The organism is Bradyrhizobium sp., from assembly GCF_047605465.1.
Taxonomy (GTDB): Bacteria; Pseudomonadota; Alphaproteobacteria; order Rhizobiales; family Xanthobacteraceae; genus Bradyrhizobium.
In genome coordinates, this window is sequence record NZ_JASGFS010000004.1 from 115344 (window position 1) to 230686 (window position 115343).

At 64.7% G+C, this 115343-nt stretch carries 100 protein-coding genes (2 of these 100 cut by a window edge); 35 read left to right on the plus strand and 65 right to left on the minus strand.

The window, feature by feature from the left end; all coding sequences use genetic code 11:
• A protein-coding gene (glgX, locus tag QM712_RS06010) for a glycogen debranching protein GlgX (protein ID WP_415022146.1) crosses the window boundary here: on the plus strand, positions 1–1618 show its 3' portion. 500 nt of this gene lie to the left of the window's left edge; 1618 of the gene's 2118 nt are visible here — the last part of the coding sequence; its start codon lies off the left edge, out of view; the stop codon is at positions 1616–1618.
• A 9-nt stretch (positions 1619–1627) separates the two neighbouring features.
• Here the strand turns inward: glgX and QM712_RS06015 are convergent, their stop codons facing one another.
• From QM712_RS06015 to QM712_RS06030, 4 genes are all read right to left on the minus strand, one after another.
• On the minus strand, positions 1628–3607 hold the full coding sequence (locus QM712_RS06015; protein WP_415022147.1) for a caspase family protein: 1980 nt from the start codon (positions 3605–3607) through the stop codon (positions 1628–1630).
• Between the two features lie 163 nt (positions 3608–3770).
• Positions 3771–4565 (minus strand): enoyl-CoA hydratase/isomerase family protein, encoded by a 795-nt coding sequence (locus QM712_RS06020; RefSeq protein ID WP_415022148.1) that lies wholly within the window; start codon positions 4563–4565, stop codon positions 3771–3773.
• 112 nt (positions 4566–4677) lie between these two features.
• Positions 4678–6222, minus strand: a complete 1545-nt coding sequence (locus QM712_RS06025) for an acyl-CoA synthetase (RefSeq protein ID WP_415022149.1) — start codon at positions 6220–6222, stop codon at positions 4678–4680.
• Positions 6223–6362: 140 nt separating this feature from the next.
• Complete coding sequence (locus tag QM712_RS06030; RefSeq protein WP_415022150.1) at positions 6363–7172, minus strand: crotonase/enoyl-CoA hydratase family protein; 810 nt, start codon at positions 7170–7172, stop codon at positions 6363–6365.
• 105 nt (positions 7173–7277) lie between these two features.
• Here QM712_RS06030 and QM712_RS06035 point away from each other — a divergent pair, with 105 nt between their 5' ends.
• Positions 7278–8150, plus strand: coding sequence for an SDR family oxidoreductase (locus QM712_RS06035; RefSeq protein WP_415022151.1), 873 nt, complete (start codon positions 7278–7280; stop codon positions 8148–8150).
• 265 nt (positions 8151–8415) lie between these two features.
• The gene (locus tag QM712_RS06040; protein ID WP_415022152.1) at positions 8416–9996 is read left to right on the plus strand and encodes a fatty acid--CoA ligase; all 1581 of its coding nucleotides are present in this window, start codon (positions 8416–8418) and stop codon (positions 9994–9996) included.
• A gap of 240 nt (positions 9997–10236) precedes the next feature.
• Here the strand turns inward: QM712_RS06040 and QM712_RS06045 are convergent, their stop codons facing one another.
• Positions 10237–11511, minus strand: coding sequence for an acyl-CoA dehydrogenase family protein (locus tag QM712_RS06045; protein ID WP_415022153.1), 1275 nt, complete (start codon positions 11509–11511; stop codon positions 10237–10239).
• A gap of 204 nt (positions 11512–11715) precedes the next feature.
• Here QM712_RS06045 and QM712_RS06050 point away from each other — a divergent pair, with 204 nt between their 5' ends.
• Positions 11716–12495 carry an enoyl-CoA hydratase-related protein gene (locus tag QM712_RS06050; RefSeq protein ID WP_415022154.1) on the plus strand — a complete coding sequence of 260 codons (780 nt, stop codon included), beginning with the start codon at positions 11716–11718 and terminating at the stop codon, positions 12493–12495.
• Positions 12496–12752: 257 nt separating this feature from the next.
• Here QM712_RS06050 and QM712_RS06055 read toward each other — a convergent pair whose 3' ends face one another.
• Genes QM712_RS06055 through QM712_RS06065 form a run of 3 tightly spaced genes read right to left on the minus strand, consistent with a single transcriptional unit; the run spans position 12753 to position 14907 of the window.
• Positions 12753–13130, minus strand: coding sequence for a DUF6285 domain-containing protein (locus tag QM712_RS06055; protein WP_415022155.1), 378 nt, complete (start codon positions 13128–13130; stop codon positions 12753–12755).
• A 2-nt stretch (positions 13131–13132) separates the two neighbouring features.
• Positions 13133–14119 (minus strand): phosphotransferase family protein, encoded by a 987-nt coding sequence (locus tag QM712_RS06060; protein ID WP_415022156.1) that lies wholly within the window; start codon positions 14117–14119, stop codon positions 13133–13135.
• On the minus strand, positions 14116–14907 hold the full coding sequence (locus QM712_RS06065; RefSeq protein WP_415022157.1) for an enoyl-CoA hydratase/isomerase: 792 nt from the start codon (positions 14905–14907) through the stop codon (positions 14116–14118). The genes QM712_RS06060 and QM712_RS06065 overlap by 4 nt, the downstream gene beginning before the upstream one ends.
• A gap of 177 nt (positions 14908–15084) precedes the next feature.
• On the opposite strand from QM712_RS06065, the gene QM712_RS06070 reads away from it, so the two are divergent.
• On the plus strand, positions 15085–15864 hold the full coding sequence (locus QM712_RS06070) for an SDR family NAD(P)-dependent oxidoreductase (RefSeq protein ID WP_415022158.1): 780 nt from the start codon (positions 15085–15087) through the stop codon (positions 15862–15864).
• 113 nt (positions 15865–15977) lie between these two features.
• On the plus strand, positions 15978–16358 hold the full coding sequence (locus QM712_RS06075) for a VOC family protein (protein ID WP_415022159.1): 381 nt from the start codon (positions 15978–15980) through the stop codon (positions 16356–16358).
• Positions 16359–16501: 143 nt separating this feature from the next.
• On the opposite strand, the gene QM712_RS06080 is transcribed toward QM712_RS06075, so the two are convergent.
• From QM712_RS06080 to QM712_RS06105, 6 genes are all read right to left on the minus strand, one after another.
• A complete protein-coding gene (locus QM712_RS06080; RefSeq protein WP_415022160.1) occupies positions 16502–17269 on the minus strand; it encodes an ABC transporter ATP-binding protein in 768 nt (255 codons plus the stop codon).
• A gap of 2 nt (positions 17270–17271) precedes the next feature.
• Positions 17272–18366, minus strand: coding sequence for a FecCD family ABC transporter permease (locus QM712_RS06085; protein WP_415022161.1), 1095 nt, complete (start codon positions 18364–18366; stop codon positions 17272–17274).
• Complete coding sequence (locus tag QM712_RS06090) at positions 18363–19481, minus strand: ABC transporter substrate-binding protein (protein WP_415022162.1); 1119 nt, start codon at positions 19479–19481, stop codon at positions 18363–18365. Before QM712_RS06090 ends, QM712_RS06085 begins: the two co-directional genes overlap by 4 nt.
• Before the next feature lie 4 nt (positions 19482–19485).
• On the minus strand, positions 19486–20325 hold the full coding sequence (locus QM712_RS06095) for an alpha/beta hydrolase (protein ID WP_415022163.1): 840 nt from the start codon (positions 20323–20325) through the stop codon (positions 19486–19488).
• A gap of 17 nt (positions 20326–20342) precedes the next feature.
• Positions 20343–22712, minus strand: a complete 2370-nt coding sequence (locus QM712_RS06100) for a TonB-dependent siderophore receptor (protein ID WP_415022164.1) — start codon at positions 22710–22712, stop codon at positions 20343–20345.
• Between the two features lie 162 nt (positions 22713–22874).
• On the minus strand, positions 22875–23738 hold the full coding sequence (locus QM712_RS06105) for a helix-turn-helix transcriptional regulator (RefSeq protein ID WP_415022165.1): 864 nt from the start codon (positions 23736–23738) through the stop codon (positions 22875–22877).
• Between the two features lie 329 nt (positions 23739–24067).
• Between QM712_RS06105 and QM712_RS06110 the strand changes: the two genes are divergently transcribed.
• A complete protein-coding gene (locus QM712_RS06110) occupies positions 24068–25342 on the plus strand; it encodes an acyl-CoA dehydrogenase family protein (RefSeq protein WP_415022166.1) in 1275 nt (424 codons plus the stop codon).
• A 157-nt stretch (positions 25343–25499) separates the two neighbouring features.
• Here the strand turns inward: QM712_RS06110 and yghU are convergent, their stop codons facing one another.
• Together yghU and QM712_RS06120 are read right to left on the minus strand one after the other, a co-directional pair.
• Positions 25500–26372 (minus strand): glutathione-dependent disulfide-bond oxidoreductase, encoded by an 873-nt coding sequence (gene yghU, locus QM712_RS06115; protein ID WP_415022167.1) that lies wholly within the window; start codon positions 26370–26372, stop codon positions 25500–25502.
• Between the two features lie 101 nt (positions 26373–26473).
• Complete coding sequence (locus QM712_RS06120) at positions 26474–28141, minus strand: flavin-containing monooxygenase (protein ID WP_415022168.1); 1668 nt, start codon at positions 28139–28141, stop codon at positions 26474–26476.
• A 222-nt stretch (positions 28142–28363) separates the two neighbouring features.
• On the opposite strand from QM712_RS06120, the gene QM712_RS06125 reads away from it, so the two are divergent.
• Positions 28364–29497 carry a nitronate monooxygenase gene (locus QM712_RS06125; protein WP_415022169.1) on the plus strand — a complete coding sequence of 378 codons (1134 nt, stop codon included), beginning with the start codon at positions 28364–28366 and terminating at the stop codon, positions 29495–29497.
• 151 nt (positions 29498–29648) lie between these two features.
• Entirely contained in the window at positions 29649–31154 is a 1506-nt protein-coding gene (locus tag QM712_RS06130) for an acetyl-CoA acetyltransferase (protein ID WP_415022170.1), read from the plus strand.
• Positions 31155–31190: 36 nt separating this feature from the next.
• Here QM712_RS06130 and QM712_RS06135 read toward each other — a convergent pair whose 3' ends face one another.
• The 7 genes from QM712_RS06135 to ltnD all read right to left on the minus strand — a co-directional run bounded on the left by QM712_RS06135 (position 31191) and on the right by ltnD (position 42570).
• Positions 31191–32387 carry an efflux RND transporter periplasmic adaptor subunit gene (locus QM712_RS06135; RefSeq protein WP_415022171.1) on the minus strand — a complete coding sequence of 399 codons (1197 nt, stop codon included), beginning with the start codon at positions 32385–32387 and terminating at the stop codon, positions 31191–31193.
• On the minus strand, positions 32374–35553 hold the full coding sequence (locus QM712_RS06140; RefSeq protein WP_415022172.1) for an efflux RND transporter permease subunit: 3180 nt from the start codon (positions 35551–35553) through the stop codon (positions 32374–32376). Before QM712_RS06140 ends, QM712_RS06135 begins: the two co-directional genes overlap by 14 nt.
• 243 nt (positions 35554–35796) lie before the next feature.
• On the minus strand, positions 35797–37491 hold the full coding sequence (locus QM712_RS06145) for a methyl-accepting chemotaxis protein (protein ID WP_415022173.1): 1695 nt from the start codon (positions 37489–37491) through the stop codon (positions 35797–35799).
• Between the two features lie 228 nt (positions 37492–37719).
• Positions 37720–39411 carry a methyl-accepting chemotaxis protein gene (locus QM712_RS06150; RefSeq protein WP_415022174.1) on the minus strand — a complete coding sequence of 564 codons (1692 nt, stop codon included), beginning with the start codon at positions 39409–39411 and terminating at the stop codon, positions 37720–37722.
• Positions 39412–39579: 168 nt separating this feature from the next.
• Complete coding sequence (otnK, locus tag QM712_RS06155; protein WP_415022175.1) at positions 39580–40857, minus strand: 3-oxo-tetronate kinase; 1278 nt, start codon at positions 40855–40857, stop codon at positions 39580–39582.
• Positions 40854–41636, minus strand: a complete 783-nt coding sequence (otnI, locus tag QM712_RS06160) for a 2-oxo-tetronate isomerase (RefSeq protein WP_415022176.1) — start codon at positions 41634–41636, stop codon at positions 40854–40856. Before otnI ends, otnK begins: the two co-directional genes overlap by 4 nt.
• A 16-nt stretch (positions 41637–41652) precedes the next feature.
• Entirely contained in the window at positions 41653–42570 is a 918-nt protein-coding gene (gene ltnD / locus QM712_RS06165) for an L-threonate dehydrogenase (RefSeq protein ID WP_415022177.1), read from the minus strand.
• A gap of 105 nt (positions 42571–42675) precedes the next feature.
• On the opposite strand from ltnD, the gene QM712_RS06170 reads away from it, so the two are divergent.
• Complete coding sequence (locus tag QM712_RS06170; protein WP_415022178.1) at positions 42676–43344, plus strand: aldolase; 669 nt, start codon at positions 42676–42678, stop codon at positions 43342–43344.
• Between the two features lie 132 nt (positions 43345–43476).
• Here QM712_RS06170 and QM712_RS06175 read toward each other — a convergent pair whose 3' ends face one another.
• From QM712_RS06175 to QM712_RS06200, 6 genes are all read right to left on the minus strand, one after another.
• Entirely contained in the window at positions 43477–44181 is a 705-nt protein-coding gene (locus QM712_RS06175) for an ABC transporter ATP-binding protein (protein ID WP_415022179.1), read from the minus strand.
• On the minus strand, positions 44165–44896 hold the full coding sequence (locus QM712_RS06180) for an ABC transporter ATP-binding protein (protein WP_415022180.1): 732 nt from the start codon (positions 44894–44896) through the stop codon (positions 44165–44167). The genes QM712_RS06175 and QM712_RS06180 overlap by 17 nt, the downstream gene beginning before the upstream one ends.
• Positions 44893–45876 carry a branched-chain amino acid ABC transporter permease gene (locus tag QM712_RS06185; protein ID WP_415022181.1) on the minus strand — a complete coding sequence of 328 codons (984 nt, stop codon included), beginning with the start codon at positions 45874–45876 and terminating at the stop codon, positions 44893–44895. Before QM712_RS06185 ends, QM712_RS06180 begins: the two co-directional genes overlap by 4 nt.
• On the minus strand, positions 45876–46754 hold the full coding sequence (locus QM712_RS06190; protein ID WP_415022182.1) for a branched-chain amino acid ABC transporter permease: 879 nt from the start codon (positions 46752–46754) through the stop codon (positions 45876–45878). Before QM712_RS06190 ends, QM712_RS06185 begins: the two co-directional genes overlap by 1 nt.
• Before the next feature lie 181 nt (positions 46755–46935).
• Positions 46936–48180, minus strand: a complete 1245-nt coding sequence (locus tag QM712_RS06195; RefSeq protein ID WP_415022183.1) for an ABC transporter substrate-binding protein — start codon at positions 48178–48180, stop codon at positions 46936–46938.
• 91 nt (positions 48181–48271) lie between these two features.
• Complete coding sequence (locus QM712_RS06200) at positions 48272–49087, minus strand: putative hydro-lyase (protein WP_415022184.1); 816 nt, start codon at positions 49085–49087, stop codon at positions 48272–48274.
• Between the two features lie 119 nt (positions 49088–49206).
• Between QM712_RS06200 and QM712_RS06205 the strand changes: the two genes are divergently transcribed.
• The 4 genes from QM712_RS06205 (at position 49207) to QM712_RS06220 (ending at position 53506) form a co-directional block, all read left to right on the plus strand.
• A complete protein-coding gene (locus QM712_RS06205; RefSeq protein ID WP_415022185.1) occupies positions 49207–50124 on the plus strand; it encodes a LysR family transcriptional regulator in 918 nt (305 codons plus the stop codon).
• Between the two features lie 122 nt (positions 50125–50246).
• Positions 50247–51497: a Zn-dependent hydrolase gene (locus tag QM712_RS06210; RefSeq protein ID WP_415022186.1), complete on the plus strand. Its 1251-nt coding sequence runs from the start codon at positions 50247–50249 to the stop codon at positions 51495–51497.
• Positions 51498–51509: 12 nt separating this feature from the next.
• Positions 51510–52421: an NAD(P)-dependent oxidoreductase gene (locus tag QM712_RS06215; protein WP_415022187.1), complete on the plus strand. Its 912-nt coding sequence runs from the start codon at positions 51510–51512 to the stop codon at positions 52419–52421.
• A gap of 11 nt (positions 52422–52432) precedes the next feature.
• On the plus strand, positions 52433–53506 hold the full coding sequence (locus tag QM712_RS06220; RefSeq protein ID WP_415022188.1) for a malate/lactate/ureidoglycolate dehydrogenase: 1074 nt from the start codon (positions 52433–52435) through the stop codon (positions 53504–53506).
• 179 nt (positions 53507–53685) lie between these two features.
• Here the strand turns inward: QM712_RS06220 and QM712_RS06225 are convergent, their stop codons facing one another.
• Positions 53686–54759: a tartrate dehydrogenase gene (locus tag QM712_RS06225; protein WP_415022189.1), complete on the minus strand. Its 1074-nt coding sequence runs from the start codon at positions 54757–54759 to the stop codon at positions 53686–53688.
• 153 nt (positions 54760–54912) lie between these two features.
• Between QM712_RS06225 and QM712_RS06230 the strand changes: the two genes are divergently transcribed.
• Together QM712_RS06230 and QM712_RS06235 are read left to right on the plus strand one after the other, a co-directional pair.
• The gene (locus tag QM712_RS06230) at positions 54913–55689 is read left to right on the plus strand and encodes an SDR family oxidoreductase (RefSeq protein ID WP_415022190.1); all 777 of its coding nucleotides are present in this window, start codon (positions 54913–54915) and stop codon (positions 55687–55689) included.
• A 113-nt stretch (positions 55690–55802) separates the two neighbouring features.
• Entirely contained in the window at positions 55803–57224 is a 1422-nt protein-coding gene (locus QM712_RS06235; protein WP_415022191.1) for an amidase, read from the plus strand.
• A 118-nt stretch (positions 57225–57342) separates the two neighbouring features.
• On the opposite strand, the gene QM712_RS06240 is transcribed toward QM712_RS06235, so the two are convergent.
• A complete protein-coding gene (locus tag QM712_RS06240) occupies positions 57343–58449 on the minus strand; it encodes an amino acid ABC transporter permease (protein WP_415022192.1) in 1107 nt (368 codons plus the stop codon).
• Positions 58450–58451: 2 nt separating this feature from the next.
• Positions 58452–59639: an amino acid ABC transporter permease gene (locus QM712_RS06245; protein WP_415022193.1), complete on the minus strand. Its 1188-nt coding sequence runs from the start codon at positions 59637–59639 to the stop codon at positions 58452–58454.
• A gap of 87 nt (positions 59640–59726) precedes the next feature.
• Between QM712_RS06245 and QM712_RS06250 the strand changes: the two genes are divergently transcribed.
• From QM712_RS06250 to QM712_RS06265, 4 genes are all read left to right on the plus strand, one after another.
• Positions 59727–60599: a MurR/RpiR family transcriptional regulator gene (locus QM712_RS06250; protein ID WP_415022194.1), complete on the plus strand. Its 873-nt coding sequence runs from the start codon at positions 59727–59729 to the stop codon at positions 60597–60599.
• Positions 60600–60602: 3 nt separating this feature from the next.
• Complete coding sequence (locus tag QM712_RS06255; RefSeq protein WP_415022195.1) at positions 60603–61946, plus strand: aspartate aminotransferase family protein; 1344 nt, start codon at positions 60603–60605, stop codon at positions 61944–61946.
• A 15-nt stretch (positions 61947–61961) separates the two neighbouring features.
• Positions 61962–62972 (plus strand): amino acid ABC transporter substrate-binding protein, encoded by a 1011-nt coding sequence (locus tag QM712_RS06260; RefSeq protein WP_415022196.1) that lies wholly within the window; start codon positions 61962–61964, stop codon positions 62970–62972.
• Positions 62973–63066: 94 nt separating this feature from the next.
• On the plus strand, positions 63067–63717 hold the full coding sequence (locus tag QM712_RS06265; protein ID WP_415022197.1) for an aspartate/glutamate racemase family protein: 651 nt from the start codon (positions 63067–63069) through the stop codon (positions 63715–63717).
• 49 nt (positions 63718–63766) lie between these two features.
• Here the strand turns inward: QM712_RS06265 and QM712_RS06270 are convergent, their stop codons facing one another.
• Entirely contained in the window at positions 63767–64414 is a 648-nt protein-coding gene (locus QM712_RS06270) for a TetR/AcrR family transcriptional regulator (protein WP_415022198.1), read from the minus strand.
• Positions 64415–64564: 150 nt separating this feature from the next.
• Here QM712_RS06270 and QM712_RS06275 point away from each other — a divergent pair, with 150 nt between their 5' ends.
• Genes QM712_RS06275 through QM712_RS06295 form a run of 5 tightly spaced genes read left to right on the plus strand, consistent with a single transcriptional unit; the run spans position 64565 to position 69332 of the window.
• Entirely contained in the window at positions 64565–64774 is a 210-nt protein-coding gene (locus QM712_RS06275; protein ID WP_415022199.1) for a ferredoxin, read from the plus strand.
• 60 nt (positions 64775–64834) lie between these two features.
• The gene (locus tag QM712_RS06280; protein WP_415022200.1) at positions 64835–66058 is read left to right on the plus strand and encodes a cytochrome P450; all 1224 of its coding nucleotides are present in this window, start codon (positions 64835–64837) and stop codon (positions 66056–66058) included.
• A gap of 33 nt (positions 66059–66091) precedes the next feature.
• Positions 66092–67414: an MFS transporter gene (locus tag QM712_RS06285; protein ID WP_415022201.1), complete on the plus strand. Its 1323-nt coding sequence runs from the start codon at positions 66092–66094 to the stop codon at positions 67412–67414.
• 3 nt (positions 67415–67417) lie between these two features.
• Entirely contained in the window at positions 67418–68083 is a 666-nt protein-coding gene (locus QM712_RS06290; protein WP_415022202.1) for a sulfite oxidase-like oxidoreductase, read from the plus strand.
• Positions 68084–68108: 25 nt separating this feature from the next.
• Positions 68109–69332, plus strand: a complete 1224-nt coding sequence (locus QM712_RS06295; RefSeq protein ID WP_415022203.1) for an alpha/beta fold hydrolase — start codon at positions 68109–68111, stop codon at positions 69330–69332.
• 10 nt (positions 69333–69342) lie between these two features.
• On the opposite strand, the gene QM712_RS06300 is transcribed toward QM712_RS06295, so the two are convergent.
• The gene (locus QM712_RS06300) at positions 69343–70791 is read right to left on the minus strand and encodes a PLP-dependent aminotransferase family protein (protein WP_415022204.1); all 1449 of its coding nucleotides are present in this window, start codon (positions 70789–70791) and stop codon (positions 69343–69345) included.
• 83 nt (positions 70792–70874) lie between these two features.
• Here QM712_RS06300 and QM712_RS06305 point away from each other — a divergent pair, with 83 nt between their 5' ends.
• Positions 70875–71792, plus strand: coding sequence for a DMT family transporter (locus QM712_RS06305; RefSeq protein ID WP_415022205.1), 918 nt, complete (start codon positions 70875–70877; stop codon positions 71790–71792).
• Here the strand turns inward: QM712_RS06305 and QM712_RS06310 are convergent.
• The 16 genes from QM712_RS06310 to QM712_RS06385 form a co-directional block, all read right to left on the minus strand.
• A complete protein-coding gene (locus QM712_RS06310) occupies positions 71771–72826 on the minus strand; it encodes a YeeE/YedE family protein (RefSeq protein ID WP_415022206.1) in 1056 nt (351 codons plus the stop codon). The genes QM712_RS06305 and QM712_RS06310 overlap by 22 nt on opposite strands.
• A 113-nt stretch (positions 72827–72939) precedes the next feature.
• Positions 72940–73944: a quinone oxidoreductase family protein gene (locus tag QM712_RS06315; protein ID WP_415022207.1), complete on the minus strand. Its 1005-nt coding sequence runs from the start codon at positions 73942–73944 to the stop codon at positions 72940–72942.
• Positions 73945–74027: 83 nt separating this feature from the next.
• The gene (paaK, locus tag QM712_RS06320) at positions 74028–75359 is read right to left on the minus strand and encodes a phenylacetate--CoA ligase PaaK (RefSeq protein ID WP_415022208.1); all 1332 of its coding nucleotides are present in this window, start codon (positions 75357–75359) and stop codon (positions 74028–74030) included.
• Between the two features lie 34 nt (positions 75360–75393).
• Positions 75394–75843, minus strand: a complete 450-nt coding sequence (gene paaI, locus QM712_RS06325; protein WP_415022209.1) for a hydroxyphenylacetyl-CoA thioesterase PaaI — start codon at positions 75841–75843, stop codon at positions 75394–75396.
• Between the two features lie 55 nt (positions 75844–75898).
• The gene (gene paaE, locus QM712_RS06330; RefSeq protein WP_415022210.1) at positions 75899–76981 is read right to left on the minus strand and encodes a 1,2-phenylacetyl-CoA epoxidase subunit PaaE; all 1083 of its coding nucleotides are present in this window, start codon (positions 76979–76981) and stop codon (positions 75899–75901) included.
• A 72-nt stretch (positions 76982–77053) separates the two neighbouring features.
• Entirely contained in the window at positions 77054–77557 is a 504-nt protein-coding gene (paaD, locus tag QM712_RS06335; protein ID WP_415022211.1) for a 1,2-phenylacetyl-CoA epoxidase subunit PaaD, read from the minus strand.
• Positions 77551–78327, minus strand: coding sequence for a 1,2-phenylacetyl-CoA epoxidase subunit PaaC (gene paaC, locus QM712_RS06340; RefSeq protein ID WP_415022212.1), 777 nt, complete (start codon positions 78325–78327; stop codon positions 77551–77553). Before paaC ends, paaD begins: the two co-directional genes overlap by 7 nt.
• A 163-nt stretch (positions 78328–78490) precedes the next feature.
• On the minus strand, positions 78491–78778 hold the full coding sequence (gene paaB, locus QM712_RS06345; protein WP_008136594.1) for a 1,2-phenylacetyl-CoA epoxidase subunit PaaB: 288 nt from the start codon (positions 78776–78778) through the stop codon (positions 78491–78493).
• Positions 78779–78788: 10 nt separating this feature from the next.
• Entirely contained in the window at positions 78789–79781 is a 993-nt protein-coding gene (gene paaA, locus QM712_RS06350; protein ID WP_415022213.1) for a 1,2-phenylacetyl-CoA epoxidase subunit PaaA, read from the minus strand.
• 76 nt (positions 79782–79857) lie between these two features.
• Positions 79858–80724 (minus strand): phenylacetic acid degradation operon negative regulatory protein PaaX, encoded by an 867-nt coding sequence (gene paaX, locus QM712_RS06355; protein WP_415022214.1) that lies wholly within the window; start codon positions 80722–80724, stop codon positions 79858–79860.
• Between the two features lie 217 nt (positions 80725–80941).
• Positions 80942–81712 carry an esterase/lipase family protein gene (locus tag QM712_RS06360; protein WP_415022215.1) on the minus strand — a complete coding sequence of 257 codons (771 nt, stop codon included), beginning with the start codon at positions 81710–81712 and terminating at the stop codon, positions 80942–80944.
• A 185-nt stretch (positions 81713–81897) separates the two neighbouring features.
• Positions 81898–83181 (minus strand): DUF445 domain-containing protein, encoded by a 1284-nt coding sequence (locus QM712_RS06365; RefSeq protein ID WP_415022317.1) that lies wholly within the window; start codon positions 83179–83181, stop codon positions 81898–81900.
• A gap of 125 nt (positions 83182–83306) precedes the next feature.
• Positions 83307–83762: a phasin gene (locus QM712_RS06370; RefSeq protein ID WP_415022216.1), complete on the minus strand. Its 456-nt coding sequence runs from the start codon at positions 83760–83762 to the stop codon at positions 83307–83309.
• Between the two features lie 232 nt (positions 83763–83994).
• Complete coding sequence (locus tag QM712_RS06375) at positions 83995–84588, minus strand: GNAT family N-acetyltransferase (protein WP_415022217.1); 594 nt, start codon at positions 84586–84588, stop codon at positions 83995–83997.
• A complete protein-coding gene (locus tag QM712_RS06380) occupies positions 84585–85667 on the minus strand; it encodes a PHA/PHB synthase family protein (protein ID WP_415022218.1) in 1083 nt (360 codons plus the stop codon). The genes QM712_RS06375 and QM712_RS06380 overlap by 4 nt, the downstream gene beginning before the upstream one ends.
• Positions 85664–86044, minus strand: coding sequence for a hypothetical protein (locus QM712_RS06385; protein WP_415022219.1), 381 nt, complete (start codon positions 86042–86044; stop codon positions 85664–85666). Before QM712_RS06385 ends, QM712_RS06380 begins: the two co-directional genes overlap by 4 nt.
• Before the next feature lie 169 nt (positions 86045–86213).
• Here QM712_RS06385 and QM712_RS06390 point away from each other — a divergent pair, with 169 nt between their 5' ends.
• Both QM712_RS06390 and QM712_RS06395 read left to right on the plus strand, forming a co-directional pair.
• Positions 86214–87134, plus strand: coding sequence for an alpha/beta fold hydrolase (locus QM712_RS06390; RefSeq protein WP_415022220.1), 921 nt, complete (start codon positions 86214–86216; stop codon positions 87132–87134).
• Positions 87135–87260: 126 nt separating this feature from the next.
• Entirely contained in the window at positions 87261–87725 is a 465-nt protein-coding gene (locus tag QM712_RS06395; protein WP_415022221.1) for a nuclear transport factor 2 family protein, read from the plus strand.
• A gap of 26 nt (positions 87726–87751) precedes the next feature.
• Here QM712_RS06395 and QM712_RS06400 read toward each other — a convergent pair whose 3' ends face one another.
• The 6 genes from QM712_RS06400 to QM712_RS06425 form a co-directional block, all read right to left on the minus strand.
• A complete protein-coding gene (locus tag QM712_RS06400) occupies positions 87752–88426 on the minus strand; it encodes a spermidine synthase (RefSeq protein ID WP_415022222.1) in 675 nt (224 codons plus the stop codon).
• 102 nt (positions 88427–88528) lie between these two features.
• Entirely contained in the window at positions 88529–91765 is a 3237-nt protein-coding gene (locus QM712_RS06405; protein ID WP_415022223.1) for a bifunctional cytochrome P450/NADPH--P450 reductase, read from the minus strand.
• 138 nt (positions 91766–91903) lie between these two features.
• Positions 91904–92899 (minus strand): alpha/beta fold hydrolase, encoded by a 996-nt coding sequence (locus QM712_RS06410; protein WP_415022224.1) that lies wholly within the window; start codon positions 92897–92899, stop codon positions 91904–91906.
• A gap of 22 nt (positions 92900–92921) precedes the next feature.
• Positions 92922–94472 carry a wax ester/triacylglycerol synthase family O-acyltransferase gene (locus QM712_RS06415; RefSeq protein ID WP_415022225.1) on the minus strand — a complete coding sequence of 517 codons (1551 nt, stop codon included), beginning with the start codon at positions 94470–94472 and terminating at the stop codon, positions 92922–92924.
• Between the two features lie 48 nt (positions 94473–94520).
• Positions 94521–95321, minus strand: a complete 801-nt coding sequence (locus QM712_RS06420) for an alpha/beta hydrolase (protein WP_415022226.1) — start codon at positions 95319–95321, stop codon at positions 94521–94523.
• Complete coding sequence (locus QM712_RS06425) at positions 95321–95578, minus strand: DUF6489 family protein (RefSeq protein WP_415022227.1); 258 nt, start codon at positions 95576–95578, stop codon at positions 95321–95323. The genes QM712_RS06420 and QM712_RS06425 overlap by 1 nt, the downstream gene beginning before the upstream one ends.
• Positions 95579–95939: 361 nt before the next feature.
• Between QM712_RS06425 and QM712_RS06430 the strand changes: the two genes are divergently transcribed.
• The 6 genes from QM712_RS06430 (at position 95940) to QM712_RS06455 (ending at position 103464) form a co-directional block, all read left to right on the plus strand.
• Complete coding sequence (locus QM712_RS06430) at positions 95940–97541, plus strand: ABC transporter substrate-binding protein (protein ID WP_415022228.1); 1602 nt, start codon at positions 95940–95942, stop codon at positions 97539–97541.
• Positions 97542–97642: 101 nt separating this feature from the next.
• Positions 97643–98623, plus strand: a complete 981-nt coding sequence (locus QM712_RS06435) for an ABC transporter permease (RefSeq protein WP_415022229.1) — start codon at positions 97643–97645, stop codon at positions 98621–98623.
• A gap of 2 nt (positions 98624–98625) precedes the next feature.
• The gene (locus QM712_RS06440) at positions 98626–99585 is read left to right on the plus strand and encodes an ABC transporter permease (RefSeq protein ID WP_415022230.1); all 960 of its coding nucleotides are present in this window, start codon (positions 98626–98628) and stop codon (positions 99583–99585) included.
• Between the two features lie 13 nt (positions 99586–99598).
• Positions 99599–100585, plus strand: a complete 987-nt coding sequence (locus QM712_RS06445) for an ABC transporter ATP-binding protein (protein ID WP_415022231.1) — start codon at positions 99599–99601, stop codon at positions 100583–100585.
• Positions 100582–101571: an ABC transporter ATP-binding protein gene (locus QM712_RS06450; protein ID WP_415022232.1), complete on the plus strand. Its 990-nt coding sequence runs from the start codon at positions 100582–100584 to the stop codon at positions 101569–101571. Before QM712_RS06445 ends, QM712_RS06450 begins: the two co-directional genes overlap by 4 nt.
• Before the next feature lie 87 nt (positions 101572–101658).
• Positions 101659–103464 (plus strand): gamma-glutamyltransferase family protein, encoded by a 1806-nt coding sequence (locus QM712_RS06455; RefSeq protein WP_415022233.1) that lies wholly within the window; start codon positions 101659–101661, stop codon positions 103462–103464.
• A gap of 55 nt (positions 103465–103519) precedes the next feature.
• Here the strand turns inward: QM712_RS06455 and QM712_RS06460 are convergent, their stop codons facing one another.
• The 9 genes from QM712_RS06460 to QM712_RS06500 all read right to left on the minus strand — a co-directional run bounded on the left by QM712_RS06460 (position 103520) and on the right by QM712_RS06500 (position 114408).
• Positions 103520–104266, minus strand: coding sequence for a hypothetical protein (locus tag QM712_RS06460; protein WP_415022234.1), 747 nt, complete (start codon positions 104264–104266; stop codon positions 103520–103522).
• An 8-nt stretch (positions 104267–104274) separates the two neighbouring features.
• Complete coding sequence (locus QM712_RS06465; RefSeq protein ID WP_415022235.1) at positions 104275–105525, minus strand: adenylate/guanylate cyclase domain-containing protein; 1251 nt, start codon at positions 105523–105525, stop codon at positions 104275–104277.
• Positions 105522–105911, minus strand: a complete 390-nt coding sequence (locus QM712_RS06470; protein ID WP_415022236.1) for a response regulator — start codon at positions 105909–105911, stop codon at positions 105522–105524. The genes QM712_RS06465 and QM712_RS06470 overlap by 4 nt, the downstream gene beginning before the upstream one ends.
• Positions 105908–107956 (minus strand): sensor histidine kinase, encoded by a 2049-nt coding sequence (locus QM712_RS06475; protein WP_415022237.1) that lies wholly within the window; start codon positions 107954–107956, stop codon positions 105908–105910. Before QM712_RS06475 ends, QM712_RS06470 begins: the two co-directional genes overlap by 4 nt.
• 124 nt (positions 107957–108080) lie before the next feature.
• Positions 108081–111176: a MexW/MexI family multidrug efflux RND transporter permease subunit gene (locus QM712_RS06480; protein WP_415022238.1), complete on the minus strand. Its 3096-nt coding sequence runs from the start codon at positions 111174–111176 to the stop codon at positions 108081–108083.
• A 69-nt stretch (positions 111177–111245) separates the two neighbouring features.
• Complete coding sequence (locus QM712_RS06485; RefSeq protein ID WP_415022239.1) at positions 111246–112439, minus strand: efflux RND transporter periplasmic adaptor subunit; 1194 nt, start codon at positions 112437–112439, stop codon at positions 111246–111248.
• A gap of 1 nt (position 112440) precedes the next feature.
• A complete protein-coding gene (locus QM712_RS06490) occupies positions 112441–113127 on the minus strand; it encodes a TetR/AcrR family transcriptional regulator (RefSeq protein ID WP_415022240.1) in 687 nt (228 codons plus the stop codon).
• Positions 113128–113278: 151 nt separating this feature from the next.
• The gene (locus tag QM712_RS06495; protein WP_415022241.1) at positions 113279–113869 is read right to left on the minus strand and encodes a thiamine pyrophosphate-dependent enzyme; all 591 of its coding nucleotides are present in this window, start codon (positions 113867–113869) and stop codon (positions 113279–113281) included.
• On the minus strand, positions 113866–114408 hold the full coding sequence (locus QM712_RS06500; protein ID WP_415022242.1) for a phosphonopyruvate decarboxylase: 543 nt from the start codon (positions 114406–114408) through the stop codon (positions 113866–113868). Before QM712_RS06500 ends, QM712_RS06495 begins: the two co-directional genes overlap by 4 nt.
• Before the next feature lie 106 nt (positions 114409–114514).
• Here QM712_RS06500 and QM712_RS06505 point away from each other — a divergent pair, with 106 nt between their 5' ends.
• A protein-coding gene (locus QM712_RS06505) for a cytochrome P450 (RefSeq protein WP_415022243.1) crosses the window boundary here: on the plus strand, positions 114515–115343 show its 5' portion. Its footprint extends 392 nt past the window's final position; only the first 829 of its 1221 coding nucleotides appear in the window; it begins with the start codon at positions 114515–114517; its stop codon lies beyond the right edge, outside the window.

A 115343-nucleotide genomic window follows, 5' to 3' on the forward strand; every position in this document is an offset into this window, starting at 1 on the left:
CAAGGGGTTCACCAAGAAGCACCCCGACGTTCCCGAGAATCTGCGCGGGACCTATGCCGGCTTCGCGACGCCGCAGCTGATCGATCACCTGAAATCGCTCGGCGTGACGTCGATCGAGTTGCTGCCGATCCACTCGTTCATCAATGACGACAATCTCCTGAAGAAGAACCTCGTCAATTACTGGGGCTACAACACCATCGGCTTCTTCGCACCCGATCCGCGCTACGCCGCCGACGTTCCCAACTCCTTGCGCGAATTCAAGGAGATGGTGTCGAAGCTGCACGGCGCGGGGCTCGAGGTGATCCTCGACGTCGTCTACAACCACACCGCCGAGGGCAACGAACTCGGGCCAACGCTGTCCTTCAAGGGCATCGACAATGCGAGCTATTACCGCCTGCTGCCGGACAAGAAGCGGTTCTACATCAACGACACCGGCACCGGAAACACCGTCAACCTGTCGCATCCCCGCGTGATCCAGATGGTGATGGACAGCCTGCGCTATTGGGCCGGGCACATGCATATCGACGGCTTCCGCTTCGATCTCGGCACCATTCTCGCCCGCGAAGTCTACGGATTCGACGAGCAGAGCGGATTCCTGAAGGCCATGGACCAGGACCCGCTGCTGTCCACCGTCAAGCTGATCGCCGAACCCTGGGACTGCGGCCCCGGCGGTTATCAGGTCGGCGGCTTTCCGCCGGGATGGGCCGAATGGAACGACAAATATCGCGACACTGCGCGCGATTACTGGCGCGGCGAAGCACCGCCGTCGGCGCTCGCCTCGCGGCTGCTCGGGTCGGCCGACATCTTCGCTCGCTGGGGCGGCCGGCGCTCCTGGGCCAGCGTCAACTTCGTCACGGCTCACGACGGCTTCACCCTCAACGACTGGGCCAGCTACAACGACAAGCACAACGAGGCCAACGGCGAAGGCAACCGGGACGGCAATTCCAGCAACCGGTCCTGGAATTGCGGCGCCGAAGGCCCGACCGACGACAAGGACGTCATCGCGCTGCGCGAGCGGCAGAAGCGCAACATGCTGGCGACGCTGCTGCTGTCGCAGGGAACCCCGATGCTGCTCGGCGGCGACGAGTTCGGCCGAACCCAGCACGGCAACAACAACGCCTATTGCCAGGACAGCGACATCTCCTGGTTCGACTGGAACATCGGCGAGGACGGGCAGAAGCTGCTCGCGTTCACCAAGCGCGTGATCCAGCTTCGGCGCGATTATCCGATCCTGCGCCGCAGCCGCTTCCTCACCGGCGCGCACGATGCGCAGCTCGACATTCGTGATGTCGTCTGGGTCAATGCCAACGGCAGCGAGATGTCGAGCGCCGACTGGGACAGCGGCTGGCTGAAGTGCTTCGGCGCCGTCCTCGACGGCCGCGCCCGCAAGACCGCGATCGCGCGCCATGGCGAGGACGACAGCGTGCTGATCATCCTCAACAGCTATGAGGGCGAGGTCGATTTCAAGCTGCCGCACACGTCGGCCGGTCCATGCTGGTCGCTGCTGCTCGACACAAGTGTCGGCGACGGCGCGTCCAACGCCCGCTTCGAGTTCGACGGCATCTACAAGGTGCCGGGCCGGTCGTTCCTGGTGTTCGTCGCCGGTGAGCTTGCGTGAGATGTGCGCTCAGTTCGCCGCGGCGAAGTACAGGTCTTCGCCTGACAGCGAACCATAGGTATACGGCTCCTGCCGGCCGGCCGTCGCTTCCATCACGTCGTCGCGGACGAGACGGAAGAGCTTGTTGATCTCGATGCCGGGCGTGGTGATCCGCTGGATCATCGCGACCGCGAAGGGCGAGTTGCCGCCCTCGCCGTCCAGCGCGACCTGACCATGCTTGGCGGCGAACACGACGAGCGAGGCGCCGGAGACGCGGACCTCGCCGAGCCCCCGCCCGATCGAACGGGTCGAGGTTCGATCGCCCGACGCCGAACGCCCCGATGCTTCCACGATCGGCACGCTGGTCTTGCGCATTTGCGGGGCGAACGGATTGTCGCGGCAGGCATCGAGCACGATCAGCCGGAGTTTTCGCGCGCCTTCGAGCGCCGCCATCACCTGATCGGTCGGAATGGCCTCAAACTGGACGTCGCGGTCCGCGGCCAGCCTGGCATCGACCGGGATCAGGTAATTCTGCCCATTCACCTCGATGCCGTGGCCGGCATAGTAGACCATGGCCCAATCGGACTTCTCGGCCCGGTCGGCAAAGCTGCGCAGGGCTTCGAGCAGCTTTTCCCGCGACAGGTCGACCGCAAGCACGACATCGTTGAAACCGACCCGGCGCAGCGAGTTGGCGATGCCCTCGGCATCCTTCTGCGGATTGGCGAGCGCAGTCACGTTGCGATAGGCGGAATTACCGATGACGAGCGCAATCCTGCGCTCCGGACTCGCGTTCGTCCTGGGCTTCTCCGCTTGCACGGCCTTGGGCGGAGCCGGAGGCGGCGGCGCGGGTTTGGCTGCGACGTCCGGCGTCGGGATCGAATACTGGTTCACCGCCTTCTTGGGCGCGGGCGGAATGACGGGCTGAGGACTTCCGGAATCGAGCGCGGCAAGACGCGCCCGCGCCGTTCGCAGCGCGCCCGGACCGGTGTCGTATTGGTAGGGATTGAGACCGGTGACCTTCTCGAAATCCTGGCGCGCCTGGGCGACGTTTCCCTGCTTTTCATAGGCGAGGCCGCGACCGACGAAGGCGAGCGGAAAATCCGGACGCGCGGCGAGTGCCGCGTTGTAATCGGCGATCGCGCGGTCGATCTCGCCGATGTAGCGCCGTGCGTCCGCGCGATACACCAGCGCCAGCGAGGCGCCCGGATTGATCTCGATGGCCCGATTGAAGTCGACGATCGCGGAATCCAGGTCGCCCTTGAGGCGATTTGTTTCGCCCCGGCCGGCATAGGCCGTCGCATTCTTCGAGTCGAATTGAATGGCAGTGGTGTAGCTTTGGATCGCCTCGGCGTATTGGCCCTGCTGCCGATAGATCAAGGCCAGGTTGATATAGGCATTCGCGGATTTTGGATTGAGCTCGATCACCTTGGCAAGATCCGCTCGCGCCAGCTCCATCTCGTCCATCGCGAGCAGCGCCACGGCCCTGCTGTTATAGGCGTCCGCGATCCGGATCTTGTCGCCTTCGGCTAGGCGGATCCTGATGATCTCGTCGTGGTCCTTCCGCGCGAGCTCGAACTGTCCGCTCCGCTGATAGGCGTCGGCACGATTCCGCAGCGGCGCGGTCCGGTCGTTCGATCCCGCCGCCAGCGCCAGATTGAAGTCTTCGACGGCGCCGGAGAAGTCACCCTGGCTGGCCTTGATGTTGCCGCGCGAGTTGAGCGATGCGCTTCGCGCCTGCGGGTTCTTCGTCAGCACGATGGATTGCTGGATATCGGCCATCGCAAGATCGAGCTTGCCCATCCGATGGTACGCGATCGCCCGTACGAACAGCGCGGACGCTTTCGGTTCCGCCGGCGGATTGGTCGACAGGAACGTGCTGCACGCCGTGACGCGAAGCTCGTTGGTGGGTGCCTGCAGGCACTGCCCGCCGGACTGCTTCTGCAAGGCGGTTGCCGCGAATGCGGCGGGGCTGGAGGCGGCGGTCAGGCCGGCGAGGATCAGGGCAAGCAAACGGCTTTTCGAGAACACGGGCAATGGCATTCCAGACAGAAGAATCAGGCGCCGGAAGCCTAGCCCGGACGGAGCGCGGTGCAATCCGGGGATTCCTGCGCGAGGCAAAATGACCCGGATCAGGCTGCGCTTCGTCCGGGCTCCAGGCAGCAGCCGGCGACGGCTATCGCCCCTCGAATTTCGGCTCGCGCTTCTCCATGAAGGCCTTCATCCCCTCGGCCATGTCCTGGGTCTTGAACAGCGGCAGGAGCTGCAGATAGACGTGATGGACGTGGTCGGAGAAGGTCTCGTTGAGGCCCATCCGCATCATGCGCTTGGAGGCCTGGACCGCCAGTGGCGCATTGACGGCGATCTCGCGGGCAACCGCACGAGCCCGGTTCATCAGCTCCGCGTCCGGCACGACCTCGTTGGTGAGCCCCCACTCCAGGCACTCGCGTGCGCTCAGCGTCCGCCCGGTGAAGATCAACTCGGAAGCCTTGGCCCAGCCGAGCATGCGCGGCAAAAGCCAGGTGCCGCCGGATTCCGGGACCACGCCGCGCTTGACGAAGGCGGCGGCGAGCTTGGAAGATTCCGCCATGATGCGGATGTCGCAGCCGAGCGCGGTGTCCATGCCGTAACCGGCCGCGCCGCCGTTGACGGCGCAAATGGTCGGCTTGTCCATGGCCTGCAGCACCGTCGGCGGCGTGTTGCGCAGATTGATCGTGGTCGGCGAGGACGCCGCGCTGAGACCGTTGCCGTCGCGCTCCTTGCGCAGATCGAGACCGGCGCAGAACGCCCTGCCCTTGCCGGTGAGGATCACGACGCGGACGTTCCTGTCATCGTTGGCTTCGGTCAAGAGCCGCGCCAGATCGTTCAGCATCGGGCCGGAGATGGTGTTCATGCGCTCCGGCGCGTTCAGCGTGATGGTCGCGATGTGGTCGGCGACCTCGTAGAGGACTTCCTTGGCAGCTTCGCTCATGATGAATGTCCCTGTGTACTCCTCGCAAGGACGGCGCGCTTCGCTTGGCCCACCCTGCCGATTCCGCCTGACAGCCCGGATCGCGCCGTACGCCATCCGGGCGACGAGATTCTTATATCTTCCGTCCCGCTTGCTCCCAGTAGGGATCACGCAGGCGCCGCTTGAAGATCTTTCCGGAGTCTTCACGCGGAAGGTTGGTACGTACCTCGATGTGCTTCGGCACCTTGTAATCCGCAAGCGAGCCTTTCAGTCGCGCGCGGATGTCGGCGCCATCGAGGGTGACACCGGGCTGCGGCTCGACCACCGCCATCAGCGCCTCGCCGAATTCGGCATCGGGAATGCCGAACACCGCGCAATCATGCACGCCGGGGACGGCATGGAGCACGGACTCGATCTCGGCCGGATAGATGTTGACGCCGCCGGAGATCACCATGTCGCGCTTGCGGTCGCAGATGAAGACGTAGCCGTCCGCGTCGATATAGCCGACATCGCCCGAGGTGATGAAGCCGTCGCGATCGATCTCGGCGCGCTTCTCCGGCTTCTTGTGATAGGTGAAATCGGCCAGCTCCGCCATGCGGGAGTAGATCTCGCCGATCTCGCCGACAGGCAGTTCGCGGCCGTCGTCGCCGATGAAGCGCAACTCGGCGCCGGGCGAGATCTTGCCGACCGTGCCGGGCTTCCTGAGCGCGTCCTCTGATGTCGCGAAGGTGACGGCACTGGATTCGGTGGAGCCGTAGAATTCGTAGATGACCGGTCCCCACCATTCGATCATGGCGCGCTTGACGTCGGCCGGGCACGGCGCCGCCGCGTGGATGATGTGACGCAGCGAGGAGACGTCATACTTCCTGCGGATCGCCTCGGGCAGCTTCATCAGTCGGATGAACATGGTCGGCACCATGAAGATGGTGTCGATCCTGTACCGCTCGATCAGTTGCAGGAACTCCTCCGCTTCGAAGCGCGGCATCAGCACCAGCGCGCCGCCGAGCTTGCCGGCGCGAATGCCGAAAGAATTCGGCGCGGAGTGATAGAGCGGACCCGGCAGGATCGCGCGGGCGCCGGGCTTGAGCCCGTAGATCATCGCACGCATGAGCTCGCCAGCGGCCTGCTGATCCGGCGTCGGCGCGTTGCGGCGTACGCCCTTGGGATGGCCGGTCGTGCCCGAAGTGTAGATCATGTTCATCGGCTGCGGAACGACCGGACCGTCATAGGGCTGGAACTGCGCCAGCCATGACTCGAAATCGGTCGCGAAGTCCGGCGTCGCGAGATGATCCGGATCGATCTTGTAGTTTGTCAGGATCTCCGGCGGCGTCGCCACGCTCAGCACGGTGACGCCCTTCGGAATTGCATCGCGCAGGCCGTGCAGCAGGTCGGCATGCGCGATCAGGACGGACGTGCCGGTGTCTTTCAGGATGTATTCGACCTCCTCCGGCTTGAAATGCCAGTTGATCGGCACGCCGTAGGCGCCCAGGCGCATCGCGGCGTAGGCCGCCTCCAAGAAGGCGATGTCGTTGCGCATCAGCATGCAGACGCAATCGCCCTGCCTGACGCCGATTCTTGCAAGACCGCTTGCGATACGGTCGGCGCGGCCCGCGACGTCGGCGTGGGAACGGTGGCGGTCGCCGGAGACCATGCCGCGAAATTGGGACGTTTCGCTCATTTGTTGCTTTTCTTTTTGTCTAGCGACGGGGTCGGCTCATCGCCATCATCGGACCTGTCCCGATGATCCACGTTCTTTCTTCGTCGCCTTGGTCAGGAACGTGGATGGCCGGGACGAGCCCGGCCATGACGGAGAGGTCGTCAATCAGCAAACTTCGGCGCGCGCTTTTCGAGATTGGAACGCACCGCTTCGGTCTGGTTCACACTGCCGATCAGCTTCTGCTGCTCGACGGACTCCGCGAGCAGTGCTGGGCCCGGATCGACCGAGAGATTGTTGAGCAGACGCTTGGCGGCGCGGATTGCATCCGGACTTTTGCCGGCGATCTCGCGCGCGACCTCGAGGGCCGCCGCGCGCGGGTCATCGCAGATGCGCGTGGCAAGGCCGTAGTTCATCGCCTCCTGCGCCGAGAAGATGCGTCCGGTGTAGGTAAGATCGCGCAGGATGTCGTCGCGGACGAGCGAAGCCAATATCGGCGTGCCGGCCATGTCGGGCACGAGGCCCCATTTGATCTCCATCACCGACATGCGTGCATCGGCGCTGAGGAAACGCATGTCGGCGCCGAGGGCGAGTTGAAAACCGCCGCCGAAGGCGACGCCGTGGATCGCAGCAATCACCGGCACCGGAAGCTGACGCCAGCCCCACACCGCCTGCTGCGGAAAGTTCGCCTTGCCATGCGTGCGCGCCGTGAGGTCGCGATTTTCGCCACCCGGAATTCCGTTGCCGCCCTTCTCCTTCATGGCTGCGAAACGCCCCATGTCGAGACCGGCGCAGAAGGCGCGGCCCTCGCCGGACAAGACGACCACGCGCACGCCTTTTTCCCTGGAAAGGCGCTCGGTTGCGGCGACCAACGCCTCGAACATGGCCTGATCCAGCGCATTCATCTTGTCCGCCCGTACGAGACGGACATCGGCGACGCCTTCGGAAACCGAAATCGAGACGCGCTCTTCCATGGATGGATTCTCCCCTGTTCTTGTTCGGTGCCGCTTTACAGGAAGCTGACGGCCAGATTTAGTCAATCGACCAATTAACTGACAATCCGTACGGGGGAAACACCCATGTTCAAGGAAAATCTTCTGGCCGGACGGCGCATTCTCGTGACCGGTGGCGGGACCGGGCTCGGCAAGTCGATGGCGGCGCGCTTCCTTCAGCTCGGCGCCGAGGTGCACATCTGCGGCCGCCGCAAGGTCGTCTGCGACGAAACCGCGACCGAGCTGATGGATCAATATGGCGGCCGCGTCACCAGCCACGGCGTCGACATCCGCAACGCGCTCGCCGTCGAGGAGATGGTCGAGAACATCTTCCGCGACGCTCCCCTCACCGACCTCATCAACAACGCCGCCGGCAACTTCATCTCGCGCACCGAGGAACTCTCCCCGCGCGGCTTCGATGCGGTGGCCAACATCGTCATGCACGGCACCTTCTACGTGACGCATGCCGTCGGCAAGCGCTGGATCGCGACGAAGCAACCCGGCAACGTGGTCTCGATCACCGTGACCTGGGTCCGCAACGGTTCGCCCTACGTCGTGCCGTCGGCGATGAGCAAGTCGGCGATCCACGCCATGACGATGTCGCTTGCGACCGAATGGGGCAGATACGGCATCCGCCTCAACACCATCGCGCCGGGCGAAATCCCGACCGAGGGCATGAGCAAGCGCATCAAGCCCGGCGACGAGGCCGGCGCGCGCACCAAGGCGATGAACCCGATGGGACGGGTCGGCACCATGGAGGAACTGCAGAACCTCGCGGTGTTCCTGATCTCCGGCGGCTGCGACTGGATCACCGGCGAAACCATCGCTATGGACGGCGCGCAGGCGCTCGCCATGGGCGGCAATTTCTACCAGCTCCGGGACTGGAGCGACGACGACTGGAAAACCGCGCGCGACAGCATCATGGCGCAGAACGAGAAGGATCGCGCCAAGCGGGGCTAAGGCTCCCTCTTTGGTGAGAAAGGCAACGCCGACGCTTCACGCTCCGCCGTCGCCCCGGCGCAGGCCGGGCCCCCTGCGCACAGAATTGGATTTGGCGAAGATTGGTCATGACCTGTCTTCGCCAAATTGCGTTGAGTGGTCATGGGTCCCGGCCTGCGCCGGAACGACATCGTCGAGAGGGCTGCGCACTCGCCTCTCCGACCTTGTCTTCAACCGCGGATGACGCCACACTCCCGGCATAAAAACAGAACGTCACGGGAGAAACATGTCCACCACACAGCCATTGGCGAATCTCGCCGACATGGTGCGCGAGCGTGCAAAAAGCCGCGGCGGCGCCACGGCCTACGAGTTTGAAGGCCGCGTCACCAGCTTTGCCGAATTCGATATCAAGACCAACAGGGTCGCGAATGCGCTCATCGCCATGGGCGTGAAGCAGGGCGAGCGCATCGCCTATCTCGGCAAGAACAGCGACCTCTATTTCGAGCTGCTGATGGGCGCGATGAAGGCCGGCGTGGTGATGGCGCCGGTGAACTGGCGGCTCGCCGGGCCCGAGGTCGGCTTCATCGTCGCGGATTGCAAGGCACCGGTGCTGTTCGTGGGGCCGGAGTTCATCACGCTGGCCCAGCAGATCAGGGACAAGCTCCCAGGCGTACGCGCGGTCATCACCACCGAAGGCGGCGCGCCGGAATGGCAGGATTTCACCGCATGGCGCGATGCACGGAGCGGCGATGATCCCAAGGTGGCGATCGACACGAGAGACATCGCGATCCAGCTCTACACGTCGGGCACGACCGGCAAGCCGAAGGGCGCGATGCTGTCGCACGCGAATTTCCTCAACCTCGTTCAGACCGGCAATGCCGAGGACAAGCCGGAGTGGAACCGTTGGTCGACCAGCGACGTCTCGCTGGTGGCGATGCCGATCTTCCATATCGGCGGTTCGGGCTGGGGCGTCATGGGGCTCTATCACGGCGCCCGCGGCGTGATCGCGCGCGAGTTCGACCCGACCAAAGTGCTGGATTTCTTCGAGCAGTCGGGCATCACCAAGCTGTTCATGGTGCCTGCCGCGATGCAGTTCGTGGTGCGGCAGCCGCGCGCGCGGAGCGTGGATTTCTCGCGGCTGAAATACATGCTCTACGGCGCCTCGCCGATTCCGGCGGCGCTGCTGAAAGAGTGCATCGAGGTCTTCAAATGCGGCTTCGTGCAGATGTACGGCATGACCGAGACGACGGGTACGATCGTCGCGCTGCCGCCCGAGGATCATGTCGAAGGGCTGGAGCGGATGCGCTCGGCAGGCAAGGCGCTGCCGGGTGTCGAGATCGCGATCCTCGATGCCGACGGCAAGCCGCTGCCGCCGCGCCAGGTCGGCGAGATCGCGACCCGCTCGGGCTCGAACATGGCGGGCTATTGGAACCTGCCGGAGGCGACCGCCGCGACGCTTCGCAACGACGGCTGGCTGCGCACGGGTGACGCCGGCTACATGGACGAGGACGGCTACCTCTACATCCACGACCGCATCAAGGACATGATCATCTCCGGCGGGGAGAACATCTATCCGGCCGAAGTCGAGAGCGCATTGTGCGACCACCCCGATGTCGCCGAAGCCGCCGTGATCGGCGTGCCCGATGACAAATGGGGCGAAGCGGTGAAGGCCGTCGTGGTGATGAAGCCGGGCAAGGAGGCGAGCGCCACCGACATCATCAACTTCACACGCGAACGCATCGCCGGCTACAAGACGCCGAAGAGCGTGGAATTCCTCCCGGCCCTGCCGCGCAATCCCTCAGGCAAAATCCTGCGGCGGCAGTTGCGCGAGCCGTATTGGGCGGGGAAGGATCGAAGGGTGAATTGATCCTGATCGCGGGGCGCGAGAGCAAAAATCAAACAGGGCCACTCCGCGACAACACTTCTGGATTGCTTCGCTTCGCTCGCGAATGACGGTGTGGAGACAGATGCGCTCCTCTCTCCTCGTCATTGCGAGGAGCGAAGCGACGATACAATCCAGACTGTCGTCGTGGAAAGACTGGCTCTGCTTCACAGGAGCTAAGACCGGACCCGCGATCGGCGCGGGCCCGTCGCTCTCAATGACGCCTCAATGCTTCCCCGGTCCCATATAGCCGAACAGGAATCCCGCCACCTTCCGGATCTGGATCTCCTCGCTGCCCTCGGTGATGCGGTAGCGGCGATGGTGGCGGTAGATGTGCTCGAACGGCTTGTGGCGTGAGTAGCCCATGCCGCCATGGACCTGCATGGCGCGATCGGCGGACTCGCAGCAGAGACGGTTTGCCCAGTAATTGCACATGGAGACGCGGTCGGACAGCGTGCGCTCGATCTGCTCCTCGGTGAGCTGGTCCATCTCCCAGGCCGTCTTGCGGATCAAAAGCCGCAGCATCTCGGCCTGCGTTGCGAGTTCGACCAGCGGGAATTGGATGGCCTGGTTCTCGGCAAGCGCCTTTCCGAACGGTTTGCGCTCGCGCGCGTATTTGACGCTCTCGTTGATGCAGTAGACCGCGGCCCCCAGCGAACTCGCCGCCTGGCGGATGCGGTTCTGGTGCACGAAGCATTGCGCCAGCGACAGGCCGCGTCCGACTTCGCCGAACTGGGCGTCTTCGGGCACGAACACGTCGGTGAAGCTGACGCGCGGATGGTCGGTCGGCATGTTGAAGGTCCACATGTATTCCTCGACCTTCACGCCGTGGCTCTTGGCGGGGACCAGGAAACAGGTGATGCCGCGGGCATCGCCGTCATTGCCCGCGGTGCGCGCGAACAGCGCGCAGTGCGTGGCGACGTGCATGCCGGTGGTCCACATCTTCTCGCCGTTGATGATCCAGCCCTTGACGTTGTCGCGCGTCGCGGGCACCGCGCGGGTCTCCATGTGGGTGGCATCGGAGCCGTGAAGCGGCTCGGTCAGGCCAAAGGTGATGCGGTACTTGCCCTTGATCGAGCCGTCGATCATCGCCTTCTGGTCGTCGCGGCCGTAACGATCGAGCATGGTGACGACAGGGAAATTGCCGACGATGGAATGCTCGTTCTGGAGATCGTTGTGCAGGCCAAGGCCCTTCGCGGCGAAGTGCTCGCGGATGACGGCCATCCAGAGGTTGGAGCCGTCCTTGCCGCCATATTGCTTCGGCACGGGAAAACGAAGATGACCCGCGGCATCGGCAAGATCTTTTGCCTTGCGCAGCAGCGCTTCCCATTCGTGGCGAGGCAGGCCGCCATTCTCGAAATCGGTGCGCGCCCATTCACGGCGATGGTCGAAGAAGCGGATGTTGTCGTCCGCATCTTCCAGCGGCTTGATCTCGCGCGCGATGAAGCGGTCGAGCTCTCCGAGATAGGCGACGAGATCGGCAGGCAATGAGAAATCCACGAGTCTCTCCCGGACTGATTTGTCGTTTTGCGTTAAGGCGCTACGCGCATTCTTGCTTCGCACGATTAAGGTGAGAAGAGCGTTCGCAAGTCAAGCAAGGCGAGGCGTGTGAGGCACGCAAGGCGCTTTGCGCAATTCGATGGTGCCGAAGCACTCCCGCGCGTTAGTATGGCGGCAACATCCTTTGGCATGCGGGAGAGCGCGATGGAGCTGAAATTTTCCAAGGTGGAACGCAAGGGGCCAATCACGATCATCACGCTGTCGCGGCCCGAGGTCTACAACGCCCTCCACATCGACGCGCATTTCGAGCTCAACAAGGTGTTCGACGATTTCTCCGCCGATCCCGAACAGTGGGTCGCGATCGTCACGGGGGCCGGCGAAAAGGCGTTCTGCGCCGGCAACGATCTGAAGTGGCAGGCGGCCGGCGGCAAGCGCGGCTGGGACAAGGGTGGCTTTGCCGGTCTCACATCGCGCTTCGACTGCGACAAGCCGATCATTGCCGCCGTCAACGGCGTCGCCATGGGCGGCGGCTTCGAGATCGCGCTGGCCTGCGACCTGATCATTGCCTCGGACAACGCGACCTTCGCGCTGCCCGAGCCGCGCGTCGGCCTCGCCGCGCTCGCCGGCGGCCTGCACCGGCTGCCGCGCCAGATCGGACTGAAGCGCGCCATGGGCATGATCCTCACCGCGCGTCACGTCAACGCCAAGGAAGGGCAGGAACTCGGCTTCGTCAACGAAGTGGTGCCGCAGGGCCAGGCGCTCGCGGGCGCGCTGCGCTGGGCGGAGATGATCACCAAGAACTCGCCGATGTCGATCCGGGCGTCGAAGCAGACTATCCAGAAAGGACTGGCCGTCTCGCTGGAGCAGGCGATCGAGGAGCAGCGCGAATACCCGGCGGTGAAAGCGATGGCGGCATCGCAGGACTACATCGAGGGCCCGAAGGCGTTCTCGGAGAAGCGCCCACCGAAGTGGCTGGGGAAGTAGCCTCGTTTTCCTCCGCCATCACTCTGGGAAGCAGCGACAGGCATACACCTGGAATTCAGCAAGCGGCGAAGATCGCAGATCAATGGATTCCGGGCTTGCCGCCGCGCGATGCCCCGGAATGACGGCTTGAGAAAGTGGCGCACCTGCCTACCGTCATTGCGAGCTTAGCGATGCGTTCCAGACTGCCTACCGCGGAGAAATTCTGGATCGCTTCGTCGCTGTGCTTCTCGCAATGACGGCAAATGCGGCGGCAGCGTCTAGGCGCCGCGTGACAGCTCGCGCTTGTATGAGGCGTAGTTCGGCTGGTCGACAGCGAGCTTGTCCATCGTGGTCTGCCAGAGGTGCTCGGCAAGTCCCGGCGTTGAAAGGTCTACCTCGCCTTTGGCGATCCGCTCGGCGAGCGCATGGTTGAGCTCGGTGACCGAGCCCTCCAGGCCGAGCAGCGCGCGCAGCCGCGCCACTTCGGCATTGTCGCTCTCCCCTTCCCGGGCCAGCTGGCGCGTCACGAGGTCGAGAATGTTGATCGCCACCCGCAGCTTGAACGCCTGGTGCCCGGAGATCAGCGGGGTCACGTCGTTACGAAGAAAATCCGCGACCGCCTTGGTGAGCTCGATCGGTGTCGGTTCGTCCTGCATGGTCAACTCCCGCGCGGCGCAAGCAGCCGCAACAGATCGATCTCGGTCTCGGACGAGCGGCGGCCGATCATGGCGCGCTCCATGGAATGGTCGGGTCCTTCGCGGAACCGCTGCATCATGCCGCCGCACATGATGCCCCAGCGCAGCGTGCCCATCACTTCCCAGAATTTCACCCGCGCGGCATCGACCTTGCGGCCCGTGGCCTCATAGCCCGCGAACAGCTCTTCGCGCGACCCAAAGCCGCCGACGGGTTTGTCGATCTCGCCAAACCGCCACGAGTTGACGCAGACCCATCCGAGATCCTCCATGGGATCGCCGAGATGGGCAAGCTCCCAATCCAGCACCGCGCGCACACCGTCGGCACCGATGATGAGATTGCCGTTGCGGAAGTCGCCATGCACGAGAGTCTCTTCGTCCGAAGGTCCGGGATCGTGGTCGCGCAGCCAGCGCAGCGCCAGCTCGAACACCGGCTTGGGCCAGTCGAGGCTGCGATAGTCACGATCGAACTCGTCGATCTCCTTCGCCGCCGTCATGCGCCGCAGCTCGGGCAGCTTGTCCTTCGGCAGCCTGTGCAGGCCGGCGAGGACCCCGCCGATCTGTCGTGCCAGAACGGGACGCGCAGCTGCGAATTCATCGTCGCGCAGGATCTTGCGGGCGATGGTCTCGCCCTCGACCCGCTGCATGATGAAGCCGGTGCCGAGGTCGTCATCTGCCGTCAGCACATGCATCACACGCGGCGACGGCACGCCGGCCTCGTAGGCGAGTTGCATCAGCCTGGCTTCCGCGGCCAGACCGGCCGCCCGCGTCGGCGCCGCGCCATAGCCCTTCGGCGAGCGGCGCAGGATCGCGCCGATCGGCCCATCGGGGTGCACGATGTCGAAACGCCAGGTTTCCTGGCTCGCCCCGCCGGACAGCTTGGCCGCAGCGACGACGCCGGTCGCCCCCGGGCACCAGCGCGCGACGCTGCGGGAAAGCTCCGCCTCGATCATTTGCCTTTGAACCGCGCCGGACGCTTCTCCAGGAACGCCGTGACGCCTTCCTTGAAATCGGCGGTCGCACCCGCGACGCGCTGCGATTCATATTCGAGGTTGAGCTGTTCCTCGAACGAGTTCTCCTCGCTGTCCCAGTAGAGCTTGCGGATCAGCGACAGAGCGATGGTGGGGCCGTTGGCGAGGTCGCGGGCGAGCTTCATCGCCTCTTCCATCAGCACCCCGTCGTCATAGACGCGATTGACGAGGCCCCATTCCAGCGCCTTTTCAGCCGGCAGGCGCTCGCCCATCAGAGACAATTCGACCGAGCGCGCCTTGCCGATCAGCCGCGGCAGCAGCCAGGTCGAGCCGCAGTCCGGCACGAGGCCGATGCGACGGAACGCCTGCAGGAAGTAGGAGGAGCGCGCACAGAGGATCATGTCGCCCATCAACGCGAAGCTCATGCCTGCGCCCGCCGCCGGACCGTTGACGGCGCTCACGATCGGGCAATGCAGCCGGCGCAAGCGGCGCAGGAACGGGTGGAAGCCGATCTCCAGAGACTGGCCGGCATTGCTGCGACCCTGCGTCTGGTTGCCACGGCCCTGCAAATTCGCACCGGTGCAGAACGCGCGCCCCGCGCCAGTCAGCACCAGGCAGCGTACCTCGTCCCGCTTGTCCTCGATCGCATCGAGCGCGTCCGACAGTCCGCCCAGCATGTCCATGGAGACCGCATTCATGACCTCCTGATGGTCGAGCTTGAGGATGGCCACCGGTCCGTCGAACTCGAGCGTGACGTGTTTGAACTGCATCGTTTCCTCGTCAGTTGCGGTCCGCGATGTTTCGCAGCCCGGAATTTGCTTGCCGGGCCGCATATTTGATTTTTGGCGCGGTCTTGTCCATGGTGGCGGCAGCATACCCCATCGTCATATCGCATGATCTTGCGCACACCGGCTGACGCGCGTCATGCCAAGAACAGGAAACGCGCCATGAATCTTTTCGACCTTACCGGCCGTGTAGCCGTGATCACCGGCGGCAACGGCGGCATCGGGCTCGGCATCGCACAGGCGCTCGCCGGCCAGGGTTGCAATGTATCGATCTGGGGCCGCAATCCTGACAAGAACAAGAGCGCTGCCGCAACCATGGCCGGCTCGCCCGGCAAGGTCGATACCCGCATCTGCGACGTCACCGATCCGGCTTCGGTCAACGCTGCGATGAAGGCAACGCTCGACACGTTCGGCCGCGTCGACGGCTGCTTCGCCAATGCCGGCATCGGCGGCGGCGGCCGGCGTTCCTTCGTCGAGCGCACCGAAGAGGAATGGCGCACGATGTTCTCGACAAACCTCGACGGGGTATTCCACGCGTTCCAGGCGGCGGCGAAGCACATGACCGACCGCGCCAATGCCGGCGATCCCTTCGGCCGCCTGGTCGCCACCTCGAGCCTCGCCTCGATCTTCGGCACCGCCCGCAACGAGCACTATGCCGCGACCAAGGCCGCCATCAACGCGCTGGTCCGCGCACTCGGCGTCGAACTCGCGCGCCATGGCGTCACCGCCAACGCGATCCTGCCCGGCTGGATCAAGAGCGACATGACCGCCGGCATCATGGCCAACGAGAAGTTCGTCGCCAACGTGATGCCGCGCATCCCGATGCGCCGCTTCGGCGAAGCCAGCGATTTCGGCGGCATCGCGGTCTATCTCATGAGCAAGGCCTCGTCCTATCACACCGCCGACACGTTCGTGATCGACGGCGGCTATACGGCGTTCTGACGTCACTGAGCACCCAACCCGGATGAAGCGCGGCACCATCCGGGATGACCACAACAAACAACCCGGATTTCGCTGCGCTTCGTCCGGGTTACAAACGCTGAGGGAACGGGCAAATGTTTTCACACGTGATGATCGGCACCAACGATTTGGACAAGGCCAAGGCGTTCTATGACAACCTGCTCGGCACGCTCGAGGTGCGGCCGGCCCGGGTCGACGGCCACCGCATCTTCTACATCACCAAGACCGGCGTGTTCTCGGTGTCGAAGCCGATCAACGGCGAGCCGGCGAGCGCCGCCAATGGCGGGACCATCGGCTTTGCCTGCAGTTCGCCGGCGCAGGTCGACGCCTGGCACGCGGCCGGTCTCGCCGGCGGCGGCAAGACCTGCGAGGATCCGCCCGGCGTGCGTGAAGGCGCGGCAGGCAAACTCTACCTCGCCTATCTGCGCGACCTCGACGGCAACAAGATCTGTGCGATGCACCGGATGCCGAACTGATCCAGCCACCACCGTCATGCCCCGCGAAAGCCGGGCATGACGGTGCGGAGCCTTGCTCCTTTTGAGATTACGATCTCCAAATATATTGGAATGTCCGCCTTCGCGAACGATCCCGGCACGGCCGGGCGAACGGACGACAGCGGTCAACCGACCTGAATATGGATCCCGCCGCGCGCGGTTTGCTCCACGACGGCATCGATGCCGTACACCTCTCGCAGCATCGGCGCCGTGATCACGTCCTGCGGACGGCCGTGCGCGAACAGGCGACCTTCGCTCAACACCATCACCTCGTCAGCCCAGGACGCGGCGGCCTGGAGGTCGTGCAGGACCATGATGACGATGGCGCCCTTGAGCGCCTCTTCGCGCACATTGCCGATCACCTGCTGCTGAAAGCGCAGGTCGAGCGCGCTGGTCGGCTCGTCCAGCAGCAGGAGCCGTGGCCCGCGAACCAGAGCCTGGGCGAGACTCGCAAGCTGCCGCTGGCCGCCGGAGAGCGTATCGAACGGCTGGAGCGCGAGCTCGAGGATGTTCAACCGTTCCAACGCTTCGAACGCGCGTTGCTGCCCGTCGCGCTCGTCCGACGGCGCATCGACGGGCGAGGCCCGCAGCGCCGCGATGACGGCCTCCACCACCGTGAGCGACAGCCGCTGCGGCGCGAACTGCGGCATGAAGGCGACCTTGCGGGCCCGCTCGGCGGCCGGAGCCTCCAACAGGTTTCGTCCGTCCAGGCGCGCGCTGCCGCTCGCCGGCAACAGACCCGCGAGTGCGCGCAGGAGCGTCGTCTTGCCCGCGCCATTCGGACCGACCAGCGCCGTGATGCGACCCTGGCCGATCGGCGGCAGCGACAGACCCGCCAGCACCTCGCGCCCGCGATAGCCTGCCCGAACGTTCTCGATCTCGAGCCCGGCCATGGTCACAATGTCCGGCGCCGGCTGAAGATCAGCGAGAAGAAGACCGGCAGCCCGACCATGGCGGTCACGATCCCGATCGGAATCAGCACGCCCGGAATGATCGTCTTGGAAGCGACCGAGGCCAACGACATGATCGCCGCTCCGGTCAGGGCGCTCGCGGGCAGCAGCAGGCGATGATCCTCGCCGACCACGAGACGCGCGATATGCGGGGCCGCCAGTCCGACGAACCCAATCGTGCCGACAAAGGCGATCGCGGTCGACGTCATCAGGCTGACGCGCAGGAGCGACATCAGCCGCAGCCGCGCGATGTTGATGCCGAGGCTCCGGGCGCGATCCTCGCCGAGCCGAAGTGCCATCATCGGCCACGCCGCGCGCTGCGCAAACGGAAGGGTGACGAGAAGCGCGACAGCGAGCACGCGCACCTTGTCCCAACTCGCGCGCGACAGGCTGCCCATGGTCCAGAACACCAATTGCTGGAGCGCCTGCTGGCTCGCCAGAAACTGCGTCAGCGCGACCAGCGCATTGAAGGTGAAGAACAATGCGATGCCGCACAGCACGAGGATGTCGGTTCCCGCGCCGCGCCAGCGCACGACGGCTTGCAGGACGAGCACGACGATCGTGGCAAACACGAAGGCATTGGCCGAGACCAGCCACGTCAGCGGGACGCCGGGAATGCCGATGCCGAGCACGATTGCGAGCGCCGCGCCGAACGAAGCCGAGGACGACACTCCCAAGGTGAACGGACTTGCCAGCGGATTGTCGAGGATCGTCTGCATCTCCGCGCCCGCGGTTGCGAGTGCAAGACCGACCAGCACGGCGAGCACCGCCTGCGGCAGGCGGACCTCCCAGAGGATCGCGGCGTCCGATACCGAGAGCGAGTCTGGCCGCAATACCCCGCCGATCACGCCGGTGAGCCCAAGCCGCGACGGCCCGATGCCGAGATCGGCGATGAAAGCCGTGATCGCGATCAGCACCAGCAGGACGAGCCAGCCGAGCCGGCGCCGCACCAGCGCGCGATACGCTCCGGCTGCGCTTGCCAGCAGATCGGGCGACACGCCCCCCTGCCCCGGCCCCGCGTTCGGCGAAACCGTCCTCATTTCAGATCGATCCAGTAGACACCTTGCAACGGGACGGCGAGGAAGCGCGCATTGAGCTCCGCGATCGTCGCATCCGGATCGATATCGCGGCCGCCTGCCGGATCAATCCACCGCGCCAGCGCCTCCGCCGCGACGACGTTCAGCGGGGTCGAGATGATGTTGTGGAACAGCCCGTGGACGCGTCCGTTGCGGACCGCGCTGAGGCCGGCAAAGCCGGGCCGCGCCACCACCGCAGCGAGGCGCTCGCGAATGGTCGGAGCATCGAAACCGGGGCCGATCACCAGGCCGCCCGACGCCTTCAGATGCGCGCCGCCCGTGCCGATATAGACCTCGGGATTGGACGAAATGACGTATTCGAGGCTGAGCTGCGCCGTTGGGCCGGGCGCGACCGCGGCCGAGATGCTGTCGCCACCGGCAAAGGCGATGAAGCGCCCGATATTGCCCGCGCCGGGCGCGTGGCAACAATCGGCGATTCCAGCATGCGTCTCCAGCAACACGCGCGGACGAGGTCCACTCGCGCTGGCAACGCGGGCCGCAATGCGGTTCATGTGCTGCTCGTAGAATTCTGCGAACTCGTCTGCCCTTTTGTCACGCCCGATCACCCGGCCGAGGATGCGCACGCTCGCCACCGTGTGCTCGAAGGGAGCGACGAAGAAATCGGTGAACACGACGGGGATGCCCGCGGCCTCGAGCTGCCGCGCCACATCATTGGCGCGCCCGCCCGGCGCGAAGCTGACGCCGAGCACGGCGACGTCGGGCTTGATCTCGATGGCGCGTTCGACCGGGAACGTGCCGTCGCTGCCGACGCCGAGTACCGGGACCTGATCGATCTCCGGAAATCTCTGCCTGTATTGGGCGTAGCTTTCGCTGTCGTTGCGACGGAAATCGCCGAGCCATGCCGAGAGGAAATCGACCGGCCTGGGATCGAGCAGCGACAGCGCGATGATCTGCCGACCTTCCGCGAGCAGCACGCGCTTGGCGACGTGCGGTAGTGTAACGGTGCGCCCCGTGATGTCGGTCACGACAACGGGCTCATCCGCTGCGGCCGGAGAAGCGGCTAGCGCCAGATATGCGGCCAGAAGCGCGGCGAGGATGAAGGTCAGAAGGCGGCGCATCGATTCACTTTGGTGGTAGCGCGAAACGGAGCGCGAGGCTGATGGCGGAGGGAACCACCGAGGCGTGGTTCTCGTCGTCGAACATGCGGAACGACACGTCAAGCGTCTCCGCCGCCTGCGACAGAGCGGCCGAGAATTCCCGGGCATTGTCCACCATCCGGTTCCGCCTGATCCACGATCCATAATCGTCGGCATCGCTGTCGCCCGACATGGCGCCCTGCTCGAGGCTGCCGACGGTCACGAGCACGCGGCGGCGGGCCACGTCCGGCGCTGCAAAACTCGCCAGACGTTCCTTGAGATCGTCAGGTGCAAACCAGATCGAGGGACTGGCGGCAACGTAGCTTCGGACCAGCCGCGGACGGGTCAGGAGGGCGTAGAGTGCAAACAGGCCGCCGAAGGAGTGACCGAACAGCGCGGTCCGGTCGGGATCGATGGCGAATTCACGCGCGATGAAGGGAGACAATTCGCGCTCGATGAAATCGAGGAACAGATCCGCGCCGCCGGTTTCGTCCCATGCGCGGTTGCCCGGGCGCTGCGCCAGCCGGCCGGCGGCGACGGGCGGCGTATAATCGTAGGTGCGCCGCCCGGCATCGATCCAGTGCGAGGTCGGATAGCCTATCCCGACGATGACCGACGGCGCCACGCCGGTCCGCTCCGCCCGGCGCGACTGGAGCGCGAGGGCGGCGGCAGCGATCGGAAACGTGCCGTTGCCGTCCAGCAGATAAAGCACCGGCATCGGCTCGCGCGGCCGCGGCTCCGGCTGCCAGACGAAGATCCGATAGTCGCGCCCGGCGCTCGAGCGCATGTCGCGCACCGACGCGCCGGGCAGCACGTCATCAGACATTGTTGGCTTGTCGCTCCCTACCACTGGTATCGGATCGTGCCCATCGTCGAACGGCCATTGCCATAGAAGCACTGGGTCGCGGACGCGCAGGCCGACACGTAGGTCTTGTCGAACAAGTTGGTGACGTTGAGTGCCAGCTTCCAGCCCTTCAATTGCGGCGACAAGCCAAAGAGGTCGTAGTGCAGCATGGCGTCGGCAAGGACGTAGGCCGGCACGATCATCGCCATCGAGTTGATGTTGTCGCCGAAGGATTCGCCGACATAGCGAACGCCGCCGCCGAAGCCAAAGCCCGTCATGCGACCGCTCTGGATGGTATAGTCGGCCCACAGCGACGCGGTGTTCGCGGGCGCACCGACCGGCGTCTTGCCCTGGATCGAGATGCCACTGACGACCTGCGTGCTCTTGGTGATCTCGATGTCGTTATGGGCGACCGCGGCGATGATGTCGAGGCCCGGGATCGGGGTCAGCTTGGCGCTGAACTCGACGCCCTTGGAGCGCACCTGCCCCTGCTGAATCTGGCAGCTGGTGCCGGACTGGGTGCAGAGCGGATAGTTGGCATAGAGATGCGCCGTATCCATCGTCAGCACGTTGTTCTGCGTGATGTCGTAGAGCGACAGCATGAAGAAGCCGTTGAATCCGTTAGGTTGATATTTGACGCCGGCCTCGTACTGCTGGCCGGTCGTCGGCGCGAAGGCCGCGCCGGTGTAGTCGGTGCCGATGGTCGGCTCGAACGAGGTCGAATAGCTGACATAGGGCGCAAGGCCGTTGTCGAACAGATAGGTCAGGCCGGTCCGCCAGGTCGTCGCGGAGTCCGACGGATGGCTGCGGTTGGTGTAGACGCCGGTTGCGATCGTGCGCGTGTCCGACGTCGCGCTGGCCCAGTCATTGCGAACGCCGATCACCGCGGCAAGCTTGCCGAGCTTGATCTGGTCCTGGAGATAGACGCCGGTCTGGCTGCGATCCTGCAGCGTCTGCGTGGTCACTGCCGGCGCGGCGATCGTGCCGTAGTTGGGGTTGAGGTAGTTGACGTAGGCCGTCGTGCCGTTGCCGAAGGTGGCATCCGCGGTGGTCTTCTGGAAATCGACGCCCATCAGCACGGTATGCTGAAGCCAACCGGTGGCGAACTTCGCCTCGGCCTGGTTGTCGATCGAGCCGGCCTTGAGCGTCTCGATGTAGTGCGTGCTCGTACGGCCGATGCAGAGATTGGTCGTGGTGCCCGCGCCGCAGGTCGAGCCGGCACCGAAACCGGTCACCGAGAGCGCCTTGAAGTCGCTCGAGACGGTCATGTAGCGGAGGTTTTGGCGAACCGTCCAGGTTTCGTCGAAACGATGCTCGAACTCGTAGGCGATGGAGTCCTGCGTGCGATCGTAGCTGTTGTAGTTCGGGTGGCCCGCGAAGAAGTTGCGCGGGATCTGCCCGTTCGGATTGACCTGGAGCGTGCCGAGCGCCGGCAGCCAGTTCGGCTGGTAGCTGGAGGGATCGCGGTCGTGCACGGCGCGCACGGTGAAGGTGGTGTCGATCGTCGGACGCCACGTGATCATCGGCGCGATCAATTCGCGTTCGGTCGTGGTGTAGTTGACGTCGGTGTCGGCCTTGCGTCCGAGCCCGATCAACCGGTAGAGCAGCTGGCCGTCCTGGGTGATGGGACCGCTGACGTCGAAGCCGCCCTCGATGCGGTTGTGATCGCCGAAGCGGGTGAGCACTTCACCCTGCGGCGTCGCCGACGGGCTCTTGCTGATCAGATTGACCATGCCGCCGAGATTGTTCTGGCCGTAGAGCACCGAGGCCGGCCCGCGCAGGATCTCGACGCGCTCGAGCAGGAAGGGGTCTATCGATGGCATCGCATAGGAGACGCCACGCGGCACCCGAAGGCCGTCCCAGAAATGCAGATAGTTGGCGTTGGCGCCGAAGCCACCGAAGCCGCGGATGAAGACGTTGTCGAAACGGTCGCCGACGCGGGTCTCCGCCACGACGCCGGGCTCGTAGCGCAAGGCTTCGGCGACCGATCGCGCGCCCTGCGCGGTCATCTGCTCGCGGGTCACCACCGTGATCGACTGCGGCGTCTCGAGGATCGGCGTATCGGTCTTCGAGCCGGTGCCGGTGCGATGGGCGACGATGCCGCGCACCGGACCGCGCGCGGTCTCTCTCGGCGCGGCCGGTGCGGCAACCGGCTTCGGCTGGGTTGAAGCAGCTGCCCGCGGCGCCGCAGGCGTTGCGCGCACCGCACGGCGCGGCGTCCTCGGCACCGGATTTTCGACGACGACGGGCGGCAGGCTTGCCCCATTGGTCGATTGCGCGTGAGCAACATGTGCCGCATCCGGCAACTGGCCCGCGACAACGAGTGCCGAGGCGTAGAGCATCCATCTACCGCGAGAAATCTTCATCATCCCCAAAGTCCGCTATTCGACGCGGCACCCCGCGCCGCACGAGGTCCGGTGTTGCACGGCAGGGAAAACGGACCTAGGGGCGGACTTTCGTTCGCCGGACTCTCGCTTTCGTTCAAAGTTAGGAGACCTAAAAAGTGGGACAGGATGTCGCAAATCCCGTCGTCAACGCAGGCTGCTCGGCGAGACACCGAAGCGCTTGCGGAAGATGGTGGCGAAATGGGCGGCGCCATAGCCGACGTGGAAGGCCGCTTCCGACACGCTCATCTCGCCGGTCGAGATCAGCTTGTAGGCCTGCTCCAGCCTGTACTCCTGCAGGAAGCCGAACACGCTCGCGCCATAGACCTGGCGAAAGCCGGCGGAGAGTTTTCGCACGTTCAGCCCGACCTGCTGCGCCAGCGCATCAAGGCTCGGCGGCTCGCGCATGGAGGTGGCGAGCAGATCGCGCGCCTTGCGAATGCGCTCGACGTCGCGCGTGGCGAGCCTGTTGTCGCCACTGCTCGCTTCGGCTGTGCAGGACGAGATCGCGAGCGCAACGAGCTGCATGGCCTTCCCGCACAAATAAAGCTCGCGCTCGGGGCCGCGGATCGGACAGTTGGTAATTTGAGACACCAGCGCCTGCAGTTCGCGACCGGCCGGACAGGAGGCGAGCTGCGCACCGCTGGCTCCCTTGCTGTCGATCGCCTCGAAGGAGCGATCGAGCGCGTCCGTCATTCCGGCGCCGAGCACGCTGTCGTTCATCTGCACGATCAGGTAGCGGATCGGGACGTTGGCGGCGAAGACCTGGTCGCGCTCGGCCTCGGCCGAGCTGCGGATCAGCAGCACGGCCGGCCCGCACACCTCGCGCTCGCGGCCGCCGCCGACGCTGATTTGAAGACGGCCGCTGAGCAGCACCACCGTTTTGATGCCCGCGGGGAGCGCCGCATTGACCCGTTTGGGCTCATCGAAGCGGTTGATTCCGGCGGACAGGATCATCGCACCGGCGAGCATCTGGAGCCGCTCATTCCCGCGGTCCGCCTCCCCCGCCATCGTCCGTGTCGTCACCCGTCTCCGTCCGTCAAAACCTTGTCATGTCCTTCTACGGAGACGGGACCGCGCATGAAAGCACCGCAAACTAAAATCGCTCCAAACTGGGACGCTTCGCTGAGGCCGCCGATACCACATGCAAGGCACCCGCCGGCGGCCTGAGACCTGCCGTCACGTGGAAAATCAATGAGATGAGCGCCGCTTGCACGCGGACCCGCCCACGGCGCGCCTTGTCAGCAGGGCTCAGGCGATTAGAGTGCCCCCAACCAGGCGTCAGGCGAACCTCTCGATCACGGCAGAGGTGCGGTCGCAGCGAAACGGGAGGAACAACAATGAAACATACCTACATACCCCGCACCACCAACTACACCCTCAATCCCGGCGACGAGCTCAACGACTTGCGGATGTCGGAACAGGTCCGGCCGCTCTACGACCACGTCAAGAAGTTCATCCGCGACACCGTCGAACCGATGTCGATCGAATTCGCCAAGGCCGGAGAAGGCAAGGAAGACCGCTGGAGCTTCACGCCGAAGCAGCTCGAGGTGCTGGAAGTCGCCAAGAACAAGGCCAAGAAGGAAGGCCTGTGGAACTTCTTCCTGCCCGATGACGAGACCGGCCAGGGCCTGAAGAACCTCGACTACGCCTATATCGCAGCCGAGCTCGGCAAGAGCCCGCTGGCCTCGGAGACCATGAACTGCTCGGCGCCCGACACCGGCAACATGGAGGTGCTGGAGCGTGTCGGCACCAAGGAGCAGAAGGAAAAGTGGCTGAAGCCGCTGCTCAACGGCGAAATCCGCTCCGCCTATGTCATGACCGAGCCGAACGTCGCCTCTTCCGACGCCAAGAACATCTCGACCACGGCCAAGCTGGTCGGCGACGAATGGGTCATCAACGGCGAGAAATATTACATCTCGGGCCTCGGCGATCCCCGCTGCAAGATCCTCATCGTGATGGTGAAGACCAATCCGGATGCCGCGCCGAGCAAGCAGCAGTCGCAGATCCTGGTGCCGCGCGACACCCCCGGCGTCGAGGTGCTCGGTCCGATGCACGTGTTCGGCCAGGACCACGCTCCGCGCGGCCACATGCACATGCGCTTCAACAATGTGCGGGTGCCGAAGGAGAACATGCTGCTCGGCGAGGGCCGCGGCTTCGAGATCTCGCAGCTCCGCCTGGGCCCCGGCCGCATCCATCACTGCATGCGCACCATCGGCAAGGCCGAGAAGGCCCTCGACCTGATGGTGCAGCGTGGCCTCACCCGTGAAGCCTTCGGCAAGAAGATCGCCCATCTCGGCGGCAACATGCAGATCATCGCGCAGGCACGCTGCGAGATCGAGTCGATGCGGCTGATGGTCCTCAAGGCAGCGAAGGCGATGGACGTGCTCGGCAACAAGGAGGCCCGCGTCTGGGTCTCCATGGTCAAGGCCATGGTGCCGGAGCGCGCGTGCAGGATCATCGACCAGGCGATCCAGATCCATGGCGCCACCGGCATCTCGCACTGGACGCCGCTGGCCGAAATGTATCAGGACGTCCGCCACCTCCGCTTCGCCGACGGTCCGGACGAGGTGCACTGGATGGTCGTGGGACGGCACGAACTGAGCATGGCGTAAGCCCTATCTCCCCGCTTGCGGGGAGATAGCCTGGGCGAACGGGATCTCCGCGAGGACGGTGACAGCCGGACTCGCGGAGGCTTAGTTTCAACCGCGTCGCATCGTCGATGCGATCTGACCTCAACCCGCAAGCGGGACGAGGTGAAGAACGAGCGGCTTACGTCGCAGGCGCGATCTTGTCCTGCGTCTTGGTCTCGAAATCGGATGCGTCGTGACGCTCGTGCAGCTGGCTCGAGGGCTCACCGGAGACGCGGTTGACCATGCGGCCGCGCTGCACGGCCGGGCGCTTGGCGATCTGGTCGGTCCAGCGCTGTACGTTCTTGTAGTCCTGCACCGACAGGAATTCGCCGGCGCCATAGACCAGCCCCTTGGCGAGCGCGCCGTACCAGGGCCACACCGCGATGTCGGCGATGGTGTACTCGCTGCCCGCGAGGTACTCGTTGTCGGCGAGGCGACGGTCGAGCACGTCGAGCTGACGCTTGGTCTCCATCGCGAAACGATCGATGGCATATTCGATCTTGATCGGCGCGTAGGCATAGAAATGGCCGAAGCCGCCGCCGAGATAGGGCGCGCTTCCCATCTGCCAGAACAGCCAGGACATGGCTTCGGTGCGGGTCTTGATGTCCTTCGGCAGGAAGGCACCGAATTTCTCGGCGAGGTAGAACAGGATCGAGCCGGATTCGAACACCCGGATCGGCTCGGGACCGGAGCGGTCCATCAGCGCCGGAATCTTGGAGTTCGGGTTGATGTCGACAAAACCGCTGCCGAACTGGTCGCCGTTGCCGATTTTGATCAGCCAGGCATCGTATTCGGCCCCCTTGTGACCGAGCGCCAGAAGCTCTTCCAGCATCACCGTGACCTTCACGCCGTTCGGCGTCGCCAGCGAATAGAGCTGGAGCGGATGACGGCCGACGGGCAGCTCCTTGTCCTGGGTGGGACCGGCGATCGGGCGATTGATGCTGGCGAACTGCCCGCCATTCTCCTTGTTCCAGGTCCAGACTTTGGGCGGCACGTAGGTTGTATCGGTCATGCGGAGGCTCCGGCGGAAAGATGCGTCTGCATTAATTAGCCCGCCGATGGCCGATGGCAAGCCCTGCCGGCCCTGCGTCCGGCGCGGGCCTCATTCAGCCGTCATGCAACCGAGCCCGTCGCCAGACTGCGGGGGCGCGTTTCGGCCGCCATCACGAAACCTTCGTACCCTTTCGCCGCGACCTCGTCGCAGATTCGCCGGTAGACGCCGACGCCGCCGATATAGGGCATGAAGATGCGCGGCTTGCCGGGGATGTTGGCGCCCATGTACCAGGAGTTGGCCTGCGGATAGAGCGTGCCGTGGGCGACCTCGTTGACATGGGCGACCCACTTCTCCTCGGCGTCCCTGCCCGCCTCCATCGTGGCAAGCCCATCCTTGCGCATGTGGACGAGGCAATCCGCGATCCAATCGACATGCTGCTCGATCGACACGATCATGTTCGACAGCACCGACGGACTGCCGGGGCCGGTGATGATGAACAGATTCGGGAAGCCCGCGCTCATCAGGCCGAGATAGGTCTTCGCGCCCTCCGCCCATTTCTGGTTCAGCGTCTGCCCGCCGCGTCCGTGGATGTCGATCTTCGCAACCGATCCCGTCATGGCATCGAAGCCGGTCGCCATCACGAGGGCGTCGACTTCGTGGTCGTGACCTGCAACACGGACCGCATTCGCCGTGATCTCCTGAATCGGGTTGGCCTTGATATCGACCAACGACACGTTCGGCCGGTTGAACGTCGCGAAATAATCAGTGTCGATACAGATGCGCTTGGTGCCGATCGGGTGGCTGTTGGGCTGAAGCAGTTCGGCGGTCTTCGGATTCTTCACGATCTCCGCGATCTTGCCGCGGACAAAATCAGCGGCCGTATCGTTCGCGGCCCGGTCCAGGCCGAGATTGTTGTAGACATACATGAACGTCAGCCCGCCGCGCTCCCAGCGCGAGGCATATTTGCCGTGCCGGACATCGTCGCCGTCATCGAGCGCACCGCGATCAGGCTGTTCGGCGTAGATGCCGTTGCGTGCGACTTCGCGCGCAAAGCGGCGGATCTCCGGATATTTCTTGCGGAACGTCGCGCGTTCCTCGTTGGTCAGCGCCGCATTGCGAGCCGGAATCGAGAAGTTCGCGGTGCGCTGGAAGACGGTGAGATGCCTGGCCTGCTCGGCAATGATCGGCGCCGACTGAATGCCGGACGAGCCGGTCCCGATCAGGCCGACGCGCAGGCCCGTGAAATCGACGTCCTCGTGCGGCCAGTTGCCGGTGTGGTAGACGGGGCCTTCGAAGGTCTCGAGGCCCTTGATATCGGGCTTGCGCGCGTTCGAGAGACATCCGGTGGCAAGCACGACGAATTGCGCCTGAACCGTCTTGCCGTCCGAGGTCGTGACGAACCACCTGTTCGCGCGCTCATCGAACACGGCGCGTTCGACGCGGGTATCGAACTGGATGTCGCGGCGCAGGTCGAAGCGGTCGGCGACGTGGTTGGCGTATTTCAGGATTTCCGGCTGCGGCGCGTAGTGCTCGCTCCAGTCCCATTCCTGCTGAAGCTCTTCCGAGAACGAGTAGGAATATTGCATGCTCTCGACATCGCAGCGCGCACCGGGATAGCGGTTCCAGTACCAGGTGCCACCGACGCCGCCGCCCTGCTCGTACACCCGCGCCGAAAAACCGAGCCCGCGCAGCCGATGCAGCATGTACATGCCGGCAAAGCCTGCGCCGACGACGACCACATCATAGCCGTCCGTGGCTTGAGCCGGACTCGATTCTGCTGGCGACATCGGTTGGCGCTCCCTGATCGTTTTCTGTTGTTGTGGCCAGCATTCTCTGACATCGGCGAAAGCGCAAGAGGCTAATCGGTAGCGCCTCTCCCGCTTATTTTGCACGACGGAATAGCTCGGCGCGTGACGCGACGCCTGCACGCAAGATGCGCGCGGCAATCCGGCGTGGCATCGTCAATGACGATGGGCTAGCGTCGTCGCGGAGGCCGCCGGGAGAGAACCATGAAATCGCCGATCTGCGACATGCTGGGAATCGAGTTCCCATTGCTCGCCTTCAGCCATTGCCGCGACGTGGTCGCGGCTGTGAGCCGTGCCGGCGGCTTCGGCGTGCTCGGCGCGACCGTGCACACGCCGGAAACGATCGAACAGGAGTTGAGCTGGATCGACGATCATGTCGACGGCAAGCCCTATGGCGTCGACGTGCTGATACCCGAAAACATGTCGACAGCGGGCGAGACGGACGTCACCTGGAACAGCCTCGAAGCGAGGGTGCCGCAGGCGCACCGCGACTACACGCGCGATCTGCTCAAGAAGCACGGCATCGAGCTCACGACGACGTACGTGGCCGACGATCGTCCGCAGCCGTTCGACGCCAGGACCGCGCTGGAGCTGCTGGAAGTCTCGTTCCGTCATCCGATCCGGCTGATCGCGAACGCGCTGGGCGTGCCGCCGAAGGCGATGATCGAGATGGGCAAGAAGCACGGCGTGCCGGTCGCGGCGCTCGTCGGCGCCAAGGAGCATGCGCTGCGTCAGGTCGCGGCCGGTGTCGACATCCTGGTCGTGCAGGGCACGGAAGCCGGCGGTCATTGCGGCGAGGTCTCGACCATGGTTCTGGTGCCGGAGGTGATCAAGGCGATCAAGCCGATCCGCGACGTGCCCGTTCTGGCGGCGGGCGGCATCATGACGGGACGGCAAATGGCCGCGTGCATGGCGATGGGCGCGGCCGGGGCCTGGACCGGCTCCGTATGGCTCGCAACGGTGGAAGCCGAAACCACCGAGATCTTCCGCGAGAAGATGATCGCGGCGTCATCGCGCGACGCGGTGCGGTCGAAGGGACGCACGGGCAAGCCGGCGCGGCAATTGCGCTCGGTCTGGACCGATGCATGGGATCGTGCGCCGGATAGTCCCGGCGCACTGCCGATGCCGCTCCAGAGCATCATCAGCCGCGATGCCTTCAACGCGATCGACCGCGCTGCCGCTGCCGGCAACGCCCGGGCACGCGATCTCGTCAGCTACTTCGTCGGCCAGGGCGTCGGGCTGATCGACAGCGTGAAGTCGGCAGGCGCCGTGGTGCAGGAATTCAAGGAAGAGTTCGCGGAAGCCGTCGAGCATATGAACGCGCTCGTGGCGGAATGAAATGGTGTAGACCGCATGGCGAGGAGGCGCGTAGCGCCGTCTCGAACCATGAGAGCCCGGCCGTCCCTGCGGCCATCCCTCGAGACGACCGCTTCGCGGTCTCCTCAGGATGAAGACTTTCGACTGTTGAGATCATGAAGAAGCAAGACCAATGACCGTTTCCGAAGACTGCATCCCCGTCATCGTCGGCGTCGGCGAGATCACCGACCGCCCGAAGGAGATCGCAGAGGGCCTCGAGCCGCTCGATCTGCTCGAACAGGCGCTGCAGCGTGCCGAGCAGGATGCCGGCGCGAAACTGCTCGGCGAGGTGCAGTCGCTCGACGTCGTCAACTTCCTGAGCTGGCGCTATCGCGATCCCGAGAAGCAGCTGGCGCAGCGGCTCAGCGTACAGCCGGCGCACTGCTATTACGGGCCGGTCGGTGGCGAGAGTCCGATCCGCTACATCCACGAGGCCGCCAAGCGCATCGCGCGCGGCGAATGCACTGTCGCTGCGATCTGCGGCGCCGAGGCGCAGTCGACCGCGACCAAGGCCGAGCGCGCCGGTGTCAAGCTGCCGTGGACGCCGTTCGCCCATGATGTCGAGGAGCCCAAGCGCGGCGCCGCATTCCAGAAGCCGCTGGCGGTGAAGCTCGGCGTATTCCGCCCCGTCACGGTCTATCCATTCTACGAGGCGGCCTCCTCCGCGTACTGGAAGCAAACGCCGCGCGAGGCCATGGCGGAGTCGGGCACATTGTGGTCGCGCTATTCGGAAGCGGCCGCGCGAAATCCCAATGCCTGGCTGAAGCGGCGCTTCACGCCGGAGGAGATCACGACGCCGACGGCGGACAACCGCCTGATCGCATGGCCCTACAACAAGCTCATGGTGGCCAATCCCAGCGTCAACATGGGCGGCGCGCTGCTGCTCACCAGCCTCGCCAAGGCGCGCGCGGCCGGCATCGCGGAGGACAAGCTGGTTTACCCGCTCGGCGGAGCCTCTGCGGAGGAGCCGCGCGACTATCTGCTCCGCGACCAGTTTCACGAAAGCCATCCGCAGAACGCCGTCCTGAAAGCGGTGATGGATCTTGCCGGCGGCGACGGCAGAAAGTTCGACGCGATCGAGCTCTATAGCTGCTTTCCCTGCGTGCCCAAGATGGCACGGCGAACGCTGGGCCTCAGTACCGACGTGCAGCCGACCGTTACGGGCGGCCTCACCTTCTTCGGCGCGCCGCTCAACACCTACATGACGCATGCGGCCTGCGCGATGGTGCGGCGCGTGCGCGACGGCGCAAGCCTCGGACTGCTCTATGGCCAGGGCGGCTTCGTCACCAAGCATCACGCGCTGGTCGTGTCGAAGGCGGCGCCGCGCGAGGCGCTGGCGCAGGAGACCAGCGTGCAGGCCGAGGCCGACCGCAACAAGCGCGCGGTGCCGGACTTCGTCACCGAAGCCTCCGGGAAGGGCAAGGTCGAGAGCTTCACCGTCCTCTACGGACGAGGCGGCGACGTCGAGCATGGCGTCGTGATGCTGCGTACGCAGGACGACCGGCGCACGCTGGCGCGCATCCCGGCCGGCGATACGGCAACGCTGGCACACCTGCTCAACCTGGATCGCACGCCGGTCGGCTCGCTCGGCGATATCACGATGGCCGCCGACGGCGTTCCGGAGTGGCGGGTCGCCTGATCTCCCTCGCCCCGCAACGGAGCGAGGTGAGAAGCCCTAGCTTCTTGGAGCCTGCTTCTCCGAAGCCGTGGCCGGCTTGGCGCCGGCACCCACGACGCGGACGGCGTCACCGTCGGAGAGACCATCCGGCGGGGCCGTGATGATGCGGTCATCGGGCGCAATGCCCGAGGCGAGTTCGATCTCGCGGCCGAGGTCGCGCCCGATCGTCACGGTCTTGAACAGCACCTTGTCGTCGGGACCGACGGTCGCAACGCGCAGACCACTGCCGTTGAAGATGAGGGCACTGGCGGGGATGCTGAGCGGGGCGGAATCGCGCTGGAGATTCAGCTTCACGCTGGCATAGCCGCCCGGCATCAGCTCGCCCTTCGAATTGTCCAGCCCGAGCTGCATGCGGGTGGTGCCCGAGGCGACGTCGACGGCCTGCGAGGAGGCCTCCACCGTGGCCTGGAAGGCCCTGTTCGGATATTCCGGCAACGTGATCGTGGCCTTGGCGCCCATCTTGATCGCCGGCACGTAGTTCTGGGGCACGTTGACGTAGACGCGGAGCTTGGTGATGTCCGAGATCACGAACATCGCCGGGCCCGAACCACCGCCGGCATTGATAAGCGCGCCGACGTCGGTATCGCGCGCGGTGACGACGCCGTCGAACGGCGCGGTGATCTTCTTGTAGCCGGCCAGCGCTTCCAGCCGCTCGACATTGGCCTGTCCCGAATGGACGGCGGCGTTCTTGTTGGAGAGGTCGGCAGTGCGCTCGTCGATCTCCTGCGCGGAGACGAAATTGGACGCGACCAGCGTCTTGCGCCGGTTCAGCGTGGCTTCCGACAACCTGGCGCTGGCCTGCTGGCTGGCGAGGTCGGCGCGGGCCTGAAGGAGTTGCTGGTCGAGATCGGGCGCCTCGATCTCCGCGATCACCTGGCCAGCCTTGACCCGGGCGCCGATGTCGGCGCTCCAGCCTTTGAGATAGCCGGAGACGCGGGCGAAGATCGGGGCGCGGTAGTAGGCCTCGAGGCGGCCCGGCAGGTCGATGGTGGAATTGAGTGCCTTCGCGTTGGGCAGGGCCACCGCGACGCTGGGAACGGCCTGATCGTCGGTCCATTGCTTCAGCTTGGAGCCCTGCTCTTCGCGAGCCCGGATCCCGGTGCCCACGACGAGGCCTGCCGCAATCAGCGCCACCACGCCGAAAATTCCCAGTTTCCGGTGCGAAACCGGGGAGCGGGGTTCAGTGGGCGACATGCGGGGTCTCCAAGGGGGCGGCGACTTTGGCGCCTTGTTTCTTGTGTACCATACTGAACACCACGGGAACAAACATCAGTGTGGCGAAAGTTGCAAAGATCAGGCCGCCGATCACGGCCCGGCCGAGCGGGGCGTTCTGCTCGCCCCCCTCTCCCAGCCCCAGGGCCATCGGCGCCATGCCGATGATCATGGCCAGCGCGGTCATGAGCACCGGACGGAACCGGACGAAGCCGGCTTCGAGCGCGGCGGCGACGGGGTCTCCGAGCTCCTCGTAGCGTTCGCGGGCAAAGGAGATCACCAGCACGCTGTTGGCGGTGGCGACGCCCATGCACATGATGGCGCCGGTGAGCGCCGGCACGGACAGCGTTGTCTGTGTCGTGAACAGCATCCAGACGATGCCGGCGAGCGCGGCCGGCAGCGCCGTGATGATCACGAACGGGTCGGACCAGGACTGGAAGTTCACGACGATCAGGAAGTAGATCAGCACGACCGCGCCGAGCAGGCCGAACAGCAGGCCCGTGAAGGCGCTGTTCATGGTCTGCACCTGGCCGAGCAGCGCCACCGAAGAACCTTTCGGCACCTCCTTGGCGGTGTCGGCGATGACCTGCCGGATGTCCGTCGAGACCGCGCCGAGGTCGCGGCCCGAGGTCGTGGCGAAAATCTGGACCAGGGTCTGGATGTCGTATTGCGACACGACCGCGCTCGAGGTCGAGCGCTTGATGTCGGCGATGCCGCCGAGGATCGGCGATTGCGAGTTGCCCGCGGCCGTGATCGGCAGCGTCTGCAGCGCGCTCAGCGAGTCGATCTGGTATTGCGGCGTCTGCATCACGATCGAGTAGGACACGCCGTTGTCCGGATTGAGGTAGTAGGTCGGCGCGACCTGCGAGGAGCCGGCGAGATTGACGACGAGGCTGTTGGTGACGTCGCGCTCGGTCAGGCCGACATATTGCGCGCGCGTGCGGTCGACGTCGATGTTGAAGGTCGGATTGTTGGGCGACTGCTGGATGCGCGCATCCGCGATGCCCGGGATGCGGCGAATCCTGGCAAGCAGCTTGTTGGCGTAAGCGAAGTTGGCCTCGAGATTGTTGCCGCGGATCTGCAGGTCGATCGGTGCCGGCGCGCCGAAGTTCAGGATCTGGCTGACGATGTCGGCCGGCAGGAAGGCGAAGCTGACGCCGGGGAACAACCGCGGCAATTGCTCGCGCAGCACGCGGACATGCTCCTCGGTCGGCTTGTGGCCTTCCTTCAGCTTGATCTGGATGTCGCCGTCTTGCGGGCCGATCACGCCGGTGTTGTTGTAGGTCATGTTGATGCCGGAGATCGGCATACCGATGTTGTCGGTCATGGTCTCGATCTCGCCGGGGATCAGCTTGCGCACCACTTTCTGCACGTCGGCGAGCTGGTTGGCGGTCTCTTCCACGCGGGTCCCGACCTGGGTGCGGACGTGCATCAGGATGTTGCCCGCATCGACCGCGGGAAAGAAGTTGCGCCCGAGGAACGGCACCAGCGCGAAGGACGCGCCGACGACGCAGAGGAAGCCGATCACGAATACCGCGCGATGTGCCAGCGCAAGGCCCAGCAAGCCGCGATACCCGCTGCGAATGCGCTCGAACCGTGCCTCGAAGCCGCGCTGGAACCAGACCAGCGGATTGCGCGACTTCGGCGGCTCGCCCTCGTGATGAACGTGCGCGTGCAGCAGATAATTCGCCATGGTCGGCACCAGCGTGCGCGACAGGATGAACGACCACATCATCGCGAACATCACCGCCTCGGCCATCGGCACGAACAGGAAGCGCGCGACGCCGGTGAGGAAGAACATCGGCACGAACACGATGCAGATACAGAGCAGCGACACGAAGGCCGGAGTCACGATCTGGTTTGCGCCGTCGAGAATGGATTGCTCGACCGGTTTGCCCTGCTCCAGATGATAGTTGATGTTCTCGATCGTCACCGTCGCGTCGTCGACGAGGATGCCGACCGCGAGCGCAAGTCCGCCGAGCGTCATGATGTTCAGCGTCTCGCCGATCGCCGACAGCATGATGATGGCGCCGAGCACCGACAGCGGAATCGAGACCGCGATGATGACCGTGGAGCGCCAGCTTCCCAGGAACAGGAGGATCATGACGCTGGTGAGCAGCGCCGCGATAACGCCCTCGAAGGCCACGCCCTCGATGGCGCCGCGCACGAACACCGACTGGTCGCCGATGAAGCCGATCTTCAGCGCGTCCGGCATCTGGTCCTTGACGTCGATCACCTTCTGCTTGATGCCCGCGATAATATCGAGCGTCGATGTCGCGCCCGCCTTCAGCACCATCATCAGCACCGAGCGGTTGCCGTCGACATGGACGATGTTGGTCTGCGGCGGATTGCCGTCACGCACGGTCGCGACGTCACGCACATACACCATCGCGCCGTTGACGGTCTTGATCGGCAGATTGCCGAGTTCCTCGATCTTGAGCGGCGAGTTGTTGAGCTGGATGTTGTATTCGAACTTGCCGATCTTCTGTGTGCCGACCGGCGTGATCAGGTTCTGCGCCGCGAGCGCGTTGGCGACGTCCTGGCCGGACAGGCCGCGGGCCTGCAGCGCGGTGGGATCGAGGTCGATCTGGATCTGACGCTGCTTGCCGCCGAATGGATACGGGATGGCCGCGCCCGGCACGGTGACGAGCGGCGTGCGGAGCTGGTTGACGCCGATGTCGGCGAGGTTCTGCTCGGTGAGGCCCTCGCCCGACAGCGCCACCTGGATGATCGGCACGGTCGAGGCGGAGTAGTTCAGGATCAAAGGCGGTGTGGCGCCGGGCGGCAACTGCTTCAGCAGCGTCTGCGAGATCGCGGTGACCTGCGCATTGGCGGTGCGGATGTCGACGGTCGGCTGGAAGAAGATCTTGACGATGCCGAAGCCGTTATAGGAGTTGGCGACGATGTGCTCGATGTCGTTGACCGTGGTGGTCAGCGAACGCTGGAATGGCGAGGTGATACGGCCCGACATCTGGTCCGGCGGCAGGCCGGTGTACTGCCACACGACGCCGATCACGGGGATGCGGATCTCCGGAAAGATGTCGGTCGGCGTCCGCAGCGCAGCGAGCGGTCCGATGATCAGAAGCAGAAGTGCGAGCACGACAAACGTGTAGGGTCGGCTCAGGGCAATGCGGACCAGAGCAATCATTCGCCAGGCAATTCCAAATCAGGGGACGGGGAACGCGCCCCCACGGGTTCCTCGGCTCATTTACCCGAACACCGCGGAAATGGCCAACGACAGCGCGTCACGTGCGGTCAATTCCCTGCTATCGCACCGCGGAATCGCATTCCAGATATGCAGCTTGCGCCCGAAAGATTACAGAAACGGCTTTTCCGCTCCGGAAGGCAGCCTTTAGTAGCACCGCGATCCGCATTGCCAACTTTTCCCGGCTCACGCGGCTCGGACCGAGCCGAGGAACTTGCCGACCTCGAGCCTGAGCCGGTTCGAATCGCGGGACAGCATCTGCGCCGCCGACAGCACCTGCGCAGACGCCGAACCGGTCTCGGACGCGCCGCGCTGCACGTCACCGACGTTGGACGAGACCTGCTGGGTCCCCCGGGCGGCCTGCTGCACGTTGCGGGCGATCTCCTGGGTCGCCGCGCCCTGCTCTTCCACGGCCGCCGCGATCGCCGAGGAGATCTCGGAGAGACGGGCAATGGTGCCGCTGATCTCGCCGATCGCGCTCACCGATTCCTGGGTTGCCGCCTGGATGCCGCCGATCTGCTGGCCGATCTCGCCGGTGGCCTTGGCGGTCTGCTCGGCCAGGGCCTTCACCTCGGAGGCCACCACCGCAAAGCCGCGGCCGGCCTCGCCCGCCCGTGCCGCCTCGATGGTCGCATTCAGCGCCAGCAAATTGGTCTGGCCGGCGATGGCATTGATGAGTTCGACCACGTCGCCGATCCGCGCTGCGGCCCGCGATAATTCGCTGACGCGTGCGGTGGTCGCCTCGGCCTGGCTGACGGCGTCGCCGGCCATCCGGGCCGAATCCTGCACCCGGCGGCCGATCTCACCCACCGAGGACGACATCTGCTCGGCGGCCGAGGCGACCGAATGGACGTTGGTGGAGGCTTCCTCGGACCCGGCCGCGACTACGGAGGCCAATTCCTGCGCGCGGCCTGCGGTCGAGGACAGCGTCGAGGCCGACGCCTCGAGCTGGGTCGCGGCCGACGAAACGGTCTCGACGATTTCTCCGATCGCAGCCTCGAAGGCATCGGCGAGCCTGGTCATCTCCGCCTTGCGCGTGTCCTCTGAACGGCGCTGCACGGCCTGCACTTCGTCGCGGCTGAAGCGAATGATGGTCTGCACGGTCTGCAGGTTGCGCAAGGCCTCGCCGATCTCGTCGTCGCGCTCGATGACTATGCGGTTGTCGAGCTTGTCCTGTACGAGATTGAGCATGGTGTCGTTGAGATGCTGCATCGGCCCCTGCACCACGCGCATCGTCGAAAGTCCGGTGAAGCTGACGACGGCGGCTCCGACCACGGCCAGCACGGACAGCATCACGCTCACTGAGCCGCTGGTCGAGAGGGCGCCGGCGATGCCGAGCGCGAGCAGGAAGATCGCCTGCAGCATCATGGTCGTGACGAGGCGGGCCTTGAGCGTCCTGGTGAAGATCGCGAAGCGGTCGAGCAGCGAACGGCGGCGGATGATGCCGGCGTCGATGCGATAGCCGTGCGGCTTGTTTTCGCGGATCGCGGCATAGACCTCTTCGGCGAGCCTGCGCTGGTCGGCCGGCAGCGTGGTGCGAATCGAGGTGTAGCCGGTGACCTGGCCGTTCTCGCGGATCGGGGAAGCCGTCGCCAGCACCCAGTAGAAGTCGCCGTTCTTGCGGCGGTTCTTCACCGCGCCGAGCCATGGCTTGCCGGCCTTCAGCGTGTCCCAGAGATTCTGGAAGGCCTCCGGCGGCATGTCCGGATGGCGGATCATGTTATGCGGCTGGCCCTTCAATTCCTCGGACGTGAAGCCCGCGGCGGCGGCGAAATCCTCGTTGAAGTAGGCGATCTTGCCCTTGAGATCGGTTCTGGAGACGATCAGTGTCTGGTCGCCGACGGGATATTCGGTGTCAGTGACAGGAAGGTTCTTGCGCATTTGGGGCTCCCGGCCGGTTTCCGGCATCAATCTTCGGCGAAGGCGACTCGCGGCGCGCCGTCCGCGCACTCTCGAAAGTTGAATTTAACCGTCGATGAAACCGGGGAGCCGTAGGATTACGGGTGCCCCCAATGGACGCGCCCGCTGCGCGCCATCAGGCTGCCGGACAAAGAAAACGGGCGGCGCTTGCGGCGCCGCCCGTTCGTTGATCGCCCGATCCTGCGATACTTAAGCAGCGCGGACGTTGGTGAGGAATTTGCTGACCTCGGTCTTCAGCCGGGTCGAGTCGTTGGACAGCATCTGCGCAGCGGACAGCACCTGCGAGGAGGCGGTGCCGGTCTCGGTGGCGCCGCGCTGCACGTCGGTGATGTTCGAGGAGACTTGCTGGGTGCCTTGGGCCGCCTGCTGAACGTTGCGGGCGATTTCCTGGGTCGCGGCTCCCTGCTCTTCCACCGCGGCCGCGATGGCCGAGGAGATTTCCGACAGGCGCTCGATGGTCGAGGAGATCTCCTTGATGGCGCCGACCGAGTCGTTGGTCGCCGCCTGGATGCCGGAGATCTGCTGGCCGATCTCGCCGGTCGCCTTGGCGGTCTGCTCGGCGAGCGCCTTCACTTCGGAAGCGACCACCGCGAAACCGCGACCGGCTTCACCGGCGCGCGCCGCTTCGATGGTGGCGTTCAGCGCCAGCAGGTTGGTCTGGCCGGCGATGGTGTTGATCAACTCGACGACGTCGCCGATGCGCGAAGCCGCCTTCGAGAGTTCGCTGACGCGCTCGGTGGTGGCACGGGCCTGGCCGACGGCATCGCCGGCCATCCGGGCCGATTCCTGAACCTGGCGGCTGATCTCGCCGACCGACGAGGCCATCTCTTCGGTCGCCGAGGCCACCGACTGCACGTTGGTGGAGGCTTCTTCCGAGGCTGCGGCAACCGTGGTCGCCATCCGCTGGGAGCGGTCGGCGGTCGAGGTCAGCGTCGAGGCGGAAGCTTCGAGCTGGGTCGAGGCCGACGACACGGTCTGGACGATCTCGCCGATCATCGATTCGAAATCGCGGGTGATGCCGTCGACGCGACGGCCGCGCTCGATCTTGGCCTCGGCGTCGCGGGCGGCAGCCTCATCGGCGGCCTTCTTGGCGATCAGCGCCTCCTTGAAGATCTGGAGGACGTCGGCCATGGCGCCGATCTCGGTCTTCTCGCCACGGTGCGGGACCTCGGCGGTCAGGTCGCCCTGACCCAGCGCCTGCATCGGCCGGATGATCGAGTTGATGCCGTTGGAGACGTCACGCACCAGGTAGACGCTGACGGCGATGCCGGCGACGACCGCGATGCCGAGAATGACCACGACCAGCATGAAAGCGTAGTAGAAGGTGTCGGCGGCGTCCGAAGCGGCCTGATCGCCGCCCTTGGTGTTGAGCTCGATGTCCTTGCCCAGGACTTCATCCGCCTGGAGGCCGATCTTGTTGACCTTCTGGCTGTTCAGCTCCTGAGCGTCATGCGGGATCTTGCCGGCATCCCGGCGCGACAACGCGAACACCTCTTCGGTGCCCTTCTTGTACTCGTCCCAGAGCTGGCCCCACTGATTGTAGAGCGCCCGCTCCTCCGGGGAGGCGATCATCGCCTCGTAGCTCTTGCGGGCCTTGGAGAGCGTCTCGAGCACGGTGCCGGCCGTCTTCTCGTTCGCGAGCTTGTCATCGAGGGTTTCGGCCAGCATGTGCTGGCGGACCACGTTGCGGAAGGTGATGACACTGGCGCGCAGGTCACCGATCACGCGGACGCTGGGCATCCAGTTCGTGGTGATATCGACGGTGTTGGCATTGATCGTCCGCATCTTCATGACGGCGAGGAGGCCCAAACCGGTCATCGCGACCAGCAGGAATGCCACGACACTGATGATCTTGGCACGAATGGATATAGTGGCGAACATAGCTGGTCTCTTTGCTTTGGCGCTGTGGCGCGCGTCCTGAAATTGCGGGTCAACCAAAGGGGCGGCGCCGACAATCCAACAACAAAGCAACTGAGCAGTTGTTAACTACGACTCCGTACGAGTACGGAACCCGAAAGAAGTGAACGAGCCGCTAAGAATGCCCTGCGCTCAGCGCATGAGCCTAAGCGCGTCCGCAAAAAAATCCGCTCCGCCGAAATTCCCCGACTTCAAAGCGAGCAGCATGTCGCCGCGCGTGCTCCCCACCGCGCGCAACACGGGGACCCCCGCAGCGATCTCCGCGCCGACGAGAAAGCCGGGAATCCCCAGACGATCGACGACGGCTCCGGAGGTCTCGCCGCCGGCCACGATCAAGCGACGAACACCTGTTTTCACTAGGCTTTCCGCGATGTCGGCCATCGCCTGCTCGATCGCATGGCCGGCCGCTTCGCGCCCACGACGCGCCTGTAACGCGGCGACCTCGTCCGGCGTCGCGCTCGATGCGATCAGCACCGGACCTGCGGCGAGCAGAGACTTCGCCCAGGCCAACGCGCGCTCGATTTCGTTCTTCCCCGTAATAATACCGTCCGTATCGAGACGGAGCACGGGCATGACGGATTCGGCCTTGGCGATCTGCTGCAACGTCGCCTGCGAACAGCTTCCCGCAAGGCACGCCACCGATCCACCCACGGCCGCATCTGATTGACCGCTTGTCGCCGTCGGCTTGACCTTGCCCGTCGAGACCAGAGCCCGTGCGAGCCCGAGGCCGATCCCGGAGGCGCCGACGGACAAGCGGTGCCCGACGGCGACCAGTCCGATGGTCTCGAGGTCACGGTCGAATACGGCATCGACGATGGCCGCGCCAACGCCGCTGCCCGACAATTCGGCAAGCCGCGCCCGGATCGCATCCGCCCCGCGGCCGACCGTGGCGAGATCAACGAGACCGACCTGCGTCCTGCTCTGGCGCGCCAGCACCCGGACCAGGTTGGAATCGTGCATCGGGTTGAGCGGGTGGTCCTTGAGCGGGCTCTCGTTCAGCGGTACGGCGCCGACGAACAGATTGCCCTGGTAAACGGTCCGGCCGGTCGCCGGGAAGGCCGGCGTCACCAGGACGACGTCTTCGCCGCAATCGGCCCGCAGCGCATCCATCACCGGGCCGATATTGCCGGCATCGGTGGAATCGAAGGTCGAGCAGATCTTGAACAGAATATGGCTCGCGCCGCGGCCCCGCAGCCATTTCTCGGCCGCGCGCGAACGCGACACGGCAAGGCCCGCGGCGATCGAACGGCTCTTCAAGGACACCACGACCGCATCGACCTCGGGCAGCGCCAGGTCGTCCGCGGGCACGCCGATGGTCTGCACGGTCCGCAGGCCGGCGCGCGTCAGCGTGTTGGCTAGGTCGGATGCCCCGGTGTAGTCGTCGGCGATGCAGCCCAGCGCAAGCGTCACGGCTTCACTCCGGCGTAGGGCTTGAACCAGGCGAGACCACCGGTGGTCTTGCCGCGCGGATTGTATTCGCAGCCGACGAACCCGGCGTAGCCGAGCCGGTCGAGTTCGGCGAACAGGAACGGATAGTTCAACTCCTCGCCGTCGGGCTCGTTGCGCGAGGGAATGCTGGCGATCTGGACGTGGCCGATGATCGGCATCATCTCGCGCAGCCGCATTGTGACGTCTCCGTGAATGATCTGGCAGTGATAGATGTCGAACTGAAGCCTCAGGTTCGGAAGGCGCAATTCGTGCACCAGGTCGCGCGCGAAGCCGAAATCGTTGAGGAAGTAGCCGGGCACGTTGCGCGCATTGATCGGCTCAAGCACGATATCGATGCCGTGCGGGGCGAAGAATTCGGCCGCCCACACCACCGATTTGTAGAAAGCTTCGATCGCGGCGCGCTCGCCGCGATTGGCGATGCCGGCCATCAGGTGCAGGCGCTTGACCCCGGTCGCCTTGGCATAGGGCAGCGCCGTTTCGAGGCTCGCCTTGAGGTCCGCAAAGCGCGCGGGAAGCGCCGCAAAGCCCTTCTCGCCGGCATTCCAGTCGCCCGGTGGCAGATTGAACAGCGCCTGCGTCAGGCCGTTGCGCTTGAGCCGCTCGCCGATCGCCTCCGGCGGATGCTCGTAGGGAAAGAGGAATTCGACGGCCGTGAAACCGGCTTTGGCCGCGGCATCGAAACGGTCGAGGAAGGGCACCTCGGTGAACATCATCGAGAGGTTGGCGGCGAAACGGGGCATTGGAATCCTCTTGGCTCTATTTGTCGCCGGGCAGCTTTACGCCGGTGACCTGCGCGTACATCCGCGCCACCGATGCGTCGTCGTCGCGGCCCATCCCGGCCGCGGCCGTCATTAGAAACATCTGCAGCGCGGCGGCGGAAACCGGCACCGGGAATCTGGCGTTGCGTGCCATGTCCTGAATGATGCCGAGGTCCTTGACGAAGATCTCGACCGCGCTCCGCGGCGCATAGTCGCCGTCGAGCACATGCGGCATCCGGTTCTCGAACATCCAGGAATTGCCGGCCGACGCCGTAATCACTTCGTAGACCCTGCGGATGTCGAGCCCCTGCCTGGCCGCGAACGCCATCGCTTCCGAAGCGGCGGCGATATGCACACCGGCCAGCAGCTGGTTGATCATCTTGAATGCCGCCCCCTGCCCCGCGGCATCGCCGAGTTCGTAGAGCTTTGCCGCCATGGCATCGAGCGCCGGTCGCGCCTTCGCAAAGGCTGCGGGGCTGCCGGAAGCCAGGATCGTCAGTTCGCCCTGCGCCGCGCGCTGGGCACCACCGGAGATCGGTGCGTCAAGATAGTGCCGGCCGGTCGCTTCCAGCTGTTTCGCCAGTCGGCGCGCCACGTCGGGATCCATGGTGGCGGAAGAGATGAAGACGGCATCCTTGGGCAGCGTCTCGGCGACGCCGTCCTTGCCGAACAGGATCGTCTCGGTCTGCGCTGCGTTGACGACGACGCTGACGACGATGTCGGCATTCCCGGCCGCTTCGGCCGGCGTCCCGGCGCCCGCACCGCCGTCCTTCACGAAGCGCGCCACCGCGTCGGCCGAGACGTCGCAGCCGGTCACGGCAAAGCCCGCGCGTTTCAGCGACGTCGCCATGCCAAATCCCATCGAGCCGAGCCCGATGACGGCGATGCGTTGACCTTGTGGGGCGGAGGCGGACATGTGACTGACCCTTGCGATCGTTTCCCGGGCGGCCGCCCTTCATGGCGGCTTGGTCAACCGAATAACACGCCTTGGCCGCGCTGCCAAAGCGTGAGACAAGCGGGCATGACGGCCATGAGCAACGAGATACGGCTGCGCGAAGATATCTGCCGCTTCGGACGCTCATTGTTCGAGCGCGGACTGACGCCGGGATCTTCCGGCAATATCAGCGTCAAGCTGGCCGACGGCGGCTGGCTGGTGACGCCGACCAACGCTTCGCTCGGCTTCCTCGATCCGGCGCGGCTGTCGCGGCTCGACGAGCAGGGCCGGCTGATCTCCGGCGACGCCCCGACCAAGGAAGTTCCGCTGCACACCGCGCTCTACGACACGCGCGGAAGCGCACGCGCGATCGTGCATCTGCACTCCACCCATTCGGTTGCGCTCTCGATGCTGCCAGAGATCGACCCACGAGCAGCACTGCCACCGATGACGGCCTACTATCTGATGAAATGCGGCGCTACCGCGCTCGTGCCCTATTACCGTCCGGGCGATCCGGCGGTTGCGGATGCGATCAAGGGGCTGGCGGGGAAATATTCATCCGTGCTGCTTGCCAATCACGGTCCGGTCGTCGCCGGCGACACGCTGGAAGCGGCCGTGTTCGCGACGGAAGAGCTGGAGGAGACGGCGAAGCTGTACCTGCTGCTGAGGGGGCTGAACCCACGCTATCTCTCGCCGGAGCAGGTGACGGATCTGGTGAAGGTGTTCGGGATCACGCTGCCGGAGCATGGGCACTAGAGCCGGGGTGGTCATGAACAAGATCGAACCACCTCAATCCCGTCATGGCGAGCGGAGCGAAGCAATCCAGATTCGCACGCAACACGATTCTGGATCGCTTTGTCGCTACGCTCCTCGCAATGACAGTAAAGCCTACAGCCCGAGATAAGCCTTCCTCACGTCCGGATTGCCCTTGATCTCGGCTGACGGGCCTTGCATCAGCACGCGCCCGGTCTGGAGGATGTAGGCGCGGTCGGCGATCTCCAGGCACTCGGCCATGCGCTGTTCGACGATCAGAACGGTCATGCCGGCGTCGCGGATCCGCAGCACGGCCTGGAAAATCTCGTCGACGAGCTTCGGCATGATGCCCTGCGAAGGCTCGTCCAGCATCAGAAGCCGCGGCCGCGTCATCAGTGCGCGACCGATCGCCAGCATCTGCTGCTCCCCGCCGGATAGTGTTTCGGCGCGCTGCTCAAGACGCTCGGACAGGCGCGGGAACAGCTTGAAGACGAGATCGAGCGGTCCCTCGCGGTCGGCCTCGCCGCGATAGAGATAGCTGCCGAGACGAAGGTTGTCGCGCACGGACAGGCGCGGGAACAGGCGACGGTTCTCCGGCACATAGGCGATGCCGGTGGCGGTGACGTGATGCTGCGCCATGCCGTCGAGGCGCTTGCCGTCGAAGGTCACCGTGCCGGAACGCGGACGCTCGGCCCCGGCGATGGACTTGAGCAGCGTCGACTTGCCGGCGCCGTTGGCGCCCGCGACGCAGACGATCTCACCCTTCTGGACCTCGATCGAGACCGCGGAGATCGCGACCAGGCCCTGATAGGCGGTCGTGACTTCATGCACCGACAGCATGACGATCTCCCAGATATGCGCTGATCACCTTGGGATCGCGAACGACATCGGCCGGCTTGCCCTCGACCAGCACCTTGCCGAGATCGAGCACGATGGCGCGATCGACCAGCGGCATCACGATCTCCATGACATGCTCGACCATCAGGACGGTGATGCCGGCATCGCGAACCTTGCGCACCAGCGCGACGCCGGTCTGCGCTTCGGTCGGCGTGAGGCCGGTCAGGACCTCGTCGAGCAGCAGCAGCTTAGGCTCGGTCGCGAGCGCGCGCGCGACTTCGAGACGCCGCTTCTCGGCCGGCACGAGGTCGCTGGCGAGCACGTCGGCGCGGGCGGCAAGGCCGGTGAACTCCAGCACCTCATGCGCCTTCCGGCGAGCTTCCCGCATCACGGTGTTGCGCACGAGCGCGCCGACGATGACGTTGTCGATCACCGTCATGGTCTCGAAGCTCTTGACGACCTGGAAGGTGCGACCGACGCCGCGCTGACAGCGCTCCGCCGCCGGCATTCCCGTGACATCCTCGCCGTCGAACCAGATCGAACCCTGGGTGGGCGGCAGCACGCCTGCGATCAGGTTGAACAGCGTGGACTTGCCGGCGCCGTTGGGACCGATCAGGCCGACGATCTCGCCGCGGCCTACCGAAATCGAGACGTCACTGTTGGCGACGAGACCGCCGAAGCGCTGCCAGACGCCGCGGGTTTCGAGGAGCGCGGTCATCGCGTGGCTCCCCTTGCCTTTGCCCGCGAGAACAGGCTGACCAGGCCCTGAGGCAGCGCCAGCGAGATCAGGACGATCAGCGTGCCGTACACGATGAGGTCGACGCCGCGCCCGGAGCCGCCGATGTAAGAGCGCGTCAGCTCCGTCATCGGAATCAGGATGGCCGCGCCGAGCACCGGTCCCCAGAGGGTCCCGATGCCGCCGAGAACGGCGGGCAGCGCCATCAGCAGCGAGAACTGGAAACCCATCACACTCTCGGGATCGATATAGGCGAGAAACTGAGCATAAAAGGCGCCGCCGACGGCAACGAGGAAGGCGGAGACGGCAGCCGCGCCCATCTTGGAATTGAACACGACGACGCCGAGGCTTTCGGCGGCTTCCGGATTATCCTTCACCGCGCGCCACCAGAAGCCCCATTTGGAATCTTCCAGCCACCAGGTGACGAACCACGCGAGGCTGCACAGCGCCAGAGCGAAATAGAAATACGGCAGCTTGCTGCGCATGAACTGGAATTTCAGCCAGCTGTCGCCGCGCACCGGAACGGTGATTCCCATCGCGGCCCCCGCCCATTCCCAGTTCTGGAACAGGAGCAGCCCGATCTCGGCTATGACGATCGTCGCGATCACGAAGTAATGGCCGCGCAGGCGGAAGAAGGGATAACCGAGCACCATCGCGATCAGGGCCGCGAGCAACCCGCCTGCGAGCATGCCGAACCAGGGCAGTACGCCGAACTTCGTGAACAGGAGTTCTGTGGTGTAGGCGCCGATGCCGAAATAGAGCGCGTGCCCGAGCGAGATCTGGCCGCAATAGCCGGAAAGGATGTTCCAGCTCTGCGACAGCGCCGCATACATCAGCGTCAGGATCAGGATGTTCTGGACGTAGACGTCCTTGATGAACAGCGGTGCCAGCGCGGCAATCACGGCAAGCACGGCGGCGACGATGAGATCGCGGCGGCGCCGCGCGACAAAATTCTTGTCCATCACATCGATCCGAACAGGCCGCGCGGCCGGATGAAGACGACGAGCAGGTAGACGGCGTAGATGCCGACCGATTTCAGCGACGGTGGCAGCACCAGCGCGGTGACCGCCTCGACCAGACCGACGATGATGCCGCCGGCGAAGGCGCCGAACACGCTGCCGAAGCCGCCGAGAGCCACCGTGACATAGGCGATCAGCGCAAAGGACGCACCGACGTCGGGATAGATGTAGAAGAAGCTCGCCATGATCGCGCCGGCGAGTCCGACCAGCGCCGCGCCCAGGCCCCACCCCAGCGCGAACACGCGGTTCTTGTCGATGCCGACCAGCGCCACCGCGCCCGGATCTTCACGGGTGGCTTCGAGCGCGCGACCGAAATCGGTGCGGTGGATGAAGAAATAGAGGCCCGCAAAGGCCGCGATCGCGACCAGCGCGCCGGCCAGTTGCGGCTCGGGCAGGAAGATGCCGGCGACCGACATCGTCTTGCCGCCGAGCCAGGATTGGGGGACGCTGCGATAGTCCGGCGTGAAGAAGAACTGCGCGAGGCCGCGCATCACGATGGCAAGGCCGAAGGTAGAGAAGATCTGCACCATGCCGGCATTGGCCTTGGCCCGCATGGCGAAACGCACGATCAATAGGTAGACGACCGCCCCGAACACGAACAGGGCAGCCGCGACCAGCGGCGCCGAGAGCAAGGGGTCGATGGCGAAAAACGCGAACAGGAAGAACGTCGCGTACATCGCGATCATCAGGAACTCGCCATGGGCGAAGTTCACGACGTCCATCAGGCCGAAGATCAGCGCGAGACCGACGGCGATCAGCCCGTAGAGCAGCCCCATGAGAAGGCCGCTCGCAAGACTCTGGACAATGGCTTGGGCTGTCACCTCTGGTCCCCCGCTCGATACATCACGACAGGCTCCGTCATGGCGAGCGAAGCCAAGCAATCCAGCGCCGACTCCAAGAAAGCCGACTGGATCGCTTCGTCGCGTCGCTCTCGCAGAGACGGTGCAGGGGCAGTTTGATCATCCCGCCCTCACCTCGCCTGCTGCTCCAATCGCGTCCGGCTTACTTCATTGGCCAGATCGCTTCGGCGATCGCGGCCTGCGGCGGGAAGATGGTGACGAACTTGCCGCCGACATATTGCAGGAGCACCGGATCGGCGTCGTTGTTCTGGCCCATGTCGTCGAACTTGATGCGCTTCCAGGGCATGATGGTCTGCTCGCCCGGAATGTCGGTCGCCGCCAGCGCGTCGCGGATCTTCTCGCCGTCGGCCGACTTGGCGCGGTTAATCGCGTCGGCCAGGATGATCAGGCCCATGAACTGGCGCGAGGTGAGATCGTTGAAATCCTTGCCCGACTTGGCCTTGAACATGTCGTTGATCTTGCCGACCATCGGACGCTTCTGCGCCAGGTCGAGCGAGAACGTGCCGCGCGAGATCACGCCTTCGAGCTTGTCGCCGACGGCGTCGTAGAGCGCCTTCTCGGAGAAGCCGGCGTCCTGCGCCACGATCGCGTTCGGCTTGTAGCCGAGCTCGGCCATGGTCTTGACGAGCAGGATGCCGTCGGTGGTGTAGCTCGACGGCATCAGCACGTCGGCATTCGCCGACTTGAGCTGCTGCACTTCGGCCGAGAGCGAGGGCGAGTTGGCGCGGTACTTGATGTCGGAGACGATCTTGTAGCCGCGCTCGCTGGCGATCTTGGTCTGGGCGTTGCCGGAATCGGTGCCGAAGATCGTGTCCTCGTGGAACAGCGACAGCGTCTCGATCTTGGTGCCCTTCTTCTTCATGGCATCGAAGAAGTCGAACATCGCGGCCGAGTACATCTCGTCATGCGGCGCGGCGCGGAAGTAATATTTGAGGCCGCGGCGATGCAGGCTCGGCGAGGAGTTGTCGGCCGACACGAACGGGATCTGGTAGCGTTCGCAGATCTGGCTGACGGTGACGGCGACCGCGCTCTGGTAGGTGCCGATGATGGCGGAGACCTTCTCTTGCGTGATCAGGCGTTCGGCTTCGGCGCGGCCCTTCTGCGGATCGGCCTGGTGATCGGCAAACACGAGACGGACCTTGGCACCGCCGAGGCCCGGCAGTCCCTCGCCCTTCGCCAGCGGCAGGTCGAAATCGGTGTCCTTGTTGATGACTTCGAGTGCGGTCTCGTAGGCCTTCTGCGCGTCGATGCCCTGCTGTGCGCTGCCGCCGGAGAACGGATAGATGACGCCGATCACCACTTCCGAAGTCTGTGCGCGCGCGGCCAGCGGCACCAGGGCAGCAGTGGCGGTGGCTCCGAGCAGCACGTCGCGGCGAGTGATCGTCATGGCAGCATTCCCCTCTTACTGGATCTTTCCGCTCCTCGATGGAGCGATTGACACGCGCGGTAAAGCCTGAAGAAGCAGCAGACGCTGCCCATTAAATCACGGCCATATTCCTGTTCTTCAAATCGGTCACGAGCATCAGGCCGGGCGAATGCGTGATGGCGAACGGCAGCTTGGCAGCGTTGATCACCGATTGCGGTGTGACACCGCACGCCCAGAACACGGGGATTTCGTCAGCGGTGACGGGCACCGGATCGCCGTAGTCGGGCTTGGAAATGTCCTTGATGCCGATCAGGTGCGGATGGCCGAGATGCACGGGCGCGCCGTGCACGGCGGGATAGCGCGAGGTGATCTGCACCGCGCGGATCGCATCGGCCGGCTTGAACGGACGCATCGACACGACCATGGGACCGGCGAACGGCCCGGCCTCGCCGCAGGCGATGTTGGTGCGGTACATCGGCACGCGCACATTGTGCTCGATGTGGCGGATCGGCATGCCCTCGTCGAGCAGCGCCTCCTCGAACGAGAACGAGCAGCCGAGCACGAAGGTCACGAGATCGTCGCGCCAGTACTTCGACACGTCGGTCGGCTCGTCGACGACCTCGCCGTCGCGCCAGACCCGATAGCGCGGCACGTCGGTGCGGATGTCGAGATCCGCGCCGAGCGAAGGGATGTGCGGACTGCCGACATCGGACATGCCGATGATCGGGCACGGTTTCGGATTGAGCTGGCAGAAGCGGTGAAAGGCGCCGGCGTACTCCGCCGGCAGGATCGCGAGATTGCCCTGGACGAAGCCGGGAGCGATGCCGGCGGTCGAAGCGACCAGTCCCTCGCGGTAGGCGAGCCGCGCCTTGCGGCTCGGGAGCGTGTCGGGCGTCTCAGTTTGCTGCGCTGCCACCAAAACAGTCATTTGATCGACCTGCCTATAAACTCGACAAGGACAGCCAACACCAAGCGTGCTATAAAGTCTAATCTTCCTTTCTAATCAATCTCGATAAATCTAATTTATCGGTCGGGAAAATCCTTCCAATGCTGGACTTCAGATCGATCGAAACCTTCCTCTGGGTTGTGAAGCTCGGCAGCTTCCGCGGCGCCGCGGCGCGGCTCAACACCACTCAGCCGGCGATCTCCCAGCGCATCGCCCAGCTCGAGCGCGAGATGGGTGTGAAACTCCTCAACCGCGACCATCGGATGGCCTCGCCCACGCCGAGCGGCCGGCAGATGATGGTCTACGCGGAGAAGCTGATCGGCCTGCGCGCCGCGATGATGGCCGAGATCGGCGATCGCTCTGCCATGCGCGGCGTGATGCGCCTCGGCGTCGCCGAGACGATCGTGCACACTTGGTTGCCGCGCCTCGTCAAGAGCGTGAACGAGGTCTATCCGAACCTGTCGCTGGAGATCGAAGTCGACATCACGCCGAACCTCACCGCGCGCCTGCTCGCGCAGGAGATCGAGCTGGCCTTCGTGGTGGGACCGCTGTCGGCCTCTGGCGTGCACAACCGCGTGCTCGCGGATTATCCCATCGGCTTCCTCGCGAGCCCCTCGCTGGGACTCGGCATGGGCCCGGTGACTCGCGCCGAGCTGGCGCGATTTCCGATCATCACATTTCCTCGCAAGACGCGGCCTTACGAGGTCGTGCGCGAGGTGTTCGACCGGCCGGAGCTGCCGCCGATCCGGCTCCACGCGTCCGCGTCGCTGGCGACCGTCATCCACATGGCGGTCGAAGGCCTCGGCATCGCGGTGATCCCGGACGCCATCGTCGAGAACGAGCTGTCCGACGGACGTCTGCAACTGCTTCACACCGATCTCGCGATCGCGCCGCTCACGTTCACCGCGAGCTGGCTGGCCTCGCCCGACGTCGTGGCGGTGGAGCGCGTCGCCGAACTCGCACGGCAGATTGCGCAGAGCAGCCTCGCGGTTGACGAGCCCGTGCAGGCGCGTCATTGAAAAGACGCCGGACAACCTTCAACGTCATTCCGGGGCGATGCGACGGCATCGAACCCGGAATCTCGAGATTCCGGGCTCGGCTCCTCGAGCCGCCCCGGAAGGACAGCTGAGAGACTGACCGCATGAGCCGAGCCGCCACCAACCTGCAAATCGATTCCGCCCGTCTCTGGGGCTCCATCCACGAAACCGCGCAATTCGGCGCGACTGCCAAGGGCGGCGTGCGTCGGCTCACGCTGAGCGCGGAGGACAAGCAGGTGCGCGACTGGTTTCGCAAGGCCTGCGAGGACGCCGGCCTGGAGGTGCATGTCGATGCGCTGGGCTCTCAGTTCGGCCTGCGCAAGGGGCGCGACATGTCGAAGCCGCCCGTCGGCATAGGCTCGCATCTCGACACGCAGCCGACCGGCGGCAAGTACGACGGTATTCTCGGCACGCTCGGCGCGCTGGAAGTGATCCGCACGCTCAATGACGCCGGCATCGAGACCGAGGCGCCGATCTGCATCGTCAACTGGACCAACGAGGAAGGCTCCCGCTTCGCGCCCGCGATGATGGCGTCCGCGGCCTATGTCGGCGACTTCACCACCGACGACATCCTCTCGCGCAAGGACGCCGAAGGCATCACGGTCGCGCACGCGCTCAATAGCATCGGCTACCGCGGCGACAAGGCGGTCGGTTTCCAGAAGCTCGGCTGTTTCGTCGAGCTCCACATCGAACAGGGCCCGATCCTGGAGGCCGAAGGCAAGACCATCGGCGTGGTCGATTCCGGTCAGGGCGTGCTCTGGTACGACGGCAAGATTTCCGGCTTCGAGAGCCATGCCGGATCGACGCCGATGCCTCTGCGGCGCGATGCGCTGGCGACGCTCTCGGAGATCGTGCTGGCGATGGAGGCCATCGCGAAAAAGCATGGACCGAAGGCGGTCGGCACCATCGGCGAGGCCGTCATCGCAAATCCATCCCGCAACGTCATTCCCGGCGAGATCGTGTTCACGGTCGACTGCCGCAGCGCGGACGCCTCGATCATGGACGCGCTGGATCGCGACCTGCGCGGCGCCATCGCCGAGATCGCCGCACGCCGCAAGGTCGACGTGAATCTCGACCTGGTCTGGCGCAAGCCGCCGACGCATTTCGATCCGAAGCTCGTTGCAGCGGTCGAAAATGCGGCGACGACGCTCGGCTATTCCTCGCGCCGCATCACGTCCGGCGCCGGCCACGACGCCTGCAACCTCAACACCGTCATGCCCGCGGCGATGGTGTTCGTGCCCTGCAAGGACGGCATCAGCCACAACGAACTGGAGGATGCCACGCAGCCCGACTGCACGGCAGGCACCAACGTGCTGATGCATACGGTGCTGGCGATCGCCGGCGTGGCATCCTGACCGGAGACAGCCATGCGCGGAGTTTTCGTCGACGCCAACGAAGCCCTCGCCCTGATCATGGAGCGGCTGGAGAAACCCGGCGACCCAAGCGTGCGGATCAATCGCGATCCCGACATCAAGCCCGAGCAATATCCCGAGATCCTGGACGGCGCCGAGATCGCGATCGTCGATCACACCGCGCTGCCGACCGATGTCGCGAGGACATGCGCAGGCCTCAAGCACGTCGTATTCCTCGGCACCGGCGCGCGCAGCTACATGAATCCGGAAGAGCTGGCCGAGCTAGGCATCTCCGTGCACCTGATCAAGGGCTATGGCGATACGGCGGTCGCGGAATCCGCGATCGCACTGATGTGGGCCTCGGCCCGGGTCATCGCGATGATGGATCGCGAAATGCGCGGCGGCAACTGGCTGCGCGAGGACGGCATGCAGCTCACCGGCAAGACTCTCGGCCTGATCGGGTTCGGCGGCATCGCCGCCGAGGTCGCGCGCATCGCTTCGGGTAGCGGCATGAAGGTGATCGCCTGGAACCGCTCGCCGAAGAGCCATCCGGGCGTGACGTTCACGGATCTCGACACCGTTCTGGCGAAAAGCGACGTCGTCTCGCTGCACTTGCTGCTCAACGACGAGACGCGTGGCATGATCACCCGCGAGAAGATCGCGAAGATGAAACCCGGCATCATCCTTATCAACACCGCGCGGGGCGCCATCATCGACGAACAGGCGATGATCGACGCGCTGAAATCGGGCCACATCCGTCACGCCGGCCTCGACGTCTTCAACATCGAGCCGCTGCCCGGCGATCATCCGCTGACGAAGCTGCCGAACGTGACGCTGTCCGCGCATTCCGCCTTCCGCACGCCGGAGGCGAGCGAGAACCTGATTGAAGCCGCCTGGATCCACTGCCGCCGGATCGTGAAAGGATAAGAAGAACGACAATGGCTGACTATCGCACCATCAAGGCCGAGGCCCTCACCAACGTCGTCCGCGCCATCGTCAAGGCCGGCGGTTCCACGGATCGCGAGGCCGATCTCGTGTCCACCAATCTGGTCGAAGCCAATCTCAAGGGACACGATTCGCATGGCGTCGGCATGATCCCGCGCTATGTCCAGAGCGTCACCACCGGCGGCCTCGCCGTGAACCAGCACGTCAAGATCGTGCTCGACACCGGTCCCCTTCTCACTCTGGATGGCCTCACCGGCTACGGCCAGGTGATCGGCCATGAAGCGATGGAGCTGGCGGCCGAGCGCGCCAAGAGCAACGGCGTGTGTCTCGTCGGCCTCTCCAACGCACACCACATCGGCCGCATCGGCCACTGGGCCGAGCAGTGCATCGATCACGGGCTGGTCTCGATCCATTTCGTCAACGTGATCTCCCGCCCGATCGTGGCGCCCTGGGGCGGCAGCGACGCGCGCCACGGCACCAATCCGTTCTGCGTCGGCATCCCGCGCAACGGCAAGGAGCCGATCGTGCTCGACTTCGCCACCAGCAGGATCGCGCAGGGCAAGACCCGCGTCGCCCACAACAAGGGCATCGAACTCGAACCCGGCACCGTCATCGACAATGAAGGCAAGCCCACCGTCAACCCGCGCTACACCGTGATCCCGCCGCACGGCGCCATCCTGCCGTTCGGTGAGCACAAGGGCTCGGGGCTGGCGCTGGTGTGCGAAATCCTCGGCGGCGCGCTCTCCGGCGGGCAGGCGGTCAAGGGACCGTCCGACGGCAAGCACAACGTCCTCAACGGCATGCTCTCGATCGTGATCGATCCGAAAAAGCTCGGCACCGGCGAGAACCTGGCGCGCGAGGTCGAAGGCTTCGTCGCCTGGCACACCGGCTCGCCGCCCGCCCCCGGCGTCGACAAGGTCAGGATCGCCGGCGAGCCCGAGCGCGAGACCAAGAAGAAGCGTCTCGCCGAGGGCGTTCCGGTCGATCCGACCACTTGGCAGGAGATTCTGGCGGCCGGGAAGACGTTCGGGCTGGATCAGGCCACGATCGAGAAGATCGCGGGCTAGTCGCGAACGAAGCCCATCGGGGTCGTCCCGTCGAAGGCCGGGACTCATAACCGCCGGACTTTGTTTGGCGAAGACTCGAAGTTGCCGGCTGTCGCCGCAACTCTCCCTGGGGCAATGGGTCCCGGCGTTCGCCGGGACGACACCTTGGCTGGCAACGCGCCTTGCGCTGACTGCTCGCCTTAGTCCACCATATCCGCAACCGCCTTGCCGCAGGCCGTCGTGTCGGCATTGCCGCCGAGATCCTTGGTGCGCAGCGTGCGTTCGGCGAGCGTCCGCTCGATCGCGTCGACGATCGACTTGCCGGCTTCCTTCTCACCGAGATGTTCGAACATCATCGCGCCCGACCAGATCATGCCGATCGGATTGGCGATGCCCTGCCCCGCGATGTCGGGCGCCGAGCCATGGACCGGCTCGAACACCGATGGGAAGTTACCCTCCGGATTGATGTTGCCCGACGGCGCGATGCCAATCGTGCCGGTGCAGGCGGGACCGAGATCGGAGAGGATATCGCCGAACAGGTTGGAGCCGACGACGACGTCGAACCAGTCCGGATGCAGCACGAAGTTCGCGGTGAGGATGTCGATGTGGTACTTGTCCCATTTGACGCCCGGAAACTTCTTCGCCACCGCTTCCACGCGCTCGTCCCAATAGGGCATCGTGATGGAGATGCCGTTGGACTTGGTCGCCGAGGTCAGGTGCTTCTTCGGGCGCGACTGCGCGAGCTCGAAGGCGAATTTCAGGATGCGGTCGACGCCGGTGCGGGTCATCACCGTCTGCTGCGTCACGAACTCCCGGTCAGTGTCGGGGAACATGCGGCCGCCGACCGATGAATATTCGCCTTCCGTGTTCTCGCGCACGACCCAGAAGTCGATGTCGCCGGGCTTGCGGTTCGCCAGCGGCGACGGCACGCCGGGCATCAACCGCACCGGACGCAGGTTCACATACTGATCGAACTCGCGGCGAAACTTGATCAGCGAGCCCCACAGCGAGACGTGATCCGGAATTTTCGCCGGCCAGCCGACCGCGCCGAAATAGATCGCGTCGTGCTTGCCGATCTTGTCCTTCCAGTCGTCCGGCATCATCTGGCCGTGCTTCTCGTAATAATCCCAGGACGAGAAGTCGAAATGGTCGAAATGCAGGGAAACACCGTGTTTCTTGGCCGCGACCTCCAGAACGCGCAGGCCTTCCGGCATCACTTCCTTGCCGATGCCATCGCCTGGAATGACGGCGATCCGGTATTGTTTCTTGCTCATCGAATATGTCCTTGGGTTGGTCGGCAGCCGCCGCCCTTCGATCGCACTGCAATGGACCAAACTCGCCGGCAGTGCAACGCTGCACTGCAATGTTGACCGTGGCGCGGGCGACGGCCTACTGGTTTCATCCTGTTCCCACGAGTGAGTACTCCCATGGATCTGCATCTGCGTGGCAAGCGTGTCCTGATCACGGGCGCGTCCAAGGGCATCGGCGCCGCCGCCGCCGAGGCATTCGCCGAGGAAGGCTGCCATCTCCTGCTCGCCGCCCGCAGCGGGGAGGCCCTCAAGACGCTCGCCGATCGCTTGCGCTCTGCCCACCAGATCGATGCCACGACGACCGTCGTGGACCTGCGCAAGAACGAAGACGTTGCGCGCCTGGCGAAAGAGGCGGCCGACATCGACGTTCTCGTCAACAATGCCGGCGACATCCCCGGCGGCTCCATCGACAAGATCGACGAGAGCACATGGCGGCATGCCTGGGAATTGAAGGTGTTCGGCTACATCAACCTCACCCGCATGATCTACGCGCAGATGAAGATGCGCGGCGGCGGCGTGATCATCAACGACATCGGCGCGGCCGGCGAGAAGTTCGACGCCAATTACATCTGCGGCAGCGCCGGCAATGCCGCGCTGATGGCCTTCACCCGCGCGCTCGGGGGCAAGAGCCTTGCCGACAACATCCGCGTGGTCGGCATCAATCCCGGACCGGTCGGCACGGACCGCCACGTCACGCTGCTCAAGACGCGGGCGAAGCATCAATTGGGCGATGAGAATCGCTACAAGGAGTTCCAGAAAGGCCTGCCGCTCGGCCGTCCGGCGCATGCGCGCGAGATCGGCGACCTCATGGCATTCCTGGCCTCCGATCGCTCCGGCTATACGTCGGGCGTGATCTACACGGTGGACGGCGGCATCAGCGCAGGGTGGGGTTAGGTTCTCCCGTCATTGCGATCGCAACGAAGCAATCCAGGAACGGAGCCGGGGTGGCGGTCTGGATTGTTTCGTTGCGCTCGCAATGACGAACCAAAAATGAGCATAGGAGTGAAATGTTGTCTCAAGACCTGATCCGCGAAACGGCGTGCGCCGTCGTCGACAAGCTCCGATCTTGCGACGTCTCGCCGCTCGAACTGCTGGACGTGCTGGAGAAGCGCATCGCCGAAGTCGACGGCAAGGTCAACGCGCTGCCGACGCTGTGCTTCGACCGCGCGCGTGACAACGCGAAAGCGCTGATGCGCAAGCCGGCCGGCGCACGCGGACTGCTCGCGGGCCTTCCGGTTCCCATCAAGGACCTGGCCGACGTTGCGGGTGTCCTCAACACCCAGGGATCGCCGATCTTCAAGGACAGCGTCCCGGCCAAATCCGACATCATGGTCGAGAACCTCGAGGCCAACGGCGCCGTCATCTATGCAAAGTCCAACACGCCGGAATTCGGCGCCGGCGCCAACACCTTCAACGAAGTGTTCGGCGCAACTCTCAATCCCTGGGATGTTTCGAAGTCGGCTGCCGGCTCCTCCGGGGGCGCCGCTGTCGCGCTCGCGACCGGTACGGCGTGGCTCGCGCAGGGCTCCGACATGGGGGGCAGCCTGCGCAACCCCGCAAGTTTCTGCGGGGTCGTCGGAATGCGCCCGAGCATCGGCCGCGTCGCGCGGACACCGAAATGCTCCATCAACCGCAACCTCACCGTCCAGGGGCCGATGGCGCGCAATGTCGAGGACCTCGCGCTCCTGCTCGACGCCATGAGCGGTGATTATCCCGCCGATACGCAGTCGCTACCGGCGCCCACCACCTCGTTTCTCTCCGCGGCGCGCGCGGGCAGGAAGCCGAAGCGCATCGCCTATTCGCCGGATCTCGGCATCACGCCGGTCGACCCCGAGGTCAAGGCCATCACGCGCAAGGCCGCCGAGCGCTTTGCCGAGGCCGGCGCCGTCGTCGAGGAGGCACATCCGGACTGGCGCGAGGCGCATGAGTGCTTCCACGTGTTGCGCGCCTTCGACTTCGCGATCAGCAAGGCGCAGCTTCTTCGGACCAAGCGAGACCTGCTCAAGCCCGAGGTGGTCTGGAACATCGAGGAAGGCCTCAAGCTGACGGTCGAGCGGCTCGAGCGTGCCGAGGCGCAGCGGGTCGGGATGACTGCACGCGCGATCGAATTCTTCGAGAGTTACGATCTGCTGCTCGCCCCGGCAACGATCGTCCCGCCCTTCCCGGTGGAGAATCGCTATGTCGCCGAATGCGACGGCAAGCGGTTCGACAATTACGTCGAATGGCTCGGCATCGTCTACGCGGTCACGCTCGCCTCCTGCCCGGCGCTGTCGCTGCCGTGCGGCTTCACGGCATCCGACCTGCCGGTCGGCCTGCAGATCATCGCTGCACCGCGGGCCGATGCGCAGGTTCTGGCCGGCGCGAAAGTGCTGGAGGACATTCTGGGCCTGCGCGGGACCACGCCGATCGATCCACGCGTGAAGACGTAATTTCACTTCTTGCCGCGGACGCAGCCCGGCGCTCCTGCCGCGGCGCGTTGCCGATATCTGGTTCCGGGCCTGCACGGCAGCGCGGGCGCGCTCCAGTGCACGTCCGCGACGGGGAACGTCACCTCGCGCTCGCCGCCTCCAGGCTACGGCTGTAGCGCGACATCGCGAAGCAGAACACGAAGTAGATCGCGGCGACGAAAATGTAGACTTCGACCGAATATTGCTGCCAGCCGGGATCGATGATGGCGGTCTTGGCCGTGGTCAGCAAATCGAAGATGCCGATGATCAGGACGAGGCTGGTGTCCTTGAAGAAGGCGATGAACGTGTTGACCAACGGCGGGATCACGTGGCGGATCGCCTGCGGCAGAACGATCAGCCGGTTCTTGCGCCAATAGGACAGACCGAGCGCATCGGCGGCTTCATATTGCCCACGCGGCACGGCCTGAAGACCGCCGCGGATCACCTCGGCCAGATAGGCGCCGGCGAACAGGATGATCGCGATCTGGGCGCGCAGCAGCTTGTCGATGTTGAAACCGCCCGGCATGAACAGCGGAAACATCACGCTCGCCATGAACAGCAGGCTCACCAGCGGCACGCCGCGGATCAGTTCGACATAGAGTACGCACAGCGAACGGATCGCCGGCAGCTTCGATCGTCGGCCCAGAGCGACGAGGACGCCGAGCGGAAAGCCGAAGGCCAGGCCGAAAGTCGCCAGGATCAGCGTGACCGGCAATCCGCCCCAGCGATCCTGCGAGACGAAGCTCAATCCGAACACACCGCCCCACATCAGGCCGCTGATCAGCGCGAGTGCACCGATCCAGAGATAGACCAGTGCACGGCGCCACCAGGCACGGCGGGTGGAGAGATAGAACAGCGCGATGAACAGCACCACCGACAGCGCCGGTCGCCATTGCTGGTCGAACGGATAGGTGCCGAACAGGATGAAGCGATATTTTTCAGGAATGACCGCCCAGCAGGCACCGAGGCCGCGCGCGGCCCGGCAGGCGCTGGAATCGTTCGGCGGCGTCAGCCATACCGCGTTCGCGATGCCCCATTGTACGAAGCTGACGATGCCTTTCGCGAGCACCGCGAACAGCACCACCGTGATGATGCCGTTCGGGATCGACGAGAACAGGTTCGTGCGCAACCAGCGCACGACCGGGTTGCCCATTTGCGGTCGGCGGCCGGCGCGCGGTTCTTCGGGGAAGTCGGTGATCGCCGTCATGATCAGCGCTCCACCAGCGCGATGCGCGCATTGTACCAGTTCATGAAGAAGCTGATGCCAAGGCTGATGGTCAGGAATACCGCCATGATCAGCGCGATCGCCTCGATCGCCTGCCCGGTCTGGTTCAGCGTAGTGTTGGCGATCGACACCACGTCCTGGTAGCCGATCGCGACCGCGAGCGAGGAGTTCTTGGTCAGGTTGAGATACTGGCTCGTCATCGGCGGCACGATGACGCGCAGGGCTTGCGGCAGGATGATCTGCCGCAGCATGAAGCTGCGGCGAAGGCCCAGCGCATTGGCGGCATCCCATTGGCCGCGCGGAACGGATTGGATGCCGCTGCGCACGATCTCGGCGATGAAGGCCGATGTATAGGTGACGAGCGCGATCAACAGCGCAAAATATTCCGGCGCCAACGTCAACCCACCAACGAAGTTGAAACCACGCAGCTCCGGCCAGGCGACGGTCCAGGACACGCCGAGCAGCAACGACACCAGCGCCGGCAGCACGACGACGAGGCCGAGCGCAAACGGCCAGCCCGGCCGAGGCTTTCCGTCCCGCATCTGCTGCGCCGTTAGCCATCGCCGGATGACGTAGAACACCGCAAGGCCCAGCGCCGCCGTGCCGAGCACCCAGAGCTGCGGCGTGCCGATCGAGATCGACGGCAGGATCAGGCCGCGATTGGACAGGAACACGCCTTCGATCGGCCTCCAGGCCTGCCGCGCGGCCGGCAGCGCCTGCATCAGCACGTACCAGAACAGCAATTGCAGCAGCAGCGGGATGTCGCGCAGCAACTCGACATAGACCGCAGCGAACCGCGCGAGCAGCCAATTGGCCGACAGCCGCGAAATCCCGATCAGCGTACCCAGAATGGTCGCGAGCACAATGCCGATCACCGCAACGCGCAGGGTGTTTGCGACACCGACGACGAAGGCCCAGAGATACGTGTTTTTTGGATTGTAGGCGAGCAGGCTGTCGTCGATGGGCATCCCCGCTTCGCGCCCGAGGAATGCGAAACCGGTCGTGATACGGCGGGCCGACAGGTTGGTGACGGTGTTGGACCAGAGAAAGGCGATGACCGCGACTGCGATACCGACCACGAGGACCTGCCAGAACAAGCCCTTCAGTTCGCGGCTTCCAAGTGCGATCGACCAGCCACGGCGTGGCGGCGGCCTAGGGCTATCGGTCGTCACAGCACAAAAATCCTTCTTGAAGGCAGTGGCTTCCGGCGGCGCACGTCAAGTGTTGCACCAATATTTTATTCGTGCAACAAATGTTTCATGGCCGAGCCCGCGAAATCCTCGCCGCTGAGCGAACTGTGCAGCGCATTGCCATCGCTCCCGATGCGTCTTCGGGAGGTCGGACGTTTCGTCGCGGCAAATGACTACGACGCCACCACCCGTTCAATGCGCGATCTTGCCGCGGAGGCCGGCGCCGATCCGGCCGCGTTCACGCGGCTTGCCAAGGCGATCGGCTATTCGGGCTGGGAGGAGCTGCGAGCGGCGCTGACGGAGGCGCGGCGTCCGTCGCAGATCTCTCCCTTCTCCGTCCGCGCCAAGAGCCGCCGCCACGGTCCGAGTTCGGATGTCGCTCTCGTCACCGAGAAGCTCGAGGCGGAAGCCGCGGGCCTGCCGCGCATCCCTGCCCAACCGATTGCCGAAGCCGCCCGCGCGCTGCATGACGCAAAGCGGATCTGGATCGCCGGTTATCGCAGCTGTCGCAGCGTCGCCGAGCTCCTGAACTACGAGCTGCGGCTGTTTCGTCCCGAACAGGTGCAACTGATCGGCACGTCCGGCCCCGACGACCTCGATCTGGCCGCCTTTCGGCCGGGCGAAGCCGTCATCATCATCGGCTTCCTGCCCTATACGCATGCGAGCGTCCGTGTCGCGCAGGCCGCCTATCGCGCTGGCGTCACGCTGATCGCGATTGCGGACAGCCTCGCGGCGCCGATGGCCGAAGGCGCCGACCACGTCCTGCGGTTCGAGGCCGCAGCCTCCCCTGGATTTTTCCCGAGCCTTACGGGCGCAGTTGCAATCGCGCAGTCGCTGGCCGCGGTGACGTTCTCGCTCGGCGGCGCCGCAGCCAAGAAGCGTCTTGAGAACATCGAGGCGCGGCTCGCCGCGGCCTCCACTTACGTTTCAGAGAAAGGTTGACCCATGAGCACCAGCCGCGTGTTGCACCGTTCGTTGCGAGACACGCCGCCCAAGGCGATCGGCGGTGAAGGCGTCTATCTCATCGCCGAAGGCGGGCGGCGCGTGATCGACGCTTCCGGCGGTGCGGCGGTCTCCTGCCTCGGCCACCAGCATCCGCGCGTGATCGCGGCGATGGCGAAGCAGGCCTCCACCCTGGCCTATGCCCACACCTCCTTCTTCTCGTCGGAGCCTGCGGAAGCCCTTGCCGAAACCCTGGTCGGCCACGAGCCCGGTGGACTTGCCTATGCCTATTTCGTCAGCGGCGGGTCGGAGGCGATCGAGGCCTCGATCAAGCTGACACGGCAGTACTTCATCGAGCGCGGCGAGCCCCAGCGGCAGCATTTCATCGCGCGGCGGCAGAGCTATCACGGCAACACGCTCGGCGCGCTCGCTGCCGGAGGCAACGCCTGGCGCCGTGCGCCCTACGCGCCGCTGCTCTCCGCGGCATTCAGCCATGTGACGCCTGCCTTTGCCTACCATGAGAAGCGTGATGGCGAGTCGGATGCGCAGTTCGTCGCGCGGCTTGCGGCCGAACTCGAGGCCGAATTCCAGCGCCTTGGTCCGAACACGGTCGCGGCGTTCCTCGCCGAGCCGGTCGTCGGCGCGACGGCTGGTGCCGTGACCGCGCCGGACGGCTATTTCAAGGCGGTCCGCGAGATCTGCAACAAGCACGGTGCGCTGCTCATCCTCGACGAGGTCATGTGCGGCATGGGTCGCACCGGAACAACGCATGCCTGGGAGCAGGAAGGGATCGCGCCCGACATTCAAGCGATCGCAAAGGGGCTCGGCGGCGGCTACCAGCCGATCGGCGCGATGCTCGCGAGCGGCAAGATCATCGACACGATCCGCGCCGGCTCGGGGGCGTTCCAGCACGGCCATACTTATCTGGCGCATCCTCTCGCCTGCGCGGCCTCGCTGGCGGTGCAGCAGGTGATCCGGGAGGACGGCCTGCTCGACCGGGTCAAGGAACGCGGCAAGCAGTTCGAGCAGCGCCTGACCGAGCGCTTCGGCAATCACCGCCATGTCGGCGACATCAGGGGACGCGGACTGTTCTGGGCGATCGAACTCGTCGCAGATCGCGCCAGCCGCACCTCGTTCGATCCGGCGCTCAAGCTGAACCAGCGGATCAAGGCGGACGCCTTCGCCAACGGACTCGGCTGCTATCCCGGCGGCGGCACCGTGGACGGCGTTCGCGGCGACCATGTGCTGCTGGCACCGCCCTACATCGCTTCAACGGAGGAAATCGACCTGATCGTCGACCGGCTCGGCACAACCGTCGACAACGTGTTGCGTAGTGTCAATCACTGAGGGGAGACTAACGAGATGAGGAAAGTGGTTTTTGCGGCAGGCCTGCTTGCGGCATCTACGGTGATCGCGTCGGCGGCGACTCTCGACACGATCAAGAGCCGCGGTACGCTCGTGTGCGGCGTCAGCGCCGGCTTCGCCGGCTTCTCCGCACCGGACTCGCAAGGCACCTACAAGGGCCTCGACGTCGACTATTGCCGCGCGCTCGCCGCCGGCGTGCTGGGCGACCCGAGCAAGGTACGCTATGTCGCGCTGACAGCGCAGAATCGTTTCACCGCCCTGCAATCCGGCGAGATCGACGTTCTCTACCGCAACTCGACGCAAACCTATTTGCGCGGCGTGACGCTCGGCCTCCGTCAAGGCCCGATCAACTTCTACGACGGCCAGGGCTTTGTCGTGAAGAAGGACCTCGGCGTGAAGGAACTCAAGGACCTGAAGGGCGCGACCGTCTGCGTCGCGCAGGGCACCACGCACGAGGTCACGCTCGGCGACTACGGCCGCGCCAACGGCATCGACTGGAAGCCGCTGGTGTTCGACCGTGTGGACACCATGTACCAGACCTTCTTCGGCGGCCGCTGCGATGCCATGACCCAGGACGCTTCCGCGCTCGCCGGCGCGGTGACGACCGCGGCGCCGAATCCGGCCGACTACGTCGTGCTGCCGCAGACCATCAGCAAGGAGCCGCTCGGGCCGTTCACCCGCAATGGCGATGACGTCTGGAGCGACATCATCACCTGGCTGCATTACGGCCTGATCGAGGCCGAGGAGCTCGGCGTGACCCAGGCCAATGTCGACGAGATGACGAAGTCGCAGACGCCCGCCATCCAGCGGCTGCTCGGCGCATCCGGCGATCTCGGCTCACGGCTCGGGCTCGACAACAAATGGCTGGTCACCGCGATCAAGGCGACCGGCAATTATGGCGAGATCTACGAGCGCAACGTCGGCAAGGCGAGCCCCCTCAAGCTCGAGCGCGGTCTCAATGGCCTCTGGAGCAAAGGCGGCCTGATGTACGCGGTGCCGTTCAAGTAGGCGCCTTCGTGTCCCGGAGTGCCGCGGCGTGCAACGCTACGGCACTCCGCCCAACAGAGACATCGGCCGCGGGCCTCCCAGTTAGTCACTTTCGATGACCACGCTCCCTCGTATCGCCTTGATCCACGCGCTCAAGCACTCCATCGCACCGATCGAGGCAGCGTTCGCGACCGCATGGCCGCAGGCGAGGCTGATGAACCTGCTCGACGACAGCCTGTCGGCCGATCTGGCCCGCGACGGCGAGCTCACGGATGCCATGACCGAACGTTTTCTCGCCCTCGGCGATTATACGGTCGCGACGGGAGCGGACGCGATCCTGTTCACCTGCTCGGCCTTCGGTCTCTGCATCGAAGCGGTCGCGCGCGCTCACGCGCCGATGCCGGTATTGAAGCCGAACGAGGCCATGATCGAACGTGCCGTGATGATGGGCACGCGGATCGGCCTGCTCTCGACCTTCCCGCCGACACTGGTGTCGATGCCGCCTGAATTTCCGGCATCCGTCCATGTCGTGCCGAAGCTTGCCGAGGGAGCGCTGGCTGCGCTCGACCGCGGCGATCGAGCCGAGCACGACCGGCTGATCGCGGACGCCTCGCGCAGCCTGCGCGATTGCGACGTCGTCGCGCTGGCGCAGTTCAGTATTGCGGCAACCGCGCCGCTGGTTGCGGAAGCAACCGGCCGCCCCGTCGTGACCACGCCGGACAGTGCCGTCGAGAAATTGATGAAGCTGCTGGCCGCGAAAGCCTGAAATGGGCCGCGCTTTGCTCCAAACCCCGTACGTGTGATTTCGATGCGCCTCAAGCGCCGGGTTTTCCCCGGCGCTTTGTGGCCTTGATCGCCGCGGCGAGCGCGACCTTGGTTTCGTTGACGAAGTCCTCGACCAGGTCCTCGCGCGAGGCATGAGCGGCCTCGCCGGTGAACAGACCCTGCTCGGCCAGCATCACGACACCGTGCAGCGCCGCCCAGATCTTGAGCGCGTGCCGCTCGCGCAGATAACCCACGGCAGGCACCTCCAGCGCCTCCGTGACGAGCCCGAACGTCTCGTGGGTAACCGCATGCAGCTCGCTGCCTTTTGCGGCACATGACACCGTGCGGGAGGCGAACATCAAGCGATACACACCGTTGCGCCGCAGGCCGAAATCGAGCGTTGCCTGCGCCAGCCGCGAGAGCTTCGACTGTTTCGACGGCTTTGCCATTGCCTCGCGCAGGATCGCGTTGAACTGCCGGAACGCCTCCGCGGTCACCGCCGCAAGCAACGCCTCGCGGTCGGCGAAGTGCCGATAGGGCGCAGGCTGCGAGACGCCGAGCTGCTTCGCCAGCGCCTTGATGCTGATCGCCTCCGCTCCGCCCTTTTCGGCCTCGCGCAAGGCAGCCTTGATCAGGGCGTCGCGAAGGTCGCCATGGTGGTAGGTGTTGAGCGGCTTGCGGGCAAGTTGTGAGCGCATGTCGGGGCCGAGCCTATAAGTTTGCGCTTGACAGGGGAAGCCCGCCGCGAATGTAATAGACTATAACTTAAAGCGGACGACCGACGCCGCAGAAAAACGACACGAGGAACGCGCACCGCTTCGGGCGCGCGCACGACCGAGGAAGCCGCAATGGCAGAGCGACTCAAGGTTCACGTCGACCCCGACAAATGCCAGGGCCACGCGCGCTGCAAGGCGCTGGCGCCGGAACTATTCGAACTCGACGAATACGGCAACGCCCACGAGGCTGGAGACGGCAGCGTTCCCCCTGGCCTCGAAGACAAAGCCTGGCTTGCCAAATCCAATTGCCCGGAAATCGCAATCGACGTGATCGAGGAATAGCGCGGTCCGCGTTCGCTTGCGCGTGCCCTCAGTGAACACGAGCCTCAGGAGCTCCCCGAGATGTCCGACGTCAGCCAACCCGTCGCCCATCCGCCCGTGACGGACTGGATCAACGATTTCGACCACACCGATCCGCAGTGGACGGACGACCCCTTCCCGATCTGGGAGGAACTGCGCGCCGCAAGCCCGGTCGTGCACACCGACCGATTTCTCGGCTGTTACTTGCCGACGACCTACGAGGCCGTGCGCGAGATCGCCAACGATACCGAGCACTTCTCCTCGCGCCGGATCATCGTCCGCGACGTGCGGCCGGAGATCACCAACAGAAATGCCGCGCCGCCGATCACGTCCGATCCTCCCGTGCACAAGCCCGCCAAGCAGCTCCTGCTGCCACCGTTCACGCCGGACGCGACGAAGAAGCTGGAACCGCGGGTTCGCGCCATCTGCAACGAGCTGATCGACGGCTTCATCGCCGAGAAGAGCGTGGATGCGGCAGCGCGATACACCAAGCACATTCCGGTGCGTGCGATCGCCCACATGCTCGGCATTCCCGAGGCGGACAGCGACCTGTTCATCAACTGGATTCACATGATCCTCGAACTCGGGATCAAGGACGAGAACAAGCTGCTCCAAGCTGTCCAGGAGATGAGCGTCTATTTCACCGCGCACATCGAACAGCGCAAGATCAAACCGACCGACGATCTCATCTCCTATCTGATGAACGCCAGGGACAAGGACGGACGGCCGCTGGAGGACTCCCACGTGCTGGGTTCGCTGCGGCTACTCCTGATCGCCGGCATCGATACGACCTGGAGTGCGATCGGCTCTTCGCTCTGGCATCTTGCCCGAACGCCGGCCGACCGCGAACGCCTGATCGCCGAGCCCGAGCTGATCCCGACAGCCGTGGAGGAACTGTTGCGCGCCTATTCGCCGGTGACGATGGCCCGGGAAGTGGTCAAGGAGACCACGGTGTCGGGGTGCCCGGTCAAGACGGGCAACATGGTGCTGCTGTCCTTCCCCGCCGCCAATCGCGACCCCAAGATGTTTCCGAACGCCGACAAGGTCGTGATCGACCGGCGCGAGAACCGCCACGCCGCCTTCGGCCTCGGCATCCATCGCTGTGTCGGTTCCAACCTGGCACGAATGGAGATGCAGGTTGCGCTGGAGGAATGGCTGAAACGGGTTCCCGACTTCCGGCTTGATCCCGCAGGCACCGTGACCTGGTCGCAAGGCACCGTGAGAGGCCCCCGCCAGTTGCCATTTCTGCTTGGAAAGGCAATGTAGACCTTTCCAGATCAGCGATGCGGAGAGGCCGGAATGACAGAGCAAGCGATCAAACCGGCCCCCGAACATTTTGACGTTGCCGACGCCGAGCGGAGGATCAAGGCGATCTTCATCGGCTCGATCGGCAATCTCGTCGAGTGGTACGACTTCTACGCCTATACGGCGTTCGCCCTCTATTTTGCTCCGGCCTTCTTCCCCGGCAGCGATCCCGTCGTGCAGCAATTGAACGCCGCCGTCGTGTTCGCGGCGACCTTCCTGATGCGTCCCCTGGGTGGCTGGCTGTTCGGCTATCTCGCCGACCATTTCGGCCGGCGTATCTCGCTGACGCTGTCGGTGGTCTTTATGTGCTTCGGCTCGCTGATCATCGCGCTGACACCGACCTACGCCACCATCGGCTTCGCCGCACCGGTCATTCTGGCGTTGGCACGCGTCATCGAGGGCCTCAGCCTCGGCGGCGAATACGGCGCCAGCGCGACCTATCTCAGCGAGGTCGCCGATCCCAAGCATCGCGGCTTTTATTCAAGCTTTCAGTACGTCACCCTGATCGGCGGCCAGCTCACCGCGATCATCGTGCTGCTGCTCCTGCAGAAGGTTTTCCTCACGCCCGAGGAGTTGAAGGCCTGGGGCTGGCGCATTCCGTTCGCGATCGGCGCGATGCTGGCAATCTTCGCCGCCGTGATGCGGCGCGGCCTGCACGAGACCGAGGCGTTCGAGGAAGCCAGGAAGACTGTGAAGCCGACCGGCTCGATCGTCAACCTGCTGCAATATCCGCGCGAGCTACTACTGGTGGTCGGCCTGACCGCCGGCGGCACCGCGGCGTTCTACACGTTCACTACCTACATGCAGACCTTCGTCAAGCTCTCGGTCGGCCTGACCGAGGACCAGACAACCTTCGTGATCTTCGGCACCCTGATCTTCGCGACCATCCTGCAGCCGATCTATGGCGCGATCTCCGACAAGATCGGTCGCAAGCCGCTGCTGATCTTCTTCGGCGTGATCGGCACGCTCGCCACCGTGCCGCTTCTGATGGCCTTGAAGGAAACCAAGTCGCCGTTCATGGCGTTCATCCTGATCTGCGCCGCGTGGCTGTTCGTGGCCGGCTACACCTCGATCAATGCGGTCGTGAAGGCGGAACTGTTTCCGACCAACGTCCGCGCGCTCGGCGTCGGCCTGCCCTATGCCATCACGGTATCGATCTTCGGCGGCACCGCGCCGGCGATCGCGCTCTACTTCAAGAGCATCGGGCGCGAAGAGTGGTTCTACTACTATCTCGCCGGCGTGATCTGCCTGTCGCTGATCATCTATGCTACGATGCGCGACACCAAACACGAATCCGCGATGCATCGCCACGAGTAGGCCATGGCCGAAGAGACCGAGCCGCCGTCCGACAGCAAGCTGACGCGCACCAAGGAGAAATGGGCGCGCGAAGGCCGCTTTCTCACCGGCAGGATCAGCCGGCCGGACGACCAGCGGCTGCCGCCCGGCCAGCATCTCACCAAGGACTGGCCCGTGCTCGATCTCGGTGTCGTCCCGCCGGTTTCGCGCGAGCGCTGGCGGCTCGATGTCTATGGCGCGATCGAGAACCCGGTCTTCTGGACCTTTGCGGAGTTCGCCGAGCAGAAGCAGGCGCGGTCGACTTCCGACATCCATTGCGTGACGACCTGGTCGCGCTACGACAACGAGTGGGATGGCCTTGCCACGCGCGAACTGCTCGCCGCCTGCCGGCCGCACGACGACGCGCGTTTCGTGGTGCTGCACGCCTATGACGGCTACACCACCAACCTTGCGCTCGACGATTTCGCCGCCGAGGACGCGCTGCTCGCCCATAGCTGGTCGGGCCGGCCGCTGTCGGACGAGCATGGCGGCCCGGTACGGCTCGTCGTGCCGCACCTCTATTTCTGGAAGAGCGCGAAATGGGTTCAGGCCATCGAGTTCCTGACGGAGGACGCGCCAGGCTTCTGGGAGGTCCGAGGTTATCATAGCCGCGGCGATCCATGGGCCGAACAGCGCTATTCGGGCGATTAGGACACAAGCAGGACGGGGGAAGGCCATGCCGACGGAACGCTTTCAATTCACGGGCGAAGGCGGTCACCAGCTTGCGGCCGCGCTGGAACTGCCGGACGGCGAGCCGGTGGCCTTCGCGTTGTTCGCGCATTGCTTTACCTGCGGCAAGGATACGCTGGCGGCCAAACGCATCTCGGTCGCGCTGGCAACCAGAGGCATTGCGGTGCTGCGCTTCGACTTCACGGGACTGGGCTCCAGCCAGGGCGATTTCGCCAACTCGACCTTTTCCTCGAATGTCGCCGATCTCGTGCGCGCAGCGGATCATCTGCGCGCGACCCACAAGGCGCCATCGATCCTGATCGGCCATAGCCTTGGCGGCGCCGCGATCCTCGCCGCGGCGGGGAAAATACCCGAGGCCAAGGCTGTCGCGACCATCGCGGCGCCATCGGACCCCGCCCACGTCACCGGGCTGTTCAGGGAGCAAATCGACGACATCCGCGCACGCGGCGAGGTCGAGGTGTCGCTCGCGGGCCGTCCGTTCCGGATCAAGCGCGAATTCCTCGACGACGTCGTCGAACATGAGCTGATGAAGGACGTCACCGGCCTGCACAAGGCGCTGCTGGTGATGCAGTCGCCGGTCGACGACACCGTCGGGATCGACAACGCGACCAGGATCTTCATCGCTGCGAAGCATCCGAAGAGCTTCGTCTCGCTCGACCATGCCGATCATCTGCTGACAAGGGCCGCCGACGCGCTCTATGCGGCCGACGTCATCGCCGCATGGGCGAGCCGCTACATCGACACCGCAAGCCTCGCGAAGGTGACGGACGCTGCCGAAGCACCTCGCCAGGTCGTGGTGCAGGAAACCCGCAAGAGCAAGTTCAACCAGACCATCTCGGTCGGGCCGCATCGCCTTGTCGCGGACGAACCGGTCGCGGCGGGCGGCGAGGATGCCGGCCCGGGCCCTTACGATTTCCTGCTTGCCGGCCTGGGCGCGTGCACGTCCATGACCATGCGTCTCTATGCCGACCGCAAATCGCTGCCGCTCGACCGCGTCACGGTCACGCTGAAGCACTCCAAGATCTACGCCAAGGATTGCGAGGAGTGCGAGACGCGTGAGGGCATGCTCGACCAGATCGAGCGCGACATCGCAATGGACGGCGCCCTCGACGCCGAGCAGCGCAAGAAGCTGATGGAGATCGCGGACAAATGCCCGGTTCACCGCACGCTGACGTCGGAGATCAGGATCATGACGAGGGCCGTCGACTGACGCGACGGTCCTAGAAGCACGAGGCCATCGTGCGGACGGCGGCGCTGATCTCGCTCTCACGCCACGCCGCAAAACCAAGCAACAAGCCGTGATCGCGCGGCCGGCCGAGCGACAGGCTGGACAAGGCACGCGTTTCGACGCCTGCCTCGACAAGGCGCTCGACTGCCGCCCGATCGGCCGTGCCGCGCCTGAGACGGGCAACGAGCTGGATGCCGCCCGAGGGCACCTCGACCGAGAGCACGTCGCCGAGGTGACGCTGCAATCCTTCGACGAGGTGGTCGCGCCGGGCGTGATAAAGCCGGCGCATCCGCCGGACATGCGCGAGAAAATGTCCTTCGATGATGAACTCCGCCAGCGCCTCCTGGATATGGCTCGCCGCCAGCAATCCCATGTGCCGCTGGGCAATCTCCAGGGTTCCTGCGAGGGCCGGCGGTGCGACGAGATAACCGAGCCGGATGTCCGATGTCATCGCCTTCGAGAAGGTGCCGACATAGAACACGCGGCCATGGGCATCGAGCCCCTGCAAAGCCGGCACGGGCCGGCTGTCATAGTGGAATTCGCCGTCGTAATCGTCCTCGACGATCCATGTCTTGCCGGGCCGGCTCGCGGCGAGAAAGGCGGTGCGGCGCGCCAGCGACATCAGCCGCCCTGTCGGGTGCTGATGCGACGGCGTCATGAAGATCAGCGTCGGCGCTGCGCGTCCCTGCATCCACTGCACGCCCTGCTCGTCGAGCTTCATTCCGGTCACGCGCGCGCCCGAAGCGCGGAAGGCGGCCGCCGCGCCGGGATAGCCGGGATCCTCGACCCAGACATCGTTGCCGGGCGCAACGAGGGTCGCCGCGATCAGGGTCAGCGCAGCCTGCGCGCTCGGCAGGATCATGATCTGGTCGGCTGTCGCGCTGACACCCCTGCTGGTCGCCAGATAGTGCGCCAACGCCTCGCGCAGGCGCGGCCGGTTGATCGCTCCGAGTTCGCGCTTCGGCGCGCGGATCGCGCTGCGGCGCAGGCAGCGCGCCCAAACCTCGTTCGGAAACTCCCGGAAATCACCCTGCCCCGGCCGCAATGGCCGGAGCGGAGCCTGATAGGACATCGGCCAATCCGCTTGCCGCAACGTGGAAGCCCAGGGAGAGAGCCGGGGCTTGCCGGACCGAGCACGCGAGGCCACCGCGCCCGCTCCCTCCTGCACCCTGTCACCGTCGGCCGTCACCACCGGACGCCGGCCGCGTGACATCTGCAGATAGCCCTCGGCAGCAAGTTGCTCGAACGCATAGGTCACGGTGTTGCGTGACACGCCGAGGTCGCCCGCGAGCCCGCGGCTCGACGGCAGTGCGCGGCCCTTGCCGATGCGTCCGCCGGCGATCAGGCTTCGGAGCTGGCTCGTCAACTGAGCCACCAGGCCGTCGTCGTCTGACCGCTTCAGCTCGATCAGGCCGGAGATCGTCGCTTCGGAAACTGGCACCTTATTTCTTTCCAATCTGGCGCTTTTTTGAGGTCCATTGATGATGCTATCCATCGGGATGCACCGTTTCAAGGACCACTGAGATGAACGCTCCTCTATCCCACCGCGCGGCCGTCGGCCTGTTCCTGATCGTCGTGCTGGCCTGGGGCGTGAACTGGTCGGTGACTAAGCAACTCGTGCAGTCCGTCCCGCCGCTATGGACCGCCGCGATCCGAAGCTGGATCGCGCTTCTCGGCCTTCTCGTGATCCTCGGACTGAGCAACAATCTGGTGATCCCCGAGCGGCGCGACATTCCGGTGGTCCTCAGCGTCGCGCTGCTGCACATGACATTCTTCTCGACGCTGGTCGCAGCGGGGTTGCGCTTCCTGCCCGCCAGCAAAGGCATCGTGCTCGGCTACACCACCCCGCTCTGGGTCGCGCTCGCGGCGCCCATGATCGGAAAGGAGAGCTTGACCGCGCCGAAACTCGCCGGGGCACTGCTGGGGCTCATCGGCCTTGCCGTGATCCTGAATCCGGCATCGATCGACTGGACCAGCACGAGCGTGCTGTTCGGCGCGGGGATGGTCATCCTGGCCGCGATCTGCTGGGCTGCGAACATCATCTATATCCGTTCGCATCACTGGATCGCATCCCCGCTCCAGCTCCTGATCTGGCAGGTGCTCGTCGCGACCATCGTGCTCTCGACAGCAGCCGCGATCGTGGATGGTCCGCCGCACGTCGAATGGTCCCCGCGGCTCGTGCTCCTGTTCCTGTATTCGGGCCTGATCGGAACGGCCCTGGCCTATTGGGCGATGTCGATGGTCAACAAGAGCATCTCGGCGCTCACGACCTCGCTCGGCACCACGGCGACGCCGATCGTCGGCATCGCGAGCGCGGCGATCCTGCTGGGCGAACCGATCGACATCAGCCTCGCGGTTGCTGCAGCGCTGATCGTCGCCGGCATCGGCCTTGCGACGCTGGCGGACTGGCCGCTGCGCGGTCAGGCCACCGCGAAAGGCTGAACACGCAGCGCGCCCTTCAGACCGGCCGCTGTGCCAAGGAGAATTCCGGCAACCGCCACGAACGATCCCAGCGCGAGCGTCGACAGGCCGGTCAGCCCCTGCCCGATCGAACAGCCGAATGCCATCACGCCGCCGATGCCCATCAGCGCAGCTCCGCTGGTCGAGCGCAGCATATGACGCGGAGAGGAATAACCTTCGAGATGGAAGCGGCCCGTGGCGAGCGCGGTGAGCAGACTGCCGAAGAAGACGCCCGCCACTGTCGCGATGCCGAAATTGAGCGTCAACCCCGTCGAGAGCATCGCGTATTGCAGCGCATCGGCGATTGGCGCGATGAAGGTGAGCGACGTGACCGGGACGGGATTGAAGTCGTCGGCCCCGAGATAACCGGTGGCGAACCAGCCGGCCGCAACGAGGGCACCGACGACGACTCCGGCCGCGATCTGGCCGGGCGATCGGCGGAACGCCGGATGCGCGAATGCGAACAGGATGAGCGCGACGACCACCGCAGCCGCAGCCAGTTCGCGCGCGACGGGATCAGCAAGACCCAGCGAAGCCAGCACCGACGGCAGCGAATTGGCGTTGACGGTGGTCTGCGAGGCCTGGACCAGTGCAATGCGCGCCGGGGCGATCAAACCCTTGAGCGTCATCTGTGCGGCGATGGCCAGCACGATCACGACCACGAAGGAGCGGAGATTGCCACGGCCGAGCAGCACCAGCGCCCGCGAGCCGCAGCCGTTCGACAGCACCATGCCGTAGCCGAACAAAAGGCCTCCCAGGAACAGGACGGGCGCGGAGAAGGTCTGCTGCAGGTAGATCGACTTGCCGAGATCGACCGTGCCGCTGCCGGCGAGAAGCTGGCTGGCGGCGATCGCAACGGCGATCGCAAGCGCGTAGCTCCGCACCAGCCGACCATCGCCCTCGGCAAGAAAGCCGCGCATGCTGCTCATCAGGCAAAAGCCGCTGAGCAAGCCGACCGCACCGTAGATCAGGCCGATGACGAGGCCGGCGAGGATGACGAGTTGGGCGGCTTCCATAAGTCGTTCTCGAACCTCTAGCTATCAGTCGTCCTTGCGAGCGAAGCGACGAAATCCAGTCGGCTTCTGCGGAAGGACTTTGGATGTCCTTGCTGCGCTCGCAATGACGCGTTTCACGGCCGCAGGATCACCCTGTCGCGCGACGATCCGGCCACCGCGACATACGCCTCCCTGGCGCGATCGAGTGGATAGATCGCGTTCGCCCTGATCGGAAACGGCTTCAGACGGCCGTTTGCGAAGCCGGGACCTAGGTCGCGCAGCACCGCGCCTGTCGCAACCGATGACAGGCCGAGCGTGTCGATGCCGACATAAGTGTGCTGACCGCGGTAGAATTCCAGGATGTTAAACTGCACGATCCGGTCGATCGCCGCGATCAGGATCTGGCGCCCGCGCAGGGCGAGCGCCTTGTGTGCGGCCTGGAAATAGGGATCACCGACCGTATTGAAGACGATGTCGGCGCCCTTGCCGCCGGTCAACTCACGTACGCGCGCGGCAACATCTGTTGCGGAGGCGTCGATCACCTCGACCGGTGCGTTGCTATGGCCTTCATACGCCTCTGCCTTGCGGACCACGCCGATGACGCGCGCTCCTTGCCAGGTGGCGATCTGTACCGCGGCCTGACCGACCTTGCCGTTGACGCCCATCACCAGCACGGTCTCGCCGCTCTTCGGCAGCCCGGCGCGGCGGAATCCCTCCATCGCGGTGACGAAGGGCACGCCGATGCCGGCCGCCTCCTCCCACGACAACGCCTTCGGCTTCTCCACCACTGCATCGGCCTCGACGACGAGATGGCTCGCATGGGTGCCGTCACGGCGGATGCCGAGATCGCCGGACGAGCCGAACACGTCGCGGCCGATCATGCCGGCAGGCCCCCCGATGATCACGCCGGCGTAGTCACGCCCGGGCGTGCGGGGAAACACCGCGTAGGGCATCAACCCGGTCGCCGCCTTGACGTCGGACGGATTGACGGCAGCGGCCTTGACCTCGATCAGCAGATCGTTCGGGCCGCGTGTGAGCATATGGCGTTCGACCACCGGCGCGACCGCGGCAGCATTCTCGGCCTTGGCATTGAGGCGGACGCAGCGCGCCTCGACGGCTTTGGTATCGGCTGACGACATGGAAAGACCCGCAATTGCTCGCGGGCCTTGTCGCCTCTGGCGCCGGTCAAGTCAACCGCCTCCCCACCCCTGAGGGTTGAGAGCTAATCCTTCGGCCGCTTGTCGTAGAGCCGTTTCGCCTTGCCGAGCGAGCGCTCCAGCGTGGCGGGCGCAACCACCTTCACCCTCGAGCTGATCCCGATCGTATTCTTGATGTGGGTGGATATCCGATCGGCGTGGTCGACGAGCCCCCGGCCGTCCCAGCTCTCGCTGCGCGCCTCCGCGATGATGGTCAGTTCGTCCATACGTCCCTCGCGGGTCAGTTCCAGGACGAAGTGGCCGCCGCACCAGTCGGTCGCGAGCAGCACCTCCTCGATCTGGGTCGGGAACAGATTGACGCCGCGCAGGATGATCATGTCGTCCGAACGTCCCGTCACCTTCTCCATCCGCCGCATGCCCGGCCGTGCCGTGCCGGGGAGAAGCCGCGTCAGGTCGCGGGTGCGATAGCGGATCACCGGAAAGGCTTCCTTGGTCAGCGAGGTGAACACCAGTTCGCCCTTCTCGCCGTCTGGCAGCACCGCGCCGGTCTCGGGATCGATCACTTCGGGATAGAAATGGTCTTCCCAGACGTGCAGGCCATCCTTGGTCTCGATGCATTCCTGCGCAACGCCGGGGCCGATCACCTCCGAGAGGCCGTAGATGTCGGTCGCGTCCATATCGAAGGCTTCCTCGATTTCGGCGCGCATCGCGTTGGTCCAGGGTTCGGCACCGAAGATGCCGACCTTGAGCGAGCATTGCCGCGGATCGAGCTTCTGCCGTTTGAATTCGTCGAGGATCGCCAGCATGTAGCTCGGCGTCACCGTGATGATGTCCGGCCGAAAGTCGTTGATGAGTTGAACCTGCCGCTCCGTCATACCGCCGGAGATCGGCACCACCGTGCAGCCGAGCTTTTCCGCGCCGTAATGCACGCCCAGCCCGCCTGTGAAGAGGCCATAGCCATAGGCATTGTGGATGATCATCCCGGTGCGGCCGCCCGCAGCGCGGATCGAGCGCGCCATCACCTCCGACCAGGTGTCGATGTCGCGTTGCGTATAGCCGACCACGATCGGTTTTCCGGTCGTGCCCGAGGAGGCATGCACGCGCACGAGCTTCTCGCGGGGAACCGCGAACATGTTGAAGGGATAATTGTCGCGCAGATCCGTCTTGGCCGTGAACGGAAACCTGGCGAGATCGGACAATTCGCGAAAGTCGGATGGATGCACGCCGGCCTTGTCAAAGGCTTTGCGGTAATGCGCGACATTGTCGTAGGCATGTTTCAGCGACCAACCCAGACGCTGCGTCTGCAACGCCATGATCTCGTCGCGCGACGCGCGCTCGTGCGCGTCCATCTCGGCACTATAGGTGTTGCCGCCTTCCTTGCGCTTCGTCAGAGCCATCCTCGTTTCCCCACATCATTGTCTGTTCTTTTCTTTATCGGTCTTGCGTCGGCAGCCAGGTGCCGGGAATGACGCGCGAGTGCCCGCGAAATTCCGCGATGATCGTATCGCCGGCCGTGACGCGCACGTCGTAGATTCCGGAGCGGCCGCCACGGGTGATCTCCCGCGCCTTCGCGACGAGCCGGTCGCCGAGCTTGCCCGGCTTGATGAATGTAATCTGGCCTTGCGCCGCGACCACACGCTCATTGTGGGAATTGCAGGCGAAAGCGAAGGCGGAATCGGCGAGCGTGAAGATGAAACCGCCATGGGCGATCCGCTGACCGTTGACCATGTCCGGCCGCACCGTCATCGCCAACGTCGCAAAGCCGGGGCCGATCTCGACGATTTCCATGCCGAGCCCCTTGGAGGCATCGTCCTCGCCCCACATTGCATCGGCGCAGGCGCGGGCAACGTCCTCGGGCGACGGAGCTGCTTTGACGTTCACTTACTTCTCCGAGTTGGATGTCGATCCCTGATGTTCTGCCGGATGCCGGAGGCTGTCAAACGTGGTCGTAATCGACCACGACCCGCTCGGAACGGGGTTTGGCCTGACAGGTCAGGACAAAACCGGCCTTCAGCTCCCAGGGCTCCAGCGAATAGTTGATGTCCATCGGCGCCTCGCCCTCGACCAGCTTTGCGCGGCAGGTCGAGCACATTCCGCCCTTGCAGGCGAAGGGCAGATCGACACCGGCGCGCAGCGCGGCATCGAGGATTGCCTCGTCCTCGGCGACCGGGACATCGCGACGCTTGCCGTCGATGATCAGGGATGCGATCGCCTTCGGCGGCGCATCGGGTGCCACGGCCTTCTTCGCCCGTGGCTTGCCCCCGAATTCGGAGACGAAGCGCTCGACATGGATACGATCCTCGGGAATGCCGATGTCGCGGCACGTCGCCTCGATCTCCTCGCTCATGCCCAGCGGTCCGCAGACGAAGACGTGATCGACGCTTGCGGCCGGCACCAGAGAACGCAGGAGCACCCGCACCTTCTCCCCGTCCAGCCGGCCGTGCAGGATGGGGATATCCTGCTCTTCGCCCGAGATGACATGGAAGATCGAGAGCCGGTCGATGAAGCGGTCCTTCAACTCCTCGAGTGCCTCCAGGAACATGATGTTGTCGGTCGCGCGGTTGCCGTAGAACAGGAAGAAACGGCTATCCGGCTCGCGCGACAGCACGCCCTTGACGATCGACAGGATCGGCGTGATCCCGGAGCCTGCCGCAAAACCGACATGGATGCGTCCGAGGTCGGCCGGCGGCACCACGCCGAAGCGCCCCGTGGGGGTCATCACGTCGAGCTCATCGCCGCATTTCAACTCCTCCGCGGCCCAGCTCGAAAACGCGCCACCGTCGACCTTCTTCACCGCGATACGGATCTCACCGTCGTCGGGGCCGGAGCAGATCGAATAGGAACGGCGCACCTCCTCACCGTCGAGCGTCGTGCGCAGCGTGAGGTATTGGCCGGGCGAGAAGGCGTAATCGCCCGCGAGGTCGCCGGGGATGGTGAACGTCATCGAAACCGCGTCGGACGCCTCACGGCGGAGATCGCTGACGGCCAGGCGGTGGAAGCGTGGTGCGGCTGCGGACATCAGAAAGATCCTATCCCGGTCTCACCGTCGTCATCGCGCTCGCAATGACGACGGATTGGCATCGTTTGTCTCTCAATGACACTTGAAATAATCGAAGGGTTCGCAGCAGGCCTTGCAGCGCCAAAGTGCCTTGCAGGAGGTCGAGCCGAATTCCGATAGCAGCTCGGTGTTGGCCGAGCCGCATTGCGGGCACGCGACCACCTGCTCACCGAACAGCGCGCGGCGCGAGCCTGTGGCTTGCGGCGGCGCGATCCCGTAGGCCTGCAGCTTCCGGCGGCCCTCCTCGCTCATCCAGTCCGTTGTCCACGCCGGCGACAGCACCGTGCGCACCTTTGCCTGGCGAAAGCCGGCACGCTCCAGCGCGATCTCGATTTCGAGCGAGATCATGTTCATGGCCGGGCACCCCGAATAGGTCGGGGTGATCGCGACTTCGATTTTGCCATTGTCCAGAACGACATCGCGCAACACGCCGAGATCGGCGATGGTCAGCACCGGAATTTCGGGGTCGACGACGCTCGCGGCCGCGTCCCAAGCGCGCTGGCGCAACTCCGCCTCGCTTTGCAGCACAATCACCATGTCAGCCCCGGAAAGGTGCGCTGCATCGATTGCAGATCACTCAGGAGATGACCGAGATGTTCGCTATGGCGGCCGGAGCGGCCGCCCTGCTGCATCCAATCGTTCTGCGGCAGCACCAGCGTCGCTTCACGGGTGACATCGTCGAGGGTCGTCATCCAGCGACCGCGCAGGGGTCCGGGATCGACGGCGATACCGGCATGAATCAGGGCCCGCTCGCCGTCGTCGACGGCGAACATTTCGCCGGTAAAGGCCCAGAGGTGGTCGATCGCGGCCTGGGCCCGTGTCCGGCTCTCTTCGGTGCCGTCGCCAAGCCGGATGACCCACTCCGACGCATGGCGCAGGTGATAAGCGCTTTCCTTCTCCGATTTGGCGGCAATGGCCGCGAGCGTTGTATCGCGCGAAGCCATCATGGCGCGCCAATAGAGGTCGACGAACGCCGAATAGAAGAACTGCCGCACGAGGGTCCGGGCGAAGTCGCCATTCGGCTGCTCGACCAGCAGCAGATTGCGGTACTGCCTGATATCGCGCAGGTAGGCGAGCTTGTCTTCGTCGTTCTCCCGGCCTTCGGCCTTGGCCGCGTAAGTATAAAGCTCGCGCGCCTGACCGATGAGGTCGAGCGCGATGTTGGAGAGGGCCATGTCCTCCTCCAGCATCGGCGCATGCCCGCACCATTCCGAGAGCCTGTGCCCAAGGATCAGCGCATCATCGGCGCGGCGCAACGCGTAGAGCACCAGCGGCGTCTCGGAGACCTCGATGTTGGCGACGGGCATCTGTCCTATCCATCTTGCCACTTGTTCCGATTTCATCCTGAGCAGGCGCAAAGCGCCGTCTCGAAGGATGGGCTACAAATTCCGCGCCTCATGGTTGCTCGGCGATGCGAAACATCGTCAGGAGACGCCGCTTCGCGGCTCCTCACCATGAGGGAAGAACGCGTTACATGTGCCCCACTTCCTCAGGCACCTCGTAGAAAGTCGGATGCCGGTAGATCTTCGATTCCGCGGGCTCGAACATCATGCCCTTCTCGGCCGGATCGCTCGCGGTGATCGCCGTCGACGGCACGACCCAGATCGAGAGGCCCTCACCCCGGCGAGTATAGATGTCGCGCGCGGCCTGAAGAGCCATGGTGGCATCGCTCGCATGCAGCGAGCCGACATGCTTGTGCGCGAGACCGTTGCGGCTGCGAATGAAGACTTCCCACAGCGGCGTGTTCGGCGTGGCCATCGTGATCCCCCTACTCTGCGGCTTGTGCGGTCTGGCGATGTGCGCGCTTCGCGGCGTAAGCGGCCGCTGCCTCGCGCACCCAGGCGCCATCCTCGTGCGCCTTGCGGCGCGCTGCGAGGCGATCGCGGTTGCACGGGCCATTGCCGGCGAGCACCTGCTTGAACTCGGTCCAGTCGATCTCGCTGTAGCGCCAGTGCCCGTCGGCATCCTGCGTCATGCCGGGATCCGGAACGGTCAGCCCCAGATATTGCGCCTGCGGCACGGTGGCATCGACGAACTTCTGGCGCAGCTCGTCATTGGAGAAGCGCTTGATCTTCCACTTCGTCGAGGTGTCGCTGTGCTGGCTCGTCGCATCCGGCGGGCCGAACATCATCAGCACCGGCCACCACCAGCGATTCAGCGCATCCTGCGCCATCGCCTTCTGCTCGTCCGAGCCGCGGCTCAGCGTCAGCATGATCTCGTAGCCCTGACGCTGGTGGAAGGATTCCTCCTTGCAGACCCGGATCATCGCGCGTGCATAGGGACCGTAGGAGCAGCGGCACAGCGGAATCTGGTTCATGATGGCGGCACCGTCGACCAGCCACCCGATCGTGCCGATATCGGCCCAGGTCAGCGTCGGATAGTTGAAGATCGAGGAATATTTGGCCTTCCCGGCGAGCATCGCGTCGACCAGCTCTTCGCGCGAAGTGCCGAGCGTCTCGGCCGCCGCGTAGAGGTAAAGCCCATGGCCGCATTCGTCCTGCACCTTTGCGAGCAGCGCGGCCTTGCGGCGCAAGGTCGGCGCACGCGTGATCCAGTTGCCCTCGGGCAGCATTCCGACGATTTCGGAATGGGCGTGCTGGGAGATTTGCCTGGTGAGCGTCTTGCGATAGGCCTCCGGCATCCAGTCGTTCGGCTCGATGCGCTCCTCGGCATCGATGCGCGCCTGGAAATGTCCAGCCTTCGCCACGTCTTCGAGGCTGCGGTCATCCGCCTCGGCCGCGTTCAGCGCTTGCGTATACATGCGCATCCTCCCGATTTATTGGGAGACAATATATAACAGAAATTACTTCATGCAAGATATTTCTGTAACATATTGATCAGCTGCCGAACCTCCGTTCCAGCAGCTTCCGGGCCGGCGGCAGCGGCCCCTTTTCGTTGGTTCCGTGGCCATCAAGCCATTGTTCGGACGGCGCAAGCAACGCGCGATAGATCTCGCCGCAGAGCTCGCGGGCGGCCAGGCCAGGCCAATCGGCCGGGAGCAGGCTCTCGGGCAGCAGCGGATCGCGCAGCACGACACGGCGGTAGCAGTGGATCAGGAGGATGCGCGCGGTGAAGGCCTCGGCCTCGGACAGATCCGTCCCTCGTTCGATCGCGGCGCGGAACGGCTCGAACATCTTCATGAACCTCACATAAGCATCCGCCGTGCGGTCCAGCGGCCAGCTCGCGCTGAGCAGGCGACGTCCACTGTCGTCCTCCGCCGAGACTTCAAGGCGAATGGCGCCATCGGCTTCTTCCGGCACGGGCACACCCGATGGTGCGACCCACACGCCGGGCAGCGGACTGCCAAAACCTGCGTTGCGCAGCGCCTCGCGCGAGGCGTCGCGGTCCTCACCATTGCCGATCAAGAGCAGTTCGAAACGGCCGGTCCAGGTGGAAAGCGGCGGATCGTAGATGTGGCGAGTCGCAGCCTCGAAAGTCTGGCGCCCCTTCTCGGCGAGGCGATAGAAGCTGTTGCGGCCGACCTTTTCACGCGTCAGCCAACCATCGGCCGCAAGGCGCGACATTGCGGTGCGCACCACGCCGCTGTCGATGTCGAGGCTTTCGAAGAATTCCAGTAGCGTGCCGAGCCACACCGAGCCGCCACGCGGCACGATGGCATCACCGAATACGGTGATGACGATGGACCCAGTGCGCGACGGCTCGCGCTTGAGCTGATCGATGATGCGGGAAAGCGGATGCGCCATGCGCGAGGCATAGCGCGTTTGGTGCGGGCGCGACAATGGACGGGAGCGAAGCTGTTGCTCTCCCTCTCCCCGTTCTTACGGGGAGAGGGCTGGGGTGAGGGGCTGCATCCGCAAAAATGGTGACAGTCGGACTCGCGGAAACTCCCCCTCGCCCGGATCGCATCTCCGATGCGATCCGACCTCTCCCCGCAAGCGGGGCGAGGTGAAGAAGGCCCGCTCACCGATGTGGATCGGGATACGCCAGGCTGCGCCAGCCGCTGCGGTCGAACGGCCGCCACTCGCCTTCCTTCTGCGCGAGACGATCGGCGACCGCATAGACGGCGGCGGGGTGGTGACCCATGCCGCAATGGCTGCTCTCGACCTCGATGCTCTCGGTCTGGGCGCCCGTCCGCTCCATGCAGCCCTGCCAGGCGCAGACGCCATCAGTGCGGCTGAAGATCGCGGTGGTCGGCACCGGCGGCGGTACGGCGAGCTCGCCGCCGAACTCCGGATCGACCTCGTCGGACCTCTGTCCGCTCACCCACTCGTAGACGCGCCAGGCATTGGTCGAACGGGGATCACCGGCGAAAGGACTGCCGAGCGTAATCACCTGGCGCACCCGTTCCGGCATCATCTTGGCCAGCTGGCGCGCATAGAGGCCGCCGAGGCTCCAGCCGACCAGGCTGATCTTGCGGCCATGCTTGTCGTTGAGTTCCTCGACCAGATCGACCATCGCATGCTGCACGCCCGGCCGCAGACCGTAATTGCGGCCCTGGCGCCAGCCGCTCACCGCATAGCCCTTGCCCGACAGGAAGGTGCGCAGCGCGCGCGTGGAGGCGTCCGAGGCCACAAGGCCCGGCAGCACGAGCACCGGATGTCCGTCGCCACGCGGCGCAAGGCTCAGCAGCGGCAGCGCGCCGAGGAATGCCCCGAACTCGTGGATCGCGCGCCCCTCCAGAAACATCAGGGTGCGGGACGGCGGTTGGAGCGTCTGGGCAGTTGCGGTCATCAATGTCTCCCCGAGAGGCGCCGGTCGCGGCGCCGGCTGATGGGCATAATTCCAATACGCCGGCTTCTCGAACGTTCCGCAGCGCAACATGAATCAGCTAGGCGGCCGGTTCCGGACATTCAAGCGGGAGAGACGCAGGGCGACAATAGGCCCCGGTGCTAATGCGTGGAGGCGTGACGCAAAAGTCACAGCAAACGGAGCAGGAATTCCACGGAGTAGAGCACAAGCCCGGCGAGGCCGCCGATCAGCGAACCGTTGAAGCGGATGTATTGCAGGTCGCGGCCGATGTTGATCTCGATCAGCGAAATCAACTGGGTCATGTTCCAGGACTTCACCTGGTCGGAGATGAAGGTGGACACGCCGCTCTTCTGGTCGGCGATGAAGCTGCGCAGCACCGTCACCAGACCATTGTTGATCTCGCCGCGCAGTTCGGCGTCGCCGGCAAGCGCTTCGCCCGCCGCGACCAGCATCCCCGCAAGATGATGCTGCAACACCTGCGTCTCGCCCAATGCACTGCGCTCGATGAACGAGCGCGTGTTGGCCCAGATGGTACGTGCAAGATCGGCGAGTTCGGGACGCGCGAGCAGATCCCGCTTCAGGCCATCGATGCGATCCACATAGGTCGGGTCGGTGCCGAGACGGTCGACGAAGGTCAGCACCATGCGGTCGAATTCGTCGCGGAACGGATGCTTCGGGTCGCTTCGCACTTCATCGAAGAACGCCGTGGCGGAGGCGACGATCTTGTTCACGAGAAACTTGTCGGCGCGATAGAGCCTGAGCAGGGTCGGAAGCTCCGCGCGCACCTTCTCGCGGATCATCGCCATCGTCTCTGTCTGCGTGAGCGTGTCATGCATCACGCGCAGGAGATCGTCGAACAGCACTTGGTGCCGTCCCTCGGCGACGAAACCACGCAATGTGCCGGCGGCAAGCGGCGCGAGGTCGATGGCCTGGAGTTGGGATGACATCCGGCGGATGATGAACGTCATCAGGCCCGACGTCTCGGTTGCGGAAAAAGCCTCCGGCAGCAGACGCAGCGCGAAACGCGCCAGATCGTCGCTGCGCTTCCGATCGCGCAGCCAGTCGGCAACGAATGAGCCGAAGTCGATCTCCTTCAGCTTGGCCTCGACGGGCCCCGCCTCGAGGAAATGCACCTGGATGAATTCGCCCAGCTTGTCGGCGATGCGGGCCTGGTTGCTCTGAATGATCGCGGTGTGCGGTATCGGCAGGCCGAGCGGCCGCTTGAACAGCGCGACCACCGCATACCAGTCGGCAAGGCCGCCGATGGTTGCGGCCTCCGCGAAAGCCGCGACGAAGCCGAACACGGGATGCAGGGGAAGAAGCCATTTCGCAACCACGAACAATGCCAGCGTCGAAGCCAGCACCAGCGTCGCGAGCGCCTTGACGCGCCGCAGATCGGCCGCGCGTTCGGCGTCGCCTGGTGTGTCGAAGAAGGTGCCGGATGGAGTCATCATCGCATCACATTATCCATCATTGCGAACGAAGCGAAGCAATGACGGCAGCCAATGACGGCGACGCAAAAAACAAGGCCCGCCGAAGCGGGCCTCAGAATTCAGTTTTCAACTCGGCGCACCAATCAGGCGGTCTTGTTGTAGACCTTGGTGAAGTTGTCCTGAGCGGACTTCGCACCATTGGCGGCGAGCTTGCCGAGATAGTCGGCGGTCGCCTTGGCGCGCGAGACGAACACTTCGCCGCGGGCGCGGAGCAGGCCCGACTGGATCTCGACGGCTTCGCTGATCGACTTGGCCGAAGCGAGCTTGTCGATGCCCGAGAAGAACGCCTCGGCGTCTTCATAAATCGCCTGCTGGATGTTGCGGCTGATCTTGCCGGCCTCGGCGACGGATTCGGTCACCGCGTTCTCGACGGCGGCGGTCACTCGCTCGGAGCCCGCGAAAGCCTCGGCGGCGCGGTCCTTGGCGGTGTTGGCGCTCTTCTTGACGAACTCGCGGGCAGCCTCGGGAACTTCTAGGTTCTGGATGTTCTTGAAAGCGTCCTTGAAGCCCTCGAAAGCGGTATTCGTTTCAGTGGTCATGGGGTTCTCTCCATCCTCATTGGTCTGAGCTATGGGCTCACCCCGTCCGCATTGGCCCGGGGCACGTCTTATATGGCATAGTTAATTGTGCAATGCAATATCATTGCTGCGCTGCGATATCACGAAACCGTGAACAGCCTTAACGGGAGGCATTTCGCTGCCTCTTTGGCCATGAGCAGGCCGGCGCGATAGGGATCATGCTGGATGGTCCTTCCAGCCAGGCCCTATGGTCTTAGTGCTGGACGGCGCCGGGTACGCCATAGGCCTCCATCTGGGCCTGGACCTGCGCAATGTTGTGGCCGAGCACGACGATGTCATGGGTCTTGCCGTCGACGTCCCGGACGTGATCGCGCAACAGCGCTTCGGCCTTGAAGCCGAGGCTCTCGAACAAGGCGATCGCCGCCTGCTGGTCCACCGTCATCTGGACGGAGAGCTTTTCGAGACCCGCACCGAGCGCGAGCGCGAAGGTCTCCTGCGAGAGCGCCCGCCCTACCCCTTTGCCGCGCACGTCGAGCGACACCACCATCCGGATCTCGCCGACATGCGGCGACCAGGAATGGGGATCGCGCACCAGCGTGCCGCAACCGACTACCTTGCCGTCCTTCACCGCGAGCAGGCTCGTGATCGCACCACGTTCGATCTCCTTGACCCAGGCCGAAAGGACCTTCGGTTCGCTGATGTTGCGCGGAAGGAACAACAGATCGTGGCTGGGCAGCCCCTTGCCGAAGGCAAGCACCGCCGCCTCGTCCGCGGGCGACATCAGGCGTATCTCGATGTCGCCTGCGTCGGTCCTGATGTGACGCGGATAGGAACGCTGTCCGTTCATGTCGACCTCTTCCCCAGCCAGGAGTCCAGTTTCGGCCACAGCCGCTTGACCGCGTTGGCGCCGGCGACCAGGGAGACGTGACCGCCCTTCAGCATCACCTCCTCCTTGTCCTCGGCGCCGATCTTCGCGATCAGATGTTTCGCGGCGTCGTACGGCACGATGTGGTCGTGCTCGGCGACCGCATGCAGGATCGGCACCTTGATGTTTGCGAGCCTCGCCGCGCGCCCCCCGACCGACATGGTGTCGTTGAACAGCTTGTTGTCCCACATCAGGTCTTTGGTGATCGTACGAAAATATTCGCCGGCCAGCGGCAGCGTGTCGGTCGCCCAGCGATCGAACATGCGATACGATTTGACGAACTCATCGTTCCAGATGTTGTCCCAGAGCTGGATCTGGCTCACCGTGCGCGACGCCGGTCGCAGCATCTCGAAAGACGACAGGATCATCTCCGGCGGCACGTTGCCAACGCTGTCGACGAGCCGGTCGACATCGAAATAGCGACGATCGGAAAAGCTCGAGAACAGCTTCATCTCGCGAAAATCGATCGGCGTGGTGAAGCAGATCAAGTTCTTCATGGGCCCGTCCTGAAAGATCGAGCCGTAAAGCAGCGACAAGACGCCGCCGAAACAATAGCCGATCACCGAGACGTCCTGCTCGCCGGAATCCTGCTGCACGCGGCGAACGCAATCCGGGATGAAGTCGAGGACGTAGTCCTCCATCCGAAGGCTTTTCTCCTCCGGCCGCGGCGCGGTCCAATCGAGCATGTAGACGTCGTAGCCGCGCTTGAGCAGGAACTCGATGAAGCTCTGACCGGGCACGAGATCGAGGATATAGCCGCGGTTGGTCGTCGCCATCACGATCAGGACCGGCACGCGATAGATCTCGTCCGACATCGACCGGTAATGATAGAGGCTCATCGTACCGCGCGAATGCAGCACGTCCTTCGGCGTTGATCCGAGTGTCGGGCCGGAGGTCGAGAAATACTCGACGCCCTTGATGCTGCGCATGATGGCACGTTGCACCTCGGATTGGATCCGCTCCGGGATCGATGCCAGATCAAGTCCCGTCGGTGCATTCATTTGGGCTCTCCACCTTCGGAAGGTGGACGCCTCGTACGCGGCGGCCGCGGCGCCGCCCCGGCTTGCGATCCGCCGGCCGCGGCCGACATCTGGTTCAGCATCGATTTGATCTCGCCGAGCTGATTTTCGATCGACTGCAACCGTTCGGCGACGCCAGTCATCTGCGCGCGGCTCGGCAGGTTCATCGAGAGCAGATACTTCTCCATGAGGTCGCCGAACTGCTTCTGAGCACCTGCAGCAACGCCGCCGGCGCGGTTCACGGCCTGCGAGAATTCGGGCGTCTCCATCGCCTTGGTGGCGAAGGAGTTGAACCCTTTCTCCATCTCGCCAACCATTTTCTGCCACAAGGCGACCGGATCTGTGATCTTGTCGGTCATCGGCGTCCTCCAGATTGTCGAGGGTCTTGGCGCCCTGATTTTCCGCCATACCACACCGTTGCGAGGTGCCGGTCAACCGGCAAGCGGCGGCCCTGCTGACGCGCTCACGGCTTCTTCGCGGCGGGAAACCGTGCGATACAGCATCGATCCGCAGCAAGGGAACGCGCCCGTGAATGCCTCTGCTCATCAGCCGCCGCAGACCGTCCGCGCCAACGGCATCGAGATCTGCTACGAGATTTTCGGCAACGACAATGCCGAGCCGCTGCTACTGATCATGGGTCTCGGCGCGCAGATGATCCACTGGGACGATGCGTTCTGCGAGCAACTGGCCGCACGCGGTTTTCGCGTGATCCGCTTCGACAATCGCGACATCGGCAAGTCCAGCCACCTGACCGGAGGCAAGCGGCTGACCCCGCTCGAGCTGTTGAAGTTGCGCTTCCTGAAGATTCCCGCCGCCGCGACCTACAAATTGATCGACATGGCCCGGGACACGATCGGCCTGATGGACGCGCTCGGCATCAAGTCGGCGCATCTGGTCGGGGCGTCGATGGGCGGCATGATCGCTCAGGAAGCGACCTTGTCGTTTCCTGAGCGCGTGCGCTCGCTGACCTCGATCATGTCGACTACGGGCAATCCACGCTTGCCGCCGCCGACGCGGGAGGCCGCCGCGATGCTGATGGCGCCCCCGCCACGCAGCAAGGAGGAGTTCATCGTCCGCTTCGGCCAGACGTGGAAGGTGTTGCGTGCCGGAAGCTTTCCCGAAGAGGAAGCGCTCGATCCGCAGCGCGCCGAACGCGTCTTCGCGCGCGGGCTCAACCCTGCCGGCGTCGGCCGGCAGTTGCGCGCCGTGCTCGCCTCGGGCAGCCGCAAGGAGCGGCTGCAAGGCGTCAGGACGCCGACGCTCGTCATTCACGGTACGGTCGATCCGCTGGTGCGCCCCGAGGGCGGCCAGGACACCGCCGCCTCGATTCCCGGCGCGAAACTCCTGATGATCGACGGCATGGGCCACGCCCTGCCGATGCGCTTCTGGAACGAGATCATCGACGCCATCGACAAACATGCGCACGGCGCAGCCGCAAAGGCGGCGTAGACCGACACCGGCGGTCTCCCCGCAGTGACCATGTGAGTTGCCGGTTACCGTCTTAACTCGGGCGGATACGAAAGCTATACAGGCCTCTCAATCGCAAGACAGGGGCCGTCGCCTCTCGGAGCTCACATGCATCTCATCGTCCGCGCGGCCGCACTGCTCGCCGCTTCCATCCTCATGCTGTCCTTCGCCGGCAGTGCCGCAATGGCCGGCAACGCGCAGGAGGAAGCCAACCGCCAGGCCGTGCTGGCCTTCTATGAAAAGGGACTCAACCAGAAGGACGCCGATGCGGCCATCGCCTATGTCGGCAACCGTTATGTCCAGCACAATCCGAATGCCGGCGACGGTCCGGAGGGGTTCCGGAAATTCATCGGCTTCCTGCGCGAGAAGTTTCCGAACTCGCACAGCGAGATCAAGCGCTCATTCGTGGATGGCGACTATGTCATCCTGCACGTTCACGCGGTGCGCGAACCCGGCACCCGAGGCAACGCCATCATCGACATCTTCAAGCTCGAGAACGGCAAGATCGTCGAGCACTGGGACGCCGTTCAGGCCATCCCCGAGACGTCTGCGAACAGCAACACGATGTTCTGACCGATCGAAGCGCGGGCAGAGACGACCTAGCGCTTCGTCGCGATCCAGATCACATGACGCGCGCCACCGCCTTTTCCGGTGGCGCGGACATTGACCTCGTTGACCTCGAAACCCGCACCGCCAAGCCGCTGGGTAAACGCCGCGTTGGGTCCCGACGACCAGACGGCGAGCACGCCGCCCGGCCGCAGCGCCGTCTTCGCCGCCTTCAGCCCACTCGCATTGTAGAGCGCATCATTGCCCTTGCGGGTCAGACCTTCCGGCCCATTGTCGACGTCGAGGAGAATGGCATCGAAGGCCGATCGACGCGTCCGGATGATCTCGGCAACGTCGGTTTCCCGGATACTGACGCGGGCATCATCCAGGCTGTCGCCGAAGATGCCAGCCATCGGACCGCGCGCCCATGCGACCACGGCGGGCACCAATTCGGACACCACGATCCGGGCCTTACCTCCGAACGCACCCAGCGCCGCGCGCAAGGTGAATCCCATGCCGAGGCCGCCGATGAGCACATGCGGCGCCCCGACCTCCTCGATCCGCTTTGCCGCGAGTGTCGCGAGCGCGGCTTCAGAGCCGGACAGACGGCTGTTCATCAGCTCGTTGGTCCCGAGCATGATGGAGAACTCCTTGCCGCGGCGCATCAGGCGGAGTTCGCCGTCGGAGCCGGGAATGCCGGCGGTGTCGATCTTCTCCCAGGGAATCATGCCCGAGGTTTAGCACGATCGCCCCCCGCAGAGTGGGTTGGCCGAAAAGCGTAGCCGCCCCTCCACCTGCCACCCGGTGACGCGAGCCTCGCCAGTCCGCGGCTAACCGCCCGCCCAGACGTCCAGCACGTAGCGGTTCTTGGCGCCGAGATCCTCGATCCAGCGCGCACCGGCTGCCACGTCGGCACCGGAGCGCTCACGATAGATCGCCACGAGCGCCGCCTTCACGTCCGGTTCCATCCTGCCGCCATCGCCGCAAACAAAGATGATCGCGCCCTGCTCGATCAGCGGCCAGACCTTGTCCTTCTGCGCGGCCAGAAGATGCTGCACATAGGTTTTCGGTCCGTCGGCACGCGAGAATGCGGTGAACAGCTCGGTGATCCCGTTCGCCGCCAGCGCCTTCAGCTCGTCGGCGTAGAGGAAGTCCTGGTCGGGATGCCGGCATCCGAAGAACAGCATCGCCGGGCCGAGGCTTGCGCCCTTGGCTTTGTGCGCCGCGCGCTCCTGGAGAAAACCGCGGAACGGCGCGAGGCCGGTGCCCGGGCCGATCATGATGATCGGCACCGACGGTTCGTCCGGCAGCCGGAAACCGGCCTTGGTTTCACGCACGGTCGCGTAGACGGTATCGCCGATGCGGCGGTCGCTGAGATAGTTCGAGCAGATGCCCTTATAGAGGCCGCGGCCCGATGCCGCCTGCCCGCCCACGACGCCGACGGTGATGCTGCAACGTGCGGGATCGGCCGACGGCGAGGACGAAATCGAATAATAGCGCGGCGCGAGCAGCGAGAGCATTTCGAGATAGGCATGAAACGGCAGCTCGCAGGCCGGATATTCAGATAGCAGATCGAAGACCGATTTGCGCTTCGCCAGGATCTCGGCGCGATAGCGCTCCTCCGCCTCCGCATCATCGCCGACGAACGCGAGCAGCTTCGGCTTTGTCATGGGGCACCGCGTATGCTCCGACATGATCTGGATCTGCTTTCGCGTCGCGACCTGCTGCAGCTCCACGAAATCGGTGAGAAGCTGCCCCACCGAGACGCTGTCACCGACCGGTAGCTGGGCACGGCGCCCTTCGGCGACCCGCAGCCTGATCTGATCGGCAGGCAGGAAGCCGAAGCGGCGCGCGACCGCCTCGACCAGCGCCGGATCGTTACGCGGCACGACGCTGAGATGGTCGCCGACGCGATACGTCACGCCTTGCGGCAGCTGCACCTCGATGTGGCGGGTCGACCGCTCGGACGGGTTGGGGCCGCCCTTGTTCTGGAGCTCGTCATTGACAAGCAGTTTCATCGCCACGGCGCCGCCGAGCGCCGCGATCGCATTGACCGCGCCGGGCGCGACCGGCTCGACGTTGTAGAGCGGCTCGTCGTCGGCGCTGCGGCTGAAGTTCGAGGTCAGCCCCAATTCCTTCATGGCTGCCGGGGCTGCGGCCGAAAACCATTTCTCGAACTGACCATCGAGGTCGCTGCGTGCATCGCCCTCGCCCCGCGCATGGAGACTGCGGGCACCGCGGGCCGCGAGCTGCTCGTCGATGAAGCGCGGCACCGACTGATAGGTGGCGGCCCAGTCGCTGTTGCCGCAACCGAACACGACGTAGCGCACCTTTGACAGCGCGTCGCCTGATGCCTCGCCATGCAGCCATTTGACGAATTGCGTGGCATGGTCCGGCGGCGCTCCGTTATAGGAGGCACAGAAGATCAGTACGCCGCCCTCCTCCGGCAGCTTGCCGGCATAATCGTCCAGCGGTGCGAGCTTGCTGGCGAAGCCATTGACCTCGGCGAGATCCGCGACACGCGTCGCCAGTTCCTCCGCCGTCCCGAGATTGGAACCATAGAGCACGAGCAGCGGCGTGTTGTGGCCGGGTCGCGCCGTCACGCGCGGCGCAACGACGCCGGCAGTTGGCGTCGCCGCGGCGGCACCGCCAAAAGCGCCACGCTCGCGATCGGCACGCGGACGCACCTTGATCTTGAAGCCTTCCGGCTTCATCGTCAGCGTTTCCTTCAGGTGCATCTGGTAGCGCTGATGATCGATCAGCCTGAACCGCTGAAGGATCATGCCGAGCGCCAGGGCTGCTTCATGCATCGCAAAGCCACGACCGATGCAGGCGCGCTGGCCGTTCCCGAACGGCTTCCAGGCATTGACCGGCCGCGTGGCTTCCGCCTCGCGGCTGAAATTCTCGGGGTCGAACGCATCGGGATTGGGCCCCCACACCGAGGGATCGCGGTGCAGCGCCGTCACCAGGATCGTGGTGAAAGTGCCCTTCCTCAGCTTGTATTTGCCGCCACCAATGGTCTCGTCCTGCAGCGGCGAGATGCCATAGGCCGGCGCCGGCGGCCACAGCCGCAGCGCCTCCTTCAGGATCTGGGTGATGTAGGTAAGCTGCGTCACCTGCTGATAGGTCGGCTTCGCATCGACGTCGGGACCAAAAACGCGATCGACCTCGTCATAGGCTTTCTTGAGGATATCGGGGTGCTTGAGCAGCGCATAGAGCGTGTAGGACAGCAGCCCGCTGGTGGTCTCGTGGCCCGCGATCAGGAACGTGTTGATCTGGTAGCGGATGTTGACGTCGTCGAGTTGCTCGCCGGTCGAGCGGTCGACGCCGGTCATCATGGCGGCCAGCATATCCTTCTTGTCGTCGATGGCTTCCGCGCTCTTGCGGCGTTCGGCGATGATCTCGTCGACCATCCTGTTCATGAAGGCCACGTCGTCGGCGAGCGTCTTGCGCCGCTTCTGCATCCAGAGCTGCTCGAACGGCAGGCCCCGGGTCATCATGATGGTTTCGAGCGAACGCACCAGCGACTCGACGAAGGGATGGTAATCGCGCCGGTAGAACGAGTTGAATCGGTAGTCGAAGCCGCACAGGCCGATCGTATCGAGCGTCAGCGCGGTCATGTCGTGAACGACATCGATCTCCTCGTCGGCGTTGAGACGCTCCCACTTCTTGACGAGCTGCTCGGCGATGTCGACCATGCTCGGGTGATAGGACTGCATGGCGCGATTGCCGAAGGGCTGCAGCAGGATATTGTGCGCCTTGCTCCAGTTCGGCTCGCGCGTGTCGGCCGTGAACAGGCCGTCGCCGCCGACCGCACGGACACGCCGCAGCGCACCGCGCACCGTCTTGTCGAACCGTTTTTCATCCGAGAGCTCGTCGACGAGATCGTGACCGGAGACCACGACGATCGGCGACCCCATCATGTCGAGCCAGAAGATCGGACCGAGCTCCTTGGCGAGCCGCGTCAGGTCCTGTACGGGCGCGGCCGAGTCCAGCGACAACATGTTGCCGACCACCGGCTTGGTCGGCGGGTGCGGAATCGGGTCCAGACGGTTCTTGGATGACATTGAAAGCGCTTCCCCCTGCCTCGGTCGGCAACCGCGTCATTGCGGGGAGCGAAGCAACGAAGCAATCCAGGTCGCGGTCGCGGCCAGGATTGCTGGATTGCTTCGCTTCGCTCGCAATGGCGAACTCACAACGACGAACTAGCCAAACCGCCTTCTACGCCATTCGATCAGCTTGGCACTGACCTCTTCCGGCTTCTCCTGCTGCGTCCAATGGCCGCTGTCCTTCACCAGATATTTCTCGAGGTCGGCCACGAGCTTCTCCATGCCGTCGGCCGCCGAGGGCGGCAGCACCGCGTCGTTCTCGGCCATGATCATCAACGAAGGCACCTTGACATGATGGTCGAGCCCCTGTGATCGCTCCCAATTGCGGGTGAAGTTGCGATACCAGTTGATGCCGCCGGTAAAGCCGGTCTTCGTGAATGTGTCGACGAACACCTTCTTCTCGTCGGCGGACAGGATCGGTGTCCGCGGATCGGCCTTGGCATCGTATGCCGCGATCATCTGCGGGAACGCCAGGTTGAGCTTCGGCGAAGCGCCCACGCCTGCGACCGGCGCCTGCTCCGGCTTTTGATCCGAACGCGCCAGCGGCTTGCGCATGAACGCGTCGAACGTCTGCTCGACGCGGCTGCCGAAAATCCTGTCCGGCTCGCGCGCGGGATCCTGGAACTGGACGATGTACATCTGGTCGCCGAAACGCTGCCGGAACAGCGCGATCGGGTCGATCGGCGCGCGGCCCCAATGCGGTGTGTTGACGCCGACAACCCCGGCGACGCGCGTGGGGTGTCGCAGCGGCATCTGCCAGACGACGAACCCGCCCCAGTCGTGGCCGACGAAGATCGCCTTGTCGATTCCCAGATGGTCGAGCAGGCCGACGAGATCGCCGGTCAGGTGCTCCATGTCGTAGGCTTCGACCGGCTCGGGGCGGTCGGACGCACCATAGCCGCGCTGGTCCGGCGCGATCACCCGGATGCCGGCCTCGCTCAGCGCCTTGATCTGATGACGCCAGGAGAAGGCGAGTTCCGGCCAGCCATGACACAGCACCACGGGCGGTTTGTCCGTAATCGGCCCTGCCTCGTAATAGCCCATGCGGATTCCGTTCGTCTGCGCGAACTTCAACGGCGGCATTTCAATCATCATCGGATTCCTGGAATATTTGCTATTCGGCCGCGCTCTTGATGTCGGCCGCAGGCGGCGCGTAGGCCGCTTCGAGTGCGGCGAACTCCTCCGGCAGCATGTCGCACATCACCTGCACATGCGGAATGATGTTGGCGCCGACGATGAAGCCGAAATCGAGCTGGTCGCGATAACTCTGCACGGTGATGTTCAGGGCCTGCCCATGCGTCGAGATCGACACGGGGAAGATGTGCAGGAGCTCGGCGCCGGCGGCGTAGAGCGTCTGCCGCGGTCCCGGCACGTTGGAGACGGTGATATTGGCGGCCGGCGGCAGCACGTCCGACAGGTTCGAGCGGCTGTAGAGCAAGGCGAGGATCTGCACCATGATCGGTGCGCCCAGCATCGAGATGTTGGACACCTGCGGCATCAGGGCCCGCAGCGGATGCGACATCTCCTTGGATTTCGTCGATTGCGCGATGATCGCCTCGAGCCGCGCCTTGGGATCGGCGATATTGGTCGCGATCGCGCAGATCATGCCGAACACCTGGTTGTTGGCCTCGGTGTTGCCCTCCTCGCGCAGCGAGATCGGCACCGCCGCGGTCAACGATTTCGCCGGCAAGGTACTGTGTTGCAGGAGATAGCGCCGGACCACGCCGGAGGCGAGCGCCAGCACCACGTCGTTGAGCTTGCCGCCGGCCTGCTTGGCGAGGGCTTTTGCACGCGACAGCGGAATCGAAACGCCGGCAAAGCTTCGCTCCGACGAGATCGTCTTGTTGAGCATGGTCGGCGGCGACACCATGCTGGCAAGGCTCTCACGCGATTTCGGATCGGAGACCTTGCCCAGCACGTCGGACACGCTCTTGAGCACGGTCGGGATATTGCCGGCAAAACGCACCGCGCTTTCGATCTGGTACATCGCGTTGTCGAACAGGATCGAGCCGATGTCGCTCTTGCCCGTCCGCGGCAATTGCAGGTTCCTCGCGGCCTGCGAGGCATCGAGCGGCTGGCTGAAGAGCTGTTGATAGGAGTCGAGCAGGTTGGCCGCGATGTCCCGCGGCTCCTGTCCCGGCTTCGCCCCACCGGCGGGCGGATCGACCTGACGCGGGATCGGCGTGATGTCGTAGATCATGTTGGTCAGCGCCGCGCCGGCGCCGCCATCGATCGCGGCGTGGTGCATCTTCGAATAGAGGCCGACCTCGTTGTCCTTCATGCCCTCGAACACGTAGAACTCCCAGAGCGGACGGGCACGGTTCAGCAGCTTGGCGTGCATCCAGCCGACGATGCGTTCGAGCGTGGCGCGGTCGCGCGGCAGCGGCAGGCTCGCACGGAAGATATGACGGTCGATGTCGAACTGATCGTCCTCGACCCAGGAGGGATGGTCGATGTCGAGCGGCGCCTTCTCCAGTCGGGCTTTCAGGATCGGCGCGATATGCAGCCGCGAGACGATCATCGCCTTGAAGTCTTCGAAGAAGTCGCCCTTGTAGTCCTCGGGCAGGCGGAAGATCGCCATGCTTCCGACGTGCATCGGCATTTCCGGCGTTTCCAGATAGAGAAACGACGCATCCAGCGACGACAGCTTCTTACCGTCAGCCATGGTTCCCTCCCAGCAATCATTGACTGGCGCTTTGGTCAGCGCTTCTCGTCAGGCCGATACTGCCCGTTCCGGCGGGGCATATGCAATGGCAAACGGCCCGGCCCGGTCAAATGGCGAGAACTCTCCCTCGGGTTGCGCCAGACGGTCCGCCACGGCCCACAGGGCGGCGGGATTCACCCCGAGCCCGATATGGCTGGCGAGATGCACCTCGATGTTCTCGGCGCGGTCGGAGGGACGCAGCAGACAGGTCCGCCAGTTCACGACGCCGTCGGAGCGCGAATAGATCGAGCTCGCGGGCACCGGAAGATCGCCAGCGATCGCTTCGCGCAACTCCGCCATGTCCTCGACACGCTCGCCGGACAGGGCTTCGTAGAGCCGCGTCGCATTGGTCGCCCGCAGGTCGTTCGCAAAGGGGCTGCCGAGCGTGATGACGGAGCGGACCAGATCGGGTGCCTGGAGCGCCAGATCGCGGGCATAGACACCGCCGAGGCTCCATCCGACCAGGCTGACCTTGCGCCCGGTCTCGGCATGGATTTCGGCGAGGCGGCCGCGCAGGGCCTCCCGCATCCGCGCCAGGCCTCCGAGATTGCGGCCCATCCGCCAGGCATTTGCCTGATAACCGAGCTCGTTGAGATAACGGCGCATCGGCGCCATCGAGAGGTCGCTCGCGAGAAAACCGGGCAGCGCCAGCACCGGATGGCCGTCGCCCCTGGGCGCGCACATCAGGACGGGCGACAGCAGGAGGCTGGCGTTGAATTCGAACAGGCCGCGGGCCTCGGCGAACAGCAGACCAAGGCCCGGCGGACGAAGCCGGCCTGACGCCTGAGCCTCGTCCCGCGCGACCGGCATTATTTCTTCTTGTCGCTGCTGCGGGTGCCGCCGAGACCGGCCATCGCCACGAACATGTCCTGGAACCGCTCGGCGATCTTCGGATCGAAGGTGAACCAGCTCTGGATCAACGATTCCGGCGAGACCTTCTCGATGTTGCTCAGTACCTGCTGCTGCAACTTGTCCATCACCGCCGTCTGCATCGGCGCCACGTCCGGCAATCCGAAGAACTGGCGGGCTTCCAGGGGGGTGCAGTCGATTTCGATGTTTACTTTCATGTCCCCTCCTCGGAAGTGGATTCGAGCGGCGTGTCACAGTATCGCCGCGACACGGCAGGCAACGCAAGCCACCTGAGGCAGGCCCGCGGTGACCGGCCTCGCGATCAGCCGATATGGTCAATTAAATCGCTCGGCCGCACCGATGGCCTGAAGCCCCTATTTTCCCTTTCGATCGAAAGTCGAATGCCGCTCGCAGGCACCCGCGTCCAGGGGTGACGGACAGCATTGCTGCACAGCGGCGCAAGTTGGCGCGTTCCTTGCTGGAATGCGCTTGCGCGGGTCAAGAACTCTGGGCAACATGGATCAATCAACCCGGCCGAACAATCAAAAATCACAGGCGGGACAGTGGAGAGGGACAGGGATGTCAGTAAGTCGTAGTTTGTTTGCGGCGACGCTCGCCGGCATGGTTGCGCTCGCGATTTCCCCCGCGTCGAGCCAGACGCTGCGTTACGCCAACCAGGGCGAGCTGAAGTCGCTCGATCCCTATACGCTGAACGAGACCACCACCCACGCCCATATCGGCCACGTCTACGAAGGCCTGATCGCGCGCGACAAGAACCTGAAGATCGTCCCGGCGCTGGCCGAGAGCTGGGAAACGCCGGAGCCGACCCGCTGGCGCTTCCATCTGCGCAAGGGCGTCAAATTCCACAACGGCGATCCCTTCACCGCCGACGACGTGGTGTTCTCGGCAGACCGCGTGCGTGCCACCGGCTCCAACATGACTTCGCGCATCCCGGCGGACACCAAGGTCGTCAAGATCGACGACTACACCGTGGATTTCGTCCTGGCTTCCCCCAATCCCATTCTGATCTCGCAATGGGATGTCTGGTACATCATGGACAAGAAATGGGCGGAGGCGAACAATGCGGTGGCACCGACGCCGGCCGCCGCCACGACCCCAAGCTACGCCTCGCTGCATGCCAATGGCACCGGCCCGTTCATGGTCGACAGCCATCAGCCCGGCGTGAAGACCGTCTACAAGGCGAATCCGAACTGGTGGCGCAAGCCCGAACATAACCTCAAGGAAATCGTCTTCACGCCCATCGCCTCCGACGCGACCCGTGTCGCGGCGCTGTTGTCCGGCGAGGTCGACGTGATCGAGCCGGTTCCGATCCAGGATATCCAACGGGTCAATGCCAGCGCCAATGCCACCGTTCTGACAGGTCCGGAGCTCCGCACCATCTTCATCGGCATGGACCAATCGCGCGACGAGCTCCTGTTCTCGAACGTCAAGGGCAAGAATCCGTTCAAGGACGTCCGCGTCCGCGAAGCCGTCTACAAGGCGATCGACATCGAGCTGATCAAGAACCGCGTCATGCGCGGCCTGTCCACGCCATCCGCCCTGATGATCGCGCCCGAACTCTACCCGCTGTCGAAGGAGTTCACCCGGCCGAAATTCGATCCCGACGGCGCCAAGAAGCTGCTCTCGGAAGCCGGCTATGCCGATGGCTTCGAGGTGACGATGGACTGCCCGAACGATCGCTACGTCAACGACGCGGCGATCTGCCAGGCCGTGGTCGGCATGCTCGCCCGCGTCGGTATCAAGGTGAACCTGCTGGCGCAGCCGAAGGCACAATACTTCGCCAAGGTGCTCAAGCCCGGCGGCTTCAAGACCTCATTCTACATGCTGGGCTGGACGCCGGCCACGATGGACTCGCAGAACGTGCTGCACGACATCATGGGCTGCCGCGACGATCCGAAGGATCCGAACCGGGGTGAGGCCAATCTCGGCGGCTATTGCAACAAGCAGCTCGACGAGCTCACGGACAAGATCCTGGTCGAGAGCGACATTGCCAAGCGCGATCAGATGATCAAGCAGGCCTTCGAGATCTCGATCAAGGACTGGGCCTATGTCCCGCTGCATCAGCAGGCGCTCGCCTGGGGCGTCTCCAAGAAGGTGAAACTGACCCAGCGCGCAGACAACCAGGTGCTGTTCTACTGGGCGACCAAACAGGACGAGTAAGTGCCGGCAAGTCCCGACGTCCCGGAAGCCCGCCGCTTCCGGGACGTGTCGTTTCGAGCTACGCGATGACGCACGCCTCTGAAGAGATGTGAAAGGAAGAGATGCTCGCTTTCACGCTTCGCCGGGCAATCCAGGCCATCGGTGTCATGATCGCCGTCGGAATCATCGCGTTCTCGATGTTCCGTTTCGCCGGCGATCCCGTGAACCAGATGGTCTCGCTGGACACCTCGGGTGCCGAACGTGCCGCGATCCGCAAGTCGCTCGGCCTCGACGATCCGGTGATCGTGCAGTTCGGCCGCTATGTCGGCAACGCCGCGCAATTCAAGTTCGGGGTCTCCTACCAGTTCCGCCTGCCCGTCACCAATCTCCTGATGGAGCGAATGCCCGCGACGCTCGAACTCGCAATCTGCGCGACCATTTTCGCGATGGTGTGCGGCATCCTGATGGGCGTCTATTCGGCGTTGCGCCGCGACACCTGGCTCGCGGACGCATTCCAGGCGATCTCGCTGATCGGGATTTCGCTGCCGACTTTCCTGATCGGCATTCTCCTGATCTACCTGTTCTCGGTGACGCTCGGCTGGCTGCCGTCGTTCGGGCGCGGCGACGTCGTCCATATCGGATGGTGGACGACGGGCCTGCTGACGGTTTCGGGATTGAAGGCGCTGATCATGCCCTCGATCACGCTCGGGCTGTTCCAGATGACGCTGATCATGCGGCTGGTCCGTGCCGAGATGCTGGAAGTCATGCGAACCGACTATATCCGTTTCGCCCGTGCCCGCGGGTTGACCACCCGCGCGATTCATTTCGGGCATGCGCTGCGGAACACCCTGGTTCCCGTCATCACGGTCGCCGGCCTGCAATTTGGCTCGGTCATTGCATTCGCCATCATCACGGAGACCGTGTTTCAGTGGCCGGGCATGGGGCTCCTGTTCGTGCAGGCCGTACAGAACGTCGATATCCCGATCATGGCCGCCTATCTCATGATGGTGTCCCTGATCTTCGTCACCATCAATCTCGTGGTTGATATCCTCTACACCATCGTCGATCCGCGCCTGCGCTCGACGGTCAGCCGGGCGCACTAGAGATGAGCGATGCCGTTGTCCCGCATGGCGAAGAGCGCGGCGCTTCCCCGCCGGGCTGGTTCAGGCGCGCGCTCGACAGCGACCTGTTCTATTCTTTCCGCCGTTCCAGGATCACGATGATCGCTGCGGCCGTGACAGTGCTGTTCTTCCTGCTCGCGATCTTTGCCTCCCTGCTCTCCGTGCAGAATCCGTTCGATCCAGCCCAGCTCCAGTTGATGAATTCGCGCATCTCGCCGCTGTGGACCGCCGACGGCCAGAGCCCGTTCCTGCTCGGCACCGACGAACAGGGCCGCGACGTCTTTTCCGCGATCCTCTACGGCATGCGCATCTCCCTCGTCGTCGGCGTGCTCGGCGTGGTGTTCTCCGGCGCGCTCGGCATCCTGCTCGGGCTGACGGCCGGCTATTTCGGCGGCGCGATCGACGGGCTGATCATGCGTATCGCCGACGTGCAGCTCTCCTTTCCGGCAATCCTGATCGCGCTCCTGATCAACGGCATCGCGAAATCGGTGTTCGGCAACAGGCTCGACGAGATGAGTATGCTGGCGGTCCTGGTCTTCGCGATCGGCCTCAGTTTCTGGGTACAATATGCCCGCACCGTGCGCGGCTCGGTCATGGTGGAGAAGAACAAGGATTACGTCGCCGCCGCGCAGTTGATCGGCCTTCCGGCGCCGGTGATCATGCTGCGCCACGTCCTGCCGAACACGATGGGGCCGATCCTGGTCATCGCCACCATCAATCTCGCGCTCGCCATCATCACCGAGGCGACGCTGTCCTTTCTCGGCTCGGGCATGCCCGAGACCATGCCCTCGCTCGGCACCCTGATCCGCATCGGCAACAACTATCTGTTCGCGGGCGAATGGTGGATCGTCGCCTTCCCCGGCATCGCGCTCGCAGTCCTGATCCTGTCCATCAACCTGCTCGGCGACTGGCTGCGCGACGCGCTCAATCCGAAACTCCGATGAACAACTCCCGCTCATGACTGACCCCGTCCTTTCCGTGCGCAACCTGCAGGTCGAGTTCGCCTCACGCCGCGGCACGTTGCGCGCGATCGACGGCGTCTCCTTCGACATCGCCAAGGGTGAAGTGCTGGGCGTGGTCGGAGAATCCGGCGCCGGTAAATCCGTCACCGGTCTCTCGGTGATCGGCCTGATCGATCCGCCCGGCCGCATCGCCGGCGGCGAGATCCTTCTGTCCGGCGCGCGCATCGACAATCTGCCGCCGGAGGAGATGCGGCGCATCCGCGGAAAGCGGATCGGCATGATCTTCCAGGACCCCCTCACCTCGCTCAACCCGCTGTACCGGATCGGCGACCAGATCGTGGAGACGATCCGGACCCACCTCGATCTATCCGAACAGGCGGCGCGCCGCCGCGCCATCGAGTTGCTGGCGGAAGTCGGCATCCCCGCGCCCGAGAAGCGCATCGACGGTTACCCGCATGAGTTTTCCGGCGGCATGCGCCAGCGCGTCGTCATCGCACTCGCGATCTGCGCGGAGCCCGAACTGATCATCGCGGACGAGCCGACCACGGCGCTCGACGTCTCCGTGCAGGCGCAGATCATCGCACTGATCAAGCGCCTCGGGCGCGACCACGGCACCGCCGTGATGCTCGTGACCCACGACATGGGCGTGATCGCGGAAACCTCCGACCGCGTCGCGGTGATGTATGCCGGCCGCGTCGCCGAGATCGGGCCGGTGCAGGACATCGTGAGGAATCCGCTGCATCCCTATGCGAAGGGCCTGATGGGCGCGATCCCGACACTTGCCGGCGACGACAAGCGCCTCGTGCAGATTCCCGGCTCCATGCCGCGCCTGTCGGCGATCCCGCGCGGCTGTTCGTTCAACCCGCGTTGCGCGTTCGCCTTCGATCGCTGCCGCGTCGATCGGCCGGAGCCGCTGCCGCGCGGCGCGCAGTCGGTCGCCTGCCATCTCTATGACGGCATGCCGGCGGAGAGCGCGGCATGAGCGCCCCCTTCGTCCAGGCGAACAATCTGCGCCGCGTCTTCGACGTCTCAAAACCCTGGCTGAACCGCGTGCTCGAAGGCGGCCACCTCGAATATCTCAAGGCCGTCGACGGCGTCACCTTCGATATCAGTAAGGGCGAGACTTTTGCGCTTGTCGGCGAATCCGGCTCGGGCAAGACCACAGTGGCGCGGATGGTCGTGGGCCTGCTGCCGCCGAGTTCCGGCAACGTCCTGATCGACGGCGTCTCGATGACGGATCCGCGCCAGGCACAGGCACGCAGGAAGCTGCGCCGCCGCATCCAGATGATCTTCCAGGATCCCTATGCGAGCCTGAACCCGCGCTTCCGGGTCGACGCCATCATCGCCGAGCCGATCCGCGCTTTCGACCTGATCCAGGGCGAAAGGGACATCCAGGCGCGCGTCGGCGAGCTTCTCACTCTCGTCGGGCTGCATCCCGACGACCGGATCAAGTTTCCGCACGAATTCTCCGGCGGTCAGCGGCAACGGATCGCGATCGCGCGGGCGCTGGCCTCCGACGCCGAATTCATCGTCTGCGACGAGCCGACCTCGGCGCTCGACGTCTCCGTGCAGGCTCAGATCCTGAACCTGATGCGCGACCTCCAGGACAAGTTCGGGCTGACCTACATGTTCATCAGCCACAACCTCGCCGTGGTCCGTCACATGGCCAGCCGCGTCGGCGTCATGTATCTCGGCCGCATCGTCGAGATTGCGGAGGGGCGCGAACTGTTTGCGCGGCCGCGCATGCCCTACACCAAGATGCTGCTGGGCGCGGTGCCCGATCTTGCCATGAGCGGTCGCCAGCGCGTTCCGGTGAAGGGCGAGATACCCAATCCGATCAACCCGCCCGCCGGCTGCGCCTTCAATCCACGCTGCCCGCTTGCGTTCGATCGCTGCCGCATGGAGGTCCCGGAACTGATCGACGGGATCGCCTGCCATGCCGTGAACGCTGCGCCGGTGCCGGCGTGACGCGCCCGTGCCATGCAGCCGGTGCATCTGGCAGCATGGCGTCGTCTGTGATCAATTGCGCGCCCCACGAATGAGGTCGCAAATCCCATGGCCAGCAACGTCAATCCCGATCCGTTCACGACGAGGCCCGAGATCGAGGGCACGTTCGGCGTCGTCACCACCACCCATTGGATCGCGACCGCCGTCGGCATGGGTACGCTGGAGCGGGGCGGCAATGCCTTCGATGCCGGCGTCGCGAGCGCCTTCACGCTGCAGGTGGTCGAACCGCACCTGAACGGCCCCGGAGGTGACGTCCCCATCATCATCCATGACGTGAAACGAGGCCGCACGGAAGTGATCTGCGGCCAGGGTCCGGCACCGGCCCGCGCTACCATCGCCCACTACCGCAGCGAAGGCCTCGAGATGGTGCCCGGCACCGGCCTCCTCGCAGCCTGCGTTCCCGGCACTTTCGAATCCTGGATGCTGCTGCTGCGCGACTACGGCACGCTGCGGCTCCGCGACGTGCTGGAGCCGGCGATCTCCTATGCCCGCGACGGCCACCCGCTCGTCGAGCGCGCCCACGCCACGATCCAGACCGTCGAGCAGCTCTTCCGCAAGTACTGGCCGACGTCGGCCGCGATCTATCTGCCGAACGGGGAGGTGCCGAAGACCGGTACGATCTTCACCAACAAGGCGCTGGCCGCGACCTACGCCCGCATTCTCAGCGAGGCCGAGAGCGGCGGCGGCGGCCGCGACGCCGAGATCGAGCGCGCGCGAAAGGCGTGGTCGCAAGGTTTCGTCGCGGAAGCGATCGACCAATTCTGCCGCACCCAGGAGGTGATGGACGTCAGCGGCTCCCCGCATCGCGGCGTGCTCTCGGCCGACGACATGGCGCGCTGGCAACCGACCATCGAGGCGCCGCTCACCTACGACTACGGCCGCTATACCGTCTGCAAGGCCGGCGTGTGGAGCCAGGGCCCGGTGACATTGCAGCAACTCGCGTTGCTGAAGGGCTTTGCGCTCGACGGGCTCGACCCGACCGGACCGGAATTCATCCACCTCCAGATCGAATGTGCGAAGCTCGCGTTCGCCGACCGCGAGAAGTTCTACGGTGATCCCAAGTTCAACGAAATCCCGATCGCGACGCTGCTGTCGGATGCCTACAACGACGAGCGCCGCAAGCTCATCACCGATGCGGCTTCGCTCGATTTCCGGCCAGGCCAGATCGGGGGCTTCGGCGGCGAGGTCAAGTTGCGCCGCGCCGAAGGGCAACGCGAGGCGGTCGGCGCGCTCGGCGCCGGCGAGCCGACGGTGGGACGCTTCGGCGAAGTGCGCGGCGACACCGTGCATTTCGACATCATCGACAAGGCCGGCAACATGATCTCCTCGACGCCGTCGGGCGGCTGGCTGCAGTCCTCACCCGTCATTCCCGAGCTCGGCTTCTGCCTCGGCAGCCGCGCGCAGATGTTCTGGCTGGAGGAAGGTCACCCCGCCGCGCTCGCGCCGGGCAAGCGGCCGCGCACGACGCTGTCACCGACCATGGCGCTGCGCGACGGCGAGCCGTATCTGGCCTGGGGCTCGCCGGGCGGCGACCAGCAGGATCAGTGGATCACCCAGTTCTTCCTGCGGCATGTCCACTGCAATCTCAACCTCCAGGAGGCGATCGATGCGCCGGCCTGGCACTCCGAGCATTTTCCGATCTCGTTCTGGCCGCGCACCGCCCGCCCCGGCGTGCTCGTGGTGGAGAACCGTGTGCCGCAGGCCACGATCGAGAACCTTCGCGAGCGCGGCCACATCGTCGAGATCGGTCCCGACTGGTCCGAAGGCCGCCTCACCGCCGCCTCGCGCGTCGGTCCACGCCGCCGCGCCGCGGCCAACCCGCGCGGCATGCAGGGCTACGCCGCAGGACGGTGACGCCACCCGGGCCGCGGATCGGACGGGATCCAACGTTCGTTCTTGAAGTCGCGGCTCAGATCACGATCTCACGCATCACGCGCCGGCAATCCATCTCATATTCGAGATCGACCACCGGCGGCCGGGCAAAATGCCAGGTCAGGCCCGAGCGCAATGCGCCGCGACGAACCAACTCGTCGGCAAGCGCGTGGTGGAAGTCGTGGACGGAATAGGCCTGCACGCCCGTCGTGTCCTTCCAGCCGAAGCCGAAGGCCGCCATCCTGTTTTCCATCTGCGACGTGGTCGTGAACCTGACCTTCTCGCGAAGGCCTTCCGCGCTGAGATCACGGTAGCGCACCGTGCGTTCGACATAGGTGCCACTGCCCTCGCGCGCCTCGGCGCCGCCCGCGATCACGAAGGTCGGCGTTCTGGAATTCGCCGGGCGGGTGAAGGAGAACGCATAGAAGGAGGGCTCGGACGGTGGGTCGAACTCGGGACAGACATTGCTGCGTGCCACCGGGTTGCTCGTTCCGTCGAAGATGCCCCATTCGGACAGCGTCTTGACGTAGTGCAGGTTGAACGCGCGAAAGCCGTCTTCACTGAAGGCCGCGAGAGAGCGCAACTCGCAGGCGCAGAAAGCGGTCAGCGGGCGCCCGGCTTCCTGAATGAACTTTGCCGCGATCGCAAATCCCTCGGCGAGCGGCACGATCCGGTCAAACCTGACGCGTTCGATCTCATAACCATCGGCGGCCGCTGCGCCGGCCGAATATTGGAAGACGGACGGAATGAAACGATAATTACCAGCCGGGAATTCGCGCGTCATGGTCACTCCTATTCCAGTTGCAGGACGACGCCGCTGGCGCCGTTGAGGAGCCGCTTCAGGTGAAAGCCCGCCAGAGGATCATCGGCATGCACGCCGACGAGCGCGGCGAAGGCCGGCATGGCGGTCGCGTCACCGGCCTGGAGCTTGGCAAAGGCCTGGGAATATTGCGCGGTCTCGGGCGCGTCGAACTTCTCCTGCGGCAGCGGTTCGAACGCGCGCAGGGGTTCACTGCGCCCACGCAGCAGCAGATCACCCACGGGGCGTCCCTGGAAGCGCGCTGCCGCCTCGGCGACGCCGGCGCTGACGCAAACGCGTGTGCCCAGATGCTTGTTGGCGGCCTCCAGTCGCGCCGCGATGTTGATCGTGTCGCCATACGCGGTGTAGTCGAAGAAGCGATTGCCGCCGAAATTGCCGACCAGCGCAGGTCCGGCATGTGCGCCGATGCGGGTGATCCCGAAATTCAAGCCCTTCGCCTTCCAGCGTGCGCGAAAATCCTCGGCCCAGGCATCGAGATCGTTCGCGCATGCGACGGCGCGCGTCGCATAATCCGGCTGGTCGCCGGGCGCATTGAAGAGCACCTGGATCGCATCGCCGATGATCTTGGCAACGGTGCCCTCATGCGCGAACACGATCTCCGTCATGCCGCCGACATATTCGTTGAGAAGCGCACCGAGCGTTTCCGGCGCCGCACTCTCGACCAGAGTCGTGAAGCCTGCGATATCGGTGAAGATGGTCGCGACGTTCCGCCACTGCACCTCCATGCCGTCGCCCTCGGCATCCGCTGCCAGCCGCTTGGCGATCGCCGGCGAGAAGTAGCGCGACAGCGAGGCATGGGCACGCTCGGCCTCCGCCTGGCGACGGCGGGCCTCGCGCAACATCTCGACATGGCGGATCGTCTTGTCGATCGTGGCTTCCAGATCGACGAAATCGATCGGCTTGGTCAGGAAGTCGAATGCGCCGCGGTTCATCGCGGTGCGGATATTGCTCATGTCGCCATAGGCCGACAGGATGATGGTCGACTTCTTGTCCTCCGCTTCCTGCAGCTTCTGCAGCAACGACAGCCCGTCCATCCGCGGCATGTTGATGTCGGCGACCACCATATCGACATGCGGATTCCGCTCGAGCGATTGCAGAGCCTCGAGGCCGTCGCGCGCGAAGATCATGGCGACCCGGCCGTCGCGGATCTGCTTGCGAAACTTCTGGAGGATCAACGCTTCGAGATCCGGCTCGTCATCGACGAAGAGAATGGTCGAGGTCATGCGGCTTGCCCGAGCCTGGTGTCGATCTCCTGCCGCAGCAGCGTGAAATCGATCGGCTTGGTCAATAGCCCGACGGCGCCGCGTTCAATCGCCTTCCTGTGGGTCTCGGCATCGCCATAGGCGGTGATCATGATGACGGCAACGTGGGGATATTCAGCGCGCACCTGCGGCAGCATGTCGAGCCCGCTCATGCCGGGCATGTTGATGTCGGACAGGATGAGGATCAACGAGGGCTCGCGCAGCTCGGCCGCGCGCCGGAGCGCCTCGGGGGCGGACAGCGCGAATTCCATCTGGAAACGTCCGGCGCGCAGGTCACGCCGGAACTGCTGACGGAACAACACCTCGATATCGGGTTCGTCATCGACGACCAGGATGTAAACGTTCAAGTCCTGCCTCCGGGCGTACCACCTGCCGCCATGGCGCGCGGCAGGGTAATGACGAATTCGGTGAACTGACCGGGCTCCGTATTCAGGTCGAGCGTGCCGCCATGTTGCTTGACGACGATATCATGGCTCATGGAAAGGCCGAGCCCCGTGCCCTCGCCGGCCGGCTTCGTGGTGAAGAAGGGGTTGAACATCTTCTCCCTGACCTCGGGCGGGATGCCGGTGCCGTTGTCGCGTATCCGGATCTCGACCATGTTGCCGAGATTCCTGGTCGTGGCGCTCAACGTCGGTTCGAAACCGTCACCGGCGCTCTCCTTGCGCTTGTTCGCGGCATAGAATCCGTTCGAGATCAGATTGAGAAAGACGCGCGTGATCTCCTGCGGATAGACGTCGAGACGACCCGCGGCGGGATCGAACTCGCTCTTGAGCGTCACGTTGAAGCCGGGCCGTTCGGCGCGTGCGCCGTGATACGCCAGATCGAGGCTCTCCTCGACGATCGCGTTGATATCGACGACGCGATGCTCGCCCGCCCCCTCGCGCGAATGCAGGAGCATGTTCTTGACGATGGAATCGGCCCGCTTGCCGTGCTGCACGACCTTGTCGAGATTGCCCTTGAGCATGCCGGTCAGCTCGTCGACTTCGCCTCTCGTCTTGGTATCTAGGGGCGCCGATTGCAGGACCTCGTTGAGTTCGTCGATCAGCTCCGTCGACATCGACGAGAAATTGTTGACGAAATTGAGCGGGTTCTTGATCTCGTGGGCGATCCCCGCCGTGAGCTGGCCGAGCGAAGCAAGCTTCTCGGTCTGGATCAGGCGATCCTGGGCCGCGCGCAGATCGTTCAGGGATTGCCTGAGCTCAGCCGTCCGGCGCTCGACCTTGTTCTCCAGGTCGGCATAGGATTCCTGCAGCCGCGCCCCCATGTCGTTGAACTGGTCGGCGAGCCCTTCGAGTTCGTCGCCCGTCCGGATCGAAATGCGCTGGGAGAAATCGCCGCCGCCGATCCGCTCAGCTCCGGTCCGGAGCGCCTGGATCGGCCCGACCATGCGGCGCGCAAGAAATATCCCGGCAAGCACCGCAAAGATCGAGGCCGCGAGCAGCACGATCGCGAGCCGCTGCAGCGAAGCGTGCAGCCCGGCATAGGCCTCCTCGACCGGCAGCTCGACGAAAACGGTCCAGTGCAGCGGCTCGATCGGCGCCGAGGCGGTCAAGACCTTCTGCCCCTCGATGTTGAGCGCTTCCTGCAGGGCATCGGGCATGATGCCGCCGCCGGCCCGTGCGGCGCGCACCTGCGCGAGCCCCGACATGTCGGTGTTGCGCAGCACGAGGCTGATGTCGGGATGCGCGATCAGACGTCCCTCCGGGCCGACCACATAGGCATGGCCGTGTGCACCGACCTTGATCTGCGAAACCACGTCCCAGATCAGCTTCAGGTTCACCTCGGCGATGCTGACGCCCGCATCCTTGCGCGCGCCGGCCAGCGCCAGCGTCATGTAGGGCTCGGACTCCTGACGGAAATAGACCGGCCCGTAATAGACCTTGTGGGCGACGGCCTCGGTGAATTTCGGATCGCTCGACAGGTCGACCCCGCTGTCGATCGAATCCATGGCGAGCCGCGAGACGCGCAGCCGCTCCTTGCCGGTCGAATCCACCTGGGCGAGCTCGGTGATCGCAGGCACCTGGCGCAGGAGCCGCAGCGCATCGAAGCGGCGCTGCTCGATCGAGCCCGCCGACCACGGCAGTTGCGTGGTCCAGCCGATCTGGCTCTCGATCTCCTTGACGAACTGACTGATCTTGGCGGCCGCCGCTTCGGCCTGCTCATGCTGCACCCGGATCAGCGATGCCTTGTGCTCACGGTAATAGAAGTAGACCTCGAACAGGCCGTTGGCGAGCAGCGCCACCGCGACGACGCCCACGAACAGGGCCACATATTTGGTGAACAGCCTGGTCTTGATCCGGGGCTGAGCCGCAGCCCCCGACGCGACGTCATCCGGCGCCGCCCGGGGCAGCGTCCTGGCTTTCGGCGCATCAGGATGGAGGGACATGCTCATCCCGCCGAACCTAGCAAAGGGCTCGCCCCGGGTTCAATGGCTGCCGCGTCGCGGGCGCGAGGACCCACGAAAAAGGGCGGCAACGGATGTCCGTTGCCGCCCTTTGGTTTGAATGTCTGCAGGCTCAGGTCGGCCGCAGCGCGTTGGAGCCGAGATCGACATCGGCCATCTGCTTATTCCGCTCGGAATCGGCCGCGGCACGGTGGTCGGTCGCCAGCACCACATAGACCGCAGGCAGCACGAACAGCGTGAACAGCGTGCCGATCGACATGCCGGCGACGACCACCAGACCGATCGAGAAGCGGCTCGCCGCGCCGGCACCGGTCGCCGTGAGGAGCGGAATCAGGCCGGTGACCATCGCGGCCGTCGTCATCAGGATCGGCCGCAGGCGGATGCGTGCGGACATCTCGATGGCCGAGCGGCGGTCGAGCCGTTCGTTGATCTGGAGTTCGTTGGCGAACTCCACCATCAGGATGCCGTGCTTGGTGATCAGGCCGACCAGGGTGAGCAGACCGACCTGGGTGTAGATGTTCATCGTCGCCACGCCGAAGAACAGCGGGATCAGCGCGCCGACGATCGCCATCGGCACCGAGATCATGATCACCAGCGGGTCGCGCAGGCTCTCGAACTGCGCCGCCAGCACCAGGAAGATGATGATGAGCGCGAAGCCGAAGGTGATCGCGAGCTGGTTGCCTTCCTGCACGTACTGACGCGAATCCGCGAGGTAATCATGGCTGAAGCCCTGCGGCAGCTTCTTGGCCTCGCCTTCGAGGAAGTCCACCGCCTGACCGATGGTCACGCCCGGCATCGGCACGGCCGAGAAGGTCGCCGAATTGAGCTGATTGTAGTGGGTCAGAGAGTTCGGATCGGTGGTGGTCTTGATCGAGACGACGGTCGACAGCGGAAGCTGCTGGCCGGTGTTGGTGCTGACATAGTAGCCACCGAGCGATTCCGGCGACAGCCTCTCGCTGCGCGGCACCTGCGGGATCACCTGGTACGAGCGACCCTCGAGATTGAAGCGGTTGATGTAGTTGCCGCCGAGCAGCACGGCGAGCGTGCTGCCGAGACTCTGCATGTTGACGCCGAGATCCTGGGCCTTGGTGCGATCGATCGTCACCTTCACGTTCGGCTGGTTGTAGGCGAGGTCGCTGTCGGACACGATGAACATGCCGCTCGCGCGCGCCGCCTCCTTAAGCTTCTCCATCTGCTCATAGACGGTCTGGAATCCGGCGGTGGAGTTGATCACCATCTGGACCGGCAGACCGCCAGGGCCGCCCGGCAGCGGCGGCAGGTTGAAGGCAAACGCCTGCACGCCCTCGATCTTGGAAAGCTCAGCCTGCACCAGCGGCTTGAGCTGGATCGAGGAACGCTTGCGCTCGTCCCACGGCTTCAGCAGCATGCCGGCGATGCCGCCCTGCGGGCCGTTGATGCCGTTCAGCACGAAGCGCAGATCGGTCTCGGGGAACTTCTGGAACTCCTTGTCCAGCTTGTCGCCATAGAAATCGACATAATCGATGTTGGCGTATTTCGGCGCCTTGGTCACCGCGAACACGATGCCCTGGTCCTCCTCCGGCGCCAGCTCCTTGGACGTGTGCATGTAGAGGAAGCCGACGAGCCCGAGGATCGTCACCGCGAACAAGCCGGTGATCGCCTTGTAGTCGAGCGAGCGGTCGAGCCTGCGGCCGTACCAGCGGGTCAATGCGCCGAACACCGAGTTGACCATCTTGGCGAAGCGGCCCTCTTCCGTGTTCTTGAGGAGCACCGAGCACATCATCGGCGACAGCGTCAGCGCGATCACACCGGACACGATCACCGAGCCGGCGAGCGTGAAGGCGAATTCGCGGAACAGGGAGCCGGTCAGTCCGCCCAGGAAGCCGATCGGAGCATACACGGCGGCGAGCGTGATCGTCATCGACACGACCGGACCGACGATTTCGCGCGCGCCTTGCAGCGCGGCTTGCACCGGTGTCTTCCCCTCTTCCAGATGGCGATGGATGTTCTCCACCACGACGATGGCGTCGTCGACCACGAGGCCGATCGCGAGCACCATCGCGAGCAGCGTCAGGAGATTGAAGCTGAAGCCCAGCATCAGCATCAGGGTACAGACGCCGATCATCGACAGCGGAATGGTGACGACGGGAATGATGACCGAACGCAGCGAGGCCAGGAACAGGAAGATGACCACGATCACGATGATCACGGCCTCGCCCAGGGTCTTTTCGACCTCGTCGATGGACGACTGAATGAACTTGGTCGAGTCGTAGGCGACCTTCATCTTCATCGATGGCGGCAGGTTACGCTCGAGTTCGGGGAACAGCGCGCGCACGCCCTTGACCAGCGTCAGCGGGTTGCCCTGCGGCGTCGCGTTCACGCCGATGAAGATCGCGTGCTCGCCGTTGAAGGCGACGCTCGCGTCGGTACTTTGCGCGGCAAGCTCGACGGTGGCAATGTCCTCCATCCGGACGAAGCCGCCATCCTTGGCCTTGACGATCATCTTCTTGAACTGCTCGACATTGGCGAGGTCGGTATTCGTCGAGATGTTCGAAACGATCAGGTAGCCCTTGGTCTGACCGGCCGCGGACTGGAAGTTGTTGGCCGCGATGGCGGAGGCGACATCGGTCGCGGAGACATTGCGGCCGGCCATCTTCACGGGATCGAGCCACAGCCGCATCGCGAAGGTCTGGCCGCCGAGAATGTCGGCCGAGGCGACGCCGTCGACGGTCGACAGCACCGGCTGCACCACGCGCGTCAGATAATCCGAGATCGCCGAGGCCGACAATTCGTCGGAGGAGAATCCGAGATACATCACGGCCGTGGTCTGGCCCGTGGTCTTGGTGACGATCGGGTCGTTGGATTCCTTCGGGATCAGGTATTTGACCGAATTGGTCTTGGCCAAGACTTCGGTCAGCGCCTGGTTCGGGTCGAAGTTCAACTTGATGTAGACCTGGATCGTCGACGTGCCGAGTACGGACGACGAGGTGATGTAGTCGACGCCTTCGGCGGAAGCCACCGCTTGCTCGATCGGCGTCGTGATGAAGCCCTGGATCAGCTCGGCCGACGCACCGGGATAGACGGTCGTGATGTTGACGACGGTGTTCGAAAGCTTCGGATATTGCCGGATCGGCAGCACCATCGCCGCACGCAGGCCGATCAGCAGGATCAGCAGACTGACGACGACCGACAGGACCGGGCGCTTGATGAAAATATCGGTAAAGGCCATCGCGGCAAATCTCGATTTCTGTGTCTCAAGAAGCGTGATCCGGCCTGGCCGGATCACGCGATTGTCTCGTCAGTAGCGCGGCGGCTGCGCCGGGATCGGCGGCGGCGGATCGGTCGAAATCGACACCGCGGCACCCGACTGCAGCTTGAGCTGGCCGACGGCGACGACCTTGTCGCCCGGCTTCACGCCCTTGAGGATTTCGACGCGACCGTCGACCCTGTTGCCGGTCTGCACGAAGCTGCGCACCGCACTCAGGCTGGTCTTGCCGTCGTCTTCCTTCTTCTCGGTGATCACGAACACGGAGTCGCCGTACAGCGTGTAGTCCACCGCGGTCTCGGGAATGGTGACCATCGCCGGCTTGTCCGGCAGAACCACCGTGGTGGTCACGAACATGCCAGGCTTCAGGATCTTCTCCGGATTGGCGATGGTCGCCTGCACGCGGATGTTGCGGGTGTCGCTGGCGATCTGGGGCTCGATCGTGGTGATCTTGCCGTCGAAGGTACGGCCCGGATAGGCATCGACCTTCAGACGGACGGCCTGGCCGACCTTGAGGTTGCCGGAATCCTTTTCCGTGACCGTGAAGTTGGCCCAAAGTTGCGACAGATCGGTCAGCGAGACGATGGCGGTGCCCGCGGTGAGGTACTGACCGACCTCGACCTTGCGGACGCCGAGATCGCCGGAGAACGGTGCACGCACCAGCTTCTGCGAGATCAGCGCCTCGGTCTTCGCGATGCCCGCCAGCGCCTGATCATAGGCGGCCTGCGCGGTGTCGACGGTCGCCTGCGGCCCGAACTGGCGCGCGGCCAGCTGCTTGGCGCGGTCGAGCGAAAGCTGCGCAACCGTGGCCTGGGCCTTGTAATTGGCGAGGTCGCCCTGATCCGGCGCGTCGAACAATTGCACCAGCGGAGTGCCGGCTTCGACATGCGCGCCCGGCTCGAACTTGATCTCGGTGACGCGGCCGTTGACGTCGGCGGACACGTTGACCTGATGCACGGCGGCGAGTTCGCCGACCGCGGTCAACAGATTCGGGACCACCTCCAGCTTCGCATCGGCCGCGCTGACCGCGACCGGCGGCGGCTTGTTGTTGGCGAAGAACTGCTTGATCATCTGGCCACGGAAATAGTTGAACCAGACGAGGCCGCCGACGAGCGCGCCCAGCAGCATGCCGACGATGATGAACCAAAGCACCGGACGGGCCGGACGCTTCGGAGCCTTGCTGTCGATCGGTTCGCCCGAAATCTTGTGTTCGGCTACGATGTTCATGTCATGCACTTTCTGCAATCGCCGTCTTGCCGTCACCCGGCGCCAAAACGTGGCCCAGATGCGAAGCAATTGCGGCGTCGTTAAGTCCTATGCCTCTCAGGAGAAACTCACAGAGCTGCCGTTCGAGATCGTTCGCCATGCCGTAGGCGAGACAGGGCGTGGCCGGCAGCCTGGTCAGCGCAGCCGTCATCACCGAATGATGCGCAAACCAGAACAGGTTGAGCGGTTCGCCGCCGCAGGACCGCGCGTCTCCGGCGGCCACCGCGCGATCGAGCGAAGCGACGAAAACCGCGCCGATCAGCTTCTCGACCTTGGCATACAGCAGGCGCGCGAATTCGCCATCATCCAAATGGCTCGTGGCCATCAGCCGCAGGCGCTGCGCTTCTTCCTGGTCGGGTCCGTCGGCGATGTGCAGGAAATGCTGGACCATGCCACGGATCACTTCGACCAGGGTCGCGGTCGACGGTTCCCGTTCGAGCAGGTCGGTGAGCGCCGGGTCCGCCTCGCATTCATCGGTCAGGATTTCGGCGTAGAGCGCGGCCTTCGACGGGAAGTGCTTGAACAAAAGCGCTTCGGAAATGGCAGCGGCGGCAGCCACGCTCTTCGTCGTGGTGCCGTTATAACCGTGTCGGGCGAAGCAACGTTTCGCGGCACCGAGGATCAATTGACGCCTCAGGTCGCTCGTCATACGCAATGAGCTCATGCTAGTGAGTAAGCACTCACCCACGTAAAAGTCAAGCATTATGCTGCATCGCAACCTTAGTGAGTTGCGAATTCAGCGGAAATGGCTCCGCCCTATTGAGGGGGGCGGGCGACGCGCCGGGAGTGGGGTGGCGGAATCAGATCGGTTGGAAACCGAGGTCGCCGCGAATCCGGTTGACGATGTAAGTCCCGTCCCGGCTTGGCAGAATCCGCTCCAAGCTGGCGCTGTCGATTTTCACATTGGCAAATCTCGGCCCGGCCGAGACGGCGTGGACGGCTTTGGCGAATGCCTCGACCTCGGCCAGGGTCGAGATCGCCCGGCTGTCGGCGATGCCGCACGCCCTGGCTACGCCGACGAGATCGGCCGCCGCGGAGGTGTGACTGGTCTGGCCGCCGGTCTCGCCATAGGCCTCGTTATCGAGCACCACGATCGAGAGATTGGACGGCTTCTGCAGGCCGATGGTGGCCAGGCTCCCCATGCCCATCAGCATCTCGCCGTCGCCGGTGATGACGAGCACCGGCAGCTGCGGTTGCGCCAGCGCGAGCCCGAGGCCGATCATCGCGGCGCCGCCCATGCCGCCCCAGAGATAAAAGTTGCGCGCGTGGTCGCCGGCGGCGGTGATGTCGTTGGTGGAGGCACCCAGCCCGCCGATCGCAACGACGTCCTTCCGGTCAGCCAGCAGCGCGGACACCACCTGACGGCGGTCGAGGAGATTGGCCTTGCTCATTTGGTGAAAACCTTGGCGCCGATCAGGCGCTGCGACAGCAGGACGGCGGTGGGCGTGAGCGCATTGTAGGCCTGGGCTGCGGCGGCCTCGAGCACCGCCGGGACCTCGGCCGCATTCGATGCGCGCAGCACCTTGATGCCGGACAGTTCGAGAACGCCTTGCGTGGTCGACCCCATCGGCACCTGCCACGGATTGAACTCGCCCCATTCGCCGCGCATCGTCACGAGCGTGAGGAATGGAAAGCGGAGGATCGGGATCAGCGACAGCATGTTGATGCAATTGCCAACCCCGCTGGATTGCATCAGCAGCACGCCGCGCTGCCCGCCGGTCCAGGCGCCGGCCAGCAGGGCCACGCCCTCCTCTTCCGTCGTTAGCGGAATGCCGCGCATCGTGGACGAACCCAGCACGCGCTGGATCAATTTCGAATGGCCGGCGTCAGGCACGTAAGGCACCTGCCGGACGTCGAAGCGTTGCAATGTCGCGAAAATATCGTCGGGCCAGCTCGGGGCCGTGTCGGCAGCGTCAGCGCGGGCGTGCATTTTCCTGTCCGGTCGGCTTGCAAATCACGGCACGACTGTAGACGGTGTCGGGCGCCGCTCGAAAGAGCGAAAACGGCATATCGGTCTCAACCGGCGAGTATGGCGGATGAACGCAGGTGCGAAAGAATTGGCGGCCGGCTTCGACCTGGAGAAGCTGGCGCCGGAATTCTACGACGATCCCTATCCGACTTATCGTGCACTGCGGGAGAACGAGCCGGTCAAGCGACTGCCGAACGGCACCGTGTTCCTCACGCGCTACGACGATCTCGCCACGGCCTACAAGAACACCAGATCGTTCAGCTCGGACAAGAAGCGGGAGTTCGCGCCGAAATACGGCGAGACGCCGCTCTACGAGCACCACACCACCAGCCTCGTCTTCAACGACCCGCCCGCGCATACCCGCGTGCGCCGCCTGATCATGGGCGCGCTCTCGCCGCGCGCGATCGCCGGCATGGAAGGCGATCTCGTCGCTCTCGTCGACAAGCTGCTCGATGCGATCGCGGCCAAGGGAAGCTGCGAGCTGATCGGCGATTTCGCTTCCGCCATTCCGGTCGAAGTGATCGGCAATCTGCTCGACGTGCCCCATGACGAACGCGAGCCGCTGCGCGAGTGGTCGCTCGCCATTCTCGGCGCGCTTGAGCCCGTCGTGTCGACCGACGCGGCGGCGCGCGGCAACCGGGCCGTCACGGACTTCCTCGCTTATCTCTCGACGCTGGTTGCGCGGCGTCGGCAGAAGCCCGGCAATCCCGATCGAGACGTGCTGACGCGCCTGATCCAGGGCGAGGACAACGGCGAGCGGCTGACGGAGAAGGAACTGCTGCACAACTGCATCTTCCTGCTCAATGCCGGCCACGAGACCACAACCAATCTGATCGGCAATGGCCTCGTCGCGCTGGACCGGAATCCGGATCAGAAGCGGCGGCTGATCGACGAGC

Excerpts from the sequence above, each read along its gene's own strand:
- QM712_RS06020 (WP_415022148.1), bottom strand. The coding sequence starts at position 4,565 with ATGAGCGAAGCTGCCAAGGAAGTCCTCTACGAGGTCGCCGACCACATC.
- QM712_RS06025 (WP_415022149.1), bottom strand. The coding sequence starts at position 6,222 with ATGAGCGAAACGTCCCAATTTCGCGGCATGGTCTCCGGCGACCGCCAC.
- QM712_RS06030 (WP_415022150.1), bottom strand. The coding sequence starts at position 7,172 with ATGGAAGAGCGCGTCTCGATTTCGGTTTCCGAAGGCGTCGCCGATGTC.
- QM712_RS06035 (WP_415022151.1), top strand. The coding sequence starts at position 7,278 with ATGTTCAAGGAAAATCTTCTGGCCGGACGGCGCATTCTCGTGACCGGT.
- QM712_RS06040 (WP_415022152.1), top strand. The coding sequence starts at position 8,416 with ATGTCCACCACACAGCCATTGGCGAATCTCGCCGACATGGTGCGCGAG.
- QM712_RS06050 (WP_415022154.1), top strand. The coding sequence starts at position 11,716 with ATGGAGCTGAAATTTTCCAAGGTGGAACGCAAGGGGCCAATCACGATC.
- QM712_RS06055 (WP_415022155.1), bottom strand. The coding sequence starts at position 13,130 with ATGCAGGACGAACCGACACCGATCGAGCTCACCAAGGCGGTCGCGGAT.
- QM712_RS06060 (WP_415022156.1), bottom strand. The coding sequence starts at position 14,119 with ATGATCGAGGCGGAGCTTTCCCGCAGCGTCGCGCGCTGGTGCCCGGGG.
- QM712_RS06065 (WP_415022157.1), bottom strand. The coding sequence starts at position 14,907 with ATGCAGTTCAAACACGTCACGCTCGAGTTCGACGGACCGGTGGCCATC.
- QM712_RS06070 (WP_415022158.1), top strand. The coding sequence starts at position 15,085 with ATGAATCTTTTCGACCTTACCGGCCGTGTAGCCGTGATCACCGGCGGC.
- QM712_RS06075 (WP_415022159.1), top strand. The coding sequence starts at position 15,978 with ATGTTTTCACACGTGATGATCGGCACCAACGATTTGGACAAGGCCAAG.
- QM712_RS06080 (WP_415022160.1), bottom strand. The coding sequence starts at position 17,269 with ATGGCCGGGCTCGAGATCGAGAACGTTCGGGCAGGCTATCGCGGGCGC.
- QM712_RS06085 (WP_415022161.1), bottom strand. The coding sequence starts at position 18,366 with ATGAGGACGGTTTCGCCGAACGCGGGGCCGGGGCAGGGGGGCGTGTCG.
- QM712_RS06090 (WP_415022162.1), bottom strand. The coding sequence starts at position 19,481 with ATGCGCCGCCTTCTGACCTTCATCCTCGCCGCGCTTCTGGCCGCATAT.
- QM712_RS06095 (WP_415022163.1), bottom strand. The coding sequence starts at position 20,325 with ATGTCTGATGACGTGCTGCCCGGCGCGTCGGTGCGCGACATGCGCTCG.
- QM712_RS06100 (WP_415022164.1), bottom strand. The coding sequence starts at position 22,712 with ATGATGAAGATTTCTCGCGGTAGATGGATGCTCTACGCCTCGGCACTC.
- QM712_RS06105 (WP_415022165.1), bottom strand. The coding sequence starts at position 23,738 with ATGGCGGGGGAGGCGGACCGCGGGAATGAGCGGCTCCAGATGCTCGCC.
- QM712_RS06110 (WP_415022166.1), top strand. The coding sequence starts at position 24,068 with ATGAAACATACCTACATACCCCGCACCACCAACTACACCCTCAATCCC.
- yghU (WP_415022167.1), bottom strand. The coding sequence starts at position 26,372 with ATGACCGATACAACCTACGTGCCGCCCAAAGTCTGGACCTGGAACAAG.
- QM712_RS06120 (WP_415022168.1), bottom strand. The coding sequence starts at position 28,141 with ATGTCGCCAGCAGAATCGAGTCCGGCTCAAGCCACGGACGGCTATGAT.
- QM712_RS06125 (WP_415022169.1), top strand. The coding sequence starts at position 28,364 with ATGAAATCGCCGATCTGCGACATGCTGGGAATCGAGTTCCCATTGCTC.
- QM712_RS06130 (WP_415022170.1), top strand. The coding sequence starts at position 29,649 with ATGACCGTTTCCGAAGACTGCATCCCCGTCATCGTCGGCGTCGGCGAG.
- QM712_RS06135 (WP_415022171.1), bottom strand. The coding sequence starts at position 32,387 with ATGTCGCCCACTGAACCCCGCTCCCCGGTTTCGCACCGGAAACTGGGA.
- QM712_RS06140 (WP_415022172.1), bottom strand. The coding sequence starts at position 35,553 with ATGATTGCTCTGGTCCGCATTGCCCTGAGCCGACCCTACACGTTTGTC.
- QM712_RS06145 (WP_415022173.1), bottom strand. The coding sequence starts at position 37,491 with ATGCGCAAGAACCTTCCTGTCACTGACACCGAATATCCCGTCGGCGAC.
- QM712_RS06150 (WP_415022174.1), bottom strand. The coding sequence starts at position 39,411 with ATGTTCGCCACTATATCCATTCGTGCCAAGATCATCAGTGTCGTGGCA.
- otnI (WP_415022176.1), bottom strand. The coding sequence starts at position 41,636 with ATGCCCCGTTTCGCCGCCAACCTCTCGATGATGTTCACCGAGGTGCCC.
- ltnD (WP_415022177.1), bottom strand. The coding sequence starts at position 42,570 with ATGTCCGCCTCCGCCCCACAAGGTCAACGCATCGCCGTCATCGGGCTC.
- QM712_RS06170 (WP_415022178.1), top strand. The coding sequence starts at position 42,676 with ATGACGGCCATGAGCAACGAGATACGGCTGCGCGAAGATATCTGCCGC.
- QM712_RS06175 (WP_415022179.1), bottom strand. The coding sequence starts at position 44,181 with ATGCTGTCGGTGCATGAAGTCACGACCGCCTATCAGGGCCTGGTCGCG.
- QM712_RS06180 (WP_415022180.1), bottom strand. The coding sequence starts at position 44,896 with ATGACCGCGCTCCTCGAAACCCGCGGCGTCTGGCAGCGCTTCGGCGGT.
- QM712_RS06185 (WP_415022181.1), bottom strand. The coding sequence starts at position 45,876 with ATGGACAAGAATTTTGTCGCGCGGCGCCGCCGCGATCTCATCGTCGCC.
- QM712_RS06195 (WP_415022183.1), bottom strand. The coding sequence starts at position 48,180 with ATGACGATCACTCGCCGCGACGTGCTGCTCGGAGCCACCGCCACTGCT.
- QM712_RS06200 (WP_415022184.1), bottom strand. The coding sequence starts at position 49,087 with ATGACTGTTTTGGTGGCAGCGCAGCAAACTGAGACGCCCGACACGCTC.
- QM712_RS06205 (WP_415022185.1), top strand. The coding sequence starts at position 49,207 with ATGCTGGACTTCAGATCGATCGAAACCTTCCTCTGGGTTGTGAAGCTC.
- QM712_RS06210 (WP_415022186.1), top strand. The coding sequence starts at position 50,247 with ATGAGCCGAGCCGCCACCAACCTGCAAATCGATTCCGCCCGTCTCTGG.
- QM712_RS06215 (WP_415022187.1), top strand. The coding sequence starts at position 51,510 with ATGCGCGGAGTTTTCGTCGACGCCAACGAAGCCCTCGCCCTGATCATG.
- QM712_RS06220 (WP_415022188.1), top strand. The coding sequence starts at position 52,433 with ATGGCTGACTATCGCACCATCAAGGCCGAGGCCCTCACCAACGTCGTC.
- QM712_RS06225 (WP_415022189.1), bottom strand. The coding sequence starts at position 54,759 with ATGAGCAAGAAACAATACCGGATCGCCGTCATTCCAGGCGATGGCATC.
- QM712_RS06230 (WP_415022190.1), top strand. The coding sequence starts at position 54,913 with ATGGATCTGCATCTGCGTGGCAAGCGTGTCCTGATCACGGGCGCGTCC.
- QM712_RS06235 (WP_415022191.1), top strand. The coding sequence starts at position 55,803 with ATGTTGTCTCAAGACCTGATCCGCGAAACGGCGTGCGCCGTCGTCGAC.
- QM712_RS06240 (WP_415022192.1), bottom strand. The coding sequence starts at position 58,449 with ATGACGGCGATCACCGACTTCCCCGAAGAACCGCGCGCCGGCCGCCGA.
- QM712_RS06250 (WP_415022194.1), top strand. The coding sequence starts at position 59,727 with ATGGCCGAGCCCGCGAAATCCTCGCCGCTGAGCGAACTGTGCAGCGCA.
- QM712_RS06255 (WP_415022195.1), top strand. The coding sequence starts at position 60,603 with ATGAGCACCAGCCGCGTGTTGCACCGTTCGTTGCGAGACACGCCGCCC.
- QM712_RS06260 (WP_415022196.1), top strand. The coding sequence starts at position 61,962 with ATGAGGAAAGTGGTTTTTGCGGCAGGCCTGCTTGCGGCATCTACGGTG.
- QM712_RS06265 (WP_415022197.1), top strand. The coding sequence starts at position 63,067 with ATGACCACGCTCCCTCGTATCGCCTTGATCCACGCGCTCAAGCACTCC.
- QM712_RS06270 (WP_415022198.1), bottom strand. The coding sequence starts at position 64,414 with ATGCGCTCACAACTTGCCCGCAAGCCGCTCAACACCTACCACCATGGC.
- QM712_RS06275 (WP_415022199.1), top strand. The coding sequence starts at position 64,565 with ATGGCAGAGCGACTCAAGGTTCACGTCGACCCCGACAAATGCCAGGGC.
- QM712_RS06280 (WP_415022200.1), top strand. The coding sequence starts at position 64,835 with ATGTCCGACGTCAGCCAACCCGTCGCCCATCCGCCCGTGACGGACTGG.
- QM712_RS06285 (WP_415022201.1), top strand. The coding sequence starts at position 66,092 with ATGACAGAGCAAGCGATCAAACCGGCCCCCGAACATTTTGACGTTGCC.
- QM712_RS06290 (WP_415022202.1), top strand. The coding sequence starts at position 67,418 with ATGGCCGAAGAGACCGAGCCGCCGTCCGACAGCAAGCTGACGCGCACC.
- QM712_RS06295 (WP_415022203.1), top strand. The coding sequence starts at position 68,109 with ATGCCGACGGAACGCTTTCAATTCACGGGCGAAGGCGGTCACCAGCTT.
- QM712_RS06305 (WP_415022205.1), top strand. The coding sequence starts at position 70,875 with ATGAACGCTCCTCTATCCCACCGCGCGGCCGTCGGCCTGTTCCTGATC.
- QM712_RS06310 (WP_415022206.1), bottom strand. The coding sequence starts at position 72,826 with ATGGAAGCCGCCCAACTCGTCATCCTCGCCGGCCTCGTCATCGGCCTG.
- QM712_RS06315 (WP_415022207.1), bottom strand. The coding sequence starts at position 73,944 with ATGTCGTCAGCCGATACCAAAGCCGTCGAGGCGCGCTGCGTCCGCCTC.
- paaK (WP_415022208.1), bottom strand. The coding sequence starts at position 75,359 with ATGGCTCTGACGAAGCGCAAGGAAGGCGGCAACACCTATAGTGCCGAG.
- paaE (WP_415022210.1), bottom strand. The coding sequence starts at position 76,981 with ATGTCCGCAGCCGCACCACGCTTCCACCGCCTGGCCGTCAGCGATCTC.
- paaD (WP_415022211.1), bottom strand. The coding sequence starts at position 77,557 with ATGGTGATTGTGCTGCAAAGCGAGGCGGAGTTGCGCCAGCGCGCTTGG.
- paaC (WP_415022212.1), bottom strand. The coding sequence starts at position 78,327 with ATGCCCGTCGCCAACATCGAGGTCTCCGAGACGCCGCTGGTGCTCTAC.
- paaB (WP_008136594.1), bottom strand. The coding sequence starts at position 78,778 with ATGGCCACGCCGAACACGCCGCTGTGGGAAGTCTTCATTCGCAGCCGC.
- paaA (WP_415022213.1), bottom strand. The coding sequence starts at position 79,781 with ATGTATACGCAAGCGCTGAACGCGGCCGAGGCGGATGACCGCAGCCTC.
- paaX (WP_415022214.1), bottom strand. The coding sequence starts at position 80,724 with ATGGCGCATCCGCTTTCCCGCATCATCGATCAGCTCAAGCGCGAGCCG.
- QM712_RS06360 (WP_415022215.1), bottom strand. The coding sequence starts at position 81,712 with ATGACCGCAACTGCCCAGACGCTCCAACCGCCGTCCCGCACCCTGATG.
- QM712_RS06365 (WP_415022317.1), bottom strand. The coding sequence starts at position 83,181 with ATGACTCCATCCGGCACCTTCTTCGACACACCAGGCGACGCCGAACGC.
- QM712_RS06370 (WP_415022216.1), bottom strand. The coding sequence starts at position 83,762 with ATGACCACTGAAACGAATACCGCTTTCGAGGGCTTCAAGGACGCTTTC.
- QM712_RS06375 (WP_415022217.1), bottom strand. The coding sequence starts at position 84,588 with ATGAACGGACAGCGTTCCTATCCGCGTCACATCAGGACCGACGCAGGC.
- QM712_RS06380 (WP_415022218.1), bottom strand. The coding sequence starts at position 85,667 with ATGAATGCACCGACGGGACTTGATCTGGCATCGATCCCGGAGCGGATC.
- QM712_RS06385 (WP_415022219.1), bottom strand. The coding sequence starts at position 86,044 with ATGACCGACAAGATCACAGATCCGGTCGCCTTGTGGCAGAAAATGGTT.
- QM712_RS06395 (WP_415022221.1), top strand. The coding sequence starts at position 87,261 with ATGCATCTCATCGTCCGCGCGGCCGCACTGCTCGCCGCTTCCATCCTC.
- QM712_RS06400 (WP_415022222.1), bottom strand. The coding sequence starts at position 88,426 with ATGATTCCCTGGGAGAAGATCGACACCGCCGGCATTCCCGGCTCCGAC.
- QM712_RS06405 (WP_415022223.1), bottom strand. The coding sequence starts at position 91,765 with ATGTCATCCAAGAACCGTCTGGACCCGATTCCGCACCCGCCGACCAAG.
- QM712_RS06410 (WP_415022224.1), bottom strand. The coding sequence starts at position 92,899 with ATGATTGAAATGCCGCCGTTGAAGTTCGCGCAGACGAACGGAATCCGC.
- QM712_RS06415 (WP_415022225.1), bottom strand. The coding sequence starts at position 94,472 with ATGGCTGACGGTAAGAAGCTGTCGTCGCTGGATGCGTCGTTTCTCTAT.
- QM712_RS06420 (WP_415022226.1), bottom strand. The coding sequence starts at position 95,321 with ATGCCGGTCGCGCGGGACGAGGCTCAGGCGTCAGGCCGGCTTCGTCCG.
- QM712_RS06425 (WP_415022227.1), bottom strand. The coding sequence starts at position 95,578 with ATGAAAGTAAACATCGAAATCGACTGCACCCCCCTGGAAGCCCGCCAG.
- QM712_RS06430 (WP_415022228.1), top strand. The coding sequence starts at position 95,940 with ATGTCAGTAAGTCGTAGTTTGTTTGCGGCGACGCTCGCCGGCATGGTT.
- QM712_RS06435 (WP_415022229.1), top strand. The coding sequence starts at position 97,643 with ATGCTCGCTTTCACGCTTCGCCGGGCAATCCAGGCCATCGGTGTCATG.
- QM712_RS06440 (WP_415022230.1), top strand. The coding sequence starts at position 98,626 with ATGAGCGATGCCGTTGTCCCGCATGGCGAAGAGCGCGGCGCTTCCCCG.
- QM712_RS06445 (WP_415022231.1), top strand. The coding sequence starts at position 99,599 with ATGACTGACCCCGTCCTTTCCGTGCGCAACCTGCAGGTCGAGTTCGCC.
- QM712_RS06450 (WP_415022232.1), top strand. The coding sequence starts at position 100,582 with ATGAGCGCCCCCTTCGTCCAGGCGAACAATCTGCGCCGCGTCTTCGAC.
- QM712_RS06455 (WP_415022233.1), top strand. The coding sequence starts at position 101,659 with ATGGCCAGCAACGTCAATCCCGATCCGTTCACGACGAGGCCCGAGATC.
- QM712_RS06460 (WP_415022234.1), bottom strand. The coding sequence starts at position 104,266 with ATGACGCGCGAATTCCCGGCTGGTAATTATCGTTTCATTCCGTCCGTC.
- QM712_RS06465 (WP_415022235.1), bottom strand. The coding sequence starts at position 105,525 with ATGACCTCGACCATTCTCTTCGTCGATGACGAGCCGGATCTCGAAGCG.
- QM712_RS06475 (WP_415022237.1), bottom strand. The coding sequence starts at position 107,956 with ATGAGCATGTCCCTCCATCCTGATGCGCCGAAAGCCAGGACGCTGCCC.
- QM712_RS06480 (WP_415022238.1), bottom strand. The coding sequence starts at position 111,176 with ATGGCCTTTACCGATATTTTCATCAAGCGCCCGGTCCTGTCGGTCGTC.
- QM712_RS06485 (WP_415022239.1), bottom strand. The coding sequence starts at position 112,439 with ATGAACATCGTAGCCGAACACAAGATTTCGGGCGAACCGATCGACAGC.
- QM712_RS06490 (WP_415022240.1), bottom strand. The coding sequence starts at position 113,127 with ATGACGAGCGACCTGAGGCGTCAATTGATCCTCGGTGCCGCGAAACGT.
- QM712_RS06495 (WP_415022241.1), bottom strand. The coding sequence starts at position 113,869 with ATGAGCAAGGCCAATCTCCTCGACCGCCGTCAGGTGGTGTCCGCGCTG.
- QM712_RS06500 (WP_415022242.1), bottom strand. The coding sequence starts at position 114,408 with ATGCACGCCCGCGCTGACGCTGCCGACACGGCCCCGAGCTGGCCCGAC.